Source organism: Mucilaginibacter sp. Mucisp73 (genome assembly GCF_059491465.1).
In genome coordinates this window covers 4152211-4267553 of record NZ_CP168507.1, presented here as the reverse complement: position 1 = coordinate 4267553, position 115343 = coordinate 4152211, and the positions used below count along the sequence as shown (strand labels likewise).

93 protein-coding genes (2 of these 93 only partly in view) are annotated in these 115343 nt (G+C 42.7%); 57 read left to right on the top strand and 36 right to left on the bottom strand.

All coding sequences use genetic code 11. From position 1 onward, the window contains the following. On the top strand, positions 1 to 122 hold the final stretch of the coding sequence (smc, locus tag ACEN82_RS17805; protein WP_413320449.1) for a chromosome segregation protein SMC. The gene continues 3421 nt to the left of window position 1, outside the view; only the last 122 of its 3543 coding nucleotides appear in the window; its start codon lies beyond the left edge, outside the window; it ends in the stop codon at positions 120 to 122. Between the two features lie 229 nt (positions 123 to 351). Here the strand turns inward: smc and ACEN82_RS17800 are convergent, their stop codons facing one another. From ACEN82_RS17800 to ACEN82_RS17785, 4 genes are read right to left on the bottom strand one after another with little or no spacing between them, the layout of a single operon-like run. Next, positions 352 to 1878 (bottom strand): S41 family peptidase, encoded by a 1527-nt coding sequence (locus ACEN82_RS17800; RefSeq protein WP_413320451.1) that lies wholly within the window; start codon positions 1876 to 1878, stop codon positions 352 to 354. 54 nt (positions 1879 to 1932) lie between these two features. Then, positions 1933 to 2541 (bottom strand): HAD family hydrolase, encoded by a 609-nt coding sequence (locus ACEN82_RS17795; RefSeq protein WP_413320453.1) that lies wholly within the window; start codon positions 2539 to 2541, stop codon positions 1933 to 1935. Then, the gene (locus ACEN82_RS17790; RefSeq protein WP_091163022.1) at positions 2541 to 2840 is read right to left on the bottom strand and encodes a hypothetical protein; all 300 of its coding nucleotides are present in this window, start codon (positions 2838 to 2840) and stop codon (positions 2541 to 2543) included. Before ACEN82_RS17790 ends, ACEN82_RS17795 begins: the two co-directional genes overlap by 1 nt. A gap of 4 nt (positions 2841 to 2844) precedes the next feature. After that, positions 2845 to 3504, bottom strand: coding sequence for an ABC transporter ATP-binding protein (locus ACEN82_RS17785; RefSeq protein ID WP_090531462.1), 660 nt, complete (start codon positions 3502 to 3504; stop codon positions 2845 to 2847). Between the two features lie 397 nt (positions 3505 to 3901). Here ACEN82_RS17785 and sucC point away from each other — a divergent pair, with 397 nt between their 5' ends. Then, on the top strand, positions 3902 to 5095 hold the full coding sequence (gene sucC / locus ACEN82_RS17780; protein WP_090532025.1) for an ADP-forming succinate--CoA ligase subunit beta: 1194 nt from the start codon (positions 3902 to 3904) through the stop codon (positions 5093 to 5095). Between the two features lie 124 nt (positions 5096 to 5219). Here sucC and ACEN82_RS17775 read toward each other — a convergent pair whose 3' ends face one another. After that, complete coding sequence (locus ACEN82_RS17775; protein WP_413320456.1) at positions 5220 to 5933, bottom strand: PH domain-containing protein; 714 nt, start codon at positions 5931 to 5933, stop codon at positions 5220 to 5222. A gap of 122 nt (positions 5934 to 6055) precedes the next feature. Next, entirely contained in the window at positions 6056 to 7042 is a 987-nt protein-coding gene (locus ACEN82_RS17770) for a LuxE/PaaK family acyltransferase (protein ID WP_413320458.1), read from the bottom strand. Positions 7043 to 7262: 220 nt separating this feature from the next. On the opposite strand from ACEN82_RS17770, the gene ACEN82_RS17765 reads away from it, so the two are divergent. Next, positions 7263 to 7742 (top strand): DUF1203 domain-containing protein, encoded by a 480-nt coding sequence (locus tag ACEN82_RS17765; RefSeq protein ID WP_413320463.1) that lies wholly within the window; start codon positions 7263 to 7265, stop codon positions 7740 to 7742. 93 nt (positions 7743 to 7835) lie between these two features. Then, on the top strand, positions 7836 to 8513 hold the full coding sequence (locus tag ACEN82_RS17760) for a lipid-binding SYLF domain-containing protein (RefSeq protein ID WP_175490050.1): 678 nt from the start codon (positions 7836 to 7838) through the stop codon (positions 8511 to 8513). Positions 8514 to 8566: 53 nt separating this feature from the next. Here the strand turns inward: ACEN82_RS17760 and ACEN82_RS17755 are convergent, their stop codons facing one another. Further along, the gene (locus tag ACEN82_RS17755; RefSeq protein ID WP_167516217.1) at positions 8567 to 8707 is read right to left on the bottom strand and encodes a hypothetical protein; all 141 of its coding nucleotides are present in this window, start codon (positions 8705 to 8707) and stop codon (positions 8567 to 8569) included. Between ACEN82_RS17755 and ACEN82_RS17750 the strand changes: the two genes are divergently transcribed. Continuing rightward, positions 8706 to 8927 carry a hypothetical protein gene (locus tag ACEN82_RS17750; protein ID WP_413320465.1) on the top strand — a complete coding sequence of 74 codons (222 nt, stop codon included), beginning with the start codon at positions 8706 to 8708 and terminating at the stop codon, positions 8925 to 8927. The two genes, ACEN82_RS17755 and ACEN82_RS17750, sit on opposite strands and share 2 nt — an antisense overlap. On the opposite strand, the gene ACEN82_RS17745 is transcribed toward ACEN82_RS17750, so the two are convergent. The 3 genes from ACEN82_RS17745 to ACEN82_RS17735 all read right to left on the bottom strand — a co-directional run bounded on the left by ACEN82_RS17745 (position 8913) and on the right by ACEN82_RS17735 (position 12463). After that, the gene (locus ACEN82_RS17745) at positions 8913 to 11348 is read right to left on the bottom strand and encodes a penicillin acylase family protein (protein ID WP_413320467.1); all 2436 of its coding nucleotides are present in this window, start codon (positions 11346 to 11348) and stop codon (positions 8913 to 8915) included. The genes ACEN82_RS17750 and ACEN82_RS17745 overlap by 15 nt on opposite strands. Before the next feature lie 33 nt (positions 11349 to 11381). After that, positions 11382 to 11960, bottom strand: a complete 579-nt coding sequence (locus tag ACEN82_RS17740; RefSeq protein ID WP_413320469.1) for a thermonuclease family protein — start codon at positions 11958 to 11960, stop codon at positions 11382 to 11384. A 152-nt stretch (positions 11961 to 12112) separates the two neighbouring features. Next, a complete protein-coding gene (locus tag ACEN82_RS17735; protein ID WP_090531475.1) occupies positions 12113 to 12463 on the bottom strand; it encodes a VOC family protein in 351 nt (116 codons plus the stop codon). 251 nt (positions 12464 to 12714) lie between these two features. On the opposite strand from ACEN82_RS17735, the gene ACEN82_RS17730 reads away from it, so the two are divergent. The 3 genes from ACEN82_RS17730 to ACEN82_RS17720 all read left to right on the top strand — a co-directional run bounded on the left by ACEN82_RS17730 (position 12715) and on the right by ACEN82_RS17720 (position 14956). Next, the gene (locus tag ACEN82_RS17730; RefSeq protein ID WP_091163031.1) at positions 12715 to 12975 is read left to right on the top strand and encodes a (2Fe-2S) ferredoxin domain-containing protein; all 261 of its coding nucleotides are present in this window, start codon (positions 12715 to 12717) and stop codon (positions 12973 to 12975) included. 105 nt (positions 12976 to 13080) lie between these two features. Next, positions 13081 to 14025: a helix-turn-helix domain-containing protein gene (locus ACEN82_RS17725; protein WP_413320471.1), complete on the top strand. Its 945-nt coding sequence runs from the start codon at positions 13081 to 13083 to the stop codon at positions 14023 to 14025. Positions 14026 to 14110: 85 nt separating this feature from the next. Then, positions 14111 to 14956, top strand: coding sequence for an SDR family NAD(P)-dependent oxidoreductase (locus ACEN82_RS17720; protein WP_413320473.1), 846 nt, complete (start codon positions 14111 to 14113; stop codon positions 14954 to 14956). Between the two features lie 231 nt (positions 14957 to 15187). Here the strand turns inward: ACEN82_RS17720 and ACEN82_RS17715 are convergent, their stop codons facing one another. Together ACEN82_RS17715 and ACEN82_RS17710 are read right to left on the bottom strand one after the other, a co-directional pair. Next, complete coding sequence (locus ACEN82_RS17715; RefSeq protein ID WP_129569350.1) at positions 15188 to 15718, bottom strand: ferritin; 531 nt, start codon at positions 15716 to 15718, stop codon at positions 15188 to 15190. 130 nt (positions 15719 to 15848) lie between these two features. Beyond that, on the bottom strand, positions 15849 to 16208 hold the full coding sequence (locus tag ACEN82_RS17710; RefSeq protein WP_413320475.1) for a hypothetical protein: 360 nt from the start codon (positions 16206 to 16208) through the stop codon (positions 15849 to 15851). Between the two features lie 266 nt (positions 16209 to 16474). Here ACEN82_RS17710 and ACEN82_RS17705 point away from each other — a divergent pair, with 266 nt between their 5' ends. The 8 genes from ACEN82_RS17705 (at position 16475) to ACEN82_RS17670 (ending at position 30382) form a co-directional block, all read left to right on the top strand. Next, positions 16475 to 18337, top strand: coding sequence for a glycoside hydrolase family 13 protein (locus ACEN82_RS17705; protein WP_413320477.1), 1863 nt, complete (start codon positions 16475 to 16477; stop codon positions 18335 to 18337). 44 nt (positions 18338 to 18381) lie between these two features. Next, positions 18382 to 19032, top strand: a complete 651-nt coding sequence (pgmB, locus tag ACEN82_RS17700; protein WP_413320479.1) for a beta-phosphoglucomutase — start codon at positions 18382 to 18384, stop codon at positions 19030 to 19032. A gap of 116 nt (positions 19033 to 19148) precedes the next feature. Then, positions 19149 to 21458, top strand: coding sequence for a glycoside hydrolase family 65 protein (locus ACEN82_RS17695; protein ID WP_413319406.1), 2310 nt, complete (start codon positions 19149 to 19151; stop codon positions 21456 to 21458). Positions 21459 to 21553: 95 nt separating this feature from the next. Beyond that, positions 21554 to 23272 (top strand): alpha-amylase family glycosyl hydrolase, encoded by a 1719-nt coding sequence (locus ACEN82_RS17690; protein WP_413319404.1) that lies wholly within the window; start codon positions 21554 to 21556, stop codon positions 23270 to 23272. Between the two features lie 210 nt (positions 23273 to 23482). Then, positions 23483 to 24853 (top strand): MFS transporter, encoded by a 1371-nt coding sequence (locus tag ACEN82_RS17685; RefSeq protein ID WP_413319402.1) that lies wholly within the window; start codon positions 23483 to 23485, stop codon positions 24851 to 24853. Positions 24854 to 24963: 110 nt separating this feature from the next. Then, positions 24964 to 27438 carry a TIM-barrel domain-containing protein gene (locus ACEN82_RS17680; RefSeq protein ID WP_413319400.1) on the top strand — a complete coding sequence of 825 codons (2475 nt, stop codon included), beginning with the start codon at positions 24964 to 24966 and terminating at the stop codon, positions 27436 to 27438. Between the two features lie 406 nt (positions 27439 to 27844). Next, positions 27845 to 30091 carry a 1,4-alpha-glucan branching protein GlgB gene (gene glgB, locus ACEN82_RS17675; RefSeq protein WP_413319398.1) on the top strand — a complete coding sequence of 749 codons (2247 nt, stop codon included), beginning with the start codon at positions 27845 to 27847 and terminating at the stop codon, positions 30089 to 30091. A gap of 99 nt (positions 30092 to 30190) precedes the next feature. After that, positions 30191 to 30382 (top strand): hypothetical protein, encoded by a 192-nt coding sequence (locus ACEN82_RS17670; RefSeq protein WP_413319396.1) that lies wholly within the window; start codon positions 30191 to 30193, stop codon positions 30380 to 30382. A gap of 14 nt (positions 30383 to 30396) precedes the next feature. Here ACEN82_RS17670 and ACEN82_RS17665 read toward each other — a convergent pair whose 3' ends face one another. From ACEN82_RS17665 to ACEN82_RS17655, 3 genes are all read right to left on the bottom strand, one after another. Then, the gene (locus ACEN82_RS17665) at positions 30397 to 31173 is read right to left on the bottom strand and encodes a DUF6348 family protein (protein WP_176623145.1); all 777 of its coding nucleotides are present in this window, start codon (positions 31171 to 31173) and stop codon (positions 30397 to 30399) included. A gap of 222 nt (positions 31174 to 31395) precedes the next feature. Continuing rightward, on the bottom strand, positions 31396 to 31713 hold the full coding sequence (locus ACEN82_RS17660; protein WP_413319394.1) for a hypothetical protein: 318 nt from the start codon (positions 31711 to 31713) through the stop codon (positions 31396 to 31398). 32 nt (positions 31714 to 31745) lie between these two features. Continuing rightward, the gene (locus ACEN82_RS17655; protein ID WP_413319392.1) at positions 31746 to 32057 is read right to left on the bottom strand and encodes a hypothetical protein; all 312 of its coding nucleotides are present in this window, start codon (positions 32055 to 32057) and stop codon (positions 31746 to 31748) included. A 396-nt stretch (positions 32058 to 32453) separates the two neighbouring features. On the opposite strand from ACEN82_RS17655, the gene ACEN82_RS17650 reads away from it, so the two are divergent. The 10 genes from ACEN82_RS17650 to ACEN82_RS17605 all read left to right on the top strand — a co-directional run bounded on the left by ACEN82_RS17650 (position 32454) and on the right by ACEN82_RS17605 (position 45691). Next, entirely contained in the window at positions 32454 to 34871 is a 2418-nt protein-coding gene (locus tag ACEN82_RS17650; RefSeq protein WP_413319390.1) for an ABC transporter permease, read from the top strand. A 225-nt stretch (positions 34872 to 35096) separates the two neighbouring features. Then, positions 35097 to 35648: an acyl-CoA thioesterase gene (locus ACEN82_RS17645; RefSeq protein ID WP_090532037.1), complete on the top strand. Its 552-nt coding sequence runs from the start codon at positions 35097 to 35099 to the stop codon at positions 35646 to 35648. A 50-nt stretch (positions 35649 to 35698) separates the two neighbouring features. Continuing rightward, positions 35699 to 35899 carry a YqaE/Pmp3 family membrane protein gene (locus ACEN82_RS17640; protein WP_090531506.1) on the top strand — a complete coding sequence of 67 codons (201 nt, stop codon included), beginning with the start codon at positions 35699 to 35701 and terminating at the stop codon, positions 35897 to 35899. Between the two features lie 122 nt (positions 35900 to 36021). Then, complete coding sequence (locus ACEN82_RS17635; protein WP_413319387.1) at positions 36022 to 37368, top strand: sigma-54-dependent transcriptional regulator; 1347 nt, start codon at positions 36022 to 36024, stop codon at positions 37366 to 37368. 556 nt (positions 37369 to 37924) lie between these two features. Continuing rightward, positions 37925 to 38002, top strand: coding sequence for a potassium-transporting ATPase subunit F (locus ACEN82_RS17630; RefSeq protein WP_109606956.1), 78 nt, complete (start codon positions 37925 to 37927; stop codon positions 38000 to 38002). Between the two features lie 9 nt (positions 38003 to 38011). Further along, positions 38012 to 39727: a potassium-transporting ATPase subunit KdpA gene (kdpA, locus tag ACEN82_RS17625; protein WP_413319385.1), complete on the top strand. Its 1716-nt coding sequence runs from the start codon at positions 38012 to 38014 to the stop codon at positions 39725 to 39727. 2 nt (positions 39728 to 39729) lie between these two features. Next, positions 39730 to 41760, top strand: a complete 2031-nt coding sequence (kdpB, locus tag ACEN82_RS17620; protein WP_413319383.1) for a potassium-transporting ATPase subunit KdpB — start codon at positions 39730 to 39732, stop codon at positions 41758 to 41760. Positions 41761 to 41892: 132 nt separating this feature from the next. Next, positions 41893 to 42459 carry a K(+)-transporting ATPase subunit C gene (locus tag ACEN82_RS17615; RefSeq protein WP_413319381.1) on the top strand — a complete coding sequence of 189 codons (567 nt, stop codon included), beginning with the start codon at positions 41893 to 41895 and terminating at the stop codon, positions 42457 to 42459. Between the two features lie 377 nt (positions 42460 to 42836). After that, positions 42837 to 43967: a sensor protein KdpD gene (locus ACEN82_RS17610; protein WP_373614765.1), complete on the top strand. Its 1131-nt coding sequence runs from the start codon at positions 42837 to 42839 to the stop codon at positions 43965 to 43967. Between the two features lie 2 nt (positions 43968 to 43969). Further along, positions 43970 to 45691: a HAMP domain-containing sensor histidine kinase gene (locus ACEN82_RS17605; RefSeq protein ID WP_413319379.1), complete on the top strand. Its 1722-nt coding sequence runs from the start codon at positions 43970 to 43972 to the stop codon at positions 45689 to 45691. 22 nt (positions 45692 to 45713) lie between these two features. On the opposite strand, the gene ACEN82_RS17600 is transcribed toward ACEN82_RS17605, so the two are convergent. Then, positions 45714 to 46475: an NUDIX hydrolase gene (locus ACEN82_RS17600; RefSeq protein ID WP_090531523.1), complete on the bottom strand. Its 762-nt coding sequence runs from the start codon at positions 46473 to 46475 to the stop codon at positions 45714 to 45716. 189 nt (positions 46476 to 46664) lie between these two features. Here ACEN82_RS17600 and bglX point away from each other — a divergent pair, with 189 nt between their 5' ends. The 10 genes from bglX (at position 46665) to ACEN82_RS17550 (ending at position 67623) form a co-directional block, all read left to right on the top strand. Continuing rightward, positions 46665 to 48971 (top strand): beta-glucosidase BglX, encoded by a 2307-nt coding sequence (gene bglX, locus ACEN82_RS17595; protein ID WP_413319377.1) that lies wholly within the window; start codon positions 46665 to 46667, stop codon positions 48969 to 48971. Positions 48972 to 49908: 937 nt separating this feature from the next. Beyond that, the gene (locus ACEN82_RS17590; RefSeq protein ID WP_413319375.1) at positions 49909 to 53157 is read left to right on the top strand and encodes a SusC/RagA family TonB-linked outer membrane protein; all 3249 of its coding nucleotides are present in this window, start codon (positions 49909 to 49911) and stop codon (positions 53155 to 53157) included. A 27-nt stretch (positions 53158 to 53184) separates the two neighbouring features. Continuing rightward, the gene (locus tag ACEN82_RS17585; RefSeq protein ID WP_091163056.1) at positions 53185 to 54954 is read left to right on the top strand and encodes a RagB/SusD family nutrient uptake outer membrane protein; all 1770 of its coding nucleotides are present in this window, start codon (positions 53185 to 53187) and stop codon (positions 54952 to 54954) included. Positions 54955 to 55031: 77 nt separating this feature from the next. Continuing rightward, on the top strand, positions 55032 to 58646 hold the full coding sequence (locus tag ACEN82_RS17580; protein WP_413319372.1) for a VCBS repeat-containing protein: 3615 nt from the start codon (positions 55032 to 55034) through the stop codon (positions 58644 to 58646). Between the two features lie 10 nt (positions 58647 to 58656). Then, complete coding sequence (locus tag ACEN82_RS17575; protein WP_413319370.1) at positions 58657 to 59979, top strand: vanadium-dependent haloperoxidase; 1323 nt, start codon at positions 58657 to 58659, stop codon at positions 59977 to 59979. 15 nt (positions 59980 to 59994) lie between these two features. Beyond that, on the top strand, positions 59995 to 61560 hold the full coding sequence (locus tag ACEN82_RS17570; RefSeq protein ID WP_176623163.1) for an FG-GAP repeat domain-containing protein: 1566 nt from the start codon (positions 59995 to 59997) through the stop codon (positions 61558 to 61560). Between the two features lie 16 nt (positions 61561 to 61576). Next, a complete protein-coding gene (locus ACEN82_RS17565) occupies positions 61577 to 63130 on the top strand; it encodes an FG-GAP repeat domain-containing protein (RefSeq protein ID WP_413319368.1) in 1554 nt (517 codons plus the stop codon). A gap of 174 nt (positions 63131 to 63304) precedes the next feature. Continuing rightward, on the top strand, positions 63305 to 63709 hold the full coding sequence (locus ACEN82_RS17560) for a hypothetical protein (protein ID WP_413319366.1): 405 nt from the start codon (positions 63305 to 63307) through the stop codon (positions 63707 to 63709). Beyond that, a complete protein-coding gene (locus ACEN82_RS17555) occupies positions 63645 to 66092 on the top strand; it encodes a glycoside hydrolase family 2 protein (protein WP_413319364.1) in 2448 nt (815 codons plus the stop codon). Before ACEN82_RS17560 ends, ACEN82_RS17555 begins: the two co-directional genes overlap by 65 nt. Positions 66093 to 66303: 211 nt before the next feature. Further along, complete coding sequence (locus ACEN82_RS17550; RefSeq protein ID WP_413319408.1) at positions 66304 to 67623, top strand: flavin monoamine oxidase family protein; 1320 nt, start codon at positions 66304 to 66306, stop codon at positions 67621 to 67623. Positions 67624 to 67734: 111 nt separating this feature from the next. On the opposite strand, the gene ACEN82_RS17545 is transcribed toward ACEN82_RS17550, so the two are convergent. Both ACEN82_RS17545 and ACEN82_RS17540 read right to left on the bottom strand, forming a co-directional pair. Continuing rightward, on the bottom strand, positions 67735 to 68985 hold the full coding sequence (locus ACEN82_RS17545; RefSeq protein ID WP_413319362.1) for a family 8 glycosyl hydrolase: 1251 nt from the start codon (positions 68983 to 68985) through the stop codon (positions 67735 to 67737). Further along, positions 68939 to 69889, bottom strand: coding sequence for a LysR family transcriptional regulator (locus ACEN82_RS17540; RefSeq protein ID WP_175490051.1), 951 nt, complete (start codon positions 69887 to 69889; stop codon positions 68939 to 68941). The genes ACEN82_RS17545 and ACEN82_RS17540 overlap by 47 nt, the downstream gene beginning before the upstream one ends. A gap of 89 nt (positions 69890 to 69978) precedes the next feature. On the opposite strand from ACEN82_RS17540, the gene ACEN82_RS17535 reads away from it, so the two are divergent. From ACEN82_RS17535 to ACEN82_RS17525, 3 genes are read left to right on the top strand one after another with little or no spacing between them, the layout of a single operon-like run. Further along, positions 69979 to 71382 carry a TolC family protein gene (locus ACEN82_RS17535; RefSeq protein WP_413319359.1) on the top strand — a complete coding sequence of 468 codons (1404 nt, stop codon included), beginning with the start codon at positions 69979 to 69981 and terminating at the stop codon, positions 71380 to 71382. A gap of 18 nt (positions 71383 to 71400) precedes the next feature. Then, positions 71401 to 74646, top strand: a complete 3246-nt coding sequence (locus ACEN82_RS17530) for an efflux RND transporter permease subunit (RefSeq protein ID WP_413319357.1) — start codon at positions 71401 to 71403, stop codon at positions 74644 to 74646. Continuing rightward, positions 74639 to 75766: an efflux RND transporter periplasmic adaptor subunit gene (locus ACEN82_RS17525; protein ID WP_413319355.1), complete on the top strand. Its 1128-nt coding sequence runs from the start codon at positions 74639 to 74641 to the stop codon at positions 75764 to 75766. Before ACEN82_RS17530 ends, ACEN82_RS17525 begins: the two co-directional genes overlap by 8 nt. Before the next feature lie 351 nt (positions 75767 to 76117). Here the strand turns inward: ACEN82_RS17525 and ACEN82_RS17520 are convergent, their stop codons facing one another. From ACEN82_RS17520 to rpsA, 6 genes are all read right to left on the bottom strand, one after another. Continuing rightward, entirely contained in the window at positions 76118 to 77548 is a 1431-nt protein-coding gene (locus tag ACEN82_RS17520) for a serine hydrolase domain-containing protein (protein ID WP_413319353.1), read from the bottom strand. Positions 77549 to 77620: 72 nt separating this feature from the next. Then, a complete protein-coding gene (locus tag ACEN82_RS17515) occupies positions 77621 to 78160 on the bottom strand; it encodes a hypothetical protein (RefSeq protein WP_413319351.1) in 540 nt (179 codons plus the stop codon). A gap of 15 nt (positions 78161 to 78175) precedes the next feature. Then, positions 78176 to 79108, bottom strand: coding sequence for an aspartate carbamoyltransferase catalytic subunit (locus ACEN82_RS17510; protein WP_091163068.1), 933 nt, complete (start codon positions 79106 to 79108; stop codon positions 78176 to 78178). Between the two features lie 163 nt (positions 79109 to 79271). After that, positions 79272 to 79820 (bottom strand): bifunctional pyr operon transcriptional regulator/uracil phosphoribosyltransferase PyrR, encoded by a 549-nt coding sequence (gene pyrR, locus ACEN82_RS17505; RefSeq protein WP_090531558.1) that lies wholly within the window; start codon positions 79818 to 79820, stop codon positions 79272 to 79274. 89 nt (positions 79821 to 79909) lie between these two features. After that, on the bottom strand, positions 79910 to 80305 hold the full coding sequence (locus tag ACEN82_RS17500; protein ID WP_413319348.1) for an ACT domain-containing protein: 396 nt from the start codon (positions 80303 to 80305) through the stop codon (positions 79910 to 79912). Between the two features lie 187 nt (positions 80306 to 80492). Further along, positions 80493 to 82460, bottom strand: a complete 1968-nt coding sequence (gene rpsA / locus ACEN82_RS17495) for a 30S ribosomal protein S1 (RefSeq protein WP_090531562.1) — start codon at positions 82458 to 82460, stop codon at positions 80493 to 80495. A 240-nt stretch (positions 82461 to 82700) separates the two neighbouring features. Between rpsA and ACEN82_RS17490 the strand changes: the two genes are divergently transcribed. Continuing rightward, complete coding sequence (locus ACEN82_RS17490) at positions 82701 to 82979, top strand: hypothetical protein (RefSeq protein WP_413319346.1); 279 nt, start codon at positions 82701 to 82703, stop codon at positions 82977 to 82979. Between the two features lie 15 nt (positions 82980 to 82994). Here ACEN82_RS17490 and ACEN82_RS17485 read toward each other — a convergent pair whose 3' ends face one another. Then, the gene (locus ACEN82_RS17485; RefSeq protein WP_413319344.1) at positions 82995 to 83657 is read right to left on the bottom strand and encodes a hypothetical protein; all 663 of its coding nucleotides are present in this window, start codon (positions 83655 to 83657) and stop codon (positions 82995 to 82997) included. A gap of 240 nt (positions 83658 to 83897) precedes the next feature. Between ACEN82_RS17485 and tyrS the strand changes: the two genes are divergently transcribed. From tyrS to ACEN82_RS17470, 3 genes are all read left to right on the top strand, one after another. Continuing rightward, positions 83898 to 85181 carry a tyrosine--tRNA ligase gene (gene tyrS, locus ACEN82_RS17480; RefSeq protein ID WP_354486768.1) on the top strand — a complete coding sequence of 428 codons (1284 nt, stop codon included), beginning with the start codon at positions 83898 to 83900 and terminating at the stop codon, positions 85179 to 85181. Between the two features lie 168 nt (positions 85182 to 85349). After that, positions 85350 to 86069, top strand: coding sequence for a type II RES/Xre toxin-antitoxin system antitoxin (locus tag ACEN82_RS17475; RefSeq protein ID WP_413319342.1), 720 nt, complete (start codon positions 85350 to 85352; stop codon positions 86067 to 86069). Next, positions 86069 to 86521, top strand: a complete 453-nt coding sequence (locus ACEN82_RS17470; protein WP_413319340.1) for an RES family NAD+ phosphorylase — start codon at positions 86069 to 86071, stop codon at positions 86519 to 86521. Before ACEN82_RS17475 ends, ACEN82_RS17470 begins: the two co-directional genes overlap by 1 nt. Before the next feature lie 130 nt (positions 86522 to 86651). Here the strand turns inward: ACEN82_RS17470 and ACEN82_RS17465 are convergent, their stop codons facing one another. After that, on the bottom strand, positions 86652 to 87512 hold the full coding sequence (locus tag ACEN82_RS17465; protein WP_090466905.1) for a sigma-70 family RNA polymerase sigma factor: 861 nt from the start codon (positions 87510 to 87512) through the stop codon (positions 86652 to 86654). Between the two features lie 228 nt (positions 87513 to 87740). Here ACEN82_RS17465 and ACEN82_RS17460 point away from each other — a divergent pair, with 228 nt between their 5' ends. Continuing rightward, positions 87741 to 88388: a DUF2975 domain-containing protein gene (locus ACEN82_RS17460; RefSeq protein ID WP_413319337.1), complete on the top strand. Its 648-nt coding sequence runs from the start codon at positions 87741 to 87743 to the stop codon at positions 88386 to 88388. 3 nt (positions 88389 to 88391) lie between these two features. Next, on the top strand, positions 88392 to 88592 hold the full coding sequence (locus ACEN82_RS17455; RefSeq protein ID WP_090531574.1) for a helix-turn-helix domain-containing protein: 201 nt from the start codon (positions 88392 to 88394) through the stop codon (positions 88590 to 88592). 296 nt (positions 88593 to 88888) lie between these two features. Here the strand turns inward: ACEN82_RS17455 and ACEN82_RS17450 are convergent, their stop codons facing one another. Next, on the bottom strand, positions 88889 to 91132 hold the full coding sequence (locus ACEN82_RS17450) for a sodium-translocating pyrophosphatase (RefSeq protein ID WP_413319335.1): 2244 nt from the start codon (positions 91130 to 91132) through the stop codon (positions 88889 to 88891). A 182-nt stretch (positions 91133 to 91314) separates the two neighbouring features. Between ACEN82_RS17450 and ACEN82_RS17445 the strand changes: the two genes are divergently transcribed. Both ACEN82_RS17445 and dacB read left to right on the top strand, forming a co-directional pair. Next, positions 91315 to 92724 (top strand): APC family permease, encoded by a 1410-nt coding sequence (locus tag ACEN82_RS17445; protein ID WP_413319333.1) that lies wholly within the window; start codon positions 91315 to 91317, stop codon positions 92722 to 92724. Further along, positions 92702 to 94108: a D-alanyl-D-alanine carboxypeptidase/D-alanyl-D-alanine endopeptidase gene (gene dacB, locus ACEN82_RS17440; RefSeq protein ID WP_413319331.1), complete on the top strand. Its 1407-nt coding sequence runs from the start codon at positions 92702 to 92704 to the stop codon at positions 94106 to 94108. The genes ACEN82_RS17445 and dacB overlap by 23 nt, the downstream gene beginning before the upstream one ends. Before the next feature lie 41 nt (positions 94109 to 94149). Here dacB and ACEN82_RS17435 read toward each other — a convergent pair whose 3' ends face one another. Continuing rightward, positions 94150 to 95016, bottom strand: coding sequence for a restriction endonuclease (locus ACEN82_RS17435; RefSeq protein ID WP_413319329.1), 867 nt, complete (start codon positions 95014 to 95016; stop codon positions 94150 to 94152). 196 nt (positions 95017 to 95212) lie between these two features. Here ACEN82_RS17435 and ACEN82_RS17430 point away from each other — a divergent pair, with 196 nt between their 5' ends. Continuing rightward, positions 95213 to 95614 carry a hypothetical protein gene (locus ACEN82_RS17430; RefSeq protein ID WP_413319327.1) on the top strand — a complete coding sequence of 134 codons (402 nt, stop codon included), beginning with the start codon at positions 95213 to 95215 and terminating at the stop codon, positions 95612 to 95614. An 80-nt stretch (positions 95615 to 95694) separates the two neighbouring features. On the opposite strand, the gene ACEN82_RS17425 is transcribed toward ACEN82_RS17430, so the two are convergent. Next, on the bottom strand, positions 95695 to 96738 hold the full coding sequence (locus tag ACEN82_RS17425) for a response regulator (protein ID WP_413319325.1): 1044 nt from the start codon (positions 96736 to 96738) through the stop codon (positions 95695 to 95697). Further along, on the bottom strand, positions 96735 to 97922 hold the full coding sequence (locus tag ACEN82_RS17420) for a PAS domain-containing sensor histidine kinase (protein WP_413319324.1): 1188 nt from the start codon (positions 97920 to 97922) through the stop codon (positions 96735 to 96737). The genes ACEN82_RS17425 and ACEN82_RS17420 overlap by 4 nt, the downstream gene beginning before the upstream one ends. Positions 97923 to 98108: 186 nt before the next feature. Between ACEN82_RS17420 and ACEN82_RS17415 the strand changes: the two genes are divergently transcribed. The 7 genes from ACEN82_RS17415 to ACEN82_RS17385 all read left to right on the top strand — a co-directional run bounded on the left by ACEN82_RS17415 (position 98109) and on the right by ACEN82_RS17385 (position 107434). Further along, positions 98109 to 99350 carry a YdcF family protein gene (locus tag ACEN82_RS17415; protein ID WP_413319322.1) on the top strand — a complete coding sequence of 414 codons (1242 nt, stop codon included), beginning with the start codon at positions 98109 to 98111 and terminating at the stop codon, positions 99348 to 99350. 76 nt (positions 99351 to 99426) lie between these two features. Continuing rightward, the gene (locus ACEN82_RS17410) at positions 99427 to 100305 is read left to right on the top strand and encodes a hypothetical protein (RefSeq protein ID WP_413319320.1); all 879 of its coding nucleotides are present in this window, start codon (positions 99427 to 99429) and stop codon (positions 100303 to 100305) included. A gap of 377 nt (positions 100306 to 100682) precedes the next feature. Continuing rightward, entirely contained in the window at positions 100683 to 103955 is a 3273-nt protein-coding gene (locus tag ACEN82_RS17405) for a SusC/RagA family TonB-linked outer membrane protein (protein ID WP_413319318.1), read from the top strand. A gap of 24 nt (positions 103956 to 103979) precedes the next feature. Next, positions 103980 to 105509, top strand: a complete 1530-nt coding sequence (locus ACEN82_RS17400; protein ID WP_413319316.1) for a RagB/SusD family nutrient uptake outer membrane protein — start codon at positions 103980 to 103982, stop codon at positions 105507 to 105509. A gap of 247 nt (positions 105510 to 105756) precedes the next feature. Continuing rightward, positions 105757 to 106698 (top strand): helix-turn-helix domain-containing protein, encoded by a 942-nt coding sequence (locus ACEN82_RS17395; protein WP_413319314.1) that lies wholly within the window; start codon positions 105757 to 105759, stop codon positions 106696 to 106698. Between the two features lie 51 nt (positions 106699 to 106749). Next, positions 106750 to 106986, top strand: a complete 237-nt coding sequence (locus tag ACEN82_RS17390; RefSeq protein ID WP_413319312.1) for a UPF0175 family protein — start codon at positions 106750 to 106752, stop codon at positions 106984 to 106986. Continuing rightward, positions 106961 to 107434 (top strand): PIN domain-containing protein, encoded by a 474-nt coding sequence (locus ACEN82_RS17385; RefSeq protein ID WP_495643989.1) that lies wholly within the window; start codon positions 106961 to 106963, stop codon positions 107432 to 107434. The genes ACEN82_RS17390 and ACEN82_RS17385 overlap by 26 nt, the downstream gene beginning before the upstream one ends. A gap of 37 nt (positions 107435 to 107471) precedes the next feature. Here the strand turns inward: ACEN82_RS17385 and ACEN82_RS17380 are convergent, their stop codons facing one another. From ACEN82_RS17380 to ACEN82_RS17360, 5 genes are all read right to left on the bottom strand, one after another. Beyond that, entirely contained in the window at positions 107472 to 108167 is a 696-nt protein-coding gene (locus ACEN82_RS17380) for a Crp/Fnr family transcriptional regulator (protein ID WP_091163089.1), read from the bottom strand. 272 nt (positions 108168 to 108439) lie between these two features. After that, positions 108440 to 109087, bottom strand: a complete 648-nt coding sequence (locus ACEN82_RS17375; protein WP_413319308.1) for a response regulator — start codon at positions 109085 to 109087, stop codon at positions 108440 to 108442. A gap of 26 nt (positions 109088 to 109113) precedes the next feature. Beyond that, a complete protein-coding gene (locus tag ACEN82_RS17370; protein ID WP_413319306.1) occupies positions 109114 to 109920 on the bottom strand; it encodes a sensor histidine kinase in 807 nt (268 codons plus the stop codon). Next, complete coding sequence (locus ACEN82_RS17365; RefSeq protein WP_413319304.1) at positions 109904 to 110569, bottom strand: hypothetical protein; 666 nt, start codon at positions 110567 to 110569, stop codon at positions 109904 to 109906. The genes ACEN82_RS17370 and ACEN82_RS17365 overlap by 17 nt, the downstream gene beginning before the upstream one ends. A 23-nt stretch (positions 110570 to 110592) precedes the next feature. Next, on the bottom strand, positions 110593 to 111141 hold the full coding sequence (locus ACEN82_RS17360; protein WP_413319302.1) for a hypothetical protein: 549 nt from the start codon (positions 111139 to 111141) through the stop codon (positions 110593 to 110595). A 411-nt stretch (positions 111142 to 111552) separates the two neighbouring features. Here ACEN82_RS17360 and ACEN82_RS17355 point away from each other — a divergent pair, with 411 nt between their 5' ends. Beyond that, positions 111553 to 112101 carry an inclusion body family protein gene (locus ACEN82_RS17355; protein ID WP_090523319.1) on the top strand — a complete coding sequence of 183 codons (549 nt, stop codon included), beginning with the start codon at positions 111553 to 111555 and terminating at the stop codon, positions 112099 to 112101. Between the two features lie 101 nt (positions 112102 to 112202). On the opposite strand, the gene ACEN82_RS17350 is transcribed toward ACEN82_RS17355, so the two are convergent. Beyond that, positions 112203 to 113363 carry a hypothetical protein gene (locus ACEN82_RS17350; protein WP_413319299.1) on the bottom strand — a complete coding sequence of 387 codons (1161 nt, stop codon included), beginning with the start codon at positions 113361 to 113363 and terminating at the stop codon, positions 112203 to 112205. Positions 113364 to 113767: 404 nt separating this feature from the next. Here ACEN82_RS17350 and ACEN82_RS17345 point away from each other — a divergent pair, with 404 nt between their 5' ends. After that, positions 113768 to 115343: the 5' portion of a glycoside hydrolase family 9 protein gene (locus tag ACEN82_RS17345; RefSeq protein WP_413319297.1), read on the top strand. 830 nt of this gene lie beyond the right edge of the window; only the first 1576 of its 2406 coding nucleotides appear in the window; it begins with the start codon at positions 113768 to 113770; its stop codon lies off the right edge, out of view.

The following is a 115343-nucleotide window of genomic DNA, read 5'->3' as shown; positions in this document are numbered from 1 at the left end:
TTATCATCGTATCCCACAACAAACGCACTATTGCAAGTACAGATGTTATTTACGGCGTAACCATGGTTGAGCAAGGAATTTCCCGCGTTGTCCCTGTTGATTTAAGGGAACTGGCTGATTAAAGCTTAAAGCCTTCGGCTCTTAATAAAAAAGGCGAAAAGCTTTTCAGTCCTTCGCCTTTGATACCGAAAAATTTTATTTCTTTCGCCGTTGTTGGTGTTGTCACCAACGACTTGGTATACCCGTATAATTTTATTAACCACTAAAGCCGGTATATATAGCGTGGCTTTAGCATAATAAAAAAGGCGAAAAACTTTTCAGCCCTTCCCCTTTAAATGATGCGGAAAAATTTTATTTCTTCTTTTTAAACACCGATGGTGTTTTAAGCATCAAACCTTTTATTTTGCTGCGGGTGAACCTCTGTTCCATCGCACGTTTCTGATCGGCCGAAAGCACGTTTTTTGATGAGGTAGCCAGGCTTTGTGTGGTTACTGAACCGGTTTTATACTTACCGGTCGAGATATAGCTCAAAGCCTGTGCTAATAACCCTTCGGTAGGGTCGCCGAAATCTTTGGTCAGGTCATCTACAGCGCTAACACCTTTATAAATGCCTTGTCCTGGTGTCATACCGGTATAATAATCGCCATTGTTTGCCGAATTTCTTGTGGAGAACATTGGCATATACAATTGGTATTTATTGATATCAATACCATAAAAACCAACAGGCTTGCCATAGGTGACAGAGCCGATCAATTCAACATCCAGTTCAGGGATCAGGTTATTAATGGTTAACTCACTTGCCGAGGCAGTACCGCTACCAACTATAAAGAATATCCGGCTTAAATTAAGCGACCCTTGTTTTTGGAAATTGACAGTTTGGTTGCTTACCGAAAAAAAACCTTTGGGTATTTCGTAAAGGTTTTTAAACAAGGTATAGTTATCATTTGTAAGCTTATCATTAAAATAAGCTGTGTACATCTTAGTGCCGTTCTTAGCCGATGGTACTAAAAGGTTATCAAAATATTCGGCAGTTTCTACGGACCCGCCACCGTTGTACCTTAAATCAATGATCAAATCGGAAATGCCAGTGAAGCTGTTTAAGGCCTCTAATATTTTAGGACCGGCATTGGTTTTATCAGTAAACGAATTAAAAACCATATAACCGGCTTTTTTGCCCGAGCCGGCGTCCAGTGTTTTATAAGTAATAACAGGGTTTATGGTATAGTTAGCAGTATTAAGCGTTACATCAACTGTGGTATTATCCGGTCTGGCCAATGTCATGCTGATAGTTTTGCTGTATGCATAGGCTTGTATTACAAACTGGGTAGTCGTGCCTCCGTCATCGTAAGCAAGGTCGGTACGTCCATTTATTTTGGTGATCTGATACCCACGTTTAATACCAGCTTTATCAGCAGGTGAACCAGGGTATACATATTTGATCCTCAGATCCGAACGCGTAGGGTAGAATACCGAAAAACCGAAGTCGCCGCCATTGCCGCTCAATTCGTTTGATACGGATCCATCATCAATAAACGAGTATTTGGCTGTACCGGTATTATCATAATATTCATACGGTTGAGAGCTTGCCGGATTTATGGCATATTGCGATAAATGGTCAACCTCGCTGCTTAAGCCGGTGATGGTATCGCTGCTTACATAGTTACGGGGCTGAAAGTTTTTGTAAGTAGGAAGCTGATTGTACCACAAATAGGTTTCCTGCGGATACAGATAAACCGAGTCCCTTATACGATCAAGCGCGGTACCGGTGCTTGGCGGGCCGGTAGTACCATCATCGCCGTTATTAATAGGTTTATTTTTTTTACAGGCAGATATCGATGCAACGGAAATAAGGGCTAAAAAGTAAAATATTTTTCTCATACACTTGAGTTTAAGTATTTAAACGCCTTGTTAGTAAGTATGTTATAGGTAATACTATAAAAAGTCTTCAACACTGATACTGTCAATGCCGCTGGCTTCGGCACAAAGCTTATCTGTTTCCGAATTTTCAATCATCACTATTTCTTTACGCTGGAGGCCATGTTCCTGAATAAGCAGGTTAATTACATCTGGTTCGGGTTTTGGTACGGTTTCTTCGGTAAAATAGCAGCGGAGATATTTTTCCAGCCCGTGCCATTCGGTTTGTTTAATTTTATTTACCTGTTCCTGAACATTGCCATTAGTTACAATAAACAATTTTTTGCGGTCGACCACAATATCCTGCATTAAGGTAAGTATATTTTGATATAAAAGCAGTTTTAGCGGTAATTTGGCAGTTAAAAGCAGGTTCTCAAATTTATCGCGGTATTGTTCGGCCACCGGGAACTGCTCCGTCAAACGGTTAAATGCGGCATCCTTCCCTTCAGCTATATACGTATCAGTTAATACTTTGGTTGCGGCCTTTGCATCTATCAGCTCAATATATTCAAGCATGTTTGCAAACAGGTAATAAGCCTGAAAGTAATAATCCTTTGCCGGATAAAGCACATTATCTAACTCAAAAATAAAAGCTGTTTTACGTTTATCAATATCCTTATAGTCCATTAAGCAATTACGTGTAGGTTTATATCGTATTCATTAAAAAGGGTTTCGGCCTTTAGCAAGAGTATTGTTTCATCAGGCCTTAATAAATAAACCGAATCGATGCTTTTATCCAGGCAAAGCGTTAGCATTTCATGTGTATAACTTGCCGAAGCTGGATTGGGCAACAATATCATTTTGCCGGTTTTGATCATAAAATCAGGCAGGTCCATATGATCACCCAAAATAATATTTTTTCCTTCCAGTTTGTTTTTGAGCTGGTAGGCTTGTGCCGACGTGGCGGCGGTAATTAAAATGCTCATATAGCTATTGACCGTTAACAATTAAACCATCCCTCATTGTAACTGTGCGGTCTGACAAGTTTGCAAGATCTTCATTATGAGTAACAATTACAAAGGTTTGCCTGAAATCATTCTTCAACTTAATAAATAATTCATGAAGCTCGAGCGCGTTTACCGAATCAAGGTTGCCTGAAGGTTCATCGGCAAAAATAAGTGCCGGATTGTTGATTAACGCTCGTGCCACAGCTACCCGTTGTTGCTCGCCGCCAGATAGCTGGTTAGGTTTATGGTGCAACCTGTCTTTCAAACCCAAAAGGTCAAGCAACCCGGCCGCTTTTTTTTCTGCTTCAGATTTTGATTTTCCTGCTATAAAGGCCGGGATGCAAACATTTTCAAGAGCGCTGAACTCGGCCAGTAAATGGTGAAACTGGAATATAAAACCAATCTGCCGGTTCCGGAAATCGCTTAGTTGTTTGTTATTTAATTTGTTTAGTTCAATATCATTAATGGTTAAAGTGCCAGAATCTGGCCGGTCAAGGGTACCTAATATGTTAAGTAACGAGCTTTTTCCGGCACCTGAAGCACCAACGATGGTTACGATTTCGCCCTTTTGTACCTCAAGGTCAACGCCCTTTAATATTTGTAACTGTCCGTATGATTTATGGATAGATCTGGCTTTAAGCATTTGGCAAAGTTAACGGATTAGCTGGATTTATTTTGTTGGGATTACACCGATCGATTTATGATTTCACCGATTTTTACTGTTGATGATTCTTGATTATGTTGACACCCGATTTTTCTGATTTGACGAACATTCTATTAATCTTACAATCCTGTAAATCCTGATTCTGACAAAGAGCTGAATGAAATGATTTAGGGGGGCTCTCAACTGAAAACAAATTGTACTACTTTTTCTTTGCGGCGTTGCGCCTTAGCGTACTTAATATTCAATTTCCTAAGCTTCCCGTACTTTGCATCCTTTGTAAATACAATGTTATTTGCCGCGATAAGGGCAAATAAACTGAAACAAGGTGTTTACCGTTTCAAACAAAATTGTAGCTTTACCGCAAATTCTTCAAAACATGAATATTCACGAATATCAGGGTAAAGCTATATTAAAAAGCTATGGCGTTAGAGTTCAGGAAGGCATTGTGGCCGATACTGTTGAGCAGGCTGTTGAGGCTGCCCAAAAATTGAAAGAAGACCTGGGGTCAAGCTGGGTAGTGATCAAAGCACAGATCCACGCTGGTGGCCGTGGTAAAGGCGGCGGCGTTAAGCTCGCCAAAAACATCGACCAGGTAAAAGAGCATACCGGCAATATTTTAGGTATGCAATTGGTAACTCCGCAAACTGGTCCTGAAGGTAAAAAAGTTAAGAAAGTTTTAGTTGCACAGGATGTTTACTATCCGGGCGAAAGTGAAACTAAAGAGTTTTACATGAGCGTATTGCTTGACCGCGCCCGTGGCCGCAACATCATCATGTACAGTACCGAAGGTGGTATGGATATTGAGGAAGTTGCACACTCAACCCCTGAGCTTATATTTAAAGAAGAGATTGATCCTAAAGTTGGTTTACAGGGCTTCCAGACCCGTAAAATAGCCTTTAACCTTGGCCTTGAAGGCGAAGCATTTAAAGACATGACCAAATTCATTGCTGCTTTATATAAAGCCTATGAAGGTACCGACTCATCGCAATTTGAAATTAACCCGGTTTTAAAAACCTCTGATAATAAAATTTTAGCTGTTGACGCTAAAGTAAACCTTGACGATAACGCGCTTTACCGTCATCCGGATTACGCTGCAATGCGTGATACCGATGAGGAAGATCCAACCGAGGTTGAAGCCAGCAAATCAAACCTTAACTATGTTAAGCTTGATGGCAACGTAGGCTGTATGGTTAATGGTGCCGGCTTAGCCATGGCTACTATGGACATCATTAAAATTGCTGGCGGTGAGCCTGCCAACTTCCTTGACGTAGGCGGTACTGCCAATGCGCAAACTGTAAAAGCAGGTTTCAATATCATCCTTTCAGATCCTAACGTAAAAGCCATCCTGATCAACATCTTCGGTGGTATCGTTCGTTGCGACCGTGTAGCGCAAGGTGTAATTGATGCTTACAAAGAGATCGGTAATATCCCGGTGCCAATTATTGTTCGTTTACAGGGTACAAACGCTGCTGAAGCAAAAGAACTGATTGATAATTCGGGTTTAAAAGTTTATTCGGCAATATTGCTGAAAGAAGCTGCAGACCGTGTTAAAGAGGTTTTAGCGCTTTAATTTTTTTTAGAGATTAGCGGCTGGTGATTAGAGATTAGTTGCCAGCCTATAGATAAAAAAAGGAGGCTATATCACACATTGATACAGCCTCCTTTTTATAAGGATACCATGTCCGCCTGAAAGATTATAAGTCACTCAGAAGGTCAAGTTTTTTGGCATTATATTCTTCCTGCGAGATAAGACCGTTGTCGAACAGGGTTTTTAGTTTTTTTAGTTTTTCGGTAAGCTCATCAGGCTTTGGTGCCGCGGGCAGAGGTGTTTCCTGTACAACAGGAGCAGGGGCCGCGACGGGTGCGGGCGGCGTTGCCGGTGCGGCAGGTGCTGTATACCCATTTTGTTGAGAAAAGGGCTGCGGCGATGCCGGTGCTACAAAAGCGCGGGCAGGCGAGTTTTCCAACTGGATAGCGCCTGATTCGGCACGTTTTTGCTCCAGGTCGCGCTGACGGCGGGCTTCACGCTCAACTTCCTTACGTTCCTGGGCGTACTGGTATAATTTACGGCCCTGAACTTTAGGCAGGTAGTCAACAGCCATTTCGGCGCCACCGGTGGTTTTTACGCTGAAAATGGAACCGATAATTTCTTCCTTGGTATATACGTCAACGATATCTTTCCAAACAAAATCAACAAACTTGATAGATAGCCCAAGGTTGGCCGGGGTAAAAAACAATACACGTTTGTTGGTAATAGCTATACAATCAGGAAAAAGGTTTACCAGCGGCTTTTTCTGAACGGCAATGTAGATAACCTCTTCGCCTGAAGAAAGTAGATCAACAAGGCGTGAATAAACCTTTTCAACTGTTTTAGGGTCCTGTTCCTCGTTTAAAAATTTCTCAATCATATTTTTAGCATTTATGATGCGCGCAAAAATAACAATTATACCTGTTAAAGAGTCAAGAATCAAATGTTAAGAATCAAGTTTTCCTGAAACGTGATTCCTGACGTCTTGATTCTCAAATGGTATTAAGCAATCAACAAATTACATCCGCGGATGTCTGACTGGTCAAACCGGCCCAATACTTCAAAAGAGCCACCAGGGTAAATCCTGCCCAAATCCTGCGTGGCAATAAACGCGCAGGAATTGATATTGGCCAGGTCAATAACGCTGATGCCGCCTGTTTTACCAGTTTGTAACGTACTGAGCGGATCGTTAGTATCCCGGATGATGATCTTCATCCATGGCGGGCAATTGAAAATGCCGTCGCCTTTGGAGTAAGCTTGTGACAGCAGCTCCGTCATTCCATATTCCGAGTGGATCTGCTTTACACCAAAGCCTTTGCCCAAAATGGCGTGCAGCTCCTCGCGAATCATTTCCTTACGACGGCCTTTCATGCCGCCGGTTTCCATTACAACCAGTTCAGGGAAGTTGACCTGGTAGTTTTCAATAAAATCGAGCAGACCGAAAGTAACACCTATTAAAAGCGTAGGTTTCCTGGCATCCTGCTGTTTTTTAAGTTGATGAAACAGCTCGTCATGATTATACAAAAAGAAACCGCTATCCGGGTGATTTGATTGTTTAATCAGGTCATCAACCATGTAAATGAGCGATGAACCTTCACGCTCCAAGTAGGACGGGAGCAGAGCTAGCACGGTAAAATCCCTGATATCACCATAAAAAATATTGAAGGCACGCCGAAAGCTTCCCTCATACCAGGTTTTATCGGTAACCCGGTGACTGCTGGTGATCATCCCGGTAGTACCTGAACTCGTAAAGGTTACCTCAACGGGCGCATCGGTACTTAATATAGTATGTGACTTAAAAAACTCGATAGGTAAAAATGGGATATGACTGTAAGATGTAATTGATGCGGTGTCAATTTTCAATCCTTCAATAAACTGCCTGTAAACCGGGTTATGCTGTGCCTGGTAATTGAAAACCCGCAATGCTGTTTCATTAAATCGTTCATCAGTATCGATAGAAAATACCTGTTGTTTTCCGGGCTTGTCCATTGAGGCAAAGATAAAGTAAATGTGCAGATGTGCGGATTTCAGATATGCAGATTATCTGAACCGGGATTAATCCGGTTTTTGGATTTTTAGGTGCTGGCGTTTAAACATACATCCGGGAAATCCTTAAGTCCTATAAATCCCGGTTCAGAAACTCCGCAAGTTTCGGGTTGAAACGCTTTGTTTATCGCGCGAACTTTGATCTATCTAAAAAATAATAATCATGAATACATTTAAAATTGTACCGCTATCAAAATCATTCGCCGAAAAAGTAAGGACAACCATGACCGACGATTTTGGAGGCGAAGTGGTTGAGCAACTGGCTACCGGGCTTGGGCCATGCCGGGTTTCACTTAAACCCTTTGAACGTAATGTTGATAAACGCCTGTTGCTAAAGCACTCGCCTTTTGAAATCGAAAATGCCTATAACCAACCGGGACCTATTTTTATTCACGCTGAAGATGCGGAGGAGTACAGCGATATTTATCGTTTCCCGCCGGAGATTAAGGCTAATAAAAAGAGTTTCCCGCTGTCGCTCATAGGTTACAGTAAAGCGCAACAAATGGTTTTAACCCGGCTTGTTGGTGATGCCGATGTTGATGAACTGATTAACGAAATATTTGCCGAGAATGATAATGTTGAATATTTGCATGCCAGAAATGCCCAGGCATGTTGTTTTATATGCAAAATTGAGCGTGTTTGACTTTCCTATTACATAAAATTAAAAAACAAGTACGTGTTTTGGGGGTTAGTTAAGTATTGAATATATAATTAATAATATTAATCATCCATCCCCATGAAAACATTAAAATTCTTGAGACTCCCGGTTTTGTTAGGTCTCTTTTTTGTAATGATATCGGCAAAACCGGCCGATGACAGCAAACAGACAGAACGCATCCATAATTCGTCAAATGTGTTGAAAGAGTTTGCCAAGATGAAGGAAAGCATCCCGCATCAGCTATTGGAAGAATACGAAGGCATTGTTATCATCCCCAAACTCATCAATGCCGGATTTGGCATTGGCGGTAAACGCGGTAAAGGCGTAGCCATGGTGAAACTGGGTAATGGCAAATGGAGTGATCCGGTGTTTGTTACTTTAACAGGCGGTAGTTTTGGCTTGCAAATCGGCGTACAATCCGTTGATCTGGTGCTGGTGTTCCGCCATAAAGGTGTTTTAACCAAAGTTAAGAATGGTGATTTTACTATCGGCGGAGATATTTCTGCAGCAGCCGGTCCTGTTGGCCGCAGTTCGACTGCAAGTACCGATTATAAGCTGCAGGCCGAGGTTTACTCATACTCACGCAGCCGTGGTTTGTTTGCCGGGATAACTATCAATGGCTCAAACCTGGGCATTGATAAGGATTCAAATGCTGCTTATTATGGAGCCAAAGCCACCTCGCAGGATATTTTTGCGCAGGCAAGCAGCAATACCGAGGCGGTTAAAACATTAAAAGAAACATTGGCCGCGTTTTAAAAACAATGCGCTGATAAACAAAAATACCCGGCTAAGTTCCGGGTATTTTTGTTTTAATGCTTTTGAAATGCCCGTTTAAGCAGTAGTCCGGACAGTGCCGACATTCCACCTACTAAGCCTCCTAAAATGCCGGTTACAGCTAATATATAGCCCCAGCCAGGCAGATGGAATAAGTGCGCTATCCTTGTAGCCATGATGTGGTCATTGGGTATGCTTTTAAAGAGAGCCAGTACTATCCACACCATCAAAACCGCTATAAAGGCTTGCCAAAAAGAACTTTTTGCTGTCGTGCCAATAAAAAGGGCCGTTAAAAATGATATGACGGCAACTATCCACCAGGGTAAAAAATATCCGCTGGCAAATGAAAGTATAAGTATGATGAAGAACAACATAGTGCTATTATTTACCGGTTAATGTATAAGTTGATTTAATGCGTGGTGACTGTTCACTTACCGATTGCATGAAAAGCAGTTCTTTTAACTTCCCATCATTCCAGGTTTTGAACATATCGTTATAGAAAAAACTGCCGGGATTACCTGATTCGCCGCCGGGAAAAATGCCGTAACCTTTTACTTTGGGGCCCATTTGCACCACCATACGCCATGAAGGGCCATGCCCGTCGTGAAGTGCATTAACTGTTGATGCTGTGCCACCCGATTCAAAATTACCCGAACCAAAAGCCGGTTGGCGTGAAAGGCTCGCTATCTCCATTTTTTTAAATTTACCCCATTGCCAGTTTGCTCCGGGTTTACCACATCTGTCGGTAATTTCCTTTACCGCAGCTGCAAAAGCTTTATTAACGATATCTGCCGCGGTTTCCTTTGCCGGTGTGCGGATATCATCAAACCATTTGGAAGTTGGATCTTTAAGCAGTAGCTTTTCTGTGCGATCTACAGAAGGAAAATTGTTTTGCAGGGTTTTATCTGCAAAATCATCCCCCCACACAGCATTGTACAATTGCGACCACCAGTTGGAAAATACAGTGGCACCTATTGAATTCGGCGTAAAATTTTTGTCCCACTTATTGATTTGATCGTAAGCACTAAGTTGTGCAGCATTAAGTTTGGTTGGGTCGATATATTTAAGTAGGGTTGGTAAAATGTCCAGTGCCCGGATACTGTAAACATCTGTTTGGAGGATGCGCATACTATCAACGGTGGCTTTGGTCATAACGGAAAGTCTGTCATTAATGCGTTTACCGCGTTCATAGGGTGCAAATGACCAGTTGATATAATAAGGATAAGACGGATCTGTTGACGACTGATTGGCTGAGCTTACAAATCCCCGAGGCGGATTTTTAATGGTGGGATCCTGCTCAAATGGTACCCAACCATGCCAGTCGTCGGCAGGATCGGTTCCATCTAAAATAAATTTCCCCTGATCTTTGTATTTAAGCGGATATTTACCGTTTGGCGTTATGGCGATATCGTCTTTACTGGCAAAAACAAAATTTGAAGCAGGGGCGCTGAAAAAGGTAAGCGCCTTGCGGTAATCGTTATAGTTTTTGCCTGTATTAAGCAGGTACATAGCCATCAGTTCGTTGGATGATTCGTGCGCTATCCACCTTAAAGAATGCCCAACCGGAACAAAATCAGGGCCATCGGCTTTTTGAGCATTGTTTTGATACACAACCGGGCCATGGTGCGTATAAACTACTGTATCATAAACCGGTTTTTGACCAAGTACTTCAATTTTTTCAACACGGCGGGTAGTTTTATTCCATTTGTTGTTGTACCAGTATTCCTCCATTTTGGTATCCCTGAATTTTTCCTGGTACCAGTCCAATACGTCGGCATCAACATTGGTAATACCCCAGCTGATGTTATTGTTAAAACCTAAAATAACACAGGGCGCACCCGGTAATGATACGCCATAAACATTCATACCCGGCGCCGAAAGCTGTACCTGGTACCAGATAGAAGGTAGTGTGAGGTTAAGATGCGGGTCGTTAGCTAAAATAGGATACCCGCTTGCTGTTTTACTGCCCGCTACAGCCCAGTTATTGCTGCCAATACCTTCAACACGGGGTTTAGTATTTGTACTATCTGCCATGCCGGCTAAAAAATTAGCAGATGGTTTGGGAATGGGCAGTGGTTTAAAATAATCCCATTTTGTCCCTGTGGGGATGATGGGATCTTCGTGCATAGGATAATCGGGAAAAAGATCATTTGTAGTGGCCGGGCCAAATTTGCGCAGGATATTGGTCATGGCAAATTCGTTTGAGCCGCCGGCCAGTGTTTCCGACATCAGCTTGAGCAAAAAGGCGCAGTTGATAGGTTTCCAGTCTTCGGGGGCATAGTTCAGGAGTTTAAACTCTATAGGATAACTCCTCGGGCTTAGCTGATGGATATAACTGTTGATGCCATCGGTATACGCCAGGATCATGTTGCGCACTACTGGATCGGCCATCATTGCCTTTATTGTTTTTTCGGCGCCGTAAACCATTCCCATGCGGCGGTGATAGCGGTCAATATCCAATACTTTGGGACCAATAACTTCAGCCAGCCTGCCTGCTGCCTGCCGGGTTTGGATATCCATTTGCCAAAGACGGTCGGTTGCGGTCATGTATCCCTGGGCAAAGTACAGGTCGTGCTCGTTCTGTGCGAAAATGTGCGGGATATGGTTCTCATCAAATTTAATGGTAACCTTACCCTGTAAGCCTTTAAGTTTCAGGTCGAGCGTTGGCAAAATGTGCTTGCTTTCAGCATTTTGCCAAAAACCATCAGCCGGGCTCAGGAGTTTTCCTAATGGTGGAACGACGCTTATTTTAGTTTGCAGTGCCCAGATGAGCAGTAATGTGAAAAAGATAGATATGAATGCTTTGGTAAACTTCATTGCTTGGATGATGATGCCCCTAAAGTTAACCATTTAGGCTGCATATTCAAGTCTTGGCTTACGCTTGCGGTAATGTTTTTTAGGTTTAGGAGTTTGAAGTGAGTCTGTCTTAGGTTGTTTCTTTTCCCGGCGAAAATCCCAGGGCGGGGTAGGATTGGCATCCTGCCATAAACCAAGTTTATCTTCGCGGGCCTGTTGTTCCAGAGCAGCCAGTTCGGTGTTTTTGGAATAGGCTTTATACTGCCAGGCGTAGCCGTTTTTTACCAGCTCATAATTTATATTAGTGCCATCAATAAGTACCACCTGCGCAACTGTACGGCCATAGCGGTCATGTTCGTTACCAATTAATTTTACCTCTTTACCAAAACACAGATCGGAAGTGAATTTTTTAGCTGCCTGTCCAAAGGCCTGCGATTTTTCAGGGCAGTCAATTTCGGCAAGCCTCACAGTAATCTGCTGGTTATCGCCGGTAAGCAAACCCAAAGTATCACCATCTTTTATTTTCACAACTTTATAAACACTGGCATCGGGTTGTTTGGTATTATTGGGATTACAACCGGCAATTATAAGTAATATGAAGACGAGTAGGGCAGAGTACTTTTTAAATGTCATATATTAATGTGCGGATTTTGGATGAATTTATAGATGTGCAGATTTCAAATGCGCAAATATGCAGATGAATTTATAGATGTGCAGATAGATTTGATGAGCTTATCTAACAAATAATCTGCGCATTCAAAATTTGCATATTTGCGCATCTGAAATTATTTCGCATGCAGGCTCAACGCATTTCCGTCGGGATCCTTAACAGTGGCAAAGCGGCCCCATGGGGTTGTGTCAACATTGCCTACTTCAAGGCCTTTGGCTTTAAGGTCTGCTATATCTTTATCCAGGTCGTCGGTTTTAATTACAAGGCCGCGTACACTACCTGCAGGCATTTCCGGGAACCAGTTTACCAGGGTGATGGAAACAGGCGAGCCCGGAAATGCCATCTGGATCCAGGTTTGTTTTTCAAAGTTAGCTTCAACTAATATTTCAAAACCGATTTTTAGGTAAAACGCTTTGGCGGCCTGCTGGTCAGTTACTGGGATGGAGATAATTTCAATTGCTTTCATATACTTAGCTTTGTTTAATGCTAATGGGTTGGCTTAACCCCTACATTGAATTTCAAATTTATCTTTTAAAATATACAATTAAAAAAAATTGGCATCGGCACCATGTCGATGTATGCGTATCGAATTGGACAGCGGCACTGTAATAAAGCCCTTTCAATCTTGTAAATCCAATTAAATCCCGGTTCAGATACGATTGGGACATTAAAGCATTAACTTTGCTGATTATTAACATATTCTTAATAATTGCCATTATGAGCAAATTTACCATACCTGATAAAGTGTTGTACGTATGCGTAGGCAGCAAATGCGGAAAACGAGGCGGTAAGGACATGTACAAGATCGCAAAATCGTACATTAAACATCATCACGGCCCCGAAGAGTTGGAGGTAATTGAAACCGAATGCACTGACAGGTGTAAATATGCCCCTGTGTGCAGTATCCAGCCCGGCAACACCTGGTTGAAAGAATATCACCCTAAAGAGGTGTTGAAGTTGATGGATCTGATTGAGTGACGTTTTCCAAAGATGCCGTATCATAAGCCCCGGCTTTGTCAGGCTTGGACAGCACTGTTAAAATTCACTAATTTTGTGCGAATCAAATTACATTACCCCGGGCCCATGGAAAATTCAACGATTCCCCGTATGCCATTGGAAACGTTCGCAACGGACAATTACCAGCAGCCATTGCTCAACGTAGAACATTACCCGGTTGATTCGCAATACTTTGTCATTCAAAACCGGGACACTTACCCGATTAAGGATTATATATCGCCGCACCGTCGTAAATTTTACAAGATATTCCATATGACCCGGGGCACCGGAGTTTTGACCATCGGCCTTCACCGTTACGAAATGGGGCGGAATGAGATCGCTTTTCTCCACCCCGACGAGATCATGTCCTGGCAAACCACCTCAGCAGAGACAGGCGGACATTTCTGCCTGATTCATCCCAACTACTTCGGGCTCGAAGCCGACCATGTGCTTCAGTTGTTCCGGCAGTTCCCGAACTTTGAGACTGATAAGGCGGTGATCCAACTGACCGACGAACAGTCGGCCAAGATCAACGGTTATTTCGAAACGATGCACCGGGAAGACCGCGGTAACAGCGACGATAAAAAGCAGGCGATTTTATTACAGTTGCAGATGCTGTTGCTCGAAAGCCGGCGCGCTGGCAAGAACCTGATGCGCACGAAGGCTTCGGAAGGTTATAGCTATATCTACCGTTTCTTATCCTTACTGGAATCATCCTTTCAGGTACAGGAACGCGACTCCTACGTTAAGCTTAAAACGGCGGCTGAATTTGCAGACCAACTGCATGTGCACCCCAATTATCTGAATTCCCTTGTTCGCAATCAGACAGGAAAAACCCTGCGGGAACATATACAGGATCGTCTGATCCATGAGGCCAAATCCTTACTCGTGCAAACCGACTGGGGTATCAATGAGATCAGCGATGGGCTGGGCTTCTCCGGCCAGGCCGCCTTTACCTCCCTATTCAAGAAAAAGGCCCTTGTTTCCCCTTCAGAATTCCGCAGAAATGCGGCTGTTTCCACTCATATTTGAAACTCACAAATTTTCCTGTGATTCGAATAAGTGCCTTCAGGGCCTTCCTGCACAATTTTGTACCATACAATTAATGATCAAGAAAATGAAAACACAGAAAGTATGGTTCGTTACAGGAGCCTCAAAAGGATTAGGTTTAAGTTTAGTAAAACGGTTGTTAACTGAAGGCTACAAGGTAGCGGCTACTTCAAGGGATGCAGAAGCCTTACGTACCGAGGTGGGCTACAGTGGCGATGATTTTCTTCCGCTGCAGGTGAACCTGACCGACAATAACAGTGTAGCTGAAGCGGTTACTGCGATAGTTGCTAAATTAGGCACGATCGATGTAGTTGTGAATAACGCCGGTTACGGGCAGCTCGGCACATTGGAGGAACTGTCCGACGACGAAGCCCGCAAAAACTTCGACGTCAACGTATTCGGTTCGCTGAATGTAATCCGTAACGTAATGCCGATATTCCGCGCCAGGAAATCAGGTGCATTCTTTAATATCTCTTCAATAGCCGGTTTCCTGGGCACTTTCCCCGGATGGGGTATATACAACGCCACCAAATTCGCGGTTGCCGGCTTCACCGAAGCGCTTTCGGCTGAAGCAAAATCACTGGGCGTAACTGCCACCATCGTTTATCCCGGCTATTTCAAGACCAATTTTCTGCTGCAAGGCTCATTGCGCACCGCAGCAAAGCCGATCAATGACTATAAAGAAGCCCGCGACCTGGAAGTAATCCACAACGAACAAGTCATCGGCAACCAGCCCGGTGACCCTGAAAATGCGGCTTTAGCCTTCATCGAGGTGGCTGAAATGGAAGAGCGCCCGCTGCACTTATTCCTGGGTTCAGATTCATTCGGTATGGCGCAAAACAAGATCGAAGCCGTTCAGAAAGACCTGGCTGCTTTCGAGAGCATCAGCAAATCGACCGATTTCAAAAAATAAGCTTTTTTCCGCCCTTATAAAAAGCCGGCCAGCAACCGCCGGTTTTTTGTGTTTGCAGGGTAATGCCGAAGGTATCATATGAAGAGGAAAGAGCCACCAAAACAAAAAAGACCGCATCATTTGATTTACGATCAAGCCTCCTTAAAATAAGATGTTAAAAAAAATGCCTTTCGTTTATCGAAAGGCATTTCGTCTGGAAACCTCTCCTTCTGGAGAGGGCAGGGTGGGGGCTTACGCCTCACTATCATATTTTATCTGACCAACGTGCTTGTCAATCTGCCATCTGCCGGTACCTTCTTCGCCGATAACCTCAAACAGTTCGAGGGCGCGGCGGGCTTTGTATTCTTCTTCGCGTTGTTCTTTCAGGAACCAGTTCAGGAACTCCATAGTAACAAAATCCTGTTCTTTCATGCAGCGCGCATATATGTTTTTGATAGCGTTGGTAACGCTGATTTCCTGGTCGAGGGCGTCTTCAAACACTTCGCGGAATGAATTATATTCCTGTTTAATGCCGGTTACCTCAGGTGATACAGCATTGCCGCCCATATCAAGGATATATTTATAAAATTTTAGCTGGTGATGGCGCTCCTCTTCGGCTTGTTTGAAAAAATATTCGGATGAAAAATCATAACCGTTGCGATTGCACCATGATGCCATGGCCAAATATGCTGACGACGAAAATGCTTCTTTTTTAACTTGCTGATTTAAAAGCGCTTCGATATCTGATGATATCAGGCTTTTTATGCGGAGTAGGTCTTTCATGGTCTTGATAAATTAATGTTATATGTCTTATCGCAGGATAATTATATACAATAATAATGCTGTAAAGGCATATTAGTTTAATTTAAAGACAATATGAAATTAATCTAAATTGTGTTGATAATTAGTCTAATTACAGTGAGTTGCTGTAAAGGCGGTCCTGGATAATGTGGTTGAGTTCCAGCATTACAAAAGTACCTTCTAAAAGCTCTTTCAAGCTGATGATCTGAGCCAGTGAAAGTACATAACAATGGTCGCAGGCGCAGATGAAAATGATCTCCACGTCGGGATCAGGAGTGGTATTCAGCAGTTTTTCCTCAATGTCGATAGCATAAACCGCTTTGCGTAATTTTAAGAAATTGCGATGATCAAACCGGGCAACCTTACCGGCGAAATCGACATACCAGCAACGCTCCGCATCGCATTGGTAAACGGCACCTGTTTTGGTGCTGAAAACGTCGGTCCATAAAGTTAGTTCGGTGGTCGCAATCATATAATGGTTGCAAATATTGGTATTATTTGTAATCAATCCAAATAAAGATAAAAAATAATTTTCAACACGAATTATTAGCATACCGCTCACAATTTATTCGAATTACACGAATTAGGTTGGAGAAATCAATTCGTGTAATTCGTATTAATTCGAAAAATTAGTGTCGGATAATTTTTTTCATACAAGCAATAAATTTTATTATAAATTTGGAGCGTGGTTATGGGCTTGTCTGTAACCTAACCAATTATCCTTTTATCATTTTTTATATGAGAAAAACCTTACTATCCGCCTTATGCTGCTTGCTGGCTGCTTTGGGTGTAAAGGCACAAACGCCTGCACTTGAACGCGTTGAGCCCATGTCCTGGTGGGTTGGCATGAGCAATCCCAACCTCCAACTTGTTGTGCATGGCAGCAACATTGCCGCCCGTAATGTAGTGCTTACTTACCCCGGTGTAAAGCTTAAAGCAGTTCATAAAGTTGAAAATCCGAATTATTTATTCATTGACCTGCAAATTTTTTCATCAGCTACTCCGGGAACGTTCCCGATAAAATTTAAGAAAGCAGGCGAAAAAGACCTTACGTATAGTTATACACTTAACAAACGCGACAGATCTGCAGGCAGGGCGCAGGGCGTTACCAATAAAGATTTGATTTATCTCATTATGCCTGACAGATTTAGCAATGGCGATGCTGCCAACGACTCATTTGATAACCTGCGTGAGCGGGGCATCCACCGCGATTCGATGTTTAGTCGCCATGGGGGGGACCTTCAGGGGATCATGAACCATTTGGATTACCTGAAAAATTTAGGCATTACTGCAATCTGGCTTACACCCGAAATTGAGAACGATGAGCCAAGTGCTTCGTACCACGGTTACGCCGTTACCGATTATTATAAGATCGATCCCCGTTACGGTACCAACGATCTGTACAAAAAGTTTGTTGAAAAATGCCATAGCATGGGTTTAAAGGTTATTAAAGACCTGGTACATAACCACGCAGGTACCGAAGGCTACCTGATACAGGATATGCCAATGAAAAGCTGGGTACACCAATGGCCAACGTATACCAAATCAAATTTCCGTGATGCGGCAGTAATGGATCCCCACGCTTCGCCAATGGACCGTAAACTGATGCAGGACGGCTGGTTTGACCACCGCATGGCCGATCTGAACCAGAATAATGTCTATGTACAAAACTACCTTACCCAAAACCACATCTGGTGGGTGGAATATGCCGGTATCGACGGTTTCAGGCTGGATACTTATCCTTATAATGAACCTGTTTATATGGCCAAATGGGCGAAAGATGTAAAAGCCGAGTTCCCTAAGCTTTCCATATTTGGCGAAACGCTGGTATGGTCTGCCGCTAACCAGGCATTTTTTACGCAGGGCAATACGGTTAACCGGGGTTTTGATACGCAGCTACCCGGCGTAACCGATGCTGTTTTAAAAGATGCCATTTATGAAGCTATTAATGGTAACGATGGCTGGACAGACGGCGTTGGTCGCTTGTATTCGGTAGTAGCTCAGGACTTTCTATACCAGGATGCCACCCGTAATACCATATTTATGGATAACCATGATATGAGCCGTTTATTATCAATGGTAGGGGAGGATATTACCAAATACAAATCGGCTATGGCTATGCTGCTTACCATGAGGGGCGTACCGCAAATGTATTATGGCGATGAGATTCTGATGAAAAACTACTCGAACCCTGATGGTTTGGTACGCGAGGACTTCCCGGGCGGCTGGGCCGGCGATAAGGAAAATAAATTTACTGCCGAAGGCCGCAGTAAAAAAGAAAATGACGCTTTTAATTATGTGAGCAAGCTGGCTAATTACCGCAAAGGTACTACTGCCCTGCAAACCGGTAAAATGATGCAGTTTGTACCCGAAAATGGCATTTATGTTTATTTCAGGTACGATGCTCAAAAAACGGTAATGATCATATTCAACAGCAGCGATAAGGAACAGGAAACTACTACCGCACGGTATTTTGAGCGTATCGGCGATGCTAAAAAAGCAAAGAATGTACTAACGGATGAAATGATTGGTCTGGATAAAGTCACTATACCAGGCAAGACAACTTTAGTGTTAGAATTAATACCCGGTGTTACCCATTAAAATAATATCTTAGGGGACTAATTCCCTGTGTTTTACCCAAAAAAATGAATACAATAAAAGCCTGTATTTTTGACCTTGACGGTGTGATAGTCGATACTGCCGTTTACCATTATAAAGCCTGGAAAAGGCTGGCCAATTCGCTTGGCTTTGATTTTACTGAACATCAGAACGAACAGCTGAAGGGCGTAAGCCGGGTACGTTCGCTGCAATTGATCCTGGGCTGGGGCGGCGTTACCAAAACAGAAGCCGAGCAGGAGCAGTTGGCTACTCAAAAAAACACCTGGTATATGGAAATGGTAAACCAGATGAAACCCGAAGAGATCCTGCCTGGTGCCAAAGAGTTTTTAACAACCTGCCGTGCGGTAGGTCTTAAAACGGCGCTGGGTTCCGCCAGTAAAAACTCAATGACCATACTGGAGAAAATTGGTATCACCGATATGTTTGATGCGGTGATTGATGGCAATAAGGTAAGCAAAGCTAAGCCCGACCCTGAAGTGTTTTTGGCAGGAGCGCAAGCCCTGGGCGTTGAGCCCGAAGAATGTGTGGTATTTGAAGATGCCATTGCTGGTGTTGAGGCAGCCATTGCCGGGGATATGAAAGTGGTAGGCATTGGCTCGCCCGATGTATTGAAAGGCGCCAACCTGGTTATTAAAGGTTTGGATGAAATGACACTGGATAAATTGTATAAACTATAGCCCCACCCAAACCCTCCCCTAAAGGGAGAGGGCTTTTGAATTGCATGGAGGCATAATAAACTATTAACTATTAAACTAAAAGTCTCCCCTTTTAGGGGGAGATTTAGAGGGGGCAAATGAAAAACTACATAAAAGCTGATGAGTGGAAGATAATTGAAGAAGGCTTCGATCCTCATTACAATAAAATTTCTGAAAGTATCTTCAGCTTAGGTAATGGCCGCATGGGCCAGCGCGCCAATTTTGAAGAAGCTTACAGCGGCGATACCCTGTTGGGCAACTATGTTGCCGGAGTTTACTATCCGGATAAAACCCGTGTAGGCTGGTGGAAAAACGGTTATCCCGAATATTTCGCCAAAGTACTTAACGCAGCCAATTGGGTAGGTATCGATATTGTAATTGATGGCGAACAGCTTGACCTTGCCAAATGCGAGGTGCTGAGCTTCCGTCGGGAACTGAACATGAAGGAAGGTTACCTGAAACGAGATTTTCATGCTAAAACCGCGTCGGGTAAAGAAGTAAAGGTAGAGGCTATCCGCTTTTGCAGCATAGCCGATGATGAAACAGGCGCTATCAAATATACGCTGACCCCGTTAAACTTCAGCGGGGCTATCACGCTAACGCCATCCATTGATGGTGATGTGGTAAACAAAGACTCTAACTACGATGAAAAGTTTTGGGACGAGGTAAGCAAGGGCACACAAACCGATGGCGGTTACATTGTAATGCGCACCAAAAAAACAGGCTTTGTTGTTGCTACCGGCATGAAGTTTAGCATCCTGCAAAATGGTGCTGCCATTGAACTAGCTACTGAGGCTATCGAAAAAGAAAAATACGTAGCCGCTAAAGTTAGCTTACAGGCAAAACAGGGCGAAAGCATTACGGTGATTAAATATGCTGCTAACCTGTCATCACAAATCTATAAACAGGAAGAACTGGTTGACCAGCTAAACGCTACTTTAACCCGCATCAGCGCTAAAGGCTTTGATACCATGCTGGCCGAACAAGCTGCTGCCTGGGCCGAAAAATGGAAACACAATGATATTATTATTAATGGCGATATCTCGGCACAACAGGCTATCCGTTTCAATATTTACCAGCTTAACCAAACGTACACCGGCGAGGATGATCGCCTGAATATTGGCCCTAAAGGTTTCACCGGTGAAAAATACGGAGGCTCTACTTATTGGGACACCGAGGCTTATTGCGTGCCTTTCTACCTTTCAACAGCACCGCAAAAGGTTACCCGCAATTTGCTGCTTTATCGCTATAAACAGTTAGGTAAAGCCATTGAAAACGCACAATTGCTTGGATTTAAAAATGGCGCTGCCTTATATCCAATGGTTACGATGGATGGTACCGAATGCCATAACGAATGGGAGATCACTTTTGAGGAGATCCATCGTAATGGGGCTATTGCGTTTGCTATTTATAACTATGTGCGTTATACCGGCGATGAAGCTTATTTAGGCGATTACGGTTTTGAGGTATTGTTAGGCATAGCCAGGTTTTGGTCGCAAAGGGTTAACTGGTCGGAGGATAGGCAGCAATATGTAATGCTGGGTGTAACCGGGCCAAACGAATACGAGAACAACGTAAACAATAACTGGTACACCAGTACTATTGCTACGTGGTGTATGCAATATACTGTTGACGTTGCTGATAAAATAAAAGCAGCTGATCCGGAAAAATACGCCGCATTGGTGAGCAAGGTAAGCCTGAATGAGGAAGCCGAATTTGGCCGTTTCAACGATATCATCCAAAAGATGTATTACCCATACGACGAGAAACGCCAGGTGTTTTTACAACAGGACGGCTACCTGGATAAAGAGCAGATCCTGGTAAAAGATCTGCCCGCGTCAGAGCGTCCTATCAATCAAAAATGGAGCTGGGACAGGATATTGCGTTCATGCTACATTAAACAGGCTGACGTATTGCAGGGGATCTACTTTTTTGAAGATCAGTACGATATAGATACCATTCGCCGCAACTTTGATTTTTACGAGCCGCGTACGGTACATGAATCATCGTTATCGCCATGTGTACATGCTATTTTGGCTGCCAAACTCGGCGATGAAGCCCGTGCTTATGAGTTTTACCTGCGCACTGCCCGTTTAGACCTCGACGATTATAACAATGATACTGAGGACGGCTGTCATATCACCTCAATGGCCGGCACCTGGATGGCTGTTGTTGAAGGTTTTGGGGGGATGCGCGTTAAGGATGGCAAGCTTTCGTTTCAGCCGTTTATTCCCGAAAAATGGTCGTCATTTTCGTTCCATATAGGTTTCCGCGGTGCCTTGCTGAATATTAAAGTGAGCAAAGAAGGTGTGCAGATCAAAAACGCTTCGGATGTGGAAACAACAGTGCTGGTTTATGGTAAAGAGCAATTGGTGAAAGCCAATGATAAACTCCTGGTTGAAGCGTAATGAAAGGCAATAAGATCTTTACATGTTTTATTGCTGCAACAATGTTGCCCGTTATTACGTTGGCACAGGTAAAACCACATCATACAAAAAAACGCATGGAACAAACTACCAACCATAAGCTCATCATATATCAGTTATTGCCCCGCCTGTTTGGCAATACCAACACACTTAATAAAACCAATGGATCTATTGAGGAAAACGGTGTAGGCAAGTTGAACGATATCAATGATAAGGCCCTTCAGGAAATTAAGAAAATGGGTTTTACCTATGTTTGGTACACGGGTGTAATTGAGCATGCTACCATGACCGATTATTCGCAATATGGTATTAAAGCCGATGATCCGGATATAGTGAAGGGCAGGGCAGGTTCGCCTTATGCTATTAAAGATTATTACGATATCGATCCCGACCTGGCAGTTGATGTTAAAAACCGGGTCGGCGAGTACGAAGCGCTTATCAAACGCAGCCACAACAATGGTTTAAAAGTATTGATGGATTTGGTTCCTAACCACGTAGCCCGTACCTATGGTTCGGACGTTAAGCCTGCCGGTGTACGTGATTTTGGCCAGGATGATGATAAGAGCAAAGCTTTTAGCCCAACCAATGATTTTTACTATATGCCCGGTCAGCCTTTTGTTGTGCCGTCAGGCTATAATCCCGGGGGCGATGAGTTTAATAGTCCGCTGAAGGATGGCAAATTTGATGAAAATCCTGCTAAGGCAACCGGTAATGATGTATTCAGTGCTGCACCATCAATCAACGATTGGTTCGAGACCATGAAGCTGAACTACGGTGTTGACTACATGGATCATCGCCGCGGTCATTTCGACCCCATCCCCCCGCTTTGGAATAAGGTTTATGATATCCTGCATTACTGGAGCGAAAAAGGTGTCGACGGTTTCCGCTGCGATATGGTGGAGATGGTGCCGATTGAGTTTTGGGGATGGGTGATCCCGAAACTAAAAGCCGAACATCCTGGTTTGGTATTCATCGGCGAAGCTTATGACAAAGGGAAATATAACGATTATATTTATAAAGGCAAGTTCGACTATCTGTATGATAAGGTAGGCCTGTATGACGCCATCAAACGCTTAACCCGCGATGAGCACAATTCATCAACCTGGGAAATTAACGCAGTTTGGAACCACGATAGTAAGGGCATCGACGAGCACATGCTCCGGTTTATGGAAAACCATGATGAGCAGCGTATTGCCTCAAATGATTTCGCAGGTAACCCATGGTTGGCCGTACCGGGGATGATCGTAACAGCCACGTTAAATACCGGCCCGGTGATGGTTTACTTTGGCCAGGAAGTAGGAGAGCCGGCTATAGGCAACGAAGGCTTTAGCGGTAATGACGGCCGCACTTCCATCTTTGATTACTGGGGAGCGCCTGAGTATCAAAAATGGGTGAATAACCATATGTACGATGGTGCGCAATTATCGGCAGATCAACAAAAGCTTCGTGGCTTTTATCATAATTTGCTTACAGCCGTTCATAACAGCGAAGCTTTAAAAACAGGTGCTTTTTATGAACTGATGATAGCTAACGAACACCAGCCGGGATTTGACACCCGTTTGTATATCTACGCACGCTATACCAACAATCAACGTATATTAGTAATAACCAATTTTAACCGGAGTGAGCGTAAACTAACCGTGAAGCTTCCGGAAGATCTGTTAACAAAATTAAACCAAAGCGGCCCTAAACAATTCACCGACCTGTTGAGCGGCGCTAAATTCGATACCGATGATATACGTAATGGTGTTGAAGTAAGCCTGCCAGCCATGAGCGGATTGTTGCTGGAGTTTTGATCAGAATTTACAGAATTTTAGAATTGACAGAATGCTTGTCATGTTGTGAAAGGCCATAGTGTTCCGTGCGGGCCTGCCACCCTGAACTTGTCGAAGGGTCACGCGTGGAGGCCTTCGCCGCCATGCTTCGACAGGCTCAGCATGACACCCTGATATTCTGAAAATCCAAAAAATTCTGTGAATTCTGATTCTGACATTATAAAACCAATTATGAGTAAACCAACCATCGCGCAAAAGCCACGGTTAAGCTTTTGGCAGATCTTTAACATGAGCTTCGGCTTTTTGGGCATCCAGTTTGGTTTTGCCTTACAAACAGGTAACGCAAGCCGCATCCTCCAAACCTTTGGTGCAGATGTGGAGCATTTGTCGTGGTTTTGGCTGGCCGCGCCCATTACAGGGATGGTTGTTCAACCCATCATTGGTCATTACAGCGACAGGACCTGGAACCGTCTCGGTCGCCGCCGCCCTTACTTTTTAACAGGGGCTATTTTATCAGGTTTAGCGTTATTCTTTATGCCAAATTCATCCATGCTGGCAGCATTTATTCCACCTATAGTAGTAGGCGCGGGCATGCTGATGATCATGGATGCTTCGTTCAACGTAGCTATGGAACCATTCAGAGCTTTGGTGGCTGATAACCTGCCCGATAGTCAGCATACAACCGGTTTTTCCATGCAAACCTGTTTGATAGGTGTAGGCGCTGTAATTGGTTCGTGGTTACCTTATGTTTTTGCCGAATGGTTTGGAATAGCCAAAACAGCCGATCAGGGCATTGTGCCTAATAATGTGCTGTATTCATTTTACATTGGTGCCGCGGTTTTAATAGGCGCTATTTTGTGGACTGTGGTCCGCACAAAAGAATATCCCCCCGAAGTTTATGCAACCTTTCATGAGAAAGACGAAACGGTATCTGGGCATAAGGGCGGTTTGTTGGAGATCTTCTCCGACCTGGTCAACATGCCCAAAACTATGAAACAATTAGGGTTGGTACAGTTTTTCTCCTGGTTCGCACTGTTCTCTATGTGGGTATTTACTACCCCGGCAGTTGTTGATCATGTTTACCACATCCCGGCAGGGGATACTTCTTCGGCAGCCTATAATGATGCCGCCAACTGGGTAAATGTATTGTTTGGTGTATATAATTTAGTATCGGCAGTGTATGCTTTGTTATTGCCTCGCATAGTTAAAAAACTGAGCCGAAAAAAAGCGCATGCGTTTTCATTAACTATGGGCGGTTTAGGGTTAATCTCCGTATTCTTTATTCCTGATCCCCGTCTGCTGATTTTGTCAATGATTGGCGTCGGTTTGGCTTGGGGTAGTATCCTTGCTATGCCTTATGCTATTCTATCGAGCTCAATACCAGCCAAAAAGATAGGCGTATACATGGGTATTTTTAATTTCTTTATTACTTTTCCGCAAATAGTTAATGGCATTATTGGTGGTCCGATAGTGAAGTATGCATACAGCGGGCATGCCATTTATGCTTTGGTAATGGCCGGTATTTTTATGTTCCTGGGGGCGATAGCTGTTCTTTTTGTTCAGGATGGTAAGAAAATTCAAATAATTGAAGCTGCAAATTGAATAAAAATTAAGGATTTGGCACGGTTAATGGTTTTTCGTTAATTCAATTATTGTATATTGCGTAGTAAGTACACTTTATACATCTTTGCAGAAGCCACTAATTTGTTTGAATGGAAAGTAATACCCCAAATCCGGAGTTGATAACCAGTAAGTTAATTGAAGCAGAAAACTTACTTGAAGAAGAAGAGGAATTTCACCATCTTAATAACCCTGCCGATGGTATTAAGCCGGTTGTAAAAAAGTATCTCGGTGTACCTAATCATGCCGATCAGGTGGGGAATAAGTTCTACTTTACTGATGGCGATGCTAAAGTTGAAGTAATAGTTGTTACCGACGAGATTATCCGTGTGAGGCTTGCGCCGCATAGCGTTTTTTTAGACGATTTTTCATACGGGGTGCCTAAGCTGCCAACCAAGGCGGCAGGTTTTACTCTGCATGAAGATGATAATGAATTTCGGGTATCTACTTATAAAGTGAACTGCCATATCCGCAAAAAGGATTTCTTTATCTCTTTTTCAGATAGCAGTAACCATGTAACCAGCATCGATGCTGTGCCAATGCATTGGGAAGAGAACGTGCAGGCGGGCGGTTATTATGTGTTTTGCACAAAAACCTGTGCACCCGACGAAAGCTTCTTTGGCTTAGGCGATAAACCAACCGAATTTAACCTGCGCGGCAAAAGGCTAAAAAACTGGAACACTGATGCCTATTCATTTCAGTGGAACCAGGACCCTTTGTACCGTAGTATCCCTTTTTACATCAGCGTAAACGAGGGTATAGCACACGGTATCTTCTTTGATAATACATTTAAAGCGCAATTTGACTTTGGCGCCGAAGACAGGACTAAAACAAGTTTTTGGGCAGATGGCGGGGAACTGCAATATTACTATATCCACGGGCCGCACATGATGGATGTGGTAAAAAGCTATCATACCCTAACCGGTACACACCCCATGCCGCCGCTTTGGGCATTGGGTTACCACCAATGCCGCTGGAGCTATTATCCGGAGGCCAAGGTTAGGAAGATAGCTAAAGGTTTCCGCGAAAACCAGATTCCATGCGATGGCATCTACCTGGATATCGACTATATGGATGGTTACCGCTGCTTTACCTGGAACCGTAAGTATTTCCCTGATCCTAAAAAAATGATCAGCGAGCTTGCGGCTGATGGCTTTAAAACTGTGGTAATTATTGATCCGGGGATTCGTGTGGATGACAACTACGAGGTGTTCAGAGAGGGTAAGGAGAAGCGATATTTCTGCCGCCGAAGCGATGATTACTTTATGGAGGGCCACGTTTGGCCGGGCCGTTGCCAGTTTCCTGATTTTACCAATCCTGAAGTACGCGAATGGTGGGGCGGTTTGTTTGACGAATTGGTTCAAATGGGGGTTGCCGGTGTTTGGAACGATATGAATGAGCCCGCTGTATTCGGTGCCGGCACCTTCCCCGATGATGTGCGCCACCAGTATGATGGTTACCGTGGCTCGCACCGTAAGGCACATAATATTTATGGTATGCAGATGGTACGCTCAACCTACGAAGGCTTGCGCAAGATCATGAAAAACAAACGCCCTTTTACTATTACAAGGGCAGGTTATTCAGGTGTACAACGCTTTTCATCGGTGTGGACTGGTGATAACGTAGCCTCATGGGAACACCTGAAGCTGGGTAATATCCAGTGTCAGCGCTTGTCGATATCGGGCATTCCGTTTTGCGGTACCGACATTGGCGGTTTTAGTGGTGAGCCCGATGGCGAACTGTTTACCCGCTGGATCCAAATGGGCACCTTTTCTCCGTTTATGCGTGCGCACTCGGCAGGTGATACCAAAGAGCGCGAGCCATGGAGCTTTGGTGAACCATTCACTGCCATCAACCGTAAGTTTATCGAGTTGCGTTACCGCCTGATCCCTTACCTGTACTCCACTTTCTGGGAGCATCACCGCTATGGGTTCCCAATTTTGAGGCCGGTTGTAATGCATGAGCAGGACACACAGCTGAACCACTTCCGCCAGGATGAGTTTACATATGGTGATAAGATCCTGGTTTGCCCTGTAATGGAACCGGGCCAGATCAAACGCAACGTATACCTGCCTAAAGGTAAATGGTACAACTTCTGGACTCACGAGGTTGTTAACGGCGGCCAGGAAGTATCAGTAGATACCCCACTTGAAACCATGCCTCTATTCATTAAAGCAGGTTCGGTAATCCCTGAATACCCGGTAATGCAGTATGTTGGCCACAAAGAGATTGAAGAAGTAAAGCTGAATATTTACTATACCGATTATGAAGTAAATTCATTCCTGTTTGAAGATTACGGCGAAACCTTTGCTTACGAGCAGGATATTTACCTGGAGAAAAAGTTTGTGGTAAATGGCAGCAGCAAAAATTTAACCATTGATCAGAGCCTGGAAGGTTTGTATACCCCACGCTATGACGGCTATCATTTTAACCTGATAGGTTTGCCGTTTACGCCATCAAAAATAAAAGTAGATGGCAAAGAGGTAAAAGAATTTCAACTAAATGATGATAAAACGGTAGAGTTTAAATACAGTAAAAACTTTAAACATATTGAAATAAGCAGATAGTATTTAGAAGAGGTTAAAGCTAAAGGGCAAAAGGTTAAAGGTAGCTGTAGCCTTGTAAATCAAGAAAAAAAACCTTTATAGCTTTGCTCACGTTAAGGCTATCTCATTAAAACGCCATTGCTACGGCAATGGCGTTTTTTGTATGAATTCGAATTTATTGGATTAGTTGAACGGACAGAATGCTTAGTAAATTTAATAAATTCTCTTAATTCAATAAATCAGTTCAGACAAGTTATCCTGTTAATTCTCAAATTCGGTAAATTCTGATTCAGACAATCTTCCCTCCAAAAATAAATCTCCAAAACCCTGCATAATATATTAATCCTGTTATATTTGATTACATATAAACCAAACTCATTCCTGTGATTTGGGTTATTTACTAACACCCTAACAGGTTATCTATATCATGGCCAAAAAAACAACTAAAACCGAGAACCCCTTACCGGATACAAAGCCTGTAAAGGAAAAAAAAGCCGTCACTAAGGTCAAAGCCGATAAAGTAACGCCTGAAACAGGAGCCCCGGAACCTAAAAAAGCAGTTAAAACAAAAACAGCGGCTGCCGAAAAGCCTATCGTTGCAGAGAAAGCTGAGCCGGTTAAAACAAAATCGACTGCTGCTGAGAAGCCTTCAGCCGTTAAAAAAGCTGCGCCGGTTAAGTCGAAAGCGGTGAATGCCAATAACCCGACAGAAATTACCCCGCAACCTGTAAAGCTTAAAGCCGTTGAACCATACAGCCGTTTTACGGATTTTGATATCAGTTTATTTAAGTCGGGCAAACATTATAAGCTGTACGAAAAACTGGGCTCGCATGTAGTGGAATATCAGGGTGTTATTGGGACTTATTTTGCCGTTTGGGCTCCAAACGCACAATACGTAGCGGTAATTGGCAACTTTAACGGCTGGAACCGCGGTTCGCATAGTTTGAATGCCCGCTGGGATTCATCGGGTATTTGGGAAGGTTTTATTCCAAATGTTGGCAATGGCGAAACGTATAAATACTATATCAAATCATCAACCGGCGAAGACCTGGAAAAAAGCGATCCCTTTGCTTTACGCTGGGAACTGCCGCCGCGTACTGCCTCTATAGTTGCCGATACTTTTTATGAGTGGAAGGATCAGGATTGGATGCAGAACCGTCATGAACATAACGCGCTCGACAGGCCATATTCGGTTTACGAAGTGCATTTGGGTTCATGGGCGCGTAATCCCGAAAGTCCGGACGAGTTTTTAACTTACACTCAGCTTGCCGAAAAAATGGTGCCTTATGTAAAGGAAATGGGCTTCACCCATGTAGAGTTTATGCCTATTATGGAACACCCGTATTATCCGAGCTGGGGTTACCAGGTAAGTGGTTATTTTGCAGCGGCATCACGCTACGGTACACCACAACAACTGATGTGCCTGATTGAAGAATTTCACAAAGCCGGTATCGGCGTAATCCTGGATTGGGTGCCTTCGCATTTTCCGGGAGATATCCATGCGCTGTATAAATTTGACGGTACACACCTTTATGAGCATGCCGATGCCCGCAAAGGTTTTCACCCCGACTGGAAATCATATATTTTTAACTACGGCCGAAACGAGGTAAGGGCTTTTCTGATCAGCAACGCGCTTTTTTGGCTGGAAAGGTATCATGCCGATGGTTTACGCGTTGACGCGGTGGCCTCAATGCTGTACCTTGATTATTCGCGCAAGCATGGCGAATGGGAAGCTAACAGGTATGGCGGTAACGAAAACCTCGAAGCTATATCATTTCTGAAAGAATTTAACGAAGCTGTTTACAGCCATTTTCCATCGGTACAAACCATAGCTGAAGAATCTACGTCATTTACCGGCGTTAGTCGCCCGGTTTATTTAGGTGGCCTGGGCTTTGGGATGAAATGGATGATGGGCTGGATGCATGATACTATCGATTACTTTCATGAGGATCCTATCCATCGTAAATATCATCATAACGAAATAACTTTTAGCACCATATATGCCTTTACCGAAAACTTTATGCTGCCTTTCTCGCATGATGAGGTTGTTTATGGTAAAGGTAGTATGTTGCGCAAAATGCCCGGCGATGAGTGGAGGCAGTTTGCTAACCTGAGACTGATGTACGGATACATGTTCACACACCCCGGTTCAAAACTACTCTTTATGGGCGGCGAATTTGGGCAGGGCGATGAATGGGATTTCGGCAAATCGTTACAGTGGCATGTGCTGCAGTATCCAAATCACCAGGGTATTAGCGAAACAGTTAAGGCGTTGAACCATTTATACCGTACAGAGCCTGCGCTGTATGAAAAAGCCTTTTCGCACCAGGGTTTTGAATGGGTTGACGGCGGCAATGCCAATGATTCCATACTGGTTTACCGCCGGATGGGACATGACAGTAAAAACGACCTGATGATCATCCTGAACATGACCCCCGTTGTACGCCGTGATTATCGCATAGGCGTACCTGCTGCCGGTAAGTGGAAAGAGATCTTTAATTCGGATAATGAAAAATACTGGGGCAGCGGCATCATCAATTATGAGCCTGTAAATAGCGATCAGGTAAGCTGGCATGGCAAAAGCCAGTCTATCAAAATTACTATACCGCCGCTTGCGGCTGCGGTATTTAAACTGGTACCTGATGTGCCTGCTAAATATGAATTGAAACGGTAAGCAGTTTTGAAAGACTTACGAAGTTCCAAATACTTCGTAAGTCTTTCAAAACTAAGTAAACAAGTTAAGGATGCCCTGTTGTTAGTATGTAAATAACCTATGAACCCCAAATTCAAATATCTTTATCTTATAGGTGGTATAGTTGCCACGATATTGTTTATTGTGCAAATTGTGGCTACCTATCCAAAGCCTAATACAGTTGGGATAGTCCTTGGTGCTCTGCCAGCCTTGGCCTTGTTTTACTTATCGTACAAGGCTTATCATGTTAAAAAGGATAATGAGTTGATGTGAGGATTTGGTAACCGCTACAAACCATCATAAACGTCGCATCTCCTGAACATAATTACTTGTTTCAAGGCCATAAAGTCACCTTTCACTACCCAGGTTTCTGCGTGTTTGGTCATTTCGTCAAGGCCATCGTTCCATTGCTGATTATTAAAAACGCATTCGCCTATTATAGTGCCATCGGCTCGTTTGGAAATATAAATTTTTAGAGAGTTAAATTTTTTGTCGATTAAAACCGGTTGAATTTTCTCTCTTAAAGTTTCAAAAAGATATTTTCCGTCCGGCATTTCCTCCCATTGCCCCTGCACCATTAAGTCGCCTAACTTAGGGTGCCAAAGTATCTCCCGAGCATTTGTAATTACCAGCATATCAGCTTCCGGGTCATGAGTATCCGTAAAGCCCTCCATTATTGGCGGAAACACAATGTTAAGGTAATTATCTAAGGCCGAAGTAATCCTCTTATCCATTGTTTCGCCAATACCGGCTAAACATTCATATATCCCTTGCTCAAGATATAAAGGATGCCTGGTTAAAATATTAAGTTGTATCAAAAATGGATGTGCATCTGGCACGTCAATAATTGAAGTGGATATTTCTAAGCCCGAATCAAGTATCAAAGTAAGATATTGCGGATGACGTTCAACCTGGTGCCCCATTTCAACTAATCTGTCTTTAAGTACCTCTATGAGGTAGCCATTATAATCGCTATATTTTGCAATAGGTTCTTCTTTCTGAGGCTGTGCAGTTGGTTGGATTTGTTCTGGTGGTTTTTTCCTGAAAAGGTCGAATAGCCCCATGATGACTTGTTTTGATTATCGGTTTAGTTGCTTCAGCAAAAATAAAGAATCTTATATAATACGGTATTTTCGTTTTTATCATTATTTGTCCACCTGCCGGTATCCAACCCTTTTTTATTTGCCTGGACATGAGATATCTGATGCAGAGGGCGTAAGTAAGCCACCCTACAGGCAAAAGCACAATGTTTGCGCAAGGAAATGATCTACTACAAACTTAAAATTCTATTTAGCCGGAAAATGCTGGCCAATCACGAAAATTGCAGCCATTAATGCAATAATAGCGGCCAACACTCCCCATAGTTGAGCAGGTTTCATATTTGATAGTAACTCGCCGACAGTTAGCTCGTCCGGGACAATTTTCCTTCTTTCGGCAGCAGTATTATTTTTGCTAATGCTGAGTGCCTCCACTTTGCTCTTCCAACTGGCCAAAACACCATTAAACTCTACTGTTGATAACGAATTTTGGTTGGGTTTTACTGTCATCACATACCAGTCGTAGCCTTTTTCTAATAAGCCCTCGGCACGTATTCCTTCCTCCACGATAACTAAAATCGGAAGATTCTTAGTGTATGCTATCGCTGATTCAATTTGATTCCAGGGAGTAGCAATTTGGTTGTTGATAGTGTTATTTCATTAGCGCTGCCCCGTTTTTCAATCCCGCTTTCAAAATAGATTCGCTCAAGTGCAATAACTAAGATGCCTGAACATTCATCCATCAATCCCTTTATTGATTTTAAAGGCGAATCAGAACTGAATGTATTTCTTCCGATGGTGTTGGGAATCAAATTTTCGCTTCTAAGTCTGTCTTCTATAGATTTTACAAAATCTTCCTGGCTGGGAGTTGAGGTTCCCCCAACACTGATAAATACTTTGGGTTGATCCATGGTAATTGAAAATAAGGTTGATTGTATTGATTGATAATCAGGTTTATAATTGTCTGTAAGTTAGTTGTAATACTTAATCAATACAAAACACTAAACAATCCAGTACACGAGGTAATGATGTTTGGTCAAAGCCTTTTCTGTCCGTTCATTTGCTTGTGTCCAACGATTTCAAATTACCCGGACAAGATGCAGAAGGTGCAAGTAATCTCTCATAGGCAGCCACACAATACTTGCGCAGTAAAAATAACCTAACCTCAAATCTCTAACCACAACCGCACAATCACTGTTCGAAAACGAACACTTCAGTAGATTATATTTAATTTAAAATATTGATATTCAGTAAATTAAAAACAAGGCATATAATTAGCTGAAATTCAGGTATAAACCATTACAATTATGCTTAAAAATTACCTACTGGTTGCTTTTAGAAACCTTTCAAAAAACAAAGCTTTCTCCGCTATTAATATAATAGGGCTGGCTATTGGTATGGCGGCATGCCTGCTCATTTTGCAATATGTTAGCTTTGAGCTTAGTTTCGATGATTTCCACACCAAAAAAGACCGCGTTTTTCGGATTAATCAGGACAGATACAACAATGGCAAGTTAAGTACTCAATGGGCCGGCGGGGCTTTTGCACCCGGCACAGCATTTAAAAATGCGCTGCCCGATATTGAAGAGTACGTAAAGATTGTAGGAGCAGGGCAAACCATAGCCAATTACAGGGATCAGAAAATGGTAATCCGGAATGTTTATTATGTAAGCGATGCATTTTTCAAAACATTTTCTTTCCCGCTAATGAACGGCGACGGGAATACCGCACTTAAAGAACCCAACACCGCGGTAATTACCCGGCAAATTGCCGAAAGGCTTTTTCATGGCGTAAATCCCGTGGGGCAAACCTTGTATATTAATACAGATAAGCCGCTTAAAATTACCGGCGTAATGGAAAATATGCCTGCCAACACGCATATGAATTTCGATATCATGCAATCCTACGCTACGCTGCTTAAAGAAAATCCGCCTAATAAAGATTTTAATCTCGATAATGCCTGGCTGAGTGACGGCTGCACAACTTACCTGCTGCTTAAACCCGGAGTTGATCCGCGTGCTTTGGAAGCTAAGTTTATCCCCGTAGTAAAAAAAGCTTATGATAAATATCCCGGTACGGGCGAAGGCGGCATTTATACACTTCAGCCGGTAAAGGATATCCACCTGTATTCCAATAGGATGCTGGAGTTTCAGCCCAATGGAGATGGCAAGTCTGTGTACCTGCTTTTGGGCATCGCTATTTTTGTGATCATCATAGCATGGATCAACTATATCAACCTGGCTACTGCCCGAGGTATTGGCCGGGCTAAAGAGGTTGGGGTGCGTAAAACTTTGGGCTCGGCAAAAGCACAGTTGATTACCCAGTTCATGTTGGAGGCCATGATGCTTAACGCCATGGCTATTGGCCTGGCATTGCTTATCATTATGGCCTGTTTGCCTGCATTTGCCAATATTTCCGGCATGCAGATGGGTTTTACGTTATTTGCTAAAGCAACTTTTTGGTTGGCTGTTTTGGGAATCTTTGTGTTGGGCTCATTCTTCAGCGGTTTTTACCCGGCCATTGTATTATCGGCGTTCAGGCCGGTTGAGGTGATGAAAGGCAAGATCCTGGCATCGCCAGGGGGAGTGATATTACGTAAGGCAATGGTGGTATTCCAGTTTGCTGCGTCGATATTTTTACTGATAGGATCGCTTACAGTGTTCAAACAACTTAAATACATGCAAAGCCAAAAGTTAGGGGTAAAAATAGATCAAACACTGGTCATTAAAGCTCCGTTGGTTAAGGTAGATTCGTTTTACCGCAGCATGAGCTCATTTAAACACGAATGCCTGGCGCAATCTGCCGTTAAAAGTGTAACCGTATCTACTTCTATCCCCGGCGAACCTGTGCAATGGAACGCTGGCGGTATTAAGCTTGTTAGCTCCGATCAAAGCACAAGCAAACAATACCGCATTATCGGTGCCGACTATGACTACCTTAACGCTTATGATATTAAACTGATAGCCGGTCGTAAGTTTTCAAAGGGGTTTGGTGACGAGCCGCACAAGGTAGTATTTAACAAAAAGGCGGTTGAGCAATTAGGTTTTACCAAACCTGCCGATGCGCTGGGCAAACGCATTGATTTCTGGGGAGATGTTTATGAGATAATAGGAGTGGCTGATAATTTTCATCAGCAATCCTTACATGATGCTTATGATGCGATGATTTTCCGTTGTATTCCTGATGTACGCGGCCCTGTATCTATAAAGATAAGCACCACCAATTTACCCCAAACCATTGCGGAATTAAAGAAAACCTGGGCGAGCTTTTTCCCCGGCGACCAGTTTGATTATTTCTTTTTAGATCAGCATTTTAACGAGCAATACAAAACTGATCAGCGGTTTGGGCAGGTGTTTGGCGTATTTACCGGCATCGCCATTTTTGTGGCCTGTTTAGGCTTATTTGGCCTCGTATCATACACCATTGTACAGCGCACCAAGGAAATTGGCATCCGCAAGGTACTGGGAGCTTCAGTAAACAGTATTTTAAGATTGTTGTATAAAGACTTTGCCCTGCTTGTAGTAGTATCGTTTGTGATTTCGGCACCAATAGGCTGGTACGCTATTCATCAATGGCTGCAAACATATGCTTTCAGGATGGATATCAACCCCTTCCTGTTTGTTATTCCATTTTTCCTGGTATTGCTGGTTGCCTTTGCAACGGTTTCGTTTTTGAGCGTGAAAGCCGCGCTCATGAACCCGGTAAAGAGTTTGAAGACGGAGTAGTAAACAAAATATACGTCATTATAAGGTACGAACCAATCGTACGAAAGCACGGTCGCCCTGTATTGCGTGCGATTGCTTCGTCGTTCTTCTTATAATGACATGTTTTTATTTCAGGGCAAGGGATTTCAGCAGGGGCAAAACATTTACAAGGTACGTTCAGCCAATCCCCAAAAGAGAGGGCTGGGGTGAGGTTTTTTCCTATCTTTGCCTAAAAGCAGACTGAATATGACCGGAAAATCGCCGCAGGAATCATACACCATCATGAACGAACTGGTATTGCCCAATGATACCAACACTTTAAACAACCTGATGGGGGGGCGCTTGTTGCATTGGATGGATATTGCCGCTGCTATTTCGGCACAAAAGCACTGTAACAGGATCGTGGTGACCGCTTCAGTAGATAACGTATCGTTCCAGTCGCCGATAAAGTTAGGTGATGTGATTAGCATTGAAGCAAAGGTTACCCGCGCGTTCACTACTTCAGTTGAGGTAAGGATGGATGTATGGGCGCAAAACATTCCATCAGGCACTAAAGTAAAAAGTAATGAGGCCTATTATACCTTTGTTGCTTTGGATAAAGATGGCCAAAAGACAACCGTGCCCGAGTTGGTACCTGAAACGGATAAAGAGCGCGCATTGTATGAGGGTGCGCTTCGCCGCCGCCAATTGAGGTTAATATTAGGCGGAAAAATGAACCCGAATGATGCTACTGAATTGAAAGCGCTTTTTTTTGGCGACCAGTTGCCACCTAATCTTGGTGAAGAAATAAAGCAGTAACAAATTTCACGGCGCATTGTCTAAATGGTTTAAACATTAAAACTACTGCCATGCGATATTTTCTGTGCTTTTTACTGCCACCGCTTGCCATCCTCACCACCGGCAGGATAGGTGCATTTATATTGAATATATTTTTAACCCTTTTCTTCTGGATCCCGGGCGTGATTCATTCTATCCTGGTAACCAGCGATTATTATGAGGCTAAACGCCACAGGCAACTGATGCGGGCGACAAGGCGTTACCGTTGGTAACCTTGATTCGCTTGATTATGGGATTCCCTGAGGTTTTGAATGAGATTATTTAGGACTATTCTATCAAGAAACCCTTAAATCCTAAAAATCAAGGTTCAAAATAAATTACCATATTTGCCACGATGCAAAAAGGTAAGCTATTAATTATCGATGACGAAGAACGCCTCCGTAACTTGCTGGCGCGCATTCTGCAGTTGGAAGGCCATGAGGTAATTACTGCGGCTACAGCCAAAGAAGGCCTTAAAAAATTACAGCAGGATACCATACATGTGGTATTAAGCGATGTAAAGCTACCTGATATTGATGGCATCACCCTTTCCGAAACCATCAAAAAAAACTACCCCAATACCGAAATTATTGTTTTGACCGCATACGGAACTATCAATGATGGTGTAAAAGCCATAAAAGCCGGTGCGTTTGACTATATCACCAAGGGCGATGATAACGAAAAGATCATCCCGCTGGTAAGTAAGGCCATGGATAAAGCCCTGCTACAGCAAAAGGTTGCAGAACTGGAAAGCAAGCTGAATGATAAGTTTGGTTTCGACAGGCTCATCGGTAAATCAACTGCTATCAGTGATGTAATTAAGCTTGCCCAAAAGGTTGCCCTTACCGATACAACGGTATTATTATTGGGCGAAACCGGCACAGGTAAGGAGATTTTTGCCGAAGCCATTCACCAGGCCAGTAACCGCAGCGCTAAATCATTTGTGGCTGTAAACTGCAGCGCTTTCACAAAAGAATTATTGGAGAGCGAATTGTTCGGTCATAAAGCCGGTTCATTCACAGGGGCGGTTAAAGATAAAAAAGGCCTGTTTGAGGAGGCTAATGGTGGTACCATATTTTTGGATGAGATAGGGGAGCTTGATCATGACCTGCAAGCTAAGCTGCTTCGCGTGCTTGAATCGCAGCAATTCATTAAGATAGGCGATACCAAACCCACTCAGGTTAACGTACGGATTCTGGCAGCTACCAATCGTAATTTGCTGAACGAGATCAACGATGGTCATTTCCGGTCGGACCTATATTACCGTCTTTCTGTTTTCCAGATCACATTGCCAGCATTGCGTGAGCGTAAAAAAGATATTAAGCTGCTGGCCGAATACTTTATGCAACACTTTGCCCTTAAAGTAAAAAAACAGGTAAATACCCTTAGTGATGATTTTATTGAAAAACTGGAAGCCTATCCATGGCCCGGTAATATTCGCGAGCTAAAAAATATAGTGGAACGGGCTGTTATCCTGACCGATAGCAATATGCTTGATGAGAGCCTGCTACCTTATGAAGTTCAGCAGCAACAAGTGAAAAGCGGTGCGCCTATTTCGGCATTTGATCTTTCCTCTGTAGAGAAATTACATATTCAGAGGGTGCTTAACCACACTCATGGCAACCGTGCCGAAGCTGCGCATCTGCTAAATATTGGCGTAGCTACGTTGTACAGAAAGCTGAAGGAATATAATTTGGAATGATTTCGGATTTCGGAATTTCGATTTCGGATTTAGTGAATAAAAAGTTCTTTCTACGCTGACGCCCGGCTCCAGCCGGGTGTCGACTATCAAGCGGCCTCTGGCCGCCGTACACAGGCCGGAGGCATGGAGATATTTGCCACCCCATCTGCCGCAGGTTTAGCGATAGCGTAACCTGTGGTGCGGTATAATTTAAGCTTTCAGCTTAAATTTGAAGCTGAAAGCTTCAGTTGTGTTTAACCACGGGTTACGCTATGCTAAACCCGCGGCAGCTAACCCCCCGGCAGCTAAGACCTTCCTCGATTCCACTTTGATAATCACCTATCAAAATGATAGTTCAATTCCTCCTAAATAAATAAAATAATATTTCTGAGTCTATGTAAATAATTAACAATCAGTTTTTTATATAATAATAATTTTTCTTGGCATCCGCTTGGCAAAGCCCTTTGCAAAACACATAAAATGGATGCTTTACTCACAATCGCTTACCTGGCCACATTTGTAGTGGTATTCTGGGTCTTTTTTAAATCTGTAACGTACTTCGAAAAAATCTAAAATCATGGCAGCATTATTCATCGTAGCAATAGCCGTGTTCATTTACATGGTATACGTACTTCTTAAACCCGAAAATTTTTAAAATTAAACTATGAACACTGAACTAACGGGTGTAATTTTCACCTACCTGCTCACCTTAGCCATCGCCATTCCCCTTGGCCGTTACATAGCTAAGGTATTTAAGGGCGAAAAAACCTGGCTCGATTTCCTCGCCCCGCTTGATCGTTTTATTTTCCGCTTCAGCGGTATCGACACCAAACGCGAAATGAACTGGAAACAGCACCTGCTGGCCCTGCTTACCATTAACAGCGTTTGGCTGATATATGCTTTTGTTTGTTTAATGGCACAAGGTCATTTGCCGCTTAACCCGGATGGTAACCCCGGTCAATCGCCTGATACTGCTTTCAATACCGCTATCAGCTTTTTGGTAAACTGTAACCTGCAGCATTACTCGGGCGAAAGCGGTGCTACCTACTTTACACAGCATTTTGTATTCATGTTTCTGCACTTTGTATCGGCAGCTACGGGTATTGCCGCGCTGGTAGTTGTGTTCAGGGCCATGAAGGATAAGGTTACTGATAAGCTGGGCAACTTTTGGGAATACTTTGTAAAAACCATCACCCGCATATTATTACCTATCTCATTTGTGATAGCTGTGATCTTCGCCTTTAACGGCATGACTACCAGCTATGCAGGTAAAGATACTTTCATCAGTATGCAGGGTGATACCGTTCACGTATCCCGCGGGCCGGTTGCACCTCTCGTTGCTATTAAGCACTTAGGTACCAACGGCGGCGGCTGGTTCGGCGCTAACTCTGCTCACCCTATCGAAAATCCTAATTATTTAACCAATACTGTTGAATTAGTGGCGCAGGTTGCTATCCCAATCGCTTTGGTATTTGCATTAGGTTTCTATCTCAATAAAAAGAAGTTTGCTTATGTGATCTTCGGCGTAATGACACTGGGTATGCTCATGTTGCTGATCCCGACTATGAACGCCGAGCTGAACGGAAACCCTGCCATTGCTAAAATGGGCATCAGCCAGCCAACCGGTGTTATGGAAGGTAAGGAGGTACGATTTGGTCCGGCTAACTCGGCTTACTGGAGCATCGTGACTACTATTATCTCTACAGGTTCGGTAAACTCCATGCATGACAGCGCTATGCCGGTATCAGGTACTATGATGCTGCTGGGTATGATGGTTAACTGTTTTTATGGTGGCTGCGGGGTTGGTATCCTCAACTTCTACATATTTATCATAGTAGCAGTATTTATTTCGGGGTTGATGGTTGGTCGTACGCCGGAGTTTTTAGGTCGTAAGATTGAGGCAAGGGAAATGAAGATTGCTTCGCTGATTGCATTGCTCCACCCGTTCATTATCCTGGTAGGTTTGGCGATATCATCATACTATGTGGTTAATGTTGCCGGCGCCGATTGGGCTGTTAAACCTTCGGCCTGGTTAAATAACCCCGGTACACATGGTTTCTCCGAAATGTTGTACGAGTATACTTCAGCCGCAGCCAACAACGGTTCGGGTTTTGAAGGTTTGGGCGATGGTAATATCTTTTGGAACTATACCACCGGCATCGTGATGATATTGGGCAGGTTCCTGCCAATAATTGGTCCGCTGGCTATTGCCGGATTGTTGGCCAATAAAAAATATATCCCTGAATCGGCCGGTACGTTGAAGAGCGATACCTCAACCTTTGGGTTGATGATCTTCGCGGTGATCGTAATTATTGCAGCGCTGTCGTTCTTCCCTTCACTGGCTTTAGGCCCAATTGCTGAACATTTTTCATTAAAATAATCATGAACTCAACTCAAAATACATTGTTTCAGGGCGATCAGATGAGGGATGCTTTAAAACAATCTTTTATCAAGTTAAACCCTCGTGTGCTGTTCCGCAATCCGGTAATGTTTACTGTGGAGATCGGTACAGTTGTAATGCTCATTGTGAGCATATTTTCGCTGACCAATAAAGGCCAGGGTAGCTTTGCCTACAACTTTACGGTATTCATTATATTATTGTTAACTGTGCTGTTTGCCAACTTTGCCGAGGCCATTGCGGAAGCACGTGGTAAAGCCCAGGCCGAAAGCCTGCGCAAAACCCGCGAAGAGACACCTGCCCGCTTACTGGTTAATGGCAAGGAAGAAAGGGTGATGTCATCACAGTTAAAAAAAGGTGATGTTTTCATTTGCGAAACAGGGGATAATATCCCTACCGATGGCGAAATCATTGAAGGTATCGCTACCATTGATGAATCGGCCATTACAGGTGAGTCCGCCCCGGTGATCCGCGAGGCCGGTGGTGATAAATCATCAGTTACCGGCGGTACCAAGGTATTATCCGATAGGGTTAAAGTATTGGTTACTACCCAACCGGGCGAAAGCTTTTTGGATAAGATGATCGCGCTGGTAGAAGGTGCATCACGCCAGAAAACCCCTAACGAAATTGCCTTAACTATTTTGCTGGCAGGTTTTACACTGATCTTCGTTATCGTGTGTGTTACCCTGAAGCCATTCGGTGATTACTCTAACACGCCCATCACTATAGCCGCTTTTATATCGTTGTTTGTTTGTTTGATCCCTACCACTATCGGTGGCCTTTTATCGGCCATCGGTATTGCCGGGATGGACAGGGCTTTGCGTGCCAACGTAATTACCAAAAGCGGTAAAGCTGTTGAAACAGCAGGCGACTTAGACACTTTATTACTGGATAAAACTGGTACCATAACCATTGGTAATCGTAAAGCAACCAGCTTTTACCCAACAGCAGGCGTAGACGAACAGGATTTTGTAATGGCATGTGTGTTAAGTTCACTGGCCGATGAAACTCCCGAAGGTAAGTCGATTGTAGAGCTGGCCGAGCAAGGTCCGAACAAACTAAAAATCCACGCTCCAGCCGATTCAGTGTTTATCAAATTCACCGCCGAAACCCGTTCAAGCGGTTTAGATACCCCCGATGGTTTACGCATCCGCAAAGGTGCTTTTGACTCCATCCGTAATATTGCTTTAAAAGCTGGTAACCCGTTTCCAACAGATGTAGAGGAGAATGTTAAAAAGATCTCATCAAACGGTGGTACGCCATTGGTTGTATCACAAAATGAAAAGATCATGGGTGTGATTGAGTTGCAGGATATCATTAAAACCGGTATTGCCGAACGCTTTGAACGCCTGCGTAAAATGGGTGTTAAAACGGTGATGGTAACCGGCGATAACCCACTTACCGCCAAGTTTATTGCCGAAAAAGCCGGTGTGGATGATTTTATTGCCGAGGCTAAACCCGAGGACAAAATGAACTACATTAAAAAAGAACAGCAGGGCGGTAAACTGGTAGCTATGATGGGCGACGGTACAAACGATGCCCCCGCGCTGGCCCAGGCCGATGTTGGCGTAGCCATGAATAGCGGTACACAAGCAGCCAAAGAAGCTGGTAATATGGTGGATTTAGACAACGATCCAACCAAGCTGATCGAAATTGTAGAGATAGGTAAACAGTTATTGATGACCCGTGGCACGTTAACCACCTTTAGTATTGCTAACGACGTGGCTAAATATTTCGCCATTGTTCCGGCTTTATTCATGGTATCAATGCCCGCCTTAAAAGCGCTGAACATTATGGACCTGCACAGTCCGCAATCGGCGATACTTTCGGCGGTGATATTCAATGCTATTATTATTCCGTTGCTGATACCATTGGCTTTGCGTGGCGTTGAATACAAGCCTATTGGTGCAAGCGCGCTGTTACGCCGTAACCTGCTTATTTATGGTTTAGGCGGTATTATTATACCTTTTATAGGCATTAAATTAATTGATTTAGCTGTTTCAATTTTTATATAGATGTGAGATGTTAGATATGAGATTTGAGGTTTTTTGAGTAAGAAGCAGACAGTTCAAAATCATAAATCGCGTTTCATATCTAACACCACAAAATCTCATGTCTCAAATCTCATATCTCAAATCCAATTCAAAATGAAAACATATTTGTTGCCATCCATCAAGCTTACCTTAATACTGATTGTATTAACAGCAGGCATCTATCCTTTAGCTATAGCCGGTATAGGTAAATTTACCCCGGGAAAAGGCGATGGCGAAACCGTTACTTACAAAGGCCGTGTAGTTGGCTACGCCAACATTGGTCAAAAATTTACCAAAGACGAGTATTTCTGGGGCCGTCCGTCAGCAGTTGATTATAATGCTGCCGGTTCGGGTGGTTCAAATAAGGGTCCGTCAAACCCTGATTACCTTAAACAGGTTGAAGGCAGGATTGAGGATTTCCTGAAACATAATCCAGGTGTAACACGCTCTCAAATCCCTGCCGAACTGGTTACTGCTTCTGGTAGCGGTTTGGATCCGGATCTTTCACCAGCAGGTGCAAAAGTTCAGGTAGCCCGTGTAGCCAAGGTTCGTGGATTATCTGTCGATGCTGTAAGCAAACTGGTTGATGAGCATACCGAGCAGCCTTTATTGGGTTTGTTCGGCCCGGCTAAAGTGAATGTATTGAAGCTGAATGTGGCTTTGGATGGGTTGAAAAAGTAAAAAAACTGCCACAAACTGCCGCGGGTTTAGCGCAGCGTAACCCGTGGTGACCTATAAAGTAAGTTTTCAACTTGCACTCTTTGCCGTTGTTGGTGTTGTCACCAACAACCCAGTATGCAAAGGAATGAGGTAGGTAACTGGAAAGCGCAAAGTTGTTGGTGGCAACACCAACAGCGGCTGGAGCAAAGTATAAAAGTAAAAGCACCGGGACTGTGCGATTCCCTTCTTGAGAGGGGTTGAGGGGTGTGTTACTCATCACGCGATGAAACACACCCCTGCAACCGCACCATTCCATCGCTCCCCCTCTCAAGAGGGGATTTGAAAAATAAAATTAATAAATTTAAAAGTCTCCGTTTAGGGGAGATTTAGAAGGCCATATGAACGAGGATACCAAAGAGCAGTCGGTTGAGCATTTCCTGGAACTGATCAAAAAATCACGCAGGGGAAAGTTCAAGGTATATATAGGCATGAGCGCCGGTGTTGGGAAAACCTACCGGATGCTGCAGGAGGCCCAAACCTTGCTGCGCAATGGTATCGACGTGAAAATTGGCTACATCGAAACCCATAACCGTAAAGAAACCCATGCCTTGCTGGAAGGTTTGCCTGTAATACCCCGCCGTAAACTGTTTTACAAGGGAAAGGAACTGGAGGAGATGGACCTGAAAGCTGTGATAAGCCTGCGCCCGGAGGTGGTGATTGTTGATGAGCTGGCGCATACCAATATTGAGGGTAGCAGTAATGAAAAGCGCTGGCAAGATGTGCTGGAGATTTTGAACGCGGGCATTAATGTGATCAGCGCGGTGAACATTCAGCACATGGAAAGCCTTAATGAGGAAGTGGAACGGATAACCGGTGCAACCATCCACGAGCGTGTACCCGATAAGGTTCTGCAACTGGCCGACGAGGTGGTAAACATCGACCTTACCGCCGATGAGTTGATTGAACGACTTAAAGAAGGCAAAATTTATGATGAGAAAAAGATCCCGACAGCGCTAAGTAACTTTTTCCAGGCGGAGCGGATCTTGCAGCTGCGGGAGCTGGCCCTGCGTGAGGTGGCCCACCAGGTGGAGCGGAAAATTGATATTGAGGTGCCCAAAACAATTAAGCTAAGGCCCGAGCTGTTTTTGGCTTGTATCAGTACTAATGATGAGTCGGCCAAGGTTATTATCCGTAAAACGGCGCGGTTATCGTCATACTATCGCTCCAAATGGTATTTGTTGTATGTGCAAACATCGCGGGAGAGCAGTGATAAGATTAACTTAGCCGCGCAAAGGCACCTTATTAACAACATGAAGCTGGCCACGCAACTGGGGGGCGAAGTGTTGAAGGTAAAAGACGATAATGTAGCCCGCACCATTTGGGAAACGGCCGAAAAATATGACATCACCACGATTTGCATCGGCAAGCCGCGGTTTAAATTTTACCAGCTTATCATGAAAACAGCGGTGTTTACACAGCTACTAAATAAAATGTCGAAAACTGATATTGACCTTGTAATACTTTCATAGCCATGACTATAAAAAATAAACTCCGGGCAGGAATAGGTTTCCTGTTTGTACTGGCAATAATTTGCTGCGGAATGTCGATATATTTCCTAAACCGGCTATCTGTCGACGCGGGGGCCGTATTAAAAGATAACTATAAAACAGTAAAGTATATGCAAAATATACTTACCGCTATTGATTCGCACACCGACAAACTATCGGCCGACCAACAAAAAACGATAAATGACAATTTGGTATTGCAAGAGCACAATATCACTGAGGTAGGTGAGCTGCAACTTACAGATTCCTTGCGGGCTGTTTTTGAGAGTTTAAAGCGCCGGAGCGATAATAAAATAGCCGAAAGCGACTTACGCAATCGCCTGCACAAGCAGGTATATGGAATAATGAAGCTCAACATGGATGCTATCGCACGGAAGAATGATATAGCTAATACAACTTCAAAACGAGGGTCGTTGCTGGTGGCATTTTTAGGTGCGTTTTTGTTTTTAGTAGCATTCAGTTTCGCAGTTAATTTCCCGGGATACATCGCCAACCCAATTAAGGAGCTTACTGCCCGCATTAAAGAGGTATCGAACAAAAACTATCACCAGCAAATTCATTTTGAATCGGACGACGAATTTGGCGAACTGGGCCAGGCTTTTAATAACATGACCCGCAAACTTGATGAGTTTGAAAACAGCAACCTGGCCAGTATCCTGTTTGAGAAAAAACGAATTGAAACCATTATTAACTCCATGCATGATGCCATTATTGGTCTTGATGAAAAAGGTGTTATTATTTTTGCCAACCAGGTGGCCTGCAACCTGATTGGTATGAAAGCCGACCAGCTCAATGGTAAATATGCACCTGATATTGCTATTGAAAATGACCTGATGCGCAAGCTGCTTGTTAATGACCAGGCAAAGCTTCGGATCTTCGCTGATAATCATGAAGGTTTTTATTCGCGCGAATCATTATCGGTAAGCAGCAGGGATAAAGTGATAGGCAAAGTGATTATCCTAAAAAACATTACCGAGTATCAACAGTTGGATGAGGCGAAAACTAATTTCATCGCTACCATATCGCACGAGTTGAAAACCCCTATCTCATCCATAAAAATGAGCCTGAAATTATTGGAAGATGAACGTATAGGTGAAGTAAATGCCGAGCAGCGCCAGCTGATAGGGAACATAGAAGACGATACCCGCCGCCTGTTGCTCATCACAGGCGAACTGCTTGACATGGCACAGGTTGAAACCGGCAAGCTACAGCTTAACTTCGGCAGTACGCACCCTCAAAATATTGTGGATTATGCCGTAAAAGCTATTAAGTTTATAGCCGATCAAAAGCATGTAGAAATTAAGGTGAAATGCGATCAAAGCCTCCCCAAAGTACACGCCGATTTGGATAAAACCACCTGGGTACTCATCAATCTGCTCTCGAATGCTATAAAATATAGCCACGAAAAATCGACAGTTGAACTGGTAGTTAAAAAACATAAGAACGATGAGATAGAGTTTTCGGTAACTGATCATGGCAAGGGGATAGAACAGCAATATCTGCCCCGTTTGTTTGAGCGCTATTTTAAGGTGCCTAATGCTACATCCGAGCAAAGCGGAACGGGTTTAGGCCTTGCCATCGCCAAGGATTTTATTGAGGCACAAGCAGGTAAAATTAGCGTGGACAGTGAAATAGGTTCGGGCAGTACATTTTACTTTACACTAAAAAGGGCGATAGCTGCGGCGTAAGCCATAGCCCTTTTAGCGGCAATTACCAACCGCCTTTAAACCCTTCGGTTAAGGCGTGCTGGTAATTTTCTATATCAAACGAATACAGGTACGGCGCCTTATGCGCACCGCCTTTACGCGGCTCTTCAGATCGGTTAAGGATGCCAAAAGCTAAGATCCGGCGTTGAAAGTTACGCCTGTCCAACTTTTTACCTAAAATTGCTTCATACAATTTTTGCAGCTCGGGCATGGTAAATTCTCTCGGCATCAGGTTGTAACCTATGGGTTGATAGTTAAGCTGCAGGCGCAAGGCATCCAAAGCGCTTTTATAAATATTTTCATGGTCAAGCTGCATCTCGGGCATGTCATCCAGGTCGCGCCAGGCACAAAGCTCCGAAAACTGATCGGGGTGGGGTATAACGCCAAAAAAGTCGACCAGCGCGTAATATCCAATAGATATAAACCGGCCCGAAAACCAGTTTTGTTCTTTTGGCAACATATCGGCATACATATCATTATGGACCTTTGAACGGTCGGGATCACCAAATACACGAAACTGCTGTAAAAATATTTTATCTAAACCGGTACGTTCCTGTAGTATCCTTACAGCGGCATTGTCTATCGGTTCTTCCTTAAGTACAAAACCGCCGGGCAAATACCACTTCTCTTCGTCATGGGTTTTTAATAGCAGCACTTTCATTTGCCCCTCGTGAAATCCAAATACAACACAATCAATAGAAATGTGGTTTACGTAATTTTTGCGGGCATCCTCGCTGTACTCAATAAGTTGCTGTTTACTTAACATTTGTGCTATTGTACAAATAAAGTTTGATTTTTTAATTATAATATTTACAATTGTGTACTTAATACACTATGATAAATGCCGTAGCATCCTGTTTCTAAAATTGTCAAAAATATTTAAAGGCGCAATGAAATGCTCTGATTATTAGTCATATTTGTTAACCGATTATTTACTACCCATATAACTTAAAAAATGAAGAAGTATTTTTCAAGCCGGCTTGTCATAGTCGTGATGCCATTTTGCGTGGCATTGACGCCCTTTAACAAGGCGCTGGCACAGGCTAAAACCGAAGATGCGAAAATGAATGCCTATGTAAAAGGCCTAATGAGTAAAATGACCCTTGATGAAAAGATAGGGCAGCTAAACCTGGTAACCATCGGAGCAGCAACAACAGGATCGGTAGTAAATAAAGGGGTTGAAGAAAATATTAAAAATGGGGCAATTGGTGGAGTGTTTGGTGTTTGGGGTACAACGCAAACCCGCCAGATCCAGGACATAGCCGTTAAAAACTCAAGGCTGCACATTCCGCTTATTTTTGGTTTGGACGTGATCCACGGTCACCGTACTATTTTCCCTATCCCCTTGGGCATGTCGGCAACGTGGGACATGGGCCTGATCAAACAGTCGGCACAAATTGCAGCTAAAGAAGCAACCGGCGAAGGTTTGAACTGGGTGTTTTCGCCAATGGTTGATATTGCCCGCGACCCGCGCTGGGGCCGTATTTCTGAAGGCTCGGGCGAAGACCCATGGTATGGCTCACAAGTGGCAAAAGCTATGGTACAGGGTTACCAGGGTACCAATATGAAAGATGCCGATGCCGTGATGGCCTGCGTTAAGCACTTTGCACTTTACGGTGGCGCAGAAGCCGGCCGTGAGTATAACACAGTTGATATGAGCCGCATTAAAATGTACCAGGATTACCTGCCGCCATATAAAGCAGCAGTTGATGCCGGTGCGGGCAGTTTCATGAGTTCATTTAATACAGTGGATGGTGTGCCTGCAACAGTTAACCAATGGTTGTTAACCGATTTATTAAGAAAGCAATGGGGTTTTAAAGGTTTCGTGGTATCTGATTATACCGCTGTAAACGAAGTGACAGATCACGGCCTTGGCGATTTGCAAACGGTATCTGCCCTTGCTCTGAAAGCAGGTTTGGATATGGATATGGTAGGAGAGGGTTTTCTGAAAACCCTGAAGAAATCACTTACACAAAAGAAAATAACCCAGCAGGAAATTGATCTGGCTTGTCAGCGTGTATTGGAAGCTAAATACAAATTAGGTTTGTTTGATAACCCTTATAAATCAATGGATGCCGGTAAGGAAGCTAAAGAAGAGTTATCGACTGCGAACCGCGCTGCTGCACGGGAGATCACTAAACACTCCTTTGTATTGCTAAAGAACGATAATCAAACCCTTCCGCTTAAAAGAGGTGGTAGTATTGCCCTGGTAGGCCCGTTAGCCGATAATCACCGCGATATGCTGGGTACCTGGGTTATTGCCGGCGAGTGGCAAAAATCGGTAAGCGTAATGGAAGGTATTAAAAATGTGGTAGGTAACAATGTTGCCATTAACTATGCCAAAGGTGCCAATATAACCGAAGACAGTTTGTTTATTAAAAGGCTGAACTTTGGTCCCGGAATGGTTTCTTTAGATGCTAAGCCGGGCGACGAATTGTTGAAGGAAGCAGTTGATGCCGCCAAAAAATCGGATGTAATTGTGGCCGTTGTTGGTGAATCGCAAAGCATGTCGGGTGAATCGTCAAGCCGCTCGGATATCGATATTCCCGAAAGCCAGAAAAACATGCTGAAGGAACTTTCAAAACTGGGAAAACCGATGGTGATTGTGCTGTTTAACGGTCGTCCGCTTACCTTAACCTGGGAAGATAAGCATGCTAACGCGATACTTGACGTTTGGGCGCCCGGCACCGAGGCCGGTAACGCCATCGCCGATGTAGTATTTGGCGACTATAACCCGGCCGGTAAATTAACTGCTACATTTCCGCGCAGCGTAGGGCAAATACCTATTTATTACAACCACAAAAACACGGGCAGGCCATACAAAGGCGGTCCTTCAAAATTCAGGTCAAATTATCTTGATATTTCAAACGATCCGCTTTATCCGTTTGGTTACGGCTTAAGCTATACCACCTTTAACTACAGCGCTGTTAGCGTAAGCAAAACCAAATTAAAAGGTAATGAAACCTTAACGGCTACTGTTACAGTAACCAATACGGGTAAATATGCGGGGGAAGAAGTGGTACAGTTATATATAAGCGATCCTGTAGCAAGTATCAGCCGCTCGGTAAAAGAGCTTAAGGGTTATCAAAAAATAAGCCTTAAGCCAGGTGGTTCAAAACAGGTAAGCTTCACTATTACTCCGGAGCTATTGAAGTTTTATAACACGCAACTTAAGTATGACTGGGAACCAGGCGAATTTGTAGTTGAAATAGGAACTAACTCGGCCGATACGCATAATGCATCGGTTTGGTGGGCTAAATAGTGCCATTTAAAGTGTAATACATTTTTAGCACTTTGTTAAAAATAGTAAAGGTATTTTTTGATGCACGAAAATATCTGAACGACACCGGTAAGTAAAATTTACCGGTGCCGTTTTGTTTTGGAAAAAGTGTATAAAATGTTGTATAATGGCGTGAAATCGATTGTAATAAATGTAACCTGAACATTTATTGTTTGAAAAGTACTGCTTGGGTAAATGTATATTTAACATTTATTATTGTGTAATTAATAATAAATGTTGACCTGACAGTATTTGCAAAGTATAATGATATTTTAACACTTTGGTAAATTATGGCAGGGAGGGCAGGCACATTAAACTAAGGGCAAAATATTTAAGATAACAGCTCAGTTGCGTTAATATTTATTGTTTCAACAACTTTTTTGCACCTGTTACAGAATAATAGCAACACTTTTACAATACGATATTTTCAAAAAAACAGGCTATATGTTAGCAATGTATTAATGAAAGATTCTCAATTTGTAATTTTAGCGGATAAATTGACCTATAAATAATTAATTTATAAATCTACCTATTTTACTTGTGTATACAGTACACACTAATTACATTAGTTCCATAGCCAATATAAATTTCTGTTTTGGCAGAAATCGTTCAAAATCTAATATTATTATAACATTTTAACTTTAATGTTGCTTCGGTTGCGGGAGCATAAAAAAGGTGACTACACGGATAAAAAGTTTAAAAAAAATTATACGAGAGAAGTTCATATGATAAAACTTTTACATTTTTTACTTTCCAACACTTCATCTTCCATTAATCTGTTTAACAGAGCTTATCTCACAATCGCTCAGTTCAAACAGGCTACCCGCAAGTGTGCAATTTTCTATTTTAAAACTTAGCAATACCAATTATCGACTTAAAAGCTTAAATCAAATATATTAATCAACTAAATCTCAATCTCATGTTTAAAAGTTTACTCCTAAAAGGAAGATACTTGGGTTTGCTACTATGCTGCCTGGTATCTTCATTGGTAGTTACAGCACAAACAAAGTACAAAGGTAAAGTTATCGGCTCCGACGATAAATTACCTGTTGTTGGCGCTTCCATACGCGTCAAAGGTACAAGTACAGGTACTGTAACTGATGTTAATGGTGAATTCACCTTAACCCTAAGCCCGGGCAATACACTGGTAGTATCTTACATCGGTTATCAAAGTACCGAAATTAAGGTAGGTACCGATGTAAACCTTCGGATCACACTGCAATCTGGTAGCAGCACCTTGAACGAGGTTGTTGTAACAGGTTATACGGCCCAGCGTAAAAAAGATATCACCGGTTCGGTATCGGTGGTTAACGTCGCAACCATGAAAACAGTACCTGCATCAAACACAGCCAGCTTACTTCAGGGTACTGCGGCTGGTGTTACTGTAGTCAACTCAGGTAACCCTGGTGCTAATACTACAGTTAACGTACGTGGTGTGGGCTCTATCTTCAGTACAGCGCCCCTTATTGTAATTGACGGTGTTCAGGGCTCATTGAACGATATCAACCCTAACGATATCGAATCAATGCAGGTATTGAAAGACGGTCAGGCGTCAATTTACGGTGTGCGTGGTTCAAACGGTGTTGTGGTAGTAACAACCAAAAAAGGAAAAAGTGGTGCTGCAACTATTAGCTATGATGCTTACTATGGTACGCAAAGGCCCTTAAAAGATGGTTTTAAACTGGCCGATACCAAAACGTATGTAGAGGCTATTTATCAATCATACAAAAACAGCCCCAACGCTGACGGTTCAAGCCCTCTGGCAGGAGGTAACCCACAATATGATCCTGGAAAAACAGGTACCTGGACAATTCCAGACTATATTACACCAGCCGGAGCTCACGTAGGTGACCCAAAAACTGATCCATCAACTTATCTCTTAAATCCGTTTACTACCGATAACCAGATCACCCGTGCCAACAAACAAGGTACCGACTGGTTTCATGAGGTGTTTAAGCCAGCTCCGATACAGAGCCATAATATTACAGCAAGCGGCGGTAACGATAAATCAACTTACCTGATGTCAATAAGCTATCTTAATCAACAAGGTACTTTAATTGATACCTACTTCAAAAGGTATGCTGCCAGGATTAATACAAATTTTGCCGTTGGACCTCATATCCGTGTAGGTGAAAACGCTTACATTTTCTATAAAAGAAACCCTAACGTAAGCAACAACCAAAACGAAGGTAACGCCATATCATACATTTATCGTGAACCACCTATTATCCCGGTTTATGATATCATGGGCAACTTTGCTGGTACCCGTTCTGGCAGTTTAGGTAACTCAAGTAACCCGGTTGCAGTTCAGGAGCGTTCAAAAGATAACAGGAACAATAACTGGGATATAACAGGCAACGTTTATGCCGAAGCTGATTTTCTGAAACATTTCACCATCCGCACCCAATTTGGTGGTACGGTCGATAATTACTACTACTACTACTTTACTAAACCTGCATATGAAAACTCAGAAGGTAATACTTCAACCAACGGTTTTACTGAAGTAGCAGGCTACAACAGCCAGTATACCTGGACTAATACCTTAAACTATAAACAGCAGTTTGGTAAACATAGCGTTAATTTATTAGTTGGTTCTGAGGCTATAACCACTTACAAACGCGGTATCCGTGCAGGTGGAGGTAACTACAATATCTCATTTGACCCTAACTATGTAACCGTAGCCAACGGTGCTAACCCACCAAGCAACGGTGTTGATCAGCTTTTTGATTCAGGTTTGCTTTCGTATTTCGCAAAATTGGACTACCAGTTTAACGATAAGTATATCTTAGGTGCAACAGTTCGTCGTGACGGTTCTTCATATTTTTCTCCAGGTCATCAATGGGGTACTTTCCCTTCAGTAACCGCTGGTTGGAGGATTTCCAAAGAGGCATTTCTGAAAGATGTTAGCTGGCTTAATGACATGAAGATCCGCGCAAGCTATGGTAGTCTTGGCTCACTTGCCGGCGTTGAAACCCGCTTAAGCAATGCTTATAGCTTATACGCCCAGTCAAACGGTAATGCCAATTATGACATCACTGGAACTGGTAACTCAACTGTTACAGGTTTGTACAGGATACAACAAGGTAACTTAGCTACGTCATGGGAAACTGATAAGATCAAGAATATTGGTTTTGACGCTACTTTGTTTAACAATAAATTCGATTTCACATTTGAATATTTCCAGAAATCGGTTACAGGTTTGTTATTCCAATCAGGCGATCCTTCAATAGCACTTGCTCCCGCTGCCGTTGCAAACTTACCTTATGTTAATGGTGGTAACATTAAAAATAAAGGTTTTGAAATTGTTGCCAGCTATCATGGCAATGTCGGCAGCGATTGGAAATATGATCTGAGCCTGAATGCAAGCCATTACTCAAACCTTGTTACCGATTTGAATGGCCTTAAATACCAGGATCGTAACAGCGATGGCTCAACACGTATCCAAAACTTTGTAAGGTTACAGCCAGGGCAGCCTGTGGGCGAATTTTACGGATATAAAGTTATCGGCTTATATCGTGATGCTGCTGATATAGCTGCTTCGCCAACCGATGTTAACGCAAGGCCGGGTTTATTTAAATATGCCGACGTTAACGGTGATGGAAAGATCACCTCTGATGACAAAACATTTATAGGTAACCCTAACCCCAAATTTACAGGTGGCTTTACACTCAACGTTAGTTACAAAAACTTCGATCTGAATGCCTTTCTTTATGGTTCATTTGGTGGCAAGATCTTTAATTACATTAAATACTGGACTTATTTCCCACAAGTATTTACCGGTAACGTAAGTGCCGATATATTAGGCCCTAAAGTTTGGAAACCAGGTGCTGATAACAGCCAGGCAACTATCCCTGTATTAACCCGTACAGCTAACGCTGATAACACGGGTGATCCAAATTCATGGTACCTTGAAAGCGGTACCTATGTTAGGTTGAAATCATTGACATTGGGTTATACCGTTCCAAATTCGCAAATCAAGGCTTTGGGTATTAAGAGATTAAGGTTTTATTTGTTGGCTAACAACTTGTTCACTATTACAAAGTACACTGGTTTAGATCCTGAGTTACAGCCATCAAACCTAAATAACAATACCAGTTTTGGTATCGACTTTGGTAACTACCCTGCCGGGCAGAAGATATATAACATTGGTGTTAACGCCTCTTTCTAATATTGAGAAATTTTTAATATAAAAGTTATGAAAAAAATTCAAATAAAACTGATCATACCAATAGCGTCGCTGTTGGTGTGCCTGGTGTATGCGTGCCGTAAGGATATGCTAAACAGGCCCATCCTGCAAAGCTTAAGCCCGAACATCGTTGCCAACAAAACTGGTGTTGAAAGCTTACTAATTGGTACTTATTCACTGTTGGACGGTGTGGGTGGTAATGGCGGCGGTATAAACGCAGCCGGTTCAAACTGGTTATTTGGTAGTGTTACTGCTGGTGATGCCTATAAAGGTTCAGAGCCATCGGATGGTGGTAACGATATCTTGCCGGTAGGTAATTTTACTTATTCTACCTCGAATCCGTACATCAGAGACAAATACCGGCTTTGTTTTAACGGCGTTAGCCGGGCTAATGACGTTTTGCGCACACTTCCGTTAGCAAAAGATATCAGTGCCGATGATGTAAAAAGGATTACCGGTGAAGCTCGTTTCTTAAGAGGATATTACTACATGGAACTTAAGAAAATGTACAACATGATCCCTTACATTGACGAAACGCAAACAGATGCCAACCAGCCTAATGATAAGGATATCTGGCCGAATATAGAAGCTGACTTACAGGCAGGTATCGATAATATTCCTGCCCTTCAATCGCAAAAAGGCCGCGCGAACAAATGGATAGCTATGGCATATCTCGCCAAAGCAAAAATGTTTCAACACAAATTTGCCGAAGCTAAAGCGTTATATGATAACCTTATACCTAATGGTACCAAACCAAGCGGCGACCACTTTGCATTGAACGATAACATGCAGAAGAACTTTAGCCCTCAGGCTGGTCAAAAAAACAGCGTAGAATCGGTATTTGCTGCACAATCATCAGTTAATGATAACTCAGGCGGTAACAACGGTAACACCGGCGATGAGTTGAACTTCCCTTACAACAGTGGGCCTGGTGCTTGCTGTGGTTTCTTCAACCCATCACAATCATTAGGTAACTCATTTAAAACAGATGGTGACGGCTTACCATTGTTTACCACTTTCAATTCGGGTAAAAAAGTAAGCGGTAAAACTGATCCTTACACTGGTACTTTAGATCCTCGTATTGATATCACCATGGGGCGTCCTAACATTCCTTATCTTGACTGGGGCAATCCTCCGGCAAGTTGGATCCGTGACCCTACAGATGGTGTTTTCAATCCACGTAAAAACGTTTATTCATCTGCCGAAAAAGGTACTAATTCAAGTACTGAAAACTACTGGGCAGCCAATGAAGTTACCTCAAACAACATTAACTTAATGCGTTGGAGCGATGTCTTACTGATGGCTGCAGAAGCTGAAGTAGAAGTTGGAAGTACTGATAAGGCTTTAGAATATGTAAATATGGTTCGTAACCGTGCTGCAAATCCTGTTTGGTGGGTATATAAAAATTCAGCATACGATCCGTCAAAATCTGAGTATACTACAAAGACGACCCCTGCTGATAATTATTTGGTTAAACCATATCCTGCCGGTGCATTTGCCAATAAAACTTATGCCCGTACAGCTATCCATTTCGAGCGTAAACTTGAATTGGCGATGGAAGGCCAGCGTTTCTTCGATTTACAGCGCTGGGATCAAGGTACAGGCAGCATGGCTGATGAAATCAACGCTTTCTTTGCATACGATATTAACGTTAACTCACAGCTGAACGGTGCTCACTTTACTAAAGGTAAAAACGAATATTACGCTATACCTCAAAGCGAGATTGACCTTTCTGGTTCAAAAGGGGCCTCAAAACTGAAACAAAACCCTGGTTATTAATTAACCATTGATTTTAAATACTTAACTTTAGGTGGAGATAGTTATCTCCACCTTTTTTTATAGTTTACTAACCAACAATGAAGTATACCCTTCCCCTTATATGCCTGGTTGCCGTATTATTTAGTGCCTGTAAAAAAGCCACACTTTTTGAACAGATTCCTTCTTCACACTCCGGGATCACATTTAATAATAAAATTGTTGAAAATGACGCTATAAACCCGCTTACAAAACTTAACCTTTACAATGGTGGCGGTGTAGGTATTGGCGATTTTAATAACGACGGGCTTCAGGATATTTACTTTGTTGCCAATACTACATCAAATAAGCTATACCTTAACAAAGGCGATATGAAATTTGATGACGTTACCGACGTTGCTGGTGTAAAGGGCAGTGGCGGCTGGGGCAGGGGAGTGGCCGTTGTTGATATTAACAATGATGGCCTTATGGATCTTTATATATGTTATACTTTACTTGATGATGCGGTTAAGCGAACTAACCTGCTTTATGTAAACCAGGGAGTGGGTAAAGATGGTATACCGCACTTTAAAGAAATGGCCAAGGAGTATGGTCTTAATGTAAGGCTCCACTCAACTATGGCATCGTTTTTTGATTATGATAACGATGGTGATCTGGATATGTACCTTACCGTTAATGAGGCTGTTGCCGGCGATAATCAAAGTACCTTCAGGCCGATAATAACTAATGGAAGTCACCGGAGTACCGGGCAGCTTTACCGCTGCGATTGGGATCCGGCGCTAAAACACCCGGTTTATACCAACGTATCCAAACAGGCAGGCATTGGGACCGAAGGCTATGGACATGCTGCCACCACTGTAGATATTAACCGAGATGGCTGGAAAGACATTTACGTAACCAACGATTTTTTAACCGATAACATCTTATACATCAATAACGGCGACGGCACTTTTACAGATAAAGTGAAGGAGTATTTTAAGCACACCGCCTTCAGCTCCATGGGGCAGGATATTGAGGATGTGAACAACGATGGTCTTGCCGATGTTTTCGAGGTCGACATGAACCCCGAGGATAACTACCGTAAAAAGATGTTCATGCCGCCTAATAATTACCAGATATTTCAAAATTTCGACAGATATCAATATCAATATCAATACACCCGTAATACTTTACAATTAAACAACGGCCCGCGAATTGGCGGTAATGATTCTATTGGCGACCCCTCATTTAGCGATGTGGCTTTTTTAAGTGGTGTTGGACAAACAGACTGGAGCTGGGGACCCATGATAACCGATTTTGATAATGACGGGTATCGCGATATTGTAATAACCAATGGCTATCCGCGCGATGTAACCGATCATGATTTTATAACTTTCAGGCAAATGGCCTATTCGGTAGCGTCAACCCAACAGGTGCTTGACCAAATCCCGATTGTGAAAATACCCAACTATGCTTTCCGCAATACCAATGGTGTGCAGTTTGAAGATGTAACCCAAAGCTGGGGGCTTGGTGCTCCTTCGTTTTCAAACGGATGTGCCTATGCCGATCTGGATAACGACGGCACCATGGATATGGTTATTAACAATATTAATGATGAGGCATTCATCTACAAAAATACTTCCCGTAAAAGCGCTATAAACAGTAGTAACTACTTCCACATACAATTTCATGGCGGCCCCAAAAACCTGAACGGTCTTGGTGCTTTTGCCGATATTTATTACGATCACGGCAAACATCAATATTATGAAAATACACCTTACCGTGGTTATTTATCAACTATACAGGATATTGCCCACTTTGGCCTGGGTAACATATCTCTGCTCGATTCGGTAGTTATCCGCTGGGATAACGGTAAAAAACAGGTGCTTACCCATGTTAAAACTAATCAAACACTCCAGGTTAAAATTAGCGATGCGAAGCTTGATTATACCAATAAACAGCCCTCTGTTGATAATACCGCATTGTTCAAAGAGGTCACTCAATCGGCAGGAATAACCTATAAACATAATGATCAGGATTATATCGATTTTAATGTTCAGAAACTGCTTCCGCATAAACTGTCGGAATATACGCCGGCCACAGCGGTTGGCGATGTAGATGGCAATGGTTTGGACGATATGGTGGTTGGGGGTACTACAATGTATCCCGCTCAATTACTATTGCAGCAGGCCAATGGCAAATTTATTCAGCGCGATTTAGTGCCTCAGCCTAAAACTATAGTCCCGGTTGGAAATTCCAACGATATGGCACATATGATATCGCCTGTAAGAGTGAAAGACGAAGGTATGTTGCTTTTTGATGCCGACGGCGATGGCGACCTTGATCTGTACGTTGCCAGCGGCGGTTATGAAAGCGAGCCCGGCTCATCAAATTACCAGGACAGGCTTTATGTTAACGATGGTAAAGGCAACTTCAAGCTGCAACCCGATGCCCTGCCTAAAAACTTCACCAGCAAACTGTGTGTAAAAGCAGCAGATATAAACCGCGACGGCAAAATGGATCTGTTTATCTCTGGTCGTGTGGATCCCTGGAACTACCCTAAGCCGGTTTCAAGCTTTATTTTGCGTAACGATAGCAAGAACGGCATTATCAAATTTACCGACGTATCCGCATCAGCGGCAAAAGAATTGAATAATATAGGTTTGGTTTGCGATGCCACCTTTACCGATTTTAATAATGACGGGTGGCCCGACCTGATCCTTACCGGCGAATGGATGCCGATCACCTTCCTTAAAAACGATCATGGTGTATATAAAAATGTAACACAAAGCACCGGCGTTGAAAATAAGCTTGGATGGTGGAACACCATTGCCTCCGGCGATTTTGACCACGACGGAGATACTGATTACATTATAGGCAATACCGGTCTCAATACTTTTTATAAAGCAACCGATCAATACCCTATTTATATTACTGCTAAGGATTTTGATAAGAATGGCAGCTACGATGCTTTCCCCTCTGTTTTCCTGAAAGATCAGCAGGGCCAATTGCAGGAATTTCCGGCTTTCGGGCGCGACGATATCGTGAAGCAAATGATCAGCATGCGTATCAGATTCCAGAATTATAGGTCATTTGCAACAGCGACAATGGATTCGGTGATAACCCCCAAAATGCGTGAGGGGGCATTGCGTTTAAAAGTGAACTACCTGCAATCGGTATACTTAAGCAATGACGGGGAAGGGAAGTTTACGGCTATTCCACTCCCGGTTGAAGCGCAAATGTCTGAACTATGCGGCATTACCGTTGATGATTTTGATGGAGATGGCAACCTTGATGTTGCACTGAACGGCAATGACTACGGCACCGAGGTTGCAACCGGCCGTTACGATGCTTTTAATGGCTTATTGCTAAAGGGAGACGGCAAGGGAGGTTTTAAACCGCTCAGCATTATGCAAAGCGGTATTTATATTCCGGGCAATGGCAAGGCCCTGGTTAAGCTTAAAGGAGCCCATGGTAACTACCTGTTGGCAGCTACTCAAAATCGTGACAGGATGAAATTGTTCGAGTTGAAACGGCCGGTTAAAACCTATAATCTGCAGCCACTTGATGCATTTGCAACCATAAAATACAAAAATGGTAAAACTGCTAAACAGGAGTTTTATAATGGTAATTCTTTCTTGTCGCAATCGGGCAGATTCATTAATATTGATGATAACATGGCATCGATAACTGTAACCGATAGTTATGGCCATCAACGTAATGTACCAATTAATTAAACTATTATAAATGAGATGCTTTAAAATATTTATAGCCGTTGCGGGTTGTGCCCTTGTTTTAGGTTGCGGTAGTAAGCCTAAAAAAACACCGATGATGAAAGATGCTGATGTTATACATAACAACGTTGATCAGCTTACGCAGGTTATTATTTATGATGTGTTCAGCCCTCCCGTAGCAAGCCGTATTTATGGATATACCTCGCTGGCTGCTTATGAGGCAATACGTTATTCTAATCCTGGATACAATTCAATTACAGCTCAGCTGCGGGACTTTGGTAAACCTCCCGAACCAAAGGCAGGGGTAAAGTATAATTATACGCTTGCGGCTACATCAGCGTTTTTTGCAGTAGCTCATAAGGTTACCTTCTCTATCGATTCGCTTAAAAAATATGAGGCCAGGGTTTACGCCATGTATAAAGACAACATGGACGATTCAACCTATGCCCGCTCAATGGCTTTTGGCGAAAAAATTGGCAAGTACATCTTAAAAAGAGCAGCAGTTGATAATTATCCCCAAACCCGTGGCAAGCCAAGGTTTTTGGGCAACGATAATCCGGGTAACTGGCATCCCACTCCGCCCGATTACCTGGATGGTGTTGAGTTTTGCTGGGGTACTATGCATACTTTCGCCGTTGACACCTCAACCATGTTCCCTTTGCCTCCGCCACCTGCTTTTAGTGAGGATAAAAACAGCGAGTATTTTAGACAAACAATGGAGGTGTATAACCAAAGCAAAAACATTACGCCCGAGCAAAAAACTATTGCAAAGTTTTGGGATGATAATCCTTTTGTTATTGAGCATAATGGCCACATGATGTTTGCCAACAAGAAAATCACCCCGGGCGGTCACTGGATCGGCATAACCGCAATTGCCTGCAAGCAAACCCATGCTGATGTTGTAAAAACTGCGCAGGCTTATGCGCTTACCTCAATAGCTTTGTTTGATGCTTTTATTTGCGGCTGGCAGGTTAAGTATGAAACTAATTATATAAGACCGGTAACCATTATCAATGATAAAATTGACCACGACTGGCTGCCAATGCTGCAAACGCCACCGTTTCCTGAGTATCCGAGCGGCCACAGCGATATCAGCGGTGCATCGGCAGTTGTGCTTACGCATTTATTTGGCGATAACTTTGCCTATCAGGATACCAGCGATCTGCGTTACATAGGCATGCAGCGCCATTTCGACTCATTTTTGAAAGCTGCCGACGAAACTTCAATAAGCAGGTTTTACGGCGGCATCCACTTCCTCAACAGCGTTAATCAGGGCGCTGTACAGGGCAAACAGGTAGGCGAATATATCTGGAAAAAATTAAAACTTAAAAATTAAGGGCTGAGCTATTTTATGAATTTAAAAAAAAGCTTATTAACCATATCATACCTTTTTTCATTTTCTGCAATATTAGCCGGTTTAACGCTCATCAATAGCTGCAAGCGGAAACCGGCATATCAACCTTATAAATTTACCGGCGACGTGATAGTTGATGGTAAAAACCTGGTACAATTAAAGTGTACCCGCTGCCACTCGTTAGTGCCTGTTGATGCATTACCTAAGGATGTTTGGCTTAACCACACGCTGGTTAATATGGCCCCGCTGCTGCATATTTCAACTTATGGCGGTTCGTCATACTATAAGGATAATCCGCTTGATACTACCGGCGCCACTATTGCCGAATGGACAGCCATTTTAGATTATTATAAAAAAGCTGCACCCGACACCTTGCTGCCAGCTAAAAAGCCAATCCCATTAATAAATGATTGGGCTGGTTTTACACTTAAAAAGCCTGCACGGGTAGGTTATACCGCTTTTACTACTATGCTTGCTGCCAATGCAGCTACAGGGCGTATGTATAGTGCCGACGCTGTGGATGAAAAATTGTATACCTGGGACAGTAATTTAAAAATGGACTCCCTCGCCAAATTTCCATCAGCCGCAGTTGGGGTTAGTTTTGACAAGGATAGTGCCGGGAATAATATAGGCTTTTTCGCCTGTATTGGGCGTATGGCACCGGTTGATTTTCCGAATGGTAAAGTAGTTAAAGTGAACCTTGATGCGCAGCATGTTAATAACGAGCAAACTTACATTGCATCTGATTTGCCCCGGCCTGTTGGCACAATAACAGGCGATTTTAATAAGGACGGTTTGCAGGATGTTGTAGTTTGCGGTCAGGGCAAATTTAAAGGAGGCGTTTACCTGCTTAAGCAAAATAAGGATCATACGTATGAGCAACAAACCATTTATGACAAGCCGGGCGCTGCACAAGCTTTAGCCGGCGATTTTAACAACGATGGCTGGACAGATGTAATGCTGTTAACCGGAAGCGGCGATGAAGGCCTTTGGTTGTTGTTGAATGATCAAAAAGGAGGATTTACAACCCGGAACCTGCTACATTTTCCGCCGGTTTATGGTTCAAGCAGTTTTCAATTGGTTGATATGGATCATGACGGCAAACTTGATCTGGTACTGACCTGCGGCTACAACTACCGTGATTCGAGGATCCTGAAACCTTACCACGGCTTATACATTTTTACCAATACGGGCGACTGGAACTTTAAACAACGCTGGTTTTACCCTATAAACGGTTGTACCAAAGCCATTGCCACCGATTTTGACGGTGATGGCGATATCGATATTGCTACGATAGCATTCTTTGCCGATATGAAAAATACGCCTGCCGAAGAGTTTGTTTACTTTGAACAGGCTAAACCTTTGGATTTTAAACCTCATGCTTTGCCGATTAGCAACCTTGGTCATTGGATGTGTATGGAAATGACCGACCTGAACAAGGACGGCAAGCCCGACATTGTATTAGGTAATTATGCAGATGGTTTTATGTTCCAGGATGGTTTTAAACCTAATTGGGATCAGCACCTGCCACTGATAATGCTTGAAAATCACACCAAAAAGTAAAGCGATACCGAACTGTATGAGGAAAGCAGGAGGGGTGAGCATAATAAAACGAAACGTATTGTTGCTGACTATAATATTCGCAGCTGTTGTTATTGCCGCATTGAATAGTTGCGGCGATAATGAACCGAGCGACGAAGAACTTTTGGCCGACGCTAAAAAAACGGCGTTCCAACATTGCGGCAGCTGCCATGAACCACCCGATGCTTCTTTACTGGATAGTGCCACCTGGGACAAGCACATATTACCGGCCATGGGAGCAAAACTTGGCATGCGCTCCTTTATGGACCAGTATATAGCCGGCCCAGGGGCTACGCTTTCTCTTGCCGATTGGACAAAGATTGTTGTGTACTATAAGTACGCCTCACCCAAAAAACTAAAAATTCCCAAACCGGATGCTTTACTCGATTCGGCTATATTTTCGGTGAAAAGACCTGTTAATGTTGACACAAAATCAGGGGAGGCCATGACCACCATGGTTAAGTTTAATGATGTTGATAAGCACTTTTATACAGGAGATGCCGGCAATAAGCTTTACCGCTGGAATAGTGATCTTACAGCTACCCTGGTGAAAAAATTCCATTCGCCAATAACCGATGTTACCTTTTATCAATCGGTAACCGAACCTAACAGCGCTGTAGTTACCTGCATTGGGATCCTTCCGCCTAATGATCAACTCAAAGGAAGCTTAACACATATTAATCTCGACAAGAAATCAAAAGATACCACCCTGATGGCCGATAGTCTGCCACGTCCCGTTAAAAGTGCTACGGCTGATTTTAATAAAGATGGCCTGATGGATTATGTAAGTTGCGGTTTCGGTCGTGACCAGGGAGGCTTGTTCCTGTTGCAGCAGCAGGCTAACCACACTTTTAAAAGAAAGATCATCCGTGCAGTTCCTGGTCCTGAAATAGTTTATACCGGCGATTTTAACGGCGATGGCTGGCCTGATATTGTCTGTCTGTTTGCCCAGGCCGATGAAGGGATCTGGCTGTTTTTGAATGACAAACAGGGCGGCTTTACTGCCCAAAATATTATCCGTTTTCCATCGGTTTACGGGTCGAGCAGTTTCCAGTTGGTGGATGTTAACCACGATGGTAAACTTGATGTAGTTTACACCTGCGGTGATAATAATGACTATTCGCCCATATTTAAGCCTTACCATGGGGTTTACATTTTTACCAACCAGGGCAACTGGAAATTTAAACAAACCTACTTTTACCATATCAACGGCTGCTCTAAAGCTATCGCAGCCGATTTCGATAAAGATGGCGATATCGACCTGGCTGTGATAGCCTTCTTTCCCGATTATAAATACCATCCTACTGAAGGTTTTACCTATCATGAGCAAGTTAGTCCCGGTAAGTTTAAAGTACATGAGGTCCCGGTTAACTTATTAGGTCGTTGGATTTCGATGGAAGCCGGTGATATTGATGGCGATGGCGATACCGATCTTGTTTTGGGAAATTTTTCGGTAGGAGTGCAGGGCCTCATGAACCAAAAGGATTATAAACCTAACTGGGATATGTATGAACCGATTATTGTGCTGCAGAATAAAACAATTAAAAAGTAGGATTTCATTAACCATTTTTTAAGAGGATACAGGTTACCTGATAAGAAACCGGTAAATTGATTTACTAAAGCCCCCAAAAAAACGTATCATTTGTACAACAAATTGATAAATAAGTACAGCTGTATCTGGTTGTATGTTAAGTAGTTTTACCATACTTATTTATTGATATACTAAATGAACAAAAGTATCCGCTCTGCTTTAAGTGTTATGGCAGCCTGTGTTTTGCCCGCCATTGTTTCGGCACAATCAGGAGTTGTAAAACAAGTTAAATTAAGCAATTTCGATTTGCAATCATCGGCTTTGGTAAGTGCACCAGGCACTGAACTTTCCAATACACAATACCACTCGCCGGTATACTGGTTTCCTGTAAAAGTACCATCTACAGTACTTACCGGACTGGTGGCCAATCACATTTATCCAGACCCATACCAGGGCCTTAATAATATGCTAATCCCTGATGCCTCCGATCAGTTTAATAAAGAATATAACCTGGAACAATACAGCCATCTGCCTAATGATCCTAACCCATGGAAAAAGCCTTATTGGTACCGCACTACCTTTAAAGCCGGCTGCAGATAAAGGCCGTCGTTTTCAATTGATCTTTAAAGGTACCAACTACCGGGCAGCTGTATGGCTTAACGGCAAGCAAATTGCCGACAGTACCCAGATGGCTGGTATGTTTGCTGAACATAACCTTGATGTAAGCAATATAGTTAAAGCTGGGGCTGAAAATGCCCTCGCCGTAAAAATTTACCCGCTTGATTATCCGGGATATCCTGCAAAGGAGCAGTTGAAAGCCCTCGGCCCGTTTTATGAAAATGGCGGCCCAACGGGTGATATCGGCAAAAACGTAACTATGCTTTGTTCATCAGGATGGGATTGGATCCCGCCCGTGCGCGACCGTAATATGGGGATCTGGCAGCCAGTGTTTTTACGCACAAGTGGCGCGGTAACTATCGGCAGGCCAAAGCTGATTACGGATTTGCCAAGCCTGCCTGATACCGGTACAGCCAAGCTTTCATTAAACCTGACATTAACCAATAATACAACTGCAACACATGGCGGTAAACTAACCGTCAGCATAAAGCCCGAAAATTTTGCAGGCGCACCGGTTCAGTTTAGTCAGCCAGTCGTTGTACCTGCTGGTGCCGAAAAAGCGGTCGACTTAAATGCCGATAAGATTAGCCAGCTGATAATCCATCAGCCTAAATTATGGTGGCCTAACGGTTATGGTAAAGCAAACTTATACCGGATCCGTATGCAGTACGCTGAAGGGAATACTGTAAGTGACGATACCACTTTTGTATTTGGCATCCGCAAGGTGGCCTCAAAAGCCGAAACTACCGCCAACGGTTTTGTGCGCCGTATGTTTTATGTTAACGGTAAAGAAGTGCATTTGGTAGGCGGTGCCTGGGTACCGGATATGATGGTAAACCGCGATTCGGCCCGTTACGATTATGAAATGCACCTGTGCCGCAATGCTAATGTTAATCTTGTACGTATTTGGGGCGGCGGCGTTACTGAGCCGGATGCTTTCTGGAATGCTGCGGATAAATACGGGCAGATGGTATGGTCGGATTTTTGGATCACCGGTGATACTCAGGGCGAATTTAAGGGCTCACCCGATTGGCCGCTGGAAGGTAATGTATTCATCAAAAACGTAGAAAGCACCATCTATCGCATCCGTAACCATCCTAGTTTATTGGTATGGACAGGCGGTAACGAAGGTCATGCCCGTAAAGAGTTATACGATGTAATGCGTAACGATATCATCACTTTGGATGGTACGCGTCCCTTCATCCCAAGCTCATCTGGCTTTGCGAAACTGCCAGAAGGCTGGAAAGGTTCATGGCCTGATGATATGCCGTCGGGCGTTTATAGTGGTGGCCCTTATGAATGGAAAGACCCCAAAGATTATTATAAACTGGCCGATGCTGCTAAAGACTGGGTATTTAAAGACGAAACCGGCCTTCCATCACAACCACCGTATACCACGCTGCCAAAGATCATCCCTAATCTGGTTTGGGATACCAACTTGCCTTTTCCGCTTAATAATTCATGGGGCTACCATGACGCGGCAACCGGAGCCGGTAAATATGATAAGTATTATGAAGAAATGACCAAAAGGTATGGCAAACCAAGTAGCATCGTTAATTTTTCGGACAAGATGCAGCTCATGAACGCCGTAGGCTACCAGGGTATTTTTGAAGCCGATGGTCATAAACTGAACGAAACAGGTGGCGTGATGCTCTGGAAACTAAATGCGGCCCTGCCAAGTGTAATATGGCAGATCTACGATTGGTATCTCGAACCCAATGCAGGCTACTATACTATGCAAAATGCTTGCGAACCTATTCACATTCAGTATAATTATGATAATTCGTCGATAGCTATCATCAACCGTAAGCACCATGCAACCGGCAGTTTAACTGCAACGGCCGATATTTATGATATCAACAGCAAGCTGATAAAATCAGAAAAGGTTGGCAATGTAGGATTAGCACAAACTGGTGTTAAGGAAGTAATCCAGCTCAGAGATGCGCTTGCTGCCACTCAAGGTGTAAATTTTGTGGTGCTGAACCTTACCAACGCGGCAGGTAAAACGGTATCGCACAACGTTTACTGGTTATCGGCCACTGATGACTTTACGTCACTGAACGATATGAAACATGCGCAGGTACAGGGGAAAGTGATCAAAGCTGAAAAAGGAGTAAGTGAAAACAAGTGGACAATGCAGTTCACCAATAACTCCAATCAACTGGCATTCTTTGTCCGCCCGCAATTGATGAAAAACGGTGAGGAGGTAATGCCAAGCTACTGGACAGGTAATTATTTTAGCCTGGCGCCGCATGAAAGCATCACGGTATCGGTGAGTGCGCCGGTAGCCAAATTAAGCGCGGTAAAGCCAACAATATTGCTTGAGGGCTGGAATTTGGATAAGCAGGTAATAACGCTACCGTAAAACTTTTTAAACTTAATATGCTCGCGAAGGCGCGAAGACGCAAAGATTTTTTCTTAGCGGCTTTGCGCCTTTTTTGCTATAATATTAATAACAAAACCGTAAGCTTTAAGCTTTGTGCATTCAGCTTTTAACTTTTTTTAAGTTAAATTTTGTTTAAGAATGACTTACCATACAGGTTCTGTTTTGAAAATCTGCTTATCTTGCTCAACGCATTTTACATATGGAAAATACAGATGTAATTATCATAGGAGGGGGAGCCGCGGGTTTGATGGCCGCCCGTACGCTTGCCAAAGCAGGTAAAAATGTTGTGCTGCTTGAAGGCCGAAACCGGCTTGGCGGTCGCATTCACACACTAGAGCATGGCACATCATTAGAGCCTGCTGAACTGGGTGCTGAGTTTATTCATGGCGATTTGCCCATAACCCAAAGCTTGCTTAATGAAGCCGATATTAAATATACCCATGCCTCCGCCTCTATGTGGAAATATGAGGATGGAAAGTTTATAGCCGAAGGGCACGTTATTGAGCATTGGGACGAATTTCTGGAAAGCATCATGCAGCTAAAACATGATATGAGCATTGAAGCGTTCATGCAGCAGGAGTTTTCGGGCGAACGATATGGAGGGCTCCGGGAATCGGTGCGGGACTATGTATCGGGATATGATAACGCCGATCCCAAAAAAGCCAGCGCCTTTTCAATCCGTAAAGAATGGCAAAATGAGCACGAAGATGCGCAATACCGTGTGGAAGGTGGTTATTGCCGGTTGATCAGCCACCTGGTAGATGAATTTAAACAGGGAGGTGGGCATATCTACCTAAATGCCGTTGCAAAAGACATTGACTGGGGCCAACATCATGTTACGGTAAGCACAGACATAGGGATAACCTATCAGGCCCGACAATTGCTGATTGCTGTACCGCTTGGAATTTTACAGGCCGAAGCGGGACTGAAAGGCACCCTGAGTTTTGATCCCCCGGTTGATTATTATATTAATGCGTTGAAATCGCTCGGCTTTGGTGCGGTGATCAAAGTTTTGCTTGAATTTGACGAAGCGTTTTGGTACAGCGATGAAACCCGGAAAATGACCGGTGCCGATCTCGAAGATATGGGCTTTCTGTTTTCAAACGAGGTGATACCCGTTTGGTGGACCCAGATGCCTGTACATCGCCCGCTGCTTACCGGTTGGCTTGGCGGGCCACCCGCTGCAGCCCGTATAAATACAAGCGATGAAGATATGCTGATAGAAGCCCTTGGTTCTATCTCGAATATCTTTAAGATAGATATCGCGAAGCTGAAAGAAAAACTCCTTACCTGGAATGTAATCAACTGGACAGCCGATCCATATTCGCGCGGATCATACAGCTACGATACCACAGAAACAGCTGAAGCAAGGAAGATTTTGAGTCATCCAATAGGCGATACCTTGTTTTTTGCAGGCGAATATTTATATGAGGGTACAGCTATGGGGACTGTTGAGGCTGCGCTTACCAGTGGTTTAAGGGCGGCGGAAATGTTGTTGGATTATGAGTAATTAAAACCATGTCATTGCGAGCGTAGTGTGGCAATCGCATAGTATACAGAGCGGCCTTGCCTCCGCGCGATTGCCACGCTACGCTCGCAATGACATGAACAGTTGGAGGCGCTATTCCACCTTCCAATAATTCCCACTCACAATAATCATATCCAACATTTTGATAGTATTATCGTAATAATCATAATCCTTCAGTTTAAAAGCCACGAGATAGTCCCATACCTTATTAAGCCACTGATGATTACTTTTGTCGACCATGGCAGATACCGTAAAGGGAGCAATAAAACTCAATGCTTCAAAATATCGCCCTTTAATATCATTTCCTTCCAGCGTATACCCTGCCGAAATATTATCAGGGTCGCCGTTGGTAGTTTCTTTGATCCATCTGTTTATCGGGTTTACAAAAGCTTTTGCGCGCTTATCGCCATATAATAAATAATCAGTTGCTATGCGCCATGGAACACGACATGCATTGTAATTATAATAACCATCATACTTTGACTCCATGTAGTTGGGCTGAGCAGGCCGGGCTTTAGTCTTTATTCCTCTGATAAAATCGGGCACCAGGCCTGCATCCGGGCTGTAGTTTTTTTGCAGATAGCCGAATAAGCGGTAGTTGTTATCAATGACTTTCTGCCATTTACCGGTTTTTGAGGCACTTTCAAATGCTATGAAATTGGCAGGCATAAAATCAGAAGCGCGCATATCATAATAATCTTCGCTATCTCCGTCGCTGCCATCGCTTAATAAAACAGAAAACGTTTTAGGATTGATTTCATAGTGCATAATTGCCGCCATCGCGATCCTGGCTTCCTGCAGGTAGTTGATATGGCCTTTGCTTCCCCATTGCTTATCAGCTAACAGAAGGGAATATGCGATATCTATATCACCATCGGTGGCGGCATCCCGGTCGTGGTTTTTACAGTTCTTTAGCTGGGCCCAGGCCATTAAATAAGGGGATGCTTTGGCCGGATGAGCTTTGTAATAATTATACAAGCCGTCGTAAACGGTTTTTGCCTGTTTATCATACCCGGCCATTAGCGCGGTAATCACCATACCGTAACCCTGCCCTTCGGATACGCACTCTTTCCCGGGCTTTTCAAACCAAACATAAAACTGTTCTTTATCGCAGCCCGGTTTTATATACCTGTGTTTCCATTGATCGTAAAAACTGGTTACCTGCCTATCCAACTGTTGCTGATTGAGGTGGTTAGGCTTAATAGTACCGGCGGTATACTTGCAATGTTGCGGAAACGGCCTTAATACAACTTGTGCATGAAGGCCGTTTACAATAAATATTATAAATAACAGCAGGCTATATCGCACGCAATTCGGGGTAAGCAGCAACCTTTTCAACATCATTGCACAATAACTCAGTTTTGCAGAAATGGTTCTTAAGACAGCTCAAAAAGTTTTGAATTACCGGTGTATCCTTACAAGTAGCGGCATACCACGTGCGTTTTGCTATACTGTGATGTAATGGTTTTGTAACAATGTGTTTACCGGGGAGGTATGGTTTCACTATCCAGTCGGCCATAACGCTTATTCCGAGGCCTGCATTTACCATCTCAATAGTGGCATCAGTATAGTGGATCCGGTTAAGTGTTTTGGGCTTTACATGCTGCTCCTGGATCAGCGTTTCGATGACCGGAGTCTCCTGGTAAGAGGGGTCATAAAGGGCCAGAATTAACTCCTGATCCTGGAAGTCGCAGATGTCAATAACGGCCTTTTTTGCAAGCGGATGATCGGCCGGTAAAATGCATATCAGGCGGTCTTCAAAAATGGGTTCATAAACGATTTGTGTGTTCACCATTTGGGTGCGCACAATACCCAGGTCAAGGTCGCCACGCATGAGGTATTCGAGCGGTCGGCGGCTGGCATCCGAAACTATATTTATGTTAATATCAGGCCATTGGCTCTTGAAATCCTTAATTACACCAGGCAGCCAGTGGTACGCTGTATAGCACTGCATACTGATATTGAGCTTGCCTGTTTTGCCATTTTTATAGTTGTTAATATCTTCTTCAAGGGTGCGTATTTCGGCCAATATTTTTTCCGAACTTCGTAGAAAACGATAACCCACTTCGGTAAGCTGAAGCTTCTTTCCCTGGCGATGGAACACCTCTATATCCAGTTCCTTTTCCAGCTCTTTTAACTGGTGGCTCAGGGCCGATTGAGTTAGGTGTAAAGCGCTTGCTGCTTTGGTCAGCGAACCCTCTTTTGAAATAGTATCAACTAACCTGAAATGATGTAGTGCAATATTCATTATTAGTTTTGCTAATGATTTACACAAAATTAATTCATTTTTTTCATGAATCATATAGATATACATTTGCCGTGTATAAAATACACCTCATGTTAAACACAAATTCAAAAAAATTACTCCTGTTTTTTTTGAGTGTTTCATATGTCTTACACGTACAAGCTCAGCAAAAAGTCCTTTCCATTAAGGATGCTGAACAAATGGCCCTTGCTAACTATGCTTCCATCAAGTCGAAGGCAAACCAGCTTAACGCCTCTAAGGCATACCTCAAAGAAACAAAAACGGAGTATCTGCCGGATGTAAATTTCTCCGCGCAGCAGGACTACGGAACAGTGAACGGCCAAAACGGACCATCGTATGGTTACCGTGGCTTGTCGGTATCCTCATCGGGGCCAGCTTTGGCCAAACAGAACTGGAATGCCGCTTTTGGGGCCCTCTATTTAACCAACGTTAGCTGGGACTTTTTCGCCTTCGGCAGATCAAAGCAAAGGATCGGCGTACAGAAAACCATCGTATCGCGCGATGAAACAGATCTTGCACAGGAGCAATTTCAGCACCAGGTACGTGTTGCTGCTACTTACTTAAACCTCCTTGCGGCTCAGCAACTTGCCAAAGCACAGCAGGATAACCTCAACCGTGCGATGGAACTGCAAAAGGTAGTAGTTGCCCGCGTAAAGAACGGTTTAAATCCGGGCGTGGATTCATCATTGGCCAATGCCGAGGTATCTAATGCCAAAATAGCGCTTACCAACTCACAGCAAACCGTGCAGGACCAAAGTAATCAGCTATCTATTTATTTAGGGATACCCGCGCAGGAATTTCAATTGGATAGCGCTTTCATTACCAGGCAGCCCAATAACCTGGAGGCGTTAAGTGCTGTTGCCGCGACCGATCACCCAACTTTGAAATTCTATCAAAACAGGGTAAACGTGAGCGATCAGCAGGCTAAATATCTCCGCACTTTCGCCTTGCCAACCTTTAGCTTGTTTGGTGTTTACCAGGGCAGGGGATCGGGCTTTAAGTCGGATTATGGCGTTGATCAATCAAGCTATACCGGCAGCTATGGTGCAGGTGTTGATCCAACCCGTTATAACTATCTGTTTGGTATTGGCATGATTTGGAACTTTACAAGCGTTTTCAGGACCCACTACCAGGTTCAATCGCAAAAGTTCACTTCAGAGCAATTGAAAAACGACTACGAACTGGTTGATAAGCAACTGGAAGCGCAGCGCACCCTGGCCGAAACACGCATAAGCAATGCCCTTAAAAACGTAAACGAGGTACCGGTTGAAGTTTCGGCGGCTAATAACGCTTACATTCAAAAATATACACTGTATAAAAACGGACTATCAAATATAGTTGATTTTACACAGGCGCTTTATACCCTTAACCGGGCCGAGGTTGACAAATACATAGCCCTGAATAACGTATGGCAGGCGTTGCTGTTCAAATCAGCAGCTACCGGCGATTTCGGGATCTTCATCAATAATTTTTAACAGTTACACACATATACAATGGGAATGATAAAAGGGGCGCTGCAAAAACCAATTACCATATTGGTTATAGTAGCCGGGCTGTTCTTCTTCGGTATAAATGCGGTACGGACTATCAAGATCGATATATTTCCCGATCTGAACCTGCCGGTTATATATGTATCGCACCCATACGGCGGTTTCACCCCAAACCAAATGGAAGCTTACTTTGGTAAGCAATATGTTAACCTGTTGCTTTTCGTATCGGGCGTAAAAAGCATCGAAACAAAAAACATACAAGGCTTAACGTTAATAAAAGTTACTTTTTACGAGGGCACAAACATGGCTCAGGCCGCGGCGGAGGTCACGAGTTACACCAACCGGGCGCAGGCCGCATTCCCGCAGGGCTCGCAGCCACCCTTTATTTTGCGCTTTGATGCCTCAACGCTGCCGGTTGGTCAGCTGGTGTTGAGCAGCGCTACCCGAAGCAATAACGAATTGCTCGATTATGCTTTGGTTTACGTACGTTCGTCATTTACCTCAATCCCCGGCCTTGTTGCGCCGGCTCCTTTTGGTGGTAACCAGCGTACTATCCTGATTAAGGTCGATCCAAACCTGTTACGCTCGCACAATTTAACACCCGACCAGATCGTGGCCGCCCTGCGCGAAAATAACCAGAACACCCCGGCAGGTAACGTGCGTATAGGCGATTACAACTACCTTGCACCTTCAAACACCACGATAAAGAAAATCCCGGATTTTGGAGATATCCCGCTTTATAAAAATGGGATCCAAACCGTATTTATGAAGGATGTTGCCACTATAGAAGATGGCGCCGATATCACCAACGGCTATGCACTTATTAATGGTAAGCGTTCGGTTTACCTGCCAATCACCAAATCGGCCACGGCCTCAACCTGGGAAGTAGTGCAAAACCTGAAAAAAGCATTGCCAAAATTCCAGGCCTTACTACCCGATGATGTGAAGCTGTCGTTCGTGTTTGACCAGTCGGTTTATGTAATTAACGCGGTAAAAAGTTTGGCCGAAGAGGGCGCGATAGGGGCGGTACTTACCGGGCTTATGGTATTGCTGTTTTTAGGTGATAAACGCGGGGCGCTTATCGTGATCCTTACTATCCCCACCTGTATTATCTCGGCTATTTTCTTCCTGTCACTGGCACACCAAACCATCAATATCATGACGCTTAGCGGGCTTTCGCTGGCGATAGGTATTTTGGTGGATGAGTCGACGGTGACAATTGAGAATATTCACCAGCATTTTGATATGGGCAAGCCGAAAGCTTTGGCTATCTGGGATGCCTGTAAGGAGATCGCGTTCCCTAAATTGTTGATCCTGTTCTGTATCCTGGCGGTGTTTGCACCTGCATTTACCATGAACGGGATTCCGGGAGCATTGTTCCTGCCGCTGGCGCTGGCTATCGGTTTCTCGATGATCGTATCTTACTTCCTGGCGCAAACCTTTGTACCAATCATGGCCAACTGGATCATGGTAAACAAACATGAAGACCACAGCCATAAAGATGGTTTTGCACTGGAGGATGAAGGTGAGCCATGGGAACAAAAAGAAAAAGCCATGAAGGCTGCCCTTGAACATACAGGCGACGAGGTAACCCGCTTTGACAAATTCAGGGATAGCTTCATGCGCCTGATGGACCGCATGCTGCCTAACCGCAAGATACTGGTAACGGTTTATGTAGTAGTTGCTTTTGGCCTTGCTTTCCTGTTATTCAATATCATAGGCCGTGACGTGTTGCCTAAGGTGAACTCAGGTACCTTCCAGGTACGTTTGCGGGCTGCTGATGGTACCCGTTTAGAGCGTACAGAACTAATAGCTGTTAAGGCGCAACATATATTGGGCGATATTGTGGGTAAGAACCACATAGCTATAACTTCGACATTTGTTGGCTCGCACCCTTCATCATTCTCAACCAACCCTATCTATCTGTTTATGGCTGGTCCGCAGGAGTCTGTGATGCAGGTGAGTTTAACGGAGGATTATAAGGTTAATCTTGATGACCTGAAGGAAAAATTCAGGCACGAGATGGCAAAACAGTTACCCAACGTTAAACTATCATTTGAGCCGATTGAGTTGACTGATAAGATCCTGAGCCAGGGTTCGCCAACGCCTATTGAAGTAGCTATTACCGGTAAAAACAAAAAGCAAAATGTTGAGTATGCCTTTAAGGTTATCAATAAACTTAAAGATATCAAATACCTGCGCGATGTGCAGATAGGTCAATCATTTAATTATCCAACTATCGATATTAATATCGACAGGCAACGGGCTGCACAGCTTGGGGTAGGTTTAAATGATATATCACGTTCATTGGTAGCTTCAACCTCATCATCAAGGTTTACCGAAAAGAATAACTGGATTGATGAAAAATCAAACTTAAGCTACCTTGTGCAGGTACAGGTACCAGAATACCAGATGGCCAGTTTGAATGATGTTAAGGAGATCCCTGTACTGGCAAACCAGGCCCGCCCGGTTTTGGGTGATGTAGCTGATGTTAAAACAGGTACCACCTTTGGCGAAAACGATAACGTAGGCGCTGTGCCAACATTATCAGTAACGGCAAACATCAACAAAAAGGATTTGGGTACTGCAACCAATGATGTGCAGAAAGCCATTGACGAATTAGGCAAACCACCGCGCGGTTTAACAGTTGAGATGCATGGCATGAGCCAAACCCTTACCGATACGCTTAATAGCTTACAATCGGGCTTATTGGTAGCCGTATTGGTGATCTTTTTGATGCTGGCTGCAAACTTCCAGTCGTTCAAAATGTCGATGGTGGTATTATCAACTGTGCCGGCTGTTTTGTTTGGTTCATTGCTGCTGGTAAAAATCACCGGCGCTACACTTAACCTTCAATCATACATGGGTATGATCATGTCGGTGGGTGTATCTATTTCCAACGCAGTGCTACTGATCACCAATGCCGAAGAGTTACGTAAACACAACGGCGATGCATTAAAATCAGCCCGTGAAGCGGTGGCATTACGTCTTCGTCCTATTTTGATGACCAGTTTGGCCATGATTGTGGGTATGATCCCGATGGCATCAGGCTTAGGTGAAGGTGGTGATCAAACCTCACCGCTTGGTCGCGCCGTTATTGGTGGACTTATCGCATCAACTTTTGCTGCGCTACTGATATTACCATTAGTTTTTGCCTGGGTACAAGGTAATGCCACTACCCAATCTGTTTCATTAGACCCGGAAGATAAAGAAAGTAAATTTTATGTCCCTTTGCACCACCATGAATAAGCTAAAAAATAAATCAATACTGCTGCTTGCCGTTTTAACAATGGCAATAGGCTCATTGAGTGCCTGCCACTCGGATGATAAAGAAAAGAAAGAACAACAGGAAGAGCAGGAGCAACAGGAAGCTGTTGAAACGCCCACTGTACAAATTGTGCCGGTAACCAAAGGCAGGTTAAGCAGCAACATCACCATACCTGGTGAGCTGATCCCTTACCAACAAGTTGACCTGTATGCCAAAACCAACAGCTATGTTAAAAAGCTTTTGGTTGATATCGGTTCAGAAGTTAAGCAGGGCCAGTTATTGGCTGTGCTTGAAGCGCCGGAAATTAACTCGCAATTGGCTGCGGCGCAATCTCGCATTAAACAATTTGAAGCGGTTTACTTTGCCAGCAAAGCCACCTATGACAGGTTGGTAAGCACCAGCAAAACGCCGGGTACTGTTTCGCAAAACGACCTGGAGCAAGCCGAAGCTAAAAAGAACGCCGACCAGGCTAATATTGATGCCGCTAAATCCGGCTTAAAAGAAGTATCAGCTAATTTGGCTTACCTGGAGATCCGCGCCCCTTTTGATGGCGTGATCACCAGTCGTAACGTTAACTTGGGTGCCTATGTTGGTCCAGGAGGAAAAAGTACCGATCCATTGTTTACAGTTCAGGATCAGGGCCGTTTACGTTTAGTGGTATCAGTGCCTGAAATTTACACAGGCGCATTGAGCAACAAAAGTGAAGTTAATTTTACCGTAAGAGCCTTGCCAAGCCAAAAATTTACCGCCCAGGTAAAACGTATAGCAGGTGCGCTTGATGAAAAATTACGTGCCGAACGTTTAGAAATGGACGTTTACAATAAAGACAAAAAGCTGATTCCGCACATGTTTGCCGAAGTAAGTGTACCATTGCCTGCCGGCGACAGTACTTATGTTGTACCTAAAACAGCCGTAGCAACTTCGACCGAAAAGGTGTTTGTGATAAAAGTTGTTGATCATAAGGCCGTTTGGGTTGATGTTAAAAAAGGCCTGAGTAATGGCGATAGTATCGAGATCTTCGGTGGCGACCTGAAACCTGATGACAAGCTGGTAAAAGTAGCTTCAGACGAGATCAGGAACGGATCGACCTTGAAATATTAATAAATTGAATTGGTTGTAGATTCGGCCTGACGGATAGTGCGAAGGGATAAAAGAAACCCGAAAGCTGCAAGGTTTTCGGGCTTCTTTTTATGCGAGTGATTAAATTCCCCCCCTTGAGAGTAATAGACCAGCATTAGACAATTAGAGAAATTTAAGGGCGTGGATTGAGCGATTCCCTCCCCTGGGAGGGTGTAGGGAGGGGTTTAAGCGAGATTCCTAATCGTTATCAAGGCGTAGAAACCCCTCCCTGCCAACACAGAATCCTAACGCACCCCTCCCAAGGGAGGGAACTGTCAATTCATGGGCCATTACTCTCGAGAGGGGAATCGCATAATCCCTGTTTCTTTTGTTCTATTTCCCCTCCGCCTGCAACTTCTTAATAATCCCCGTCCCCACAGCATCCGTACTTTCAGCAGCATTGGATAGTATAACCACTGCCAGTTTCTTATCAGCATTAAAAGCCAGGAAGCTACTGCTGCCGTAAGTGCCACCGTTATGGAAAATGTATTCTACACCATCAACCAAAATAATGTGCCAGCCGAGGGCTATTTTGGCATCTTTGCTGTAGGTGATTTGGTGGGTTAGCTCAAAAGCCTTTGATAGCTTGTCTGTACCATTTGCCATGTTTGCCTTTGCATATATCAGCAAATCATTTACCGTTGAATGGAGGGCCCCGCAGGCGGCAAGGGCGTTAAAATCCCAGGCTACTGTTGCATTACCGTATTGACTGTATACTTTGGTAAAATGGGGCAGTTGTAAAGCGCTTAAATGCTGTACTGTATTTTTCATCCCCAAGGGACTGCAGATCACTTCCTGCACCATCTGATCAAATGTTTTGCCGCTTACCTGTGATAGTATCATTCCTAATAAACCAACTCCCAAATTGGAGTATGCGTATTGTTCTCCTGGCTTACTGTTGAGTTTGCAGGTTTTTAGATAACTAAACAGTAGCCTTTTATTATAACTTTTATAGGGATTTGCTGCACTGGCAGAATCAAACTGAAGGTTTTCCGGGATCCTTGCCAACCCCGAAGTATGATTGCTTAGCGTTTGCAAAGTTATATCATTCAGTGCGACATTGGTTTTTACTGAATCGGGCAGGTATTGGGTTATGGGATCAGTTAACTTTACTTTGCCCTCGTTGGCGTAATAAGCCAGTAAAGTAGCGGTAAATGTTTTGGTAATAGAACCAATTTCGAAGATTGTATTGCCCGTTGGTAGCTGGTTATTGCCGCGGGCGGTTTCTCCGTAATTATAAGTGCTGATCTGTCCGTCTTTTAATATGCCTATGCTCAAACCTACTGTATTTACTTTTTGAATATACGGGCGGGCAATTTCATCAACCTGTTTATCCATTGGGTTGAGCAGTTTGTTGGAGGTAGGTACCTGTGTGGTTTTATCGGCTGTGACATCTCTAAATGGCTGAAACAGAAAAAGTTCAATTTTATTACCTGCATCGAGGCTCATAAGCAGTTGCAATGTTGCCGACTGAAATACCAGTTTGTAGGTACTTACTTTATTGTTAACAAAGCTGATTACCGTTGAACCTTTAATTTCATTTAAGGGGAACAATTGTTGCTCGGTAAGACTACGGAACTGGCCCGCACTTACGGCATGCCTGAAATTAGGCCCGGTTAAGGTATAAATGGAGTCAGCTTGTTTGGCATTGAAGAATTTCTTCACCAGCACAAATACCGAATCGGTTTTGAACTGCTGATGGCTTTGGGCAAAGATTATGCCCGGGGAAAATAAAAGTAAGATAAAGCAGAACCTGAGTTTCATGAAATAATTCGTGTTTAATTAATCTCGTTTAGTCTTTATCCTGAAGGGAAAAGTTGACTTACGACTACTGACTTAAATATCCTGGTAATCTTTGGCAAAGTAATTATCGGCCAAAGGATCGGTTAGACGCACAAAACGTTTCTCATTGTATTTCCATTTCATACGGAATATGATAACGGCAATACCGGCTCCGATGATATAATTAAAACCGATAAAAGCAAACATATCGCCGGGTTCGGCAAGTAATGTGTGCATGTCTTTGCCTTTGAAAATTAGCCAGGCTACACTTGTGATAAGGGATATTGCCAATCCGAAAATAAACCCGCCGTCGATGATACAATAGTTCCACATACCGCGTTGGCGCGAGTGCTCCCACTTTTTTACAAAGCTAATGTTGTCGATGTCTTCTTCGGTGAGGCCTTTGGCCTTAAGTTTTTCGGCCTGGGTTAATTTATACTGATAACGATAGTAACCCTGTACAAACGAGAACGGGAAAAATAAAAGAAAGATGATATTGTTGTGCTCGTAAAAATACAGTGCAACAATAACGGCAAGATAAACCAGTTCGGTTTTGTAAGTATGTTTCAGATATGTTTTAAAATTGAATTTCATATCTGAAACATGCGTTTATATGGTTGGTGTTTGTCCGGCCAGCAGGTAAAGTACGGCCATGCGTACGGCAACACCATTTTCTACCTGGTCGAGAATGATAGACTGTTTGCTGTCGGCTACATCGCTGGTGATTTCCACGCCGCGATTGATAGGGCCGGGGTGCATTACAGTGATTTCTTTATCTAATGAGTCGAGAATGGTTTTATTAAGACCGAAAAGCATGGTGTATTCCCTCAGCGACGGGAAATATTTAATATCCTGACGTTCCAGCTGAATACGGAGCATATTGGCAACATCGCACCAGTTAAGCGCTTTGATGAGGTTGTGCTCAACTTTTACACCCAATGAGCCAATGTATTTAGGAATAAGCGTGGTTGGCCCGCAAACCATAACCTCGGCGCCTAATTGTTTAAGACAAAGGATGTTGGAAAGTGCTACGCGCGAGTGAAGGATATCGCCCACAATCACCACTTTTTTTCCGGCTACATCGCCGTATTTTTCACGGATAGAGAAAGCATCAAGCAAAGCCTGGGTAGGATGCTCATGTGCACCGTCTCCAGCGTTTACGATTTGTGCTTTAACATGTTTTGACAGGAAGATACCCGCACCTGCGTAAGGGTGGCGCATTACCACCATATCAACCTTCATAGCCAGGATGTTGTTTACTGTATCGATCAGTGTTTCGCCTTTGCTTACTGATGATGACGATGCCGCAAAGTTGATCACATCAGCCGAAAGCCTTTTTTCGGCCAGCTCAAATGATAAACGGGTACGGGTTGAGTTTTCAAAGAAAATATTGGCAATGGTAACATCCCGTAACGACGGCACTTTCTTGATCGGCCGGTTTAAAACAGATTTAAAAGTATCGGCAGTTTCAAATATCAACTCAATATCTGCCCGGTTCAAATCTTTTATACCCAATAAGTGTCGTGTGCTCAGTCCTGCCATGTTATTTTGATTTCGGATGCTCGATTTCTGAATTTTTATTTTTATTCCGTCATTGCGAGGTACGAAGCAATCCCCGATTAGCAGAGACTTCTTGCATGATAGCTCTGTACAATTTGGGATTGCTTCGTACCTCGCAATGACGCTTTGTGTATATTATAATATTTTATTCCTGTACCTCTGAAACAAGAACGATCTTGTCCTCACCATCAGTGTCCTTCCAGCTTACTACTACTTTTTGCGATGCGATAGAATCGACCTCGATACCCACATAATCGGCAGATACCGGGATGTGGCGCGAGTAACGGCGATCAACCAAAGCCAGTAGCTCTATTTTCTCCGGCCTGCCGAATGCCTGCATGGCATCCATAGCGGCGCGAATAGTACGGCCTGTCCACAGCACATCATCCATCATGATCACTTTTTTACCTTCAATAATAAAATCTATTTTGGTTTGATTAGGTACCAGTTGTGATTCGCGGCGGCGGAAATCGTCGCGGTAAAAGGTGATATCAAGATCGCCTTGCAGTATGTTTTTATCGGGAAGGATTTTTCTAAGTTCTTCTGCAACGCGTTTGGCTAAATAAATGCCACGCGGCTGAATACCAATTAATACTGTATTTGAAAAGTCGTTATGATTTTCAATTAACTGGCGGCATAAACGTTGTATGGTAATTTGAAACTTTTGTCCGTCGAGCAGTGTTAGATTTTGCATCGTATGGGTGGATTTGGGCAAAAATAATAATTTGTTTTCAAAAGCCCCCTCTAAATCTCCCCCGATAGGGGAGACTTTTTACAATTCAGTTATTCGGCAAGTTTTCTTAAAGTCAACATTGTCCTTTCCGCATCCTTTTTCGTCACAAAAATATGATCATGATAATAAGCAGCTACTACGTTGCAGCTGATATTTTCCTTCACCAGCGCAGTCGCAAATGCAGCGGTTAAACCAGGCGCTTCCAGTGATGAATGGATGGTTAAAGTGATCCAGGCGGCAATATAGCTGTATTCAAGATTTAGCTTATCGGCGGTTTCTTTTTTTAGGATGAGGGTTACCGCTTCCTGCTCCTTGAAAAAAGCTATGATATCATCGGCATTGATGTTGTTTAATGATGTAGTTGTGCAATAAACATAATCACCTTCATTAAGAACAGGTGATATGTTTTTTAACAGGGTGTTGAGGTTGGTTTCTCCGGTGGTCATATCCCAAAAACTAACTCGCGCTCGTTTAAAACGAGCGTGTAACATGGGTTTGCGTTTGTAACGCAACGGGCGATGCAATCGCCAAACCATATTAAGCGCTCATTGCAAATGAGCGCAATAAAATGAAAGGAAACAAAAAAGCCCCTCCGGATAACCAAAGGGGCTTATATAATTGCTTAAGCTAAAATTATGCTTCTTCTTCAGAGCTGTTAGCAGCAGGTGCAGCCTTGCGGGCTTTGTTTTCAGCACCTTCCATTTGCTCTTTTAACTGAGCTAATACGCTAAGATCGCCTAAAGTTGATTTTTCAACAGAATCTTTCACTTTTTTCACCGCGTTAGTAGCAGCTTTTGCTTCTTTTTTACGGTTTTCAAATTCCTGTACGCGGGCATCAGCGCGGGCTTCTTCCCAGATACGTGAGTGTGAAATAACGATACGTTTGTTTTCTTTGTTAAATTCAATGATTTTGAATTCAGCAGCTTCTTCAGCTTTTAAGCTCTTACCGTCTTCTTTAACTAAGTGTTTGGTTGGCGCAAAGCCTTCAACACCGTAAGGTAAAGCTACAATAGCACCTTTGTCGGTTACTTTGATAACAGTACCTTCGTGGATCGAGTCGATAGTGAAGATAGTTTCAAAAGTATCCCAAGGGTTTTCTTCAAGCTGTTTGTGGCCTAAGCTCAATTTGCGGTTTTCAACATCAAGTTCAAGTACAACCACGTTTAATTTTTCACCAACTTTAGTGAATTCGTTAGGGTGGTTAACTTTTTTAGACCAAGAAAGGTCAGAGATGTGGATCAAACCGTCGATGCCGTCTTCCAGTTCAACAAACACACCAAAGTTGGTCATGTTTTTAACTGTAGCTACGTGCTGAGTACCAACTGCGTACCTTTCAGCAGCGTTTTGCCATGGATCAGGGGTTAATTGTTTAACACCTAATGACATTTTGCGTTCTTCGCGGTCTAAAGTCAATACCTGAGCTTCGATCTCGTCACCAACTTTCAGGAATTCCTGAGGGTTGCGCAGGTTTTGTGACCATGACATTTCTGATACGTGGATCAAACCTTCAACACCAGGGATGATTTCAAGGAATGCGCCGTAATCAGCAACGGTAACGATTTTACCTTTAACTTTTGAACCAACCTGAATATCTTCAGAAAGGCTTTGCCAAGGGTGAGGGGTTAATTGTTTCAAGCCAAGAGCGATACGTTTTTTCTCATCATCAAAGTCAAGCACAACAACGTTGATTTTTTGATCTAATGATAAAATTTCGCGTGGGTGCTCAATACGGCCCCATGAAATATCTGTAATGTGCAGTAAGCCGTCAACACCACCAAGGTCAATGAATACACCAAAGTCGGTAATGTTTTTAACGGTACCTTCCAATACCTGACCTTTTTCAAGGCGAGCAACAATTTCAGTTTTTTGGTTTTCCAGATCGTCTTCGATAAGCACTTTGTGCGATACCACAACGTTCTTGAATTCGTGGTTGATTTTAACAACTTTGAATTCCATAGTTTTACCTACATACACATCGTAATCCCTGATAGGTTTGATATCGATCTGTGAGCCAGGTAAGAAGGCTTCAACGCCCATAATGTCAACAATTAAACCACCTTTAGTACGGCTCTTAACAAAACCGGTGATGATTTCATCGTTATCAAGGGCTGAATTAATGCGCTCCCATGATTTTTGAGTTTTTGCGCGTTTGCGTGAAAGTACTAACTGACCGTTAGCATCTTCCTGCGATTCAACAAAAACATCAACTTTGTCACCGATCTTAAGATCTGGTGTGTCACGGAATTCTGATACTGATACTAAACCGTCTGATTTGAAACCTACGTTAAGTACAACATCTTTGTTGTTAACGTTAACAACAGTACCGGTGATGATTTCGCCTTTGGTGATAGAGCTGAAAGTTCCATCATACAATTTCTCAAATTTCTCACGGTCGTCATCGCTGTAGTTACCAAATTTTTTGTCGTCAGCATCCCAGTCGAAATCTTCGCTTGGTGTAGCCGCGATTTTTGATTTGATCTCTTCAATTGATATTGAATCAGCTTCTGATTCAATAGTTTCTTTTTCGCCAGCCGCTTTAACTGTACCCAGTTCAGCTTCTTTCGCTTTTAATTCTTTTTCTGCTTCTTGTTTTTTTGCCATTAAATAATTTTTCTCCTTTTCCCAATTTGTTAATTGGGACTGCAAAGGTACGGATATATTTTATTGAAAAAAGAAATTTTTTAATGTTAATTGCTTATATTTTAGATGTTTTTAAGGGTTTTTGGGCTTGTGGGGCAAGCGGGGGGTAACATAAGGGAGGATTTTACGCTAAATAAACCATTTGATCACATGCTTTGTGTTGTTATCTGTACTATAAATTAATGAGTTATGACTAAATATTTGCAAAGAGCCTGGTCTGATTATGAAGATGATATCGATATAGAAAATGTACAAAAAGCTATTGTCGAGACACAAGCTATGGATGACGAACACGGCGCTTTTTGGGTTGGGACAGAAGAGGAAGAATATATTTTGGAGACAGATAAATCACTCAAGATGATCTGTATCGTAAATAACCAGGAAATAAAATATCAGGCTAAAAGCTGGAACGAAGTCGAGGCTATTTACGAATTGCTTTTAAAAGAGGACTTTGCCGGTCTTATGGAAGCCATAAGTTAGTGCACTTGACTGTTATCAAAGTTTACCATCTATCTCTTCAAAAATCTGCATAAAATCATTCAGCATTTCTTCGCGGTAACTGCTCAATATTTCATCCATGATCACCTCCTGCTCTGGTGTGAATGGGTTTTTCCAAACGCGCATACAGATCCGTTTTAATGCATAGGCAATCTGGTGCGTTTCGGCATAAGTATGCAGGTACTGGCTTTTTTTAAAGCCTTCGTAAAACTTGAAGAAGACAGCCGTGTCCTCAAGGCCGGCAAAGGTTAAAAAGCTTCTTATCTTATCGTCCCGACAACCTTGTAAATGATCGTAAAATTCGGTGACGCTTATTTTGCCCGTGGTTAAAAGCAGGTTATCAATAATTAGCTCAAGTGCGATGTGCCCTAAAAAAAATGGCTTTACCGGCGAGTTTATCAAGGCGGGGGCCAATAGCTTTTTAAGCTCATGCGAACGGGTGGTGAAAAAAACAGATGAGTGAAAATACCGGTCGACATCAAGGTGTTTGTTCCATCCTGCTATGATCGAATTAACCTTGTTATCAGTGTGGTGCAGTTTTTCGGGATGAAGGATGATGTTTTTATCGGCGTTTTTCAGCAGGTCGGGCAGCACCGTTCCCAGCACGTGGTAACAGTTGGTCGTATCCCTGTCGAAATAAAAATGCGATAAAAAATTCATAAGCCTTGCCTTGCAAAATACCCGGTTTTGCTCAAGATACAAAATATAAGTAATTATTTGAAACAGATTTTACCTGTAGTTAACCTATATAAGCACGGGTTTTTTCACGAATAGATAATTAAATCGAATTACACGAATTTTTCAAAGGGGGTATCTGCAATTAGTGAAATTCGATTCAATTAGTGAAAATTAGTGTATCAATTTCATTTATATTTGCACCTTTTTGAAACAGAACTTGATATGAACTTTGTTGAAGAATTACGCTGGCGCGGCATGCTGCATACCGAAATGCCCGGAACCGAGGATATGTTAAATAAAGGTATGGCTTCGGGGTATATCGGGTTTGATCCAACTGCCGATTCATTGCATGTTGGTCACCTTACCCAGATCATGACCCTGATCCACTTTCAGCGTTCAGGTCATAAACCATATGCTTTGGTTGGTGGGGCTACCGGCATGGTAGGCGATCCGTCGGGCAAATCTGCCGAGCGTAATTTATTATCAGAGGATGTGCTGCAGCATAACCTGGAAGCCGTAAAAAAGCAGCTTACCCGTTTCCTCGATTTTAATACCGGCGCCAACAGTGCCGAAATGGTAAATAATTACGATTGGTTCAAAAACTTTACTTTTCTTGATTTTATCCGTGATGTGGGTAAACACATTACGGTTAACTATATGATGGCCAAAGATTCGGTGAAGAAACGTTTGGAAGGCGACACAGGTATGTCGTTCACCGAGTTTACTTACCAGTTGGTACAGGGCTATGATTTTTACTACTTATGGAAGCACCATAACTGCTCATTGCAAATGGGTGGCAGCGATCAATGGGGAAACATTGTTACCGGTACTGAGCTAATCCGTCGCAAAGACAGCGGTGAGGCTTTTGCCTTAACTACCAACCTCATCAAAAAAGCTGATGGTACCAAGTTTGGAAAAACAGAAAGCGGGGCAGTGTGGCTTGATGCCGAACGTACTTCGCCATACCAGTTTTATCAGTTTTGGCTAAACACCACCGATGTTGACGCTAAGTCATATATCCGCATTTTTACTCTGCTTGATCGTGAGGTTATTGAAGCGATGGAGGTTGAGCATGATGCTGCACCACATACCCGAGTATTGCAGAAAGCCCTGGCTAAGGATATCACCATCCGTGTGCATGGCGAGGCTGAATACGAAAAGGCAATAAAATCATCAGAGTTTTTATTTGGGAATATCGGGATTGAGTTTTTGAATGAGCTTAGCGATGCAGAAGTGTTAGACTTATTTGCCGGTGTACCTAATTATAATATAGCATTGAGTGAACTGGAGCAGGGCATTAATGCTACTGATCTTTTAGCTGCTAAAACAGCTGTTTTTGTCTCAAAAGGCGAGGCTAAAAAGATGATACAAGGAGGCGGTGTTGCTATCAATAAAGTTAAGATAGGTACCGCTGAGGATGTATATAATAATAATGCACTAATTGGCGGTAAATTTATTGTAGCACAAAAAGGTAAAAAGAACTATTTTTTGATAATTGCAGAATAAGTTCCTGATCAGACTTACGAAGTTTCCAAAACTTCGTAAGTCTTAAAACCATAGGTCAATGACTTAATGAACAATGACTCAGTGATAAAAAGCGATAGGCTAAAACTTATCGCTTTTTTGTTGGCTTGATATTTGTAAATGCGACAAATGGTAGTTATATTTGGATAAATGTCAAAAAAGGTTTTCCATAAACAAAACGCAGCTGAAGCTAAAAAATTGGATAAATCTCCTATAGATAAGCTTTTAGGCGATTTGGAAATAACGGTAGAGAAAGAAGTTAGAATTGGCAAAAAAGTAGCTAATGAGTCGACAGAATCTATTGAAGATCAGCTTCGCAAATCACGAGAGCGTATTATGCGGTTGAAAGACCTCAGTATGAAATTGCGTGCCATTAATGCTGAAGAATTACAAGCTGTACCTGCTTATAGATCGAGCAAAATAGACTTTGAGCAAGATATAGTTGTAAAAAATAAGTCAAATCAATCAAATTCAGATGCTTTGTCTGACATTAATAATTTAAGTGATTTTGATATTATCAGTCTTGCACGTAAAGGGATCGCTAAAAGCGCTTTGCTTTCCTTCGCAAAAAAAATCTCCCTAAACATCCAGGAGCTCGCCAATATATTACATATCTCTGAGCGTACTTTACAACGCTACGAGGATGACGCCATTATCAAAACCGAGTACGCCGAAAAGGTTATTGAACTTGCACGGCTTTATACCCGCGGCGAGGAGGTTTTTGAATCGATGGATAAATTCAAGATCTGGATTAAAACGCCGTCGGTAGTTTTCAGAGGGGAGGCACCGGTTACTATTCTGGATACATCTGCCGGTTTCGACATGGTTTTTAAAGAGCTTGGCCGCATCGAACACGGTATTTTTGCCTGATGATACTTTTCCGTATCACCAAATGCAATTACGCTACCGACCTGAGCGGCACCGGAGCACGATTATATGGCGGTCGCTGGAATAGCGAAGGTAAATCGATGCTTTACCTTGCTTCCTCCAGATCATTAGCGGTGCTTGAGGTGTTGGTGCATTTGGATCCGCTGGTAATTCCGGGTAATTATTGCCTTACTGAAATAGAAGTGCCGGATAGTAAAATAATCACTGTGGAGGCTGAGCAATTACCTGAAGACTGGCGTGATATATCCGGTCCGGTAATTTTGCGCCAACTTGGCGATGCCTTTCTTAAAAAACAGGAGTATTTATTAATGAAAGTACCATCGTCAATTGTCCCTGCCGAATATAACTACCTGCTTAACCCCTTGCATCCCGATTCTTTTGGAGTGAAACTTTTAAAAAAAGAACCTTTTAGTTTTGACAGGCGGCTTATTTAGCCATTAAGTCATTTTGATAAATCGTCATTAGTCGTTGAGGGGCAGTCATTACATCGCGGCTAACCATGCCAAAGAAAAAAGCCACCGGTTATATAACCAATGGCTTTTAATATCTCTTTTTAGCTTGTGATTAACCTAAATATGATTTCAGGATCTTGCTCCTTGAAGTATGGCGCAAGCGTTGCAAGGCTTTGTCTTTGATCTGACGCACGCGCTCGCGGGTCAGGTTAAATTTCTCGCCAATTTCCTCTAATGAAAGAGGGTGGTTAGTTCCTAAACCAAAGAACAATACAATGATCTCGCGCTCGCGCTCAGTTAAGGTTGATAATGAACGTTTGATCTCTTCAGATAATGACTCATTGATCAGGATCGAATCGGTGTTAGGTTCCTGGTTTTCCAGTACATCAAGCAATGTATTCTCTTCACCCTGTACAAACGGTGCATCCATTGATACGTGGCGGCCCGAGTTACTCAGTGTGTCGGAGATCTTATCAACAGTGGTCTCCAATATATCAGCAAGTTCTTCGGGCGATGGTTCGCGCTCGTACTCCTGTTCGAGCTTTGAAAAAGCCTTGCTGATCTTACTTAAAGAACCTACCTGGTTAAGTGGTAAACGCACAATACGCGATTGCTCGGCAATAGCCTGCAATATCGACTGACGGATCCACCATACAGCATATGATATAAATTTAAAGCCTTTGGTTTCATCAAAACGCTTGGCGGCTTTAATCAGGCCGAGGTTGCCCTCGTTAATTAAATCGCCCAGTGTAAGGCCCTGGTTTTGGTATTGTTTAGCAACAGATACAACAAAGCGAAGGTTAGTTTTGGTTAAACGCTCCAATGCCGCCTGGTCGCCCTCGCGGATCTTTTGCGCTAAAATTACTTCTTCTTCGGCGGTTATTAGGTCTACCTTACCAATCTCGTGCAGATATTTATCAAGCGATTGCGACTCGCGATTGGTAATGGATTGCGTTATTTTGAGTTGTCTCATCTATTTAATAAACCTCTCTATTCGTTATATTCTGAATAGAACGTGCAAAGCTAATATTTTGTTTCTAAAATAAAACATATAAATCAGAAATAGCAATACCAGTGTAAAATTTTATATTTAAAATTTTTAATTTATGTATATCGCATAAAATTTATTGTAAAACAATGAATTTATTTTGTTATTTAATAAATATTGTTTTTATTTGAATTGAATTAATATTGTAGTGTAATGAAAAAGGTACGTGCCCTGCAAATACTTGTTTATATAGTGTTTGGTTTGTTTGTTTTTCAGTATATGGCTGCCGATTTCTGGCAGGGGTTTAAGGATGGATACAATGATGGAATGGGTACAATAGATGGCGCTAAAAGATACGGGCCAACATTGCAAGCCACTATTGACGGAAGCTTCATTTCGCAAAAAAATGGGGGCGAAATGAAGATAGGTGAAAACTATACTTTAAAGAATATAATTATAAACAGTGATATAGTAGTTAATAATGATAATATATCTGTAAGCTGGCCATTAAACGCGATTGAAACTGGGCTGATACTTATTACAACTCTGATAGTAATAAGAATAGCCTATCTTATTAATAAGGTTATTGTAAATATTGTAGAGGGTACTTTATTTGAGCAGCGATGTATTAGGCTGATCAAAAGCACAGGGATGCTGTTATTGCTGTTTACATTGACTGATTATATAGGGCAGCAGGTATCCTATCAGGTGTTAATAGCTAAATTGCATGTGCCGCTAAAAATCATCAATACATCGGCATTTAATTTTGGCACGCTGGTATTTGCTATCTTGATATTTATCCTGGCCGAAGCATTTAAGCAAGGGGCGAGGCTTAAAGAGGAGCAAGCTTTAACTATTTAAGTCATGCCGATAATAGTAAATCTTGATGTGATGATGGCAAAACGAAAAATGTCATTAAATGAACTGAGCGACAGGGTAGGGATCACCATATCAAACCTTTCTATCCTAAAAACAGGCAAGGCGAAAGCCATCCGTTTTGAAACACTCGAAGCCATATGTAAGGCGCTTGACTGCCAGCCGGGGGATATTCTGGAATACAGGTGAAAGGTGAAAGGTGAAAGGTGAAAGGTGAAAGGTGAAAGGTGAAAGGTGAAAGGTGAAAGGTGAAAGGTGAAAGGTGAAAGGTGAAAGGTGAAAGGTGAAAGGTGAAAGGTGAAAGGTGAAAGGTGAAAGGGATTATGTTAAATAGGTTCTCAAATCTCACGATCAAATCTCATGTCTATGTTCTCCGCGGCCCGTTCTTATTAATAAACCGATAAGCCGGCAAGTCGTATAAATCCTGGTTCAGACAAAAAAAGCCGCCCTCAACAGGCGGCTCTCTTCATTAACTATAAAAACTATTAAACGCTTTTTTCTGCTTTAACAACCATATGGATGCTCATAGGTTGTTTGTTCATTTCTTTTTGGATCCTTGCGCTGGTTGCAGCCGGATGGCTGTTCAGGTGTGGGGCAATAACCAGTGAAACTATCGACATTAACTTAATAAGGATGTTCATGGATGGGCCTGAAGTATCTTTAAACGGATCACCTACAGTATCACCTGTTACTGATGCTTTGTGCGGTTCCGATTTTTTGTAGAAGATCTCGCCATTGATATCACAGCCTTTTTCAAATGATTTTTTGGCGTTGTCCCATGCACCACCTGCATTGCTTTGGAAAATCCCCATCAATACACCCGATACGGTAACACCGGCCAGCAAGCCGCCTAACACTTCGGGGCCAAAGGCAAAACCGATGATAATAGGGGTGATCAGTGCGATTAAACCAGGGGCAACCATTTCGCGGATCGACGCTTTGGTGGAGATAGCCACACATTTTTCGTATTCTGGTTTACCCTCGTAAGTCATGATACCCGGAATTTCGCGGAACTGGCGCCTAACTTCTTCTACCATGGCCATGGCGGCCCTGCCCACGGCTGCTATCGCCAAGGCAGAAAAAATGAATGGAATCATTCCGCCAACAAACAGACCTGCTAATACATTGGCTTTATAAATATCAATATGTTCAATACCAGCAACGCCCACAAAAGCCGCAAATAAGGCTAATGAAGTTAATGCTGCCGAAGCAATAGCAAAACCTTTACCTGTAGCGGCTGTTGTGTTACCAACGGCGTCAAGGTTATCGGTACGGTGGCGTACCTCTTCGGGCAGGCGGCTCATTTCGGCAATACCGCCGGCATTATCCGCAATTGGCCCAAAAGCATCTATTGCCAGCTGCATGGCCGTTGTTGCCATCATACCGGCAGCGGCAATAGCTACACCATATAAACCGGCAAAATAATATGACCCATAAATACCCGATGCCAAAACAAGAATAGGCAACACGGTTGATTCCATGCCTACAGATAAACCACCAATAATATTGGTAGCGTGACCGGTTGACGACTGCCTGATAATGCTCAATACCGGTCGTTTACCCATGGCGGTATAGTACTCGGTTATAATCGACATTAAAGTACCTACTACCAGGCCAACCAATATCGATCCAAAAACACCGTTTTTTGTAAAAGGTATCACGTCTGTTTTTACCACCCCGTTAACTTCATCACGTACCATGTGAAATTCGCCCGAAGGCAACATCCATTGTACAACAAAATATGTAGCTATAGCAGTTAGTATAATTGATGCCCAGTTACCTATGTTCAATGCTTTTTGCACACTGTCGGTTTCAGATTTGATTTTCACCATAGCCGCGCCCACTATCGAAAATATCAAGCCAAGGCCGGCAATTACCATTGGCAGCAATACGGGGGCAATACCACCGAAATTATCGTGCGATACAATCTCGCGTCCCAATACCATGGTAGCAAGCATGGTAGCTACATATGAACCAAAAAGGTCGGCACCCATACCGGCAACGTCGCCTACGTTATCACCTACGTTATCTGCAATGGTGGCCGGGTTACGCACGTCATCCTCGGGGATACCGGCTTCAACTTTACCTACCAGGTCAGCACCTACGTCGGCCGCTTTGGTGTAAATGCCACCGCCAACACGGGCAAACAGCGCTATGGATTCTGCCCCTAATGAAAAACCCGCTAAAACGTCAAGTGCTTTTGCCATGGCCTCGCCGTTAACACTACTGCCTGCTATTTTAACAACATAAAACTGATAAAAAACAATGAAGAGCGATCCTAAACCAATAATGGCCAAACCGGCAACGCCTAAGCCCATTACGGTTCCACCGGTAAACGATACTTTTAAGGCTTGAGCCAGGCTCGTACGGGCGGCCTGTGTAGTACGTACGTTAGCTTTGGTAGCAATACGCATCCCCAGGTAACCTGCAAAGGCAGATAGAAACGCGCCTATCAGAAATGATATGGCAATAACAGGACTTGAAGTGGTGACCGTTGTGCCCGACCATGCCAGCAAAATACCGGCAACCACAACAAAGCCGCCTAATATTTTCCATTCGGCACGTAAAAAGGCCATAGCGCCATCGGCAATGTAACCGGCGAGTGTGGCCATGTCACCGTCACCGGCGTTTTGTTTGGTAACCCAGGCGGCCTTAATAGCCATAACAAGAATCCCAATAAGACCCAAAACAGGAATTAAATAAATTAAATAATTGTTCAGAAAATCCATATCACAAATTTGGTTTAATAAAGTAGTACTGCTTGGTTTAACAGTGTTTAATAACAATTGGTGATTGCAAAATAGTAATTTTATTTATTTACTATAGTGATCGTTAATATTAAAGTTTTTTGAATAGTTTAGAGATTTAAACCCTAAAACAATATATGGCGAAAAACTCATCGCAACCAAAAATGAAACATGAGCTTAGCTTGCTGGACGGTACCATGCTCGTATCAGGATCCATGATAGGCTCAGGTATTTTTATTGTTAGTGCAGATATTACCCGTAACGTAGGCTCGGCCGGCTGGCTGATAGCTATCTGGGTTATCACCGGTTTCATGACCCTTACCGCGGCCCTTAGCTACGGCGAATTGAGCGGTATGTTTCCCAAAGCTGGCGGCCAATATGTTTATTTAAAAGAGGCTTACAACAAGCTCGTCGCTTTTTTATATGGTTGGAGCTTTTTTGCAGTGATCCAAACGGGCACTATCGCGGCGGTAGGAGTGGCTTTTAGTAAGTTTGCTGCCTATTTGATTCATCCGCTTAGCGAGGAGAACATTCTTTTTCAACTCGGTTTCTTAAAGATCAGCGCCGCTCAGTTGATGTCAATTTTCATCATTGTATTACTTACTTATATTAATACCAAAGGAGTAAAAAGTGGCAAACTTATCCAAACCACATTCACACTTACCAAGCTTTTGAGCTTGTTTGGTTTGATCATATTTGGTTTTGTTGCGCTAAAGCCCGAAATATGGCATGCCAACTGGAGTAACGCCTGGGATATTCATAACCTTAAAGCGGATAATACAACTGTTAGTCTTACCCTTGCTGCTGCCATGGGTGCTATTGCAGCTTCGATGGTAGGTTCGATATTCAGTAGTGATGCCTGGAATAGCGTAACCTTTATAGCGGGTGAAATGAAAAACCCTAAAAGGGATGTTGCCCTAAGTCTTGGTTTAGGGACTTTAATAGTAACTATCATTTACGTATCAGCTAACGTTGCTTATACTGGCGTGCTATCTATGCATGATATCGCAACTGCCGATAAAGACCGTGTTGCTGTAGCTGCATCGCATATCATATTTGGTAATCTCGGTACTTATATCATTGCAATAATGATCATGATATCAACTTTTGGCTGCAATAACGGCCTGATACTTTCGGGCGCAAGGGTTTATTACACTATGGCAAAAGATGGGTTATTCTTTAAACAAACAGGTGAATTAAATAAATCTGGCGTGCCCGAGTTTGGTTTATGGATTCAGGCCGTGGTAGCTTCGATACTTTGCCTAAGCGGCCGTTACGGTGATTTGTTGGATATGATATCCTTTGTAGTGGTTATTTTTTATGTTCTTACCATCTTCGGCATTTATATCCTGCGGAGAAAATATCCAAATGCTGAGCGCCCTTATAAAGCACTGGGATACCCAATTTTGCCTGCCATATACATTATTATGGGACTGATATTTTGTGTATTGTTGATCATTTACAAACCGCAGTTTACCTGGCCGGGCTTAATTATTGTATTGATTGGTGTGCCCATATATTATATTTCGCAACGGAACGTTAAAAAACAGGATGAGGCGCTTACTGGTAATTAGTTTTTTATTTATAGGAGAGTCTGTTGCGGCGCAAACGCTTCAGCAAAAAATATCAAATGCTTTTGGGAGGTTGCAGGCGGATAGCCAATGCAATTATGCTTCAGTATCATTAACCGTACTTGATGCCAAAACCGGGGAACAGGTGTTTGGCGGTAACCCTAACATGGGTTTGGCTACCGCTTCAACGCTTAAAACCATTACCAGTATTACGGCTTTTAATATTTTAGGTCCCGATTTTCAATATCAAACGCAATTAGGTTATACCGGCGAGATTGGGGCCGATGGCACCCTGACCGGCGATATCGTCATTAAAGGTGCCGGCGACCCAACCCTGGGCAGCTGGCGTTATGAGCAAACCAAAGAGGGGCATGTATTGGCCCTTATGGCCGACGCCTTGCGAAAGGCCGGGATCAAAAAAATTAACGGCCGCATCATTGGCGATGACAGCATTTTCGGTACCCAATCCATTCCCGAAGGCTGGATCTGGCAGGATATCGGCAACTATTACGGAGCTGGTACATCGGGTCTTTGCTGGCGCGAAAATCAATTTGATATAAAGCTGCGTACGGGTGCGGTTGGTAGCCCGGTTGGCATATCACGTACTGTTCCGCTGATGTCATACCTTGCATTTAAAAGCGAGTTGACAAATGGTTCTGCCGGATCAGGAGATAATGCTTATGCTTTTTTACCGGTTGGCAGTAAAGTAATATATCTGCGCGGAACTTATGCTGTTGATCAGGAGAAAAAAAGTATTTCTGCCGCTGTCCCTGATGCTGCTTATGATGCTGCGTTGCGGCTCAATGATACGCTGAGGAGTTTAGGTATCATTATCGGTAATGAGCCGGAGTCAGCCAATACTTTGAGCGCTAAAAACCTGCCATTGCCTGTAAATGCTAAAAATCTGGCAACTATATCATCACCAACTTTAAGCAAAATAATTTACTGGCTTAACCAGAAAAGTATTAACCTGTACGCCGAGCAGTTACTCAAAACCATAGCCTGGAAACAGGGACGCAAGCCTACAACGGCAAATGGTGTGGATGAGGTACAAAAGTTTTGGGCGGCCAAAGGTATAGATACCCGCAGCATGAATATTTACGACGGCAGCGGCCTTTCGCCCGGTGACAGGGTAACTACGTTAACGCTGGCCCGCATCCTGCAATTGGCAAAGAAGGAAAGCTGGTTTGCTGATTTTTATACAAGTCTGCCGGTTTATAATGATATGAAAATGAAAAGCGGCAGCATCAATAATGTGTTGTGTTATGCCGGTTATCAAACCAAAAACGGCCGAGAGCTTTGTTTTTCTATCATGGTTAATAATTTCAGCGGCCAGAGCCGGGGTATAAAGGAGAAAATGTTCAGAGTGTTGGATGAATTGAAGTAGCTGCCCCGAGCCCTCAAGTGGAAGTTTTTTATTACTGGTTTTTATAGATATGGTTCAAAAAAGGAATAATCTACTTCATAAACGATTTGTGGTTTAACTCCCAACTCAATTTTTTGAAATAATTCAACTAGTTTTTCTCCATCTACTAATTCGATATTCCCCACCCCATCTCTGGAAGCTTCTCTTTTCGCCTCCTCCGAAAATCGGCCTGTTGTTATAACAATGCCCTTTTCAGCTCTGCCACTCATAGCGCCTCTGAAATCTCTTAAATGGCTGGAACTAACCGGCGTTGTCGAATATCGTTTACATTGAAATAATACGCGATTGGTTACAAACGCGTTAAGGGCAATTATGCCAATCCCATCTATTCCACCATCATTTGACCGTCCTGTAATGGTAACTTGTTCAAATCCAGATTTTCTTAGCAGTAATCCGCAAATTTGTTCAAATCCTTTAGGTGATAGTTTTTTCAATATTTCCAGTAACGTAGGAGTATAGTCTTGTTCTATAATTTCAGGTTCAATTTCATTAACATCGTCGATTATGTCTGTAGTTGATTTAGATTTTCTTCTTTCCTGATAAATTTTGACCCATTTCTGAAATATTAATCGAGATTCGGATTCTGAAACATCTGTCTCCCAGCCCTTTTTCGTTAATAACCATGTTCCTCTTTGAGAATCATCTAGAAATTTCTCCCATACCAGATATTGCCTTGCCCACGCCACCTGATTGTGGAATTTTGATTCACCCGATTTGATAGTCTGTTCAAGGATGGAATCTGATAATTTTAAATTCTGTGAAATTTTTTCCGAAACCTCTCGTGGTTTACCCGATCCACCTAAATCTCTTAATGCATGTAGTAATGGGCCAAACCACTTCAAGAAATCAGCTTGCTTTCTTTTCGACATATGTTTATTAATATATTGCCATGCAATTTACGATCAAAACTTAATAAGTGAAGTTGAATATGATAATTATCAAAAGCACTGCACTTACATTAAATTCGGGCTTTTTAAATAAAAAGTAACGGAATAAAGCCTTATAATCGGAATGCCGTACAAGTTCAGGATATTTTGTAGGTTTATATCAAATATTAAAAGCTTTATGAAAAAGTTCAACATTTTAGTATTCTTTTTTATTGCTGTTACTTTTTTTGCCTGCAAAAGCGAAAGCAGCTCAAATGATGATGTCCAATCCATCAAATTTAAGTTCACCGAGCTTGGCCGCGAAACACAGTTCAGGATCACCTGTGATAAGTTTGATTATTACTTCCCCGAAGGGAAAGAAAAAAACTTTAATAAAAAGCCGGGCGTTGATAGTGTAATGCAATTGCTAACCGGTATGAAAATGGTGAGTGACGGTACAGAACCGGACGTGCGCGGGAAGATCTATATTACACACACTACTAAAGCCGTTGATACCGTATGCGTTGGCGCTAAAGTACTCAGCTACAAAGGTACAACTTATGAAACGCCACAGGATCTGTTGGTGTTGATACAAAAATAGGTTGCACAGGGGTGCAAATGGTTTGTTGTAATCAAGTCATTGCTCAGTGAATGAGCAGGATCATCTAAAAATAGCAGCGGTCAGTTTTTCATTTTGGCCAGCCGTTCGGGCGAAAGCACGGTGATCTGGCTCCCTTTTTTATCGATTAGGTTTTCATCTTTAAAATCGGTAAGGGTACGGCTCACAGTTTCAGTTGCCACACCGGCCATAGCAGCAAGGTCTTCCCGCGAAATTTTGAAATCCCCACCCTGCTGTTTATGCAGTCGCACCAGGGTATCGGCCATCCTTTTTCGTACTGAGTTATACGCAAGCTGCAATAATTGCTCTTCCCTGTCGCGGATATGATTAGAAAGCAGTTTGATAAACTCACGCGCAATATCTGGGTATAAATTGAGCAGGTTATCCAGTTGGTCTTTCGGGATCAGGCACAGCTGGCTATCCTCCAGGGTGGTTGCCGTATCTGTATAAGCCTCGTTCGAGAGCATGGCATTTACCCCCAGGTATTCCTCGGCAGAGTGGATGGCGGTCATCAGCTCACGGCCATCGTTTGCCAGTTTAACGGTTTTAACTCTGCCTTTCAATATCAGGTACAAGCCATTCCCCTTATCACCATCGTAATAAATTACCTGGTCTTTTTTAAACAGGCGCACCTTGCGTTCGCTAATAATGCGTTTAAGTTCAGTGAGACCGCTGTTCTTCGATACAATTGAGTTTAGGTTTTCGAGAGATTGACTATAAAAGCTTTGCTGGGCAGTTTTTTTCCTGAGCCTGCTTTCGATGGCGTTCAGCAGTTCAATATCATCAAAAGGCTTGGTTAAGTAATCATCGGCACCCATTTCCATGCCTTTGCGTTGGTCAATCCGTTCGGCCTTTGCGGTTAAAAATATAAAAGGTATGGCGGCGGTTTCGGGATTTTTATTCAGCATAAATAAAACGCCATAACCATCAAGCTCGGGCATCATGATATCGCAAAGTATTACATCTGGCAGGTTGTTAATGGCCAGTTCAATACCGGTTTTACCATTATCGGCTTCAAATACCGTGTAACCGGCCAACCCCAGTATTTCTACCACGTTTTCGCGGATATCGTTGTTATCTTCGATGATCAGGATTTTTTGGTTCATGATGCGGAAAATGAAATGGTGAATGAAGTACCCTCGTTTACGTTACTTTGAAAATCAACCCTGCCTTTCATAAGGGCAGTGTACCGGGCCACAATATTAAGGCCTAAACCGGTACCCGCGATATTGCCTGTATTGTGCGCTCTGAAAAATGCCTCAAATAAATGCTTCTGGTCGCTTTCGGGAATGCCTATGCCATTATCTTTTACAGTAATGGAACAGCCGGAAGCATTTATTTCAGTACTAAATTCAATAAAGCTGTCTTCGCCCGAATATTTGATGGCGTTTGTGATGAGGTTGATGATGCAGTTTTTGAGCAGGTTAATATCGAGGTAAATCATACTATCTGTACCTGTATGCTGATAAAGGATATTTTGGTTTTGCTTGGCCATAATCTGCATTTCTTCAGTTAGTTCTTCGGCCAGCTTAACCAGGTCAAACCTGGTGTATGATGGTTCAATACGGCCGGCTTCCAGTTTTTCGAGCGAGAGAAAATCATTCAGAATGGTAGTGAGGTTGCCAACGGCATTTTTGATTTTATTAACATGCTTGCTAATCTGCAGGCTGTGCAAAGGCTCGGCATATTTATCAATAAGCGAGGCCGATAATTGAACAGCGCTTAGTGGCGTACGAAACTCATGCGATGCCATGGAAACAAAACGGCTTTTCAATTGTCCCAGTTCTTTCTCTTTTTCGAGGGACTGGCTCACTTCTTCTTTGGCTTTTTGCAGTTCAAGAACAAATTGTTTTAAGGAGAGCGTGCGTTCCTCTACCACTTCCTCCAGGTGTGATGTGTATTCCTTTAGCTTGTCCTCTGCTTCCTTCTCACGGCTAAGGTCGTGTATAAAACCGGCATATATTTTACGCCCCGAAAAATTTACGTCACTAACCCCAAGTCTGAACGGGAATTGGGTGCCGTCTTTACGCAAGCCTGTTACTTCACGACCTATACCAATGATATGTGGTTTACCGGTAGTTTGATATCGATTGATATAATGATCATGTTCCTGCCGGTATGGCTGGGGCATCAGTATCGATACATTTTTGCCGATAACTTCATGAGGCTCATATTGAAATAACCTGCAGGCCGAAGGATTGATAGATTCGACAATCCCCCGTTCATCGATAGTAATAATGCCATCGATAGCATTTTCAATAATGGCTTTTAATAAGGCAGTATTTTCCATAGATGAAGTTTGAAAGATTTATCAGCTTTTGCAAATATCAAATTTGATATGGATTTTTTACGCCTAAAGATGGTATATCTTAATTAAAATTAAAATTAGGCCTGTTTTGTAAGAGGAAAGTTACCGGTAGTTAACTTTGAGTTTATCTGCTTAGACGTTATTTGCGGCTTGTTAAAAAACAGCTTAATGAAAAGACTCCTGCTACTAACCATGCTTGGATTAGGCGGTATAAGTGCCTTCGCGCAAACCCAGGCCCCTGTTAAAAATGCCCCGACAGATTATATAAAGATTAAAAACTACGGCCTGCTGACTTTACTTGAGCAGGATGCCGAAGTAAGCACTTTACTTAAAAACGATCCTGAACTGGCACAGCTCACTCAGAAAAAGCTGAGCGCCCTTAGCACTTCCCTCACTGATTGTAAAGACGCGGCGTGCTTAGTAACTGCGGCAAAACTAACTGATGATGACATCAAAACCGTAAGCGACCGGCTTGCAGCACTATATAAAACAGGTAACGCGCTTAACAGGATGGTTAAATCGAAACTGATCCCATCGGGTCTTTACAGCTTGTATAAAAAGCTATCGCCCGAGCAATTGCTTATAAAAGCATGGCAGCAGGACGCAGGTAGCATCAATTACACTATTGGCGTTTATGCTGAAGGCAAAAAGCCTAATTATCCGCAGATAGACTCTATCAGCTACAATATTAAATCGAGAGCATATTTTACGCTAATGTATGATGCTTCTGCTACATTGTTAGGTGATATTAAAGGAACAAAGCTGTTTTTTGAACCCGCTATGCAGGCAGCCCTGCTCTATCTGCAGATCAACGAAAGGCAGGACCCTGCCAATTACGAGCCAATGGAGCTAAACGCAAACAAAGCTGCCGTAACCCGTATCAAAACCATTAAATGGGCCGATTATCCTTATTCAAATATTCTTGTACCTGGCGCTGGTCCGGATAATTTGACATCGCCATTGAGCGGGGAGGGGATGCTGCGTTGCAGGCTGGCGGTACAGGAATATAAGGCGGGCAAAGCCCCATTTATCATTGTATCGGGCGGCAATGTGCATCCATATAAAACAAAATATAATGAAGCCGGGGAAATGAAGGTTTATTTAATGAAAACCCTTCATATTCCTGAAAATGTGATCATCATTGAACCTCATGCACGTCATACTACAACAAATATGCGTAACAGTGCCAGGCTTATTTATAAATATGGCATCCCTGCCGATAAGCCCGGTATTGTGGTAACCGATAAATCACAAACCGATTTTATTATGAATATGGATGCTCGCTGCCAAAAGGAACTGAACTATGTGCCTTACAAACTGGCCAGGCGTAACTCCGAAACCGAAGTTGAATATTACCCGGTAGAAGAAGCCAAACAAATTGATCCTGACGAACCACTTGACCCCCGTTAGGAGCTGAAGGCAGAACGCGAAAAGCTTAAAGTTATCGTCTCGTCTGATCACTAATGTAATTACTTTATTTAAACTTATGCAAAAGCTTACTTTAACTATAATAGCTGTTGTTTTAGGTGTTGGCAGCATCACCACTGGCACGATTGATCATAAACTTAACCGTGCCATAACAATAGACTCGTTGGGCGCCTGCCAGGGCATTTCATACCAAAACGGTCGCATATTTTTATATGGCGACAGGGAAGTTGGAATGATCCGGGAGTTTAAGCTGGAAAATGACAGCCTGGTATATCAGCATAAGGAATATAAGCTAACCCAAAACGGGCAGGATATTATTAACCACCCAACCGGTATAGCTTATAACAATGATAAGGGCCCGACATTTATAGGTAATTCCATCCGCCTTAATGCAGCGGGCAGTCAGTGGAGGGCAGTAATTTATAATGTGAACTGGAAGGGCCTGCTTAAAGCCGGTACGCTTGATGGTAACTTAATTAATACCATTGAGGATGACGCCTGTATTCAGGGCACCAGGCCGGAATATGTAAAGTATAATAATAAGTGGTATGTAGCCACTGCAGATTATGGTGATCACGCCAACGAAGTGCGTTTATACGACCCAGAAAAACTGGCCAAAGCCAAAAGCACGAAGGAACCTGGTGTGCTTTACAAAAAATTTACATGTACACCCTGGGTACAAAATCTGTTTTGGAAGGCTGATAAAGGCATTTTAGTGCTGATCCAGAATAAGCTTGAGGGCAGGCAATGGCGGTTTACTTATGTTGATCTTAAAAAATCAATTGAAGCCGGTAAACAGGTGGTGCTAAGCCAGGTTGATGGTATTGACAGGGGCGATGAGTTGGAAGGTTTTTCCTTGCTCGGTGGTGGGGAGAAAGGGATAGCCGTAACCTCATCACGGAAAAATAACGTGAATTTTACCACTACTTCGTGGTAGTATTAACAACTGGCTAAAGTAAAAAATCCTGCAAAGAGGCAGGCATTTTTCTATTTTTTGTTTAATGTAAATTTAACACTAAGGTATCCTTTGGTTAAGATAACAGGTTTAGCTTTGCTATCATTATTACAATATTAATAACCCTGTATTAATATTATTTAATGATAACGCAATAATAATTATTAAATTATTAATTTTTTGCTCACGTCTTTAAAAATATCGCCTATGTAACATAACTTCAACTTAACATCGGGCCCGGCGATAAAACTAAGAACCGGTGAATGCGCTAACACTCACCTGGTCCGGGATAATTGTCAAATAACTCAAAAGCGGTCCAAGGCTTTAAGTCATTTCTTTCAACAATCAATTTTAAAAATATGAATAAAAAGATTAATCCAAATCTTTTGAGCAGGTTTTTTTTAATTCCTGTATTGTTTTTACTGGTTTTGCTAAAACCTTTTATCTCAAACGCTTCGGCAAAAAATATTATATATAACGTAAACCAAATCACCGGTATTGTTACCGACGAAACTAATCTTCCGTTACCCGGCGTATCAGTTCGGATCAAAGGGACTGATAAAGGTACTGCAACTAACACAAATGGTAAATATACCATTTCGGCCGATGAAGGCGCCGTGCTGGTTTTTAACTTTATTGGTTATGAGCAGCAGGAAATAACTGTTGGCGGTTCATCAACCATTAACGTTAAGATGAAACCAAAATCAAACATGCTTAACGAGGTGGTGGCCATCGGTTATCAGTCTATTCGTAAAAGTGATGTTACCGGTTCTATTGCCAGCGTTAAAGCCAGTGATCTTAATCTTTCTGCACCTTCATTGGGGCAGGCCCTTGCTGGTAAGGTATCAGGTGTACAGGTATCACAAACCAGCGGTGCGCCTTATACAAGCACTAAGATCCGTGTAAGAGGTGTTGGTTCATTTAACGCCAGCTCAGATCCTTTATATGTAATTGACGGTTACCCGGCCGGTAATGATATCTTCATTAACCCTGATGACATCGAAAGCATCGATATTTTGAAAGATGCTGCATCTGCCGCTATCTACGGTTCACGCGCATCTGGCGGTGTGGTATTGATCACTACTAAAAAAGGTAAAGAAGGTAAAGGCCGTTTTGAGTATGATGTGCAAACAGGCGTTGATCAGCTTGCCCACAAAGTGAAACTGCTTGACGCAGATCAGGCTGCCCTGCTGGTTATCGACGGCCGTAACAACGCTTATCATGACCTTTGGATAAACTCAGGCCATACCTGGAACGACGCCATGTATTCTGATAACAACGCAACCCGCGTTACTAACGTTGGTAACTCGGGCAGTGTAAGTATTCCTAATGGCTTATATGATTTTGCTTCGCAAACCCCCATTAAACAAACAGTACATACCGATTGGCAGGATGAGTTATACCGCAACACATTTTTTCAAAAACACACTTTGTCGTTTTCAGGTGCTTCAAATGGTGTTCGTTATTATGTAAGCGGTGCATACCAAAATCAACCGGGTATTATTTTAAATACAGGCCAGCAACGTTATAACTTCCGTACCAATATCGATGGTGATGTAAGCAAACGTATTCACATTGGCGCAAACATATCTTACACTCAAAATACCAACCAGGAAACACAGGAAGGCCGTTTTGACCATAGCCCAATTTTAGGGGCTTTGATCTATATGCCTTATCTGCCTGCTTATAATGCTGATGGCTCATACCAAACCAACGTTGAAGCAGCAGGTTCATCTCAATATGGCTACCAAAGTATTGAAAACCCGCTTGCCCTTGCCGATCGTATTAAAATAACCCGAAAAGGTTATCGCAGCACTTATAATGCAAATGTTACTTATAACATTTTACCTGGTTTTAACTTCAAAACCAATTTGGGTACGCAGGCTTATACTGAAAAATACGATTATTACTATCCAACTACTTTAAGCTCGGGTGCTAACCCTCCGGGATCGTCGCAGGCTATCAACGCGGCCAACGCGCAGGCGTCGTATCTGCTCAATGTTGACAGGCTGGCCGAGTTTACCTTAAACTATACCAAACAATTTGGCAAACATCATTTTGATGCTTTGGCCGGTTACACTGCTCAAAAAACCACAAGTGATTACACCAGTGTAAAAGCAAACGGTTTCCAAAGTGATTACGTGCCCGAAATTTCAGGCAAAGGTGCAGATGCGGCTTTCTTTAGCTTAAACTCTGCTTCTAAAAGTACTTATACTTTATTATCATATCTTGGTCGTGCAAATTATAACTACGCTGGTAAATATTTCTTAACCGCATCATTCCGTGCGGATGGTTCATCACGATTTGGCTTAACAAACAGGTATGGTTATTTCCCATCGGTAGCTGCCGGCTGGAATTTATCTGACGAGTCATTCTATCACAATTTCCTTGGCGATCAGTCAACAGTTAAGATCCGCGCAAGCTGGGGTAAAAGCGGTAACTTCAATATCCCTAATTATGCTATCGCACAAACATTGGCCAGCCCTGTTGGCGCGGTGTTAAACGGTGGTATTGCAACTGCTACATATGCCGGCGGTTTGAAAGATCCGAAATTAAGCTGGGAAACAACCTCGCAATATAACTTTGGTACCGATATCGGCCTATTTAATGGCCGTTTACAGATCATTGCCAACTATTATTTAAGTTATTCATATAACCTGTTGTATAACCAGCCAATTTCGGCAATATCCGGCAGTACCACTATCTTAACTAACCTGCGCGATTCAAAGATCCGTAACACCGGTTTTGACTTGCAGTTAGATGGCAAGATAGTTAACACTAAAGATTTCACCTTGGGTGCAAGCGGCAACATCTCATTAAACCGCAACAAAGTAGTTAAACTGCCTGCTCAAAACACCCTGATCATCAACGGTGCCGAGCGTTCGTACCTTACCAGCATAACTACCCAGGGCCAGCCTATTGGTATGTTTTATGGCTTCCAGGTTGGTGGCATAATCAATGCTTCTAACTTAGGTAAAACTGCTCCGTCGGCTTCGCAAACAAACCCTGCCAAAATTGGCGACCTTTGGTTTGTTGATACCAATAAAGATGGTGTTGTAAATGATGCTGACAAAACCATTATCGGTTCGCCATATGCTAAATTTACTTACGGTTTTGCCCTTAATAGTACTTACAAACGCTTTGACTTTGGTGCGTCATTCAATGGTTCATATGGTAACAAGATCCTTGACGGACAGGATTACTATTTGTACAACGGCGAAGGTTCCGGTAACCAATACGCTAATGTTGCACAACGTTACCGTAATGAAGCTGAACCGGGAGATGGTTCATTTTACCGCGCTTCACGTGCCGGTACACAAAGTAACAGCACCCGTTTATCAACTTTCTACCTGCAAAGCGGCTCATATCTGCGTTGTACCAACCTTACCTTAGGTTACACACTGCCTAATTTTTTACAGCAAACTTTAGGTTTAAGCAAAGCACGCGTTTTTGCCAGTGTTGTGAATGCCTTCACAATCACCAAGTACAAAGGTTATAACCCTGATGTGGATTATAACTATTCAGGCGCTGCGTCAAACAATACCCAGCCTGCCAACCTTGCACCAGGTATCGATTATGGTACATACCCGCTGGTTAGATCATACAACTTAGGTGTTAATGTTACTTTTTAATGAATTTTTTAAAGAGATATAGAGATGAATAAAAAATTTGTAGCTATTGCCTGCCTTACGGCGGCTGTGGCGATAAGCCCGTCTTGTAAAAAAGACTTTTTAAATCAGAGTGACCCCAACGCTATAACGGTTGATGCGAGTTATAAAACCCCTAACGATGTGTTGTTAGCAGTAAACGGCATCTACCAGTCATTACGCAGCGGTAACAACGTTGGCGAAAGTAGCGACTTATGGACAGATCAGCGCTCGGACGATACCGGTACGCAGGATAACCAGTCAAACGCAGGCGAACCATTCCAGTTCGGTAACTTTTCGATATTGCCAAGTAATACTTACCTGAAATCTCACTGGGTATCATTGTATGGTACAGTTACCAGGGCCAACGTGGTATTATCGCATATCGATGCAGTGTCATTCCCTGATAATAGTGTAAAGCTGCAATATATTGCGGAAGCTAAGTTTTTACGTGCGTTTACCTATTTTGAATTAGTACGCCTTTGGGGTGATGTGCCATTGGTTACCAAACAATTGGGTTATGCTGATTTGCCTGCAGCTACTTTTCGCGAAAAACAAGCTGTGGTTTATCAGCAAATAGTGGCTGATTTACTTGATGTTATTAATAACAGCCCGCTACCTAACCTGCAGGCTCCTACTGGCAGGACATCAAAAGCTGCTGCTAACTTTTTATTGGGCCAGGTATATCTTACTATGGCTACCACGCAAGATCAGGCTAACCGTACAACTAATTTAACCAACGCCAAAACGTATTTAACCAATGCTTACAACATGCGCACTTTCGGCGACTTGAGTACCATTCCTTATACCGATGTTTTTGACGTAAATAAGAAAACCACCTGTCCTGAACTGATCTTCCAGATCGTGAACATTCAGGGAGATATTAATTATAGTTCGGCAATAGCCGGTAACTTTCAAGCTAAAGGCGAAACTATAAACTCCAGGGTTAAGTCGTCAGGTGCCGGCTATAACGTTACCCACGATTTGATTAATGAGTATGAAGCAAATGACCCACGTGCAGCTTTTTCTGTAAAATTTGCGAACGATCCAACGGTAAAAGACTGGTTTGTAACCAAATTTAGGGATAACAGTGATAAAGCAACCGACAAAGGTTACGGTGGTAACGACTGGATCTTGATGCGTTTTGCTGATGTAATGCTTTCATTGGCTGAAGTTGACAATTACCTTGGCGATCAGGCTGCAGCTATCAATTTGCTTGACCAGGTGCGTGTACGTGCAGGTATGCCAACTTACGCTGTATCAATGACCAATAGCGATTATGCTACCAAATATCCAACCTTAAAATTGGCTATTTTGCATGAGCGCCGTGTTGAGCTTGCCTTTGAGCATCACCGCTGGTATGACCTGTTGCGTACCTTTAATGATGCTGAACTGGTAGCTTATTTCCACGCCAAAAAGCAAACTGATTTTGGTTTGGCTTCATTAGCAAACTTCACTACTAAAGATCGTTATTACCCGATTCCGTTTGATGAGTACAAGCTTGATCCTGTTAAGATGTACCAAAACCCGGGTTATTAATACCGGTGTTAAATAAGAAGACGCCGCCTCGTAAGTCAATTATGAGGCGGTTTCTTTTTATTATCTGTTAGTGGTATTTATTAAATTCAAATAACATTTCTGTTATGTATTAAGTTTGTTTTGCCTCCGGAAAATATAAAGTGTTGATCTACTGAAAACTTTTGTTTGGGTTTTGTAAGAACTGATTTACCTGAAGCAAATAGTGATGTAGTTATCATTAAGTTTGTGTAGCTCATTAAAGCAAAAGGTGAAAACAGTAACAGTAGAGGATTTTTATAAAAACGCCGCCGAGCGTACCAACAGCACGGTGGGAGACCTGCTTCCGGCTGATATCAATAACCAGATAGGGCATTTTAATGTATTTAACCTTAGCGATATCATTGCTAAAATAAAGAAGGATCCTACCCATGTGCCTTACAATCGCAGGTTATATTATAAAATAAACCTGGTAAGGGGCCGAAACATAGCTGAGTATGCTGATAAGGTGATCAATATTGAAAAAAATGCGCTGGTATTTGGTACCCCAAAAATCCCTTACAGTTGGAAACCACAGGATCTGGAACAGTCTGGCTATTTTTGTATTTTTACTGATGACTTTTTAGTGCAATCAAAAAGCGGTGTGATACTGGACTCACTTCCCATTTTCAGCCCCGGAGGCCGCCCTGTATTTATGCTCACCGACGAACAGGCCGATGAGATCGCGTTCATCTTTAAAAAAATGCTACAGGAAATAGCATCCGGCTACCTGTACAAATATGACCTGCTCAGGAACTATGTGCTGGAGCTAATTCATTATGGTCAGAAACTGCAACCGCTTACCAATTACAGTAATATTCATAATGCATCGGCAAGGGTATCATCCCTGTTTATTGAATTGCTGGAGAGGCAGTTTCCAATAGCATCGCCCGATCAAAGGGTTATCCTGCGTACCGCGAAGGACTATGCCGACAGGCTTGCCGTTCATAGCAATCATCTCAATAAGGTATTAAAAGAAAGTACCGGCAAAACAACCACCGAACATATAGCCAACAGGCTCATCCAGGAGGCCCGCATCCTGCTTAAACAAACCGACTGGAACATCTCAGAAATAGCTTACACCCTGGGTTTTGAACAGCTATCACATTTTTCCAGTTTCTTTAAGAAGCAAACATCATTATCGCCGGTTGAGGTAAGGAATTTGGCGGGCTGAGGGTGGTGTTTTGTATTTAGGTTTTTATTTGAAATTTGTATATTTACCTATATGACTACAATAACATTACAAGTTCCTGAGAGTCTTGAAAAAGAGCATGATAATACCATACGGTTTATTGCAGCCAAATTGTATGAAGCAGGTAAGCTGTCTTTAGGGCAAGCGGCTGAAATGTGCGGTGTAAAGAAATGGGATTTTCCTGCAGTGCTCACCTCTTTTAATGTGGATTATTTTCAATATAGTGCCGAAGATGTAATAGCCGATGTTGAAAGAGTATCCAAAGGTTAGCACGATTATTACCGATGCCAGTTGTTTTATTCTGTTGGATAAAATAGATGGCCTTTTTATTCTCGAAAAGCTTTATAAGCAGGTGTTCACAACACCCGAAATTGCAGCAGAATATGGAAAGCGTTTGCCCTCATGGGTGAATGTTCAAGCTGTAATAAATAGAGATCTACTATATACTTATGCAGATCTTGTTGATATAGGTGAAGCAAGTGCATTGGCATTAGCAGCCGAAGTTTTATTGCCTTCGTTAATTCTTGATGATCTTAAAGCGCGTAAGTTGGCTGATGAATTAAATCTTGAGTTTACTGGTACCCTTGGTGTATTGATTTTAGCAAAACAAAATGGGATCATACCAGCATTGTTGCCCTATTTTGAGAAGATAAAGAAAACTGATTTTCGGATTTCAGTGAATTTTCTCAAAATATTATTGGACAAATATGATAGCTAAAGCCGCTTAAGATTATTGATAGAGTGGTTTGTCAACTTTACAACTCATCATCCTGAGTCAAAAGAAAAAGTTTATCATGATTGATAATACTGATCTTTTTGCCATTCGTGCTAATCAGTTTTTCCTGTAACAACTCGTTAACCACCCTGAAAACGGTTTCGTAAGTGGCGCCGGCGTATGAAGCCAGGTCCTGCCGGGTAAGTTCTACATCAATATGGCCTTCCGGGTTTGTACCAAACTGATTCTTGAGGCTTATGAGTGCCTGGGCAACGCGGCCCTTTACCGGCATATGTGCGAGATTACGCATTTTGCGTTCAGCCTCCTGCAGCTCGTCGGCAAAAAATAACATTAGCTGGTAGGTAAACTGAGGGTTTACTTTTAAAGTAGCCTCAAAAAACTCCATATCAATGTAGCATATAATGCCTGCTTCCAAGGCTGTTGCCGAAATAGGGTAGTGGGTGGCATGTTTGCCCAGCACACGGTGACCAAAAATGGCACCCTTATTGGCAAAGCGAATAATAAGCTCTTTATCCGGCCCCCATTTTTTATGAACTTTTACATTGCCTTCATAAACAAAGTAAATTCCTTTTACCGGGTCGCCTTCACTGAAAATAACCTGTCCTTTTTTTACATTAAAGTTTTTTTTGTTGGCTGCAATTGCGGGCAGCCACTCTTTTATACAGCCTTTACATAAAAGACAGGTTTGATTATCGCACTGGATATTTCTTTTCATTCAAATCTTGATCAATCAGTCAACGTTTTGTTGTAAAAATATCAATGAAAATTGTATTTTTTATCAAAACAATGAATTTTAATTGATGGATTTTTATATAATTATTGATTTATATGATTTTAACAATGATAAAACATGTTTTTTGTTAAACGAAAAGATTAATTGTGTTTTTTAAGGTTTATTTTAAGCGTTTATTTTGTGTGTTTGTTAATAAATTGAATCTTGTGTTAAGAGGATGTGCAAAATTAGATGGCTAATTTTTTAAAAAAAACTCATATTATCCCATTCTTTACAGCAAACATTACCAGCCCGGCGGTATTGCGTACGCCCACCTTATCTATAAGGCGCTGCCTGATCCCTTCAACCGAGCGTGGGCTAAGAAACAGTTGTTGTCCCATTTCATTGGCTGTTTTTTCGGCACAAATCAGTTTCAGTACATCCTGTTCCCGTTCGGTAAGTTCAACACCTTCTTTAAAGGATGGTTTGATATTGCCTTTTATCACCAATTTTTTTAAAAGTGCGTTGCTTACTATATTGTTAAAGTAATAACCTGTTTCGTGTACCGAATATATCGCTTTCCTGATTTCTTCAGCTTCTGCGTTTTTTAGCAGATACCCGTTGGCGCCAATCTCCATTAAATGAATTACGAACTTTTCGTCATCGTACATCGTCACCACTAATATTTTCATTTCAGGATACTTCTTTTTGATGAGTTTGGTAGCTTCCATGCCATCCATAACAGGCATTTTAAGGTCCATGATAATTACATCGGGCATATTGGTTTCAATGCCTTTTATCAGGTCTTCACCATCGCCGGCCTCAAGTATTACTTCCAGGTTCTCATCCTGGGTAAGTCCAATTTTGAGGCCGTCCCTGTATATGGTATAATCATCGGCTATGGCAATTTTAATAGGTTTCATCGCCTTATTTTTGATTGTTATAATGGTTAAATAGTAATTGTTCGGGGGATACTGATGTTAATGTAGTATCCTTCGGGCTTGTGATTGAATGATACCTCGCCTTTTAGCAAAATAATACGGGTTTGGATAGCTTTGAGGCCAAGGCCATGCTTATTAAACTTCAGTTCTTCATATTGTGCATGGCTTAAACCTTTTCCGTTATGAAAAATACTGATATTCAAGGCATCATGGTTATAGGTTGATGTGATATGGATTTTTTTAGGCCTGGCATGTTTAAGTATATTGTTCATTAACTCCTGCACCATGCGGTATATGCTGATTTCATTTTCATTAGCCTGGGTTGTATATGAATCATCAAGATCGGTGGTAATAAATAGGAGGTCGTTATTTGTTATTTTCTCAACAAAATGCCTGATTGCTTCATTTAGCCCGAACTCTTTCAGAATACTGGAGTGCAGATTGTGCGAAATACCACGCACCTGTTTAATGGCCATGTCAAGCAGCTCCTGTCCTTTTTCATACCTCGGCTCATTGTTTTTATCAATAACGTTGATCTTTACTCCTTGTAGATGCAGCTTTGATGCCGATAAAATGGCGCCCACTTCATCATGCAGCTCTTCGGCAATACGGTGACGTTCAGTTTCTTCACTGCGCACAGCTGCCTCTATCAACTGGTTTTGCTGGGTTTGATGCAGCTTTTGTATTTTTTGCTGATACTGGTATTTTTTACGCTGAAAAAATATAAAAATGAGCAATATGCTCGCGAATAAGGAAAGCATAACCGCAATACCCATAAAGAGCAGGAGCCTGATATCATCATTCGTTTGTTTCATATAACCCTTTCGCTATAAATACACATAAAATAGTATACGTGAAATTGTGGATATTCCACAGGTTTATGGCAAAATTGTGCAGGCGTATTGTGAGTTCATTGTATAACAGAAAAATAAAAAAATTTACAGTGTAGTAAATACCCAGGCCGGTTACTATCCAAAAGTCGGGCTGTTTCTTACCGGGTTCTTCATCGTCTGTTATTTTAAACAGGTAATACTGCATACAATAAAACATCATAATTATCGCCTCAAATGATAGTAATCTGCTGCTCAATTGTCCGTAATCAAAAAAGTTTTGATAAAAGCTGAAATTGATAAGTACAAACCCTAAAAAAATATACGGCGCTATCCTTTTTGTTTTTGACAAAAACTGCTGGTTTAACTTTATAAAAAAAGAGCTGAATAATAACACCCTGATTATGGAATGTATATTATACAGATAATTATTGGTGTTGTATGGGTGCGGTAAAATTGTTTTAAGCTTCCATATGACATCAATAGTTACATTAATTGCCAGCGCTGTCCATAAATATATAACAACAGGTTTGTTAAAAACAGGTTGTTTTTTCTTCAAACAAAGAATGGCCAGGGGAATGAGCAACGCCCAAACCTCCGACCAGTCAGATATACCTTTTATTAGCTGTTCCACTTTGCAGCAGTTTTGTAACGCTATTACATTTTTGCCGGAGGTGATGGATTTGAATCAACATCCCCGGTGTCTGAGTCGCGGTAATCAATAGGTACACCGTTTTTTATAAGGCTGATGGCGTATACAAGGTGCTGGTTGGAAGCTATGATCTTAGGAGTAAAAACCAGGAAGTCATAATCACGTTTTTTTCCGCTATCGGTTGAGATAATCGCCATAATAGCTTTTTTGGTGAGATACGTATTGCCTAAAACCACCGGGCCGGTTAAGTTAACCAGTGTATCTTTTGTAACAGCCAGTGTATCGGGATGCATCGGGTTAAGATAGCCTCCGGCTGTATCCAGAATATATGATACAAGCTGATATGGCTTTTTAACGTCATCAACCTGGGGGCTGTAAAACTGAAAAACAAAATTGTCAGTTTTGGCCGAGTCGAGCCAGTGATTAACCTGCGTAGCGGTATACTTTACCTGGGCAAATTTGGTAGCCTGCCTGCATGAAGTCATGGCAAAAAACAAGCAAATAGTAATCGCGGCAGCGATCGGTCTGAATAAGTTAAAAGGTCGTTTTTTCATGATATAATAGGTTTAATATGCAGGTAATATAGTTGTATTATTTGTATTTTATGTTGATAATAATAAATTATATAAGTGAGAAATTATTTATACTACTGTGAAAAAATTTCTCACTAATTATTTATTGTTCGCTTCGTTTTCTGTTGATTTTCCTATACCGCAAAGTTAGTAGGTGTGAAATAGTGTGAAAGGGTGTTTTTATGGTTTGTATACGTATAAATACTTATTTTTTTTATCTGGTATTTTTTCTCTAATAAGCCTGTTTAAATAAGCGGAGGTTTGTATTGTGATAAGCGAATAAGAAAAACCGGTTAAGAAGCGCTTCGGTTCTGTTCGCTCTGATCAAAGGAGCTAACCCGAAAATCCTTTAAAGAGTAGGGGCATTTATTTATCCTAATAACCTTTTTAGTCATGGCAATTAACAGTGAATTTCTCTCCACCTCGCAGGAGATCATCAACATCCAGGTAGTTATCGATACCGATGCAATTACTACCGATTATCCAAACCCAAGCCAGGATCCCAACAATCCAACAGGTTTGCCTCATAACTATATGTATATGGTTGCTACCCGTGGCAATACCATTACCGGTTCGGGCGGGGCCGACCTTAACATAAAAGCTGATGTAGGCGACGTTATACGCTGGTATGCGGTATCGGAATATGGCAATTTTGACTCGGCCGTGGTTATTTACAAATTAGCATGGTATGCACAAGATGTGGTATTTGATGGTGAAACCTTCAGTGTATATAAACGCACGGGTATTTTACCTACTAATGGCACCGCACTTCCTGTTGGGTTCTCAGATCAATATTTTTGGTTTAACCAGGCAACTGTAATTAGCAAAGGCACCGAACAATACAACGTTCAGTTTGCACTTTATGTACGCCAGAGAGGCGTTAACGATCCGGTATTATTTGGTTACTATTACTGGGATCCAACCGTTACCGTACAAAGCTAATCCAGCTTAAACCTAAATTAAAAAACAGGCATAGATCCGGTTTGTCATGTAATGATACCGGGTTTGTGCCTGTTTGTATTAAAAGGCTTTAAATGCATTGCTTATTTTGTTTTGCCTCCGGTTCCCTTACTGTCATCTCCGTCGGGCTTATCGACCGGTTTTTCGTTTCCAATAGTTGTTGAATCATGTTGTTCTGTTACCTGGTCTTTGGTGGGTTCGGTGGCTTTTAAACCGGCATAGGTGCCTGCGCTAATACCCATCATCAGTAAAATGTTGTTGTCAAAATCAGGTAACAAATTTGATGAAACTGTTTTTTGTATAAAGATCAGTCCGAACAGAATATTGAACAGTACATTTTGAAGGCGCTGGATATTAATACTGCTTCGGTCGGAGAGGATATCGTGAAAAAAACCTTCGCTATGTGCTTTAGGATCAATTTCCGTTTTAGGTTTTTGGTCGTTTTCTATAAGCTTACCTGTGGCCATTGTTGCGGCACTGATACCGAGGATAGCCAGCAGCGAACCGGGGATATCCGGCAAAGCGCCCGTTTCATTACATATGTACAGGTAAGTAACGGAAAAAATAACCGTCCAATACAGGAGTTGTGTGCGGCTCAGGCTGTAATATAAATTGGCGTCATCCTTTAAGATGTTATTTTTTAGGCCCATTGCCAGGAAACCGGCCATTACAACGGCCATTATCCATACCCATATCCGGCTTATTTTTTGTTTAACTTCAAGCTGTGTTTTTATTAATCCTTTGGTTATGTAGCCACCTGAATAGCCTACAGAAAAATACACCGGGATACGGGCTTTATCAATGGATTTGCTGGCTAAAAACTGCACGGCGAGGTTCTGTACCGACTCGTCTATTTTGAAATACACGATCTTTTCGTAGTCGTTATTACTCCAAAAAGCAGTTTCTCCTACTTTGATATCGTCAACATACAGGGTTTTGAACGAATCGATTGGGAGTGTAGTCTTGAGCCTGATAGCGATGATCTCATTTAACCTGGCCGAATCTTTTCTTCCGCTTAGGTTGTAAATATTTAATATAGAATCAGGAAGAAGGGCTTTAGTTACTGAATCTTTTTTAACCCTGTTATTTTTTACACTATCGGGGTTTGCAGGCTGAGCATGAACTGCTTCAGAGAAGGTAAGAATAAAAAAAACAGCTGTAAATAGTTTAAAAACTTGTTTTTTTAAATAGGGGTTCAGTAACAGCAGTGAAGCTATTACAGCTAAGCATAACAGGAAGGCCATCGGTTTAATAATTGTTGCCTACTCTTTGATCCCTTTTTCGGCACACAGGTATTACTGGTAATCAAAATTAAATTAATTACTGAACAAAATGAATACCTAATATCAGGTATTTTTATTTTTAATTAATTGGTAATAAGTTAATTGCAGTATTATTGGCTGCTTTTTATTAATAATGATTTTTAATGTAAAATCCCTGTTATTGTATAAAATCGGCAACAAAAGGTTAATATATCATTATACCGAGCCCTTGTCACAGAGGTATTTTTAGCCGTGCAAATATCTTGTTGCATATTACCGGTTAATCCATCCTGATGAGATCTAAATTTACCTTCAGCGCGATAATTGCTGCCTGTTGTTTACTGCCCTGTTTTTTGTATGCACAGGTTAAACCTGCTGCAAACTTAATGAAGCTTAACGCACAGGAATATCTTGAATATAAGGGCGTAAACGTAATGCTTGCACATGATTTTTACCCCGAGGGGCACCAGGGTGGGGTAGGCATTATTCAAAACGGACAGCGTGTAGCTACCAATGGTGATATCAGGCTGGAGCCTACGCCGGGTCAATGGTCGCCTATACCCAAAGTAGGTAAGCGTGTGGTTAATAAAGCTACCGGCGAAGTAAGCGTACGCATGGAGTTCCCCAACCCGGATATGAACCGCCATGGTTTTAACCCCATTATCTATCCGGATCTGAATTTTGCTTATAATATTCGGGTGATCCCTGCGGGAAAGGCGTTCAGGATCATTGTTGATTTGGATAAACCATTGCCCGATAATTGGATAGGTAAAGTAGGTTTTAACCTGGAATTATTCCCGGGTATTTTGTTTGGCAAATCTTATTACATGGATAAGCAATTTGGCATATTCCCTCAACAGGCCGATGCACAAACTTATATCGACAAAGAAGGTGAAACCCAGGTTATGCCCATGGCCGAAGGCAGAAAGCTCACTATTACGCCCGAAACCGATTTACAGCGCATGACTATCGAAAACCTTTCGGGCGGCAGCCTGCAATTGTTGGATGGCCGGGCCAAGCATAACAATGGCTGGTTTGTGGTACGTTCGTTAGTGGCTAAAGGCGCGTCAAAAGATGCTGTAGAATGGCTGGTAACCCCAAATGCTGTAGAGGGCTGGCAATCGCAACCGGTAGTGCAGGTATCGCAGGTAGGGTATCATCCCGCGCAGCAAAAAATTGCAGTAATTGAACTGGATAAAAATGATAAAAAAGTATTGCCGGTTTCGCTGATGAGGATAAATGAAAACGGTGGACTAATAACCGCTTTGAAAGCCACACCCACCATTTGGGGAGATTTTTTAAGGTATCATTACCTGCAATTTGATTTTACAAAGATCACCACACCGGGTATGTACTTGGTGAAATATGGCAATTATCAAACGGAGCCATTCCAGATCAGCACTGATGTATTTAGAAACGATGTATGGCAGCCAACGCTTTCATATTTCCTGCCTATACAGATGTGCCATATGCGTGTTAACGAAAAGTACCGCGTATGGCATGGCTTATGCCATATGGATGATGCCCGAATGGCGCCGGTTGATTCCAACCATTTCGACGGCTATATTCAGGGGCATAGTACATTCAATAAATATAAACCGGGCGATAACGTACCGTTTCTCGACCGTGGTGCGTGGCATGATGCCGGAGATTTTGACCTGCGGGTTGAATCGCAGGCAGAAACGGTACATGGGCTTACATTAGCTTATGAGGCTTTCGACGTAAAATATGATAACACAACTATCGATCAAAAAAAACACATCGTTGAAATTCACCAGCCCGATGGCAAACCGGATATGCTGCAACAGATTGAGCACGGTTTATTAGCCATTACAGGAGGCTACCAGGCCTTGGGACGTTTTTACCGTGGAGTTATTGAGCCAACCATCAGGCAGTACACCATTTTGGGTGATGCCGCCAATATCACCGATAACAAACCTTTTGTAACCAATGCTTCAAATA

Coding starts and splice junctions, on each gene's coding strand:
- ACEN82_RS17800 (WP_413320451.1), bottom strand. CDS start 1,878: ATGAGAAAAATATTTTACTTTTTAGCCCTTATTTCCGTTGCATCGATA.
- ACEN82_RS17795 (WP_413320453.1), bottom strand. CDS start 2,541: ATGGACTATAAGGATATTGATAAACGTAAAACAGCTTTTATTTTTGAG.
- ACEN82_RS17790 (WP_091163022.1), bottom strand. CDS start 2,840: ATGAGCATTTTAATTACCGCCGCCACGTCGGCACAAGCCTACCAGCTC.
- ACEN82_RS17785 (WP_090531462.1), bottom strand. CDS start 3,504: ATGCTTAAAGCCAGATCTATCCATAAATCATACGGACAGTTACAAATA.
- sucC (WP_090532025.1), top strand. CDS start 3,902: ATGAATATTCACGAATATCAGGGTAAAGCTATATTAAAAAGCTATGGC.
- ACEN82_RS17775 (WP_413320456.1), bottom strand. CDS start 5,933: ATGATTGAGAAATTTTTAAACGAGGAACAGGACCCTAAAACAGTTGAA.
- ACEN82_RS17770 (WP_413320458.1), bottom strand. CDS start 7,042: ATGGACAAGCCCGGAAAACAACAGGTATTTTCTATCGATACTGATGAA.
- ACEN82_RS17765 (WP_413320463.1), top strand. CDS start 7,263: ATGAATACATTTAAAATTGTACCGCTATCAAAATCATTCGCCGAAAAA.
- ACEN82_RS17760 (WP_175490050.1), top strand. CDS start 7,836: ATGAAAACATTAAAATTCTTGAGACTCCCGGTTTTGTTAGGTCTCTTT.
- ACEN82_RS17750 (WP_413320465.1), top strand. CDS start 8,706: ATGATGTGGTCATTGGGTATGCTTTTAAAGAGAGCCAGTACTATCCAC.
- ACEN82_RS17755 (WP_167516217.1), bottom strand. CDS start 8,707: ATGGCTACAAGGATAGCGCACTTATTCCATCTGCCTGGCTGGGGCTAT.
- ACEN82_RS17745 (WP_413320467.1), bottom strand. CDS start 11,348: ATGAAGTTTACCAAAGCATTCATATCTATCTTTTTCACATTACTGCTC.
- ACEN82_RS17740 (WP_413320469.1), bottom strand. CDS start 11,960: ATGACATTTAAAAAGTACTCTGCCCTACTCGTCTTCATATTACTTATA.
- ACEN82_RS17735 (WP_090531475.1), bottom strand. CDS start 12,463: ATGAAAGCAATTGAAATTATCTCCATCCCAGTAACTGACCAGCAGGCC.
- ACEN82_RS17730 (WP_091163031.1), top strand. CDS start 12,715: ATGAGCAAATTTACCATACCTGATAAAGTGTTGTACGTATGCGTAGGC.
- ACEN82_RS17725 (WP_413320471.1), top strand. CDS start 13,081: ATGGAAAATTCAACGATTCCCCGTATGCCATTGGAAACGTTCGCAACG.
- ACEN82_RS17720 (WP_413320473.1), top strand. CDS start 14,111: ATGAAAACACAGAAAGTATGGTTCGTTACAGGAGCCTCAAAAGGATTA.
- ACEN82_RS17715 (WP_129569350.1), bottom strand. CDS start 15,718: ATGAAAGACCTACTCCGCATAAAAAGCCTGATATCATCAGATATCGAA.
- ACEN82_RS17710 (WP_413320475.1), bottom strand. CDS start 16,208: ATGATTGCGACCACCGAACTAACTTTATGGACCGACGTTTTCAGCACC.
- ACEN82_RS17705 (WP_413320477.1), top strand. CDS start 16,475: ATGAGAAAAACCTTACTATCCGCCTTATGCTGCTTGCTGGCTGCTTTG.
- pgmB (WP_413320479.1), top strand. CDS start 18,382: ATGAATACAATAAAAGCCTGTATTTTTGACCTTGACGGTGTGATAGTC.
- ACEN82_RS17695 (WP_413319406.1), top strand. CDS start 19,149: ATGAAAAACTACATAAAAGCTGATGAGTGGAAGATAATTGAAGAAGGC.
- ACEN82_RS17690 (WP_413319404.1), top strand. CDS start 21,554: ATGGAACAAACTACCAACCATAAGCTCATCATATATCAGTTATTGCCC.
- ACEN82_RS17685 (WP_413319402.1), top strand. CDS start 23,483: ATGAGTAAACCAACCATCGCGCAAAAGCCACGGTTAAGCTTTTGGCAG.
- ACEN82_RS17680 (WP_413319400.1), top strand. CDS start 24,964: ATGGAAAGTAATACCCCAAATCCGGAGTTGATAACCAGTAAGTTAATT.
- glgB (WP_413319398.1), top strand. CDS start 27,845: ATGGCCAAAAAAACAACTAAAACCGAGAACCCCTTACCGGATACAAAG.
- ACEN82_RS17670 (WP_413319396.1), top strand. CDS start 30,191: ATGAACCCCAAATTCAAATATCTTTATCTTATAGGTGGTATAGTTGCC.
- ACEN82_RS17665 (WP_176623145.1), bottom strand. CDS start 31,173: ATGGGGCTATTCGACCTTTTCAGGAAAAAACCACCAGAACAAATCCAA.
- ACEN82_RS17655 (WP_413319392.1), bottom strand. CDS start 32,057: ATGGATCAACCCAAAGTATTTATCAGTGTTGGGGGAACCTCAACTCCC.
- ACEN82_RS17650 (WP_413319390.1), top strand. CDS start 32,454: ATGCTTAAAAATTACCTACTGGTTGCTTTTAGAAACCTTTCAAAAAAC.
- ACEN82_RS17645 (WP_090532037.1), top strand. CDS start 35,097: ATGACCGGAAAATCGCCGCAGGAATCATACACCATCATGAACGAACTG.
- ACEN82_RS17640 (WP_090531506.1), top strand. CDS start 35,699: ATGCGATATTTTCTGTGCTTTTTACTGCCACCGCTTGCCATCCTCACC.
- ACEN82_RS17635 (WP_413319387.1), top strand. CDS start 36,022: ATGCAAAAAGGTAAGCTATTAATTATCGATGACGAAGAACGCCTCCGT.
- ACEN82_RS17630 (WP_109606956.1), top strand. CDS start 37,925: ATGGCAGCATTATTCATCGTAGCAATAGCCGTGTTCATTTACATGGTA.
- kdpA (WP_413319385.1), top strand. CDS start 38,012: ATGAACACTGAACTAACGGGTGTAATTTTCACCTACCTGCTCACCTTA.
- kdpB (WP_413319383.1), top strand. CDS start 39,730: ATGAACTCAACTCAAAATACATTGTTTCAGGGCGATCAGATGAGGGAT.
- ACEN82_RS17615 (WP_413319381.1), top strand. CDS start 41,893: ATGAAAACATATTTGTTGCCATCCATCAAGCTTACCTTAATACTGATT.
- ACEN82_RS17610 (WP_373614765.1), top strand. CDS start 42,837: ATGAACGAGGATACCAAAGAGCAGTCGGTTGAGCATTTCCTGGAACTG.
- ACEN82_RS17605 (WP_413319379.1), top strand. CDS start 43,970: ATGACTATAAAAAATAAACTCCGGGCAGGAATAGGTTTCCTGTTTGTA.
- ACEN82_RS17600 (WP_090531523.1), bottom strand. CDS start 46,475: ATGTTAAGTAAACAGCAACTTATTGAGTACAGCGAGGATGCCCGCAAA.
- bglX (WP_413319377.1), top strand. CDS start 46,665: ATGAAGAAGTATTTTTCAAGCCGGCTTGTCATAGTCGTGATGCCATTT.
- ACEN82_RS17590 (WP_413319375.1), top strand. CDS start 49,909: ATGTTTAAAAGTTTACTCCTAAAAGGAAGATACTTGGGTTTGCTACTA.
- ACEN82_RS17585 (WP_091163056.1), top strand. CDS start 53,185: ATGAAAAAAATTCAAATAAAACTGATCATACCAATAGCGTCGCTGTTG.
- ACEN82_RS17580 (WP_413319372.1), top strand. CDS start 55,032: ATGAAGTATACCCTTCCCCTTATATGCCTGGTTGCCGTATTATTTAGT.
- ACEN82_RS17575 (WP_413319370.1), top strand. CDS start 58,657: ATGAGATGCTTTAAAATATTTATAGCCGTTGCGGGTTGTGCCCTTGTT.
- ACEN82_RS17570 (WP_176623163.1), top strand. CDS start 59,995: ATGAATTTAAAAAAAAGCTTATTAACCATATCATACCTTTTTTCATTT.
- ACEN82_RS17565 (WP_413319368.1), top strand. CDS start 61,577: ATGAGGAAAGCAGGAGGGGTGAGCATAATAAAACGAAACGTATTGTTG.
- ACEN82_RS17560 (WP_413319366.1), top strand. CDS start 63,305: ATGAACAAAAGTATCCGCTCTGCTTTAAGTGTTATGGCAGCCTGTGTT.
- ACEN82_RS17555 (WP_413319364.1), top strand. CDS start 63,645: ATGATCCTAACCCATGGAAAAAGCCTTATTGGTACCGCACTACCTTTA.
- ACEN82_RS17545 (WP_413319362.1), bottom strand. CDS start 68,985: ATGATGTTGAAAAGGTTGCTGCTTACCCCGAATTGCGTGCGATATAGC.
- ACEN82_RS17540 (WP_175490051.1), bottom strand. CDS start 69,889: ATGAATATTGCACTACATCATTTCAGGTTAGTTGATACTATTTCAAAA.
- ACEN82_RS17535 (WP_413319359.1), top strand. CDS start 69,979: ATGTTAAACACAAATTCAAAAAAATTACTCCTGTTTTTTTTGAGTGTT.
- ACEN82_RS17530 (WP_413319357.1), top strand. CDS start 71,401: ATGGGAATGATAAAAGGGGCGCTGCAAAAACCAATTACCATATTGGTT.
- ACEN82_RS17525 (WP_413319355.1), top strand. CDS start 74,639: ATGAATAAGCTAAAAAATAAATCAATACTGCTGCTTGCCGTTTTAACA.
- ACEN82_RS17520 (WP_413319353.1), bottom strand. CDS start 77,548: ATGAAACTCAGGTTCTGCTTTATCTTACTTTTATTTTCCCCGGGCATA.
- ACEN82_RS17515 (WP_413319351.1), bottom strand. CDS start 78,160: ATGAAATTCAATTTTAAAACATATCTGAAACATACTTACAAAACCGAA.
- ACEN82_RS17510 (WP_091163068.1), bottom strand. CDS start 79,108: ATGGCAGGACTGAGCACACGACACTTATTGGGTATAAAAGATTTGAAC.
- pyrR (WP_090531558.1), bottom strand. CDS start 79,820: ATGCAAAATCTAACACTGCTCGACGGACAAAAGTTTCAAATTACCATA.
- ACEN82_RS17500 (WP_413319348.1), bottom strand. CDS start 80,305: ATGACCACCGGAGAAACCAACCTCAACACCCTGTTAAAAAACATATCA.
- rpsA (WP_090531562.1), bottom strand. CDS start 82,460: ATGGCAAAAAAACAAGAAGCAGAAAAAGAATTAAAAGCGAAAGAAGCT.
- ACEN82_RS17485 (WP_413319344.1), bottom strand. CDS start 83,657: ATGAATTTTTTATCGCATTTTTATTTCGACAGGGATACGACCAACTGT.
- tyrS (WP_354486768.1), top strand. CDS start 83,898: ATGAACTTTGTTGAAGAATTACGCTGGCGCGGCATGCTGCATACCGAA.
- ACEN82_RS17475 (WP_413319342.1), top strand. CDS start 85,350: ATGTCAAAAAAGGTTTTCCATAAACAAAACGCAGCTGAAGCTAAAAAA.
- ACEN82_RS17470 (WP_413319340.1), top strand. CDS start 86,069: ATGATACTTTTCCGTATCACCAAATGCAATTACGCTACCGACCTGAGC.
- ACEN82_RS17465 (WP_090466905.1), bottom strand. CDS start 87,512: ATGAGACAACTCAAAATAACGCAATCCATTACCAATCGCGAGTCGCAA.
- ACEN82_RS17460 (WP_413319337.1), top strand. CDS start 87,741: ATGAAAAAGGTACGTGCCCTGCAAATACTTGTTTATATAGTGTTTGGT.
- ACEN82_RS17455 (WP_090531574.1), top strand. CDS start 88,392: ATGCCGATAATAGTAAATCTTGATGTGATGATGGCAAAACGAAAAATG.
- ACEN82_RS17450 (WP_413319335.1), bottom strand. CDS start 91,132: ATGGATTTTCTGAACAATTATTTAATTTATTTAATTCCTGTTTTGGGT.
- ACEN82_RS17445 (WP_413319333.1), top strand. CDS start 91,315: ATGAAACATGAGCTTAGCTTGCTGGACGGTACCATGCTCGTATCAGGA.
- dacB (WP_413319331.1), top strand. CDS start 92,702: ATGAGGCGCTTACTGGTAATTAGTTTTTTATTTATAGGAGAGTCTGTT.
- ACEN82_RS17435 (WP_413319329.1), bottom strand. CDS start 95,016: ATGTCGAAAAGAAAGCAAGCTGATTTCTTGAAGTGGTTTGGCCCATTA.
- ACEN82_RS17430 (WP_413319327.1), top strand. CDS start 95,213: ATGAAAAAGTTCAACATTTTAGTATTCTTTTTTATTGCTGTTACTTTT.
- ACEN82_RS17425 (WP_413319325.1), bottom strand. CDS start 96,738: ATGAACCAAAAAATCCTGATCATCGAAGATAACAACGATATCCGCGAA.
- ACEN82_RS17420 (WP_413319324.1), bottom strand. CDS start 97,922: ATGGAAAATACTGCCTTATTAAAAGCCATTATTGAAAATGCTATCGAT.
- ACEN82_RS17415 (WP_413319322.1), top strand. CDS start 98,109: ATGAAAAGACTCCTGCTACTAACCATGCTTGGATTAGGCGGTATAAGT.
- ACEN82_RS17410 (WP_413319320.1), top strand. CDS start 99,427: ATGCAAAAGCTTACTTTAACTATAATAGCTGTTGTTTTAGGTGTTGGC.
- ACEN82_RS17405 (WP_413319318.1), top strand. CDS start 100,683: ATGAATAAAAAGATTAATCCAAATCTTTTGAGCAGGTTTTTTTTAATT.
- ACEN82_RS17400 (WP_413319316.1), top strand. CDS start 103,980: ATGAATAAAAAATTTGTAGCTATTGCCTGCCTTACGGCGGCTGTGGCG.
- ACEN82_RS17390 (WP_413319312.1), top strand. CDS start 106,750: ATGACTACAATAACATTACAAGTTCCTGAGAGTCTTGAAAAAGAGCAT.
- ACEN82_RS17385 (WP_495643989.1), top strand. CDS start 106,961: ATGTTGAAAGAGTATCCAAAGGTTAGCACGATTATTACCGATGCCAGT.
- ACEN82_RS17380 (WP_091163089.1), bottom strand. CDS start 108,167: ATGAAAAGAAATATCCAGTGCGATAATCAAACCTGTCTTTTATGTAAA.
- ACEN82_RS17375 (WP_413319308.1), bottom strand. CDS start 109,087: ATGAAACCTATTAAAATTGCCATAGCCGATGATTATACCATATACAGG.
- ACEN82_RS17370 (WP_413319306.1), bottom strand. CDS start 109,920: ATGAAACAAACGAATGATGATATCAGGCTCCTGCTCTTTATGGGTATT.
- ACEN82_RS17360 (WP_413319302.1), bottom strand. CDS start 111,141: ATGAAAAAACGACCTTTTAACTTATTCAGACCGATCGCTGCCGCGATT.
- ACEN82_RS17355 (WP_090523319.1), top strand. CDS start 111,553: ATGGCAATTAACAGTGAATTTCTCTCCACCTCGCAGGAGATCATCAAC.
- ACEN82_RS17350 (WP_413319299.1), bottom strand. CDS start 113,363: ATGGCCTTCCTGTTATGCTTAGCTGTAATAGCTTCACTGCTGTTACTG.